The organism is Pseudarthrobacter sp. SSS035, from assembly GCF_023273875.1.
GTDB lineage: Bacteria > Actinomycetota > Actinomycetes > Actinomycetales > Micrococcaceae > Arthrobacter.
This window is the reverse complement of record NZ_CP096882.1, coordinates 115,344-230,686: the sequence shown is the minus strand read 5'-3', so window position 1 is coordinate 230,686 and position 115,343 is coordinate 115,344. Positions and strand designations below refer to the sequence as shown.

General features: G+C 64.2%; 105 protein-coding genes, 1 tRNA gene and 2 pseudogenes (2 of these 108 cut by a window edge). 72 read left to right on the top strand and 36 right to left on the bottom strand.

The genetic code is table 11. The features are described from left to right. Together MUN23_RS01075 and MUN23_RS01070 are read right to left on the bottom strand one after the other, a co-directional pair. On the bottom strand, positions 1-162 hold the 5' portion of the coding sequence (locus MUN23_RS01075; RefSeq protein ID WP_248761699.1) for an MmgE/PrpD family protein. The gene continues 1,359 nt to the left of window position 1, outside the view; 162 of the gene's 1,521 nt are visible here — the first part of the coding sequence; its start codon is at positions 160-162; its stop codon lies off the left edge, out of view. Next, positions 155-815 (bottom strand): annotated as a pseudogene (locus MUN23_RS01070) (GntR family transcriptional regulator). Before MUN23_RS01070 ends, MUN23_RS01075 begins: the two are co-directional and overlap by 8 nt. A gap of 231 nt (positions 816-1,046) precedes the next feature. On the opposite strand from MUN23_RS01070, the gene MUN23_RS01065 reads away from it, so the two are divergent. After that, entirely contained in the window at positions 1,047-2,630 is a 1,584-nt protein-coding gene (locus tag MUN23_RS01065) for an NCS1 family nucleobase:cation symporter-1 (RefSeq protein ID WP_248761698.1), read from the top strand. 41 nt (positions 2,631-2,671) lie between these two features. Next, a complete protein-coding gene (locus tag MUN23_RS01060) occupies positions 2,672-3,769 on the top strand; it encodes an alanine--glyoxylate aminotransferase family protein (protein ID WP_248761697.1) in 1,098 nt (365 codons plus the stop codon). A 17-nt stretch (positions 3,770-3,786) separates the two neighbouring features. On the opposite strand, the gene MUN23_RS01055 is transcribed toward MUN23_RS01060, so the two are convergent. Next, positions 3,787-4,500, bottom strand: a complete 714-nt coding sequence (locus MUN23_RS01055; protein WP_056342355.1) for a response regulator — start codon at positions 4,498-4,500, stop codon at positions 3,787-3,789. Continuing rightward, positions 4,497-6,137, bottom strand: coding sequence for a sensor histidine kinase (locus MUN23_RS01050; RefSeq protein ID WP_248761696.1), 1,641 nt, complete (start codon positions 6,135-6,137; stop codon positions 4,497-4,499). The genes MUN23_RS01055 and MUN23_RS01050 overlap by 4 nt, the downstream gene beginning before the upstream one ends. Positions 6,138-6,278: 141 nt before the next feature. Here MUN23_RS01050 and MUN23_RS01045 point away from each other — a divergent pair, with 141 nt between their 5' ends. From MUN23_RS01045 to MUN23_RS01000, 10 genes are all read left to right on the top strand, one after another. After that, positions 6,279-7,622, top strand: coding sequence for a cation:dicarboxylate symporter family transporter (locus MUN23_RS01045; protein WP_248761694.1), 1,344 nt, complete (start codon positions 6,279-6,281; stop codon positions 7,620-7,622). A 236-nt stretch (positions 7,623-7,858) separates the two neighbouring features. Beyond that, on the top strand, positions 7,859-8,758 hold the full coding sequence (locus MUN23_RS01040) for a ParA family protein (RefSeq protein WP_056342349.1): 900 nt from the start codon (positions 7,859-7,861) through the stop codon (positions 8,756-8,758). Positions 8,759-8,765: 7 nt separating this feature from the next. Then, positions 8,766-9,578, top strand: a complete 813-nt coding sequence (locus MUN23_RS01035) for a ScpA family protein (protein WP_248761692.1) — start codon at positions 8,766-8,768, stop codon at positions 9,576-9,578. After that, positions 9,575-10,237: an SMC-Scp complex subunit ScpB gene (locus tag MUN23_RS01030; protein ID WP_256468678.1), complete on the top strand. Its 663-nt coding sequence runs from the start codon at positions 9,575-9,577 to the stop codon at positions 10,235-10,237. The genes MUN23_RS01035 and MUN23_RS01030 overlap by 4 nt, the downstream gene beginning before the upstream one ends. A gap of 110 nt (positions 10,238-10,347) precedes the next feature. Further along, positions 10,348-11,595: a pseudouridine synthase gene (locus MUN23_RS01025; protein ID WP_248761690.1), complete on the top strand. Its 1,248-nt coding sequence runs from the start codon at positions 10,348-10,350 to the stop codon at positions 11,593-11,595. A gap of 3 nt (positions 11,596-11,598) precedes the next feature. Continuing rightward, entirely contained in the window at positions 11,599-12,708 is a 1,110-nt protein-coding gene (locus MUN23_RS01020; RefSeq protein WP_248761689.1) for a prephenate dehydrogenase, read from the top strand. After that, positions 12,708-13,421, top strand: a complete 714-nt coding sequence (cmk, locus tag MUN23_RS01015; protein ID WP_248761688.1) for a (d)CMP kinase — start codon at positions 12,708-12,710, stop codon at positions 13,419-13,421. Before MUN23_RS01020 ends, cmk begins: the two co-directional genes overlap by 1 nt. Positions 13,422-13,452: 31 nt before the next feature. Next, the gene (locus MUN23_RS01010) at positions 13,453-14,133 is read left to right on the top strand and encodes a 1-acyl-sn-glycerol-3-phosphate acyltransferase (protein ID WP_248763950.1); all 681 of its coding nucleotides are present in this window, start codon (positions 13,453-13,455) and stop codon (positions 14,131-14,133) included. Positions 14,134-14,143: 10 nt separating this feature from the next. Further along, positions 14,144-15,694, top strand: a complete 1,551-nt coding sequence (der, locus tag MUN23_RS01005; RefSeq protein ID WP_141140079.1) for a ribosome biogenesis GTPase Der — start codon at positions 14,144-14,146, stop codon at positions 15,692-15,694. Positions 15,695-15,841: 147 nt separating this feature from the next. Then, a tRNA-Pro gene (locus tag MUN23_RS01000) sits at positions 15,842-15,918 on the top strand. Positions 15,919-15,996: 78 nt separating this feature from the next. On the opposite strand, the gene MUN23_RS00995 is transcribed toward MUN23_RS01000, so the two are convergent. Next, positions 15,997-16,866 carry an Fpg/Nei family DNA glycosylase gene (locus MUN23_RS00995; RefSeq protein WP_248761687.1) on the bottom strand — a complete coding sequence of 290 codons (870 nt, stop codon included), beginning with the start codon at positions 16,864-16,866 and terminating at the stop codon, positions 15,997-15,999. 3 nt (positions 16,867-16,869) lie between these two features. After that, positions 16,870-17,487: a hypothetical protein gene (locus tag MUN23_RS00990; protein ID WP_248761686.1), complete on the bottom strand. Its 618-nt coding sequence runs from the start codon at positions 17,485-17,487 to the stop codon at positions 16,870-16,872. A 118-nt stretch (positions 17,488-17,605) separates the two neighbouring features. Between MUN23_RS00990 and gcvH the strand changes: the two genes are divergently transcribed. The 5 genes from gcvH (at position 17,606) to MUN23_RS00965 (ending at position 20,692) form a co-directional block, all read left to right on the top strand. Further along, positions 17,606-17,992, top strand: a complete 387-nt coding sequence (gene gcvH / locus MUN23_RS00985) for a glycine cleavage system protein GcvH (protein WP_248761685.1) — start codon at positions 17,606-17,608, stop codon at positions 17,990-17,992. A 145-nt stretch (positions 17,993-18,137) separates the two neighbouring features. Further along, a complete protein-coding gene (locus MUN23_RS00980; RefSeq protein WP_248761684.1) occupies positions 18,138-18,614 on the top strand; it encodes an FHA domain-containing protein in 477 nt (158 codons plus the stop codon). Positions 18,615-18,637: 23 nt separating this feature from the next. Further along, positions 18,638-19,354, top strand: a complete 717-nt coding sequence (locus MUN23_RS00975) for a MerR family transcriptional regulator (protein WP_248761683.1) — start codon at positions 18,638-18,640, stop codon at positions 19,352-19,354. After that, positions 19,354-19,857 (top strand): bifunctional nuclease family protein, encoded by a 504-nt coding sequence (locus tag MUN23_RS00970; RefSeq protein WP_056342311.1) that lies wholly within the window; start codon positions 19,354-19,356, stop codon positions 19,855-19,857. The genes MUN23_RS00975 and MUN23_RS00970 overlap by 1 nt, the downstream gene beginning before the upstream one ends. A gap of 238 nt (positions 19,858-20,095) precedes the next feature. Further along, a complete protein-coding gene (locus MUN23_RS00965; protein WP_248761682.1) occupies positions 20,096-20,692 on the top strand; it encodes a MerR family transcriptional regulator in 597 nt (198 codons plus the stop codon). Between the two features lie 105 nt (positions 20,693-20,797). Here MUN23_RS00965 and MUN23_RS00960 read toward each other — a convergent pair whose 3' ends face one another. After that, positions 20,798-21,619, bottom strand: a complete 822-nt coding sequence (locus tag MUN23_RS00960) for a ParA family protein (RefSeq protein ID WP_248761681.1) — start codon at positions 21,617-21,619, stop codon at positions 20,798-20,800. Between the two features lie 301 nt (positions 21,620-21,920). Here MUN23_RS00960 and MUN23_RS00955 point away from each other — a divergent pair, with 301 nt between their 5' ends. Next, positions 21,921-25,322, top strand: coding sequence for a pyruvate carboxylase (locus tag MUN23_RS00955; protein WP_248761680.1), 3,402 nt, complete (start codon positions 21,921-21,923; stop codon positions 25,320-25,322). An 88-nt stretch (positions 25,323-25,410) separates the two neighbouring features. On the opposite strand, the gene MUN23_RS00950 is transcribed toward MUN23_RS00955, so the two are convergent. Continuing rightward, positions 25,411-27,219 carry a long-chain fatty acid--CoA ligase gene (locus MUN23_RS00950; RefSeq protein ID WP_248761679.1) on the bottom strand — a complete coding sequence of 603 codons (1,809 nt, stop codon included), beginning with the start codon at positions 27,217-27,219 and terminating at the stop codon, positions 25,411-25,413. Positions 27,220-27,397: 178 nt separating this feature from the next. Between MUN23_RS00950 and MUN23_RS00945 the strand changes: the two genes are divergently transcribed. Beyond that, a complete protein-coding gene (locus tag MUN23_RS00945; protein WP_248761678.1) occupies positions 27,398-28,486 on the top strand; it encodes an ROK family glucokinase in 1,089 nt (362 codons plus the stop codon). A 10-nt stretch (positions 28,487-28,496) separates the two neighbouring features. On the opposite strand, the gene MUN23_RS00940 is transcribed toward MUN23_RS00945, so the two are convergent. The 3 genes from MUN23_RS00940 to MUN23_RS00930 are packed head-to-tail and all read right to left on the bottom strand — an operon-like array spanning position 28,497 to position 30,749. Further along, on the bottom strand, positions 28,497-29,144 hold the full coding sequence (locus MUN23_RS00940; protein ID WP_248761677.1) for a hypothetical protein: 648 nt from the start codon (positions 29,142-29,144) through the stop codon (positions 28,497-28,499). Beyond that, the gene (locus MUN23_RS00935) at positions 29,137-29,931 is read right to left on the bottom strand and encodes a carboxylesterase (RefSeq protein WP_248761676.1); all 795 of its coding nucleotides are present in this window, start codon (positions 29,929-29,931) and stop codon (positions 29,137-29,139) included. The genes MUN23_RS00940 and MUN23_RS00935 overlap by 8 nt, the downstream gene beginning before the upstream one ends. Next, entirely contained in the window at positions 29,928-30,749 is an 822-nt protein-coding gene (locus MUN23_RS00930; RefSeq protein ID WP_248761675.1) for a carboxylesterase, read from the bottom strand. The genes MUN23_RS00935 and MUN23_RS00930 overlap by 4 nt, the downstream gene beginning before the upstream one ends. Before the next feature lie 111 nt (positions 30,750-30,860). Here MUN23_RS00930 and MUN23_RS00925 point away from each other — a divergent pair, with 111 nt between their 5' ends. Continuing rightward, entirely contained in the window at positions 30,861-31,640 is a 780-nt protein-coding gene (locus MUN23_RS00925) for a 1-acyl-sn-glycerol-3-phosphate acyltransferase (protein ID WP_248761674.1), read from the top strand. A 71-nt stretch (positions 31,641-31,711) separates the two neighbouring features. Further along, entirely contained in the window at positions 31,712-33,103 is a 1,392-nt protein-coding gene (locus MUN23_RS00920; protein WP_248761673.1) for a class II 3-deoxy-7-phosphoheptulonate synthase, read from the top strand. Positions 33,104-33,155: 52 nt separating this feature from the next. Here the strand turns inward: MUN23_RS00920 and pknB are convergent, their stop codons facing one another. Continuing rightward, positions 33,156-35,228, bottom strand: a complete 2,073-nt coding sequence (pknB, locus tag MUN23_RS00915; protein ID WP_248761672.1) for a Stk1 family PASTA domain-containing Ser/Thr kinase — start codon at positions 35,226-35,228, stop codon at positions 33,156-33,158. A 117-nt stretch (positions 35,229-35,345) separates the two neighbouring features. Further along, positions 35,346-36,758 (bottom strand): lytic transglycosylase domain-containing protein, encoded by a 1,413-nt coding sequence (locus MUN23_RS00910; protein ID WP_248761671.1) that lies wholly within the window; start codon positions 36,756-36,758, stop codon positions 35,346-35,348. A 240-nt stretch (positions 36,759-36,998) separates the two neighbouring features. Between MUN23_RS00910 and MUN23_RS00905 the strand changes: the two genes are divergently transcribed. Further along, the gene (locus MUN23_RS00905) at positions 36,999-37,352 is read left to right on the top strand and encodes an Rv2175c family DNA-binding protein (RefSeq protein ID WP_058929391.1); all 354 of its coding nucleotides are present in this window, start codon (positions 36,999-37,001) and stop codon (positions 37,350-37,352) included. Between the two features lie 76 nt (positions 37,353-37,428). Here MUN23_RS00905 and MUN23_RS00900 read toward each other — a convergent pair whose 3' ends face one another. Beyond that, positions 37,429-38,523 (bottom strand): polyprenyl synthetase family protein, encoded by a 1,095-nt coding sequence (locus tag MUN23_RS00900; protein ID WP_248761670.1) that lies wholly within the window; start codon positions 38,521-38,523, stop codon positions 37,429-37,431. After that, complete coding sequence (locus MUN23_RS00895) at positions 38,520-39,047, bottom strand: hypothetical protein (RefSeq protein ID WP_248761669.1); 528 nt, start codon at positions 39,045-39,047, stop codon at positions 38,520-38,522. The genes MUN23_RS00900 and MUN23_RS00895 overlap by 4 nt, the downstream gene beginning before the upstream one ends. 140 nt (positions 39,048-39,187) lie before the next feature. On the opposite strand from MUN23_RS00895, the gene dinB reads away from it, so the two are divergent. The 23 genes from dinB to dnaE all read left to right on the top strand — a co-directional run bounded on the left by dinB (position 39,188) and on the right by dnaE (position 66,261). Then, positions 39,188-40,345 (top strand): DNA polymerase IV, encoded by a 1,158-nt coding sequence (gene dinB, locus MUN23_RS00890; RefSeq protein ID WP_371876022.1) that lies wholly within the window; start codon positions 39,188-39,190, stop codon positions 40,343-40,345. Positions 40,346-40,609: 264 nt separating this feature from the next. Beyond that, positions 40,610-40,984, top strand: a complete 375-nt coding sequence (locus MUN23_RS00885; protein ID WP_056342262.1) for a DUF3040 domain-containing protein — start codon at positions 40,610-40,612, stop codon at positions 40,982-40,984. Positions 40,985-41,448: 464 nt separating this feature from the next. Further along, positions 41,449-41,877: a division/cell wall cluster transcriptional repressor MraZ gene (mraZ, locus tag MUN23_RS00880; protein ID WP_058929387.1), complete on the top strand. Its 429-nt coding sequence runs from the start codon at positions 41,449-41,451 to the stop codon at positions 41,875-41,877. Positions 41,878-42,045: 168 nt separating this feature from the next. Continuing rightward, positions 42,046-43,038 (top strand): 16S rRNA (cytosine(1402)-N(4))-methyltransferase RsmH, encoded by a 993-nt coding sequence (rsmH, locus tag MUN23_RS00875; RefSeq protein WP_248761667.1) that lies wholly within the window; start codon positions 42,046-42,048, stop codon positions 43,036-43,038. After that, positions 43,035-43,730, top strand: a complete 696-nt coding sequence (locus tag MUN23_RS00870) for a hypothetical protein (RefSeq protein ID WP_248761666.1) — start codon at positions 43,035-43,037, stop codon at positions 43,728-43,730. Before rsmH ends, MUN23_RS00870 begins: the two co-directional genes overlap by 4 nt. Positions 43,731-43,792: 62 nt before the next feature. Further along, on the top strand, positions 43,793-45,589 hold the full coding sequence (locus MUN23_RS00865) for a penicillin-binding protein 2 (protein ID WP_248761665.1): 1,797 nt from the start codon (positions 43,793-43,795) through the stop codon (positions 45,587-45,589). Between the two features lie 90 nt (positions 45,590-45,679). After that, positions 45,680-47,329 (top strand): UDP-N-acetylmuramoyl-L-alanyl-D-glutamate--2,6-diaminopimelate ligase, encoded by a 1,650-nt coding sequence (locus tag MUN23_RS00860; RefSeq protein WP_248761664.1) that lies wholly within the window; start codon positions 45,680-45,682, stop codon positions 47,327-47,329. A 6-nt stretch (positions 47,330-47,335) separates the two neighbouring features. Next, positions 47,336-48,802 (top strand): UDP-N-acetylmuramoyl-tripeptide--D-alanyl-D-alanine ligase, encoded by a 1,467-nt coding sequence (gene murF / locus MUN23_RS00855; RefSeq protein ID WP_248761663.1) that lies wholly within the window; start codon positions 47,336-47,338, stop codon positions 48,800-48,802. Further along, positions 48,799-49,908, top strand: a complete 1,110-nt coding sequence (gene mraY / locus MUN23_RS00850; RefSeq protein WP_248761662.1) for a phospho-N-acetylmuramoyl-pentapeptide-transferase — start codon at positions 48,799-48,801, stop codon at positions 49,906-49,908. The genes murF and mraY overlap by 4 nt, the downstream gene beginning before the upstream one ends. Then, positions 49,890-51,467 (top strand): UDP-N-acetylmuramoyl-L-alanine--D-glutamate ligase, encoded by a 1,578-nt coding sequence (gene murD / locus MUN23_RS00845; RefSeq protein WP_248761661.1) that lies wholly within the window; start codon positions 49,890-49,892, stop codon positions 51,465-51,467. Before mraY ends, murD begins: the two co-directional genes overlap by 19 nt. 2 nt (positions 51,468-51,469) lie before the next feature. Next, positions 51,470-52,858 carry a putative lipid II flippase FtsW gene (gene ftsW / locus MUN23_RS00840; protein WP_248761660.1) on the top strand — a complete coding sequence of 463 codons (1,389 nt, stop codon included), beginning with the start codon at positions 51,470-51,472 and terminating at the stop codon, positions 52,856-52,858. Positions 52,859-52,864: 6 nt separating this feature from the next. Next, positions 52,865-53,965 carry an undecaprenyldiphospho-muramoylpentapeptide beta-N-acetylglucosaminyltransferase gene (gene murG, locus MUN23_RS00835; RefSeq protein ID WP_248761659.1) on the top strand — a complete coding sequence of 367 codons (1,101 nt, stop codon included), beginning with the start codon at positions 52,865-52,867 and terminating at the stop codon, positions 53,963-53,965. Continuing rightward, positions 53,962-55,338, top strand: coding sequence for a UDP-N-acetylmuramate--L-alanine ligase (murC, locus tag MUN23_RS00830; RefSeq protein WP_248761658.1), 1,377 nt, complete (start codon positions 53,962-53,964; stop codon positions 55,336-55,338). The genes murG and murC overlap by 4 nt, the downstream gene beginning before the upstream one ends. Next, complete coding sequence (locus tag MUN23_RS00825; RefSeq protein WP_248761657.1) at positions 55,331-56,299, top strand: cell division protein FtsQ/DivIB; 969 nt, start codon at positions 55,331-55,333, stop codon at positions 56,297-56,299. The genes murC and MUN23_RS00825 overlap by 8 nt, the downstream gene beginning before the upstream one ends. A gap of 187 nt (positions 56,300-56,486) precedes the next feature. Next, positions 56,487-57,719 carry a cell division protein FtsZ gene (gene ftsZ, locus MUN23_RS00820; RefSeq protein ID WP_248761656.1) on the top strand — a complete coding sequence of 411 codons (1,233 nt, stop codon included), beginning with the start codon at positions 56,487-56,489 and terminating at the stop codon, positions 57,717-57,719. An 8-nt stretch (positions 57,720-57,727) separates the two neighbouring features. Continuing rightward, positions 57,728-58,417: a polyphenol oxidase family protein gene (locus tag MUN23_RS00815; RefSeq protein ID WP_248761655.1), complete on the top strand. Its 690-nt coding sequence runs from the start codon at positions 57,728-57,730 to the stop codon at positions 58,415-58,417. Continuing rightward, complete coding sequence (locus MUN23_RS00810; protein WP_248761654.1) at positions 58,410-59,150, top strand: YggS family pyridoxal phosphate-dependent enzyme; 741 nt, start codon at positions 58,410-58,412, stop codon at positions 59,148-59,150. Before MUN23_RS00815 ends, MUN23_RS00810 begins: the two co-directional genes overlap by 8 nt. Positions 59,151-59,238: 88 nt before the next feature. Next, the gene (locus MUN23_RS00805; protein ID WP_056342219.1) at positions 59,239-59,769 is read left to right on the top strand and encodes a cell division protein SepF; all 531 of its coding nucleotides are present in this window, start codon (positions 59,239-59,241) and stop codon (positions 59,767-59,769) included. 120 nt (positions 59,770-59,889) lie between these two features. Further along, on the top strand, positions 59,890-60,177 hold the full coding sequence (locus tag MUN23_RS00800; RefSeq protein WP_248761653.1) for a YggT family protein: 288 nt from the start codon (positions 59,890-59,892) through the stop codon (positions 60,175-60,177). A 177-nt stretch (positions 60,178-60,354) separates the two neighbouring features. Then, positions 60,355-61,050, top strand: coding sequence for a DivIVA domain-containing protein (locus tag MUN23_RS00795; RefSeq protein ID WP_248761652.1), 696 nt, complete (start codon positions 60,355-60,357; stop codon positions 61,048-61,050). A gap of 93 nt (positions 61,051-61,143) precedes the next feature. After that, entirely contained in the window at positions 61,144-61,734 is a 591-nt protein-coding gene (gene lspA, locus MUN23_RS00790; RefSeq protein WP_058929373.1) for a signal peptidase II, read from the top strand. Beyond that, the gene (locus MUN23_RS00785) at positions 61,727-62,653 is read left to right on the top strand and encodes an RluA family pseudouridine synthase (RefSeq protein WP_058929372.1); all 927 of its coding nucleotides are present in this window, start codon (positions 61,727-61,729) and stop codon (positions 62,651-62,653) included. Before lspA ends, MUN23_RS00785 begins: the two co-directional genes overlap by 8 nt. 50 nt (positions 62,654-62,703) lie before the next feature. After that, on the top strand, positions 62,704-66,261 hold the full coding sequence (dnaE, locus tag MUN23_RS00780; RefSeq protein WP_248761651.1) for a DNA polymerase III subunit alpha: 3,558 nt from the start codon (positions 62,704-62,706) through the stop codon (positions 66,259-66,261). Between the two features lie 10 nt (positions 66,262-66,271). Here dnaE and MUN23_RS00775 read toward each other — a convergent pair whose 3' ends face one another. After that, positions 66,272-66,769: a flavin reductase family protein gene (locus MUN23_RS00775; protein ID WP_248761650.1), complete on the bottom strand. Its 498-nt coding sequence runs from the start codon at positions 66,767-66,769 to the stop codon at positions 66,272-66,274. A gap of 159 nt (positions 66,770-66,928) precedes the next feature. Between MUN23_RS00775 and MUN23_RS00770 the strand changes: the two genes are divergently transcribed. The 3 genes from MUN23_RS00770 to nrdR all read left to right on the top strand — a co-directional run bounded on the left by MUN23_RS00770 (position 66,929) and on the right by nrdR (position 69,507). Further along, complete coding sequence (locus MUN23_RS00770) at positions 66,929-67,462, top strand: hypothetical protein (RefSeq protein WP_248761649.1); 534 nt, start codon at positions 66,929-66,931, stop codon at positions 67,460-67,462. A 9-nt stretch (positions 67,463-67,471) separates the two neighbouring features. Then, on the top strand, positions 67,472-68,848 hold the full coding sequence (gene hisD / locus MUN23_RS00765) for a histidinol dehydrogenase (protein ID WP_248761648.1): 1,377 nt from the start codon (positions 67,472-67,474) through the stop codon (positions 68,846-68,848). A 152-nt stretch (positions 68,849-69,000) separates the two neighbouring features. Next, complete coding sequence (gene nrdR, locus MUN23_RS00760; RefSeq protein WP_104063550.1) at positions 69,001-69,507, top strand: transcriptional regulator NrdR; 507 nt, start codon at positions 69,001-69,003, stop codon at positions 69,505-69,507. Between the two features lie 73 nt (positions 69,508-69,580). Here the strand turns inward: nrdR and ppgK are convergent, their stop codons facing one another. Both ppgK and map read right to left on the bottom strand, forming a co-directional pair. Then, positions 69,581-70,384 carry a polyphosphate--glucose phosphotransferase gene (ppgK, locus tag MUN23_RS00755; RefSeq protein WP_248761647.1) on the bottom strand — a complete coding sequence of 268 codons (804 nt, stop codon included), beginning with the start codon at positions 70,382-70,384 and terminating at the stop codon, positions 69,581-69,583. Between the two features lie 56 nt (positions 70,385-70,440). Beyond that, positions 70,441-71,319: a type I methionyl aminopeptidase gene (gene map, locus MUN23_RS00750; RefSeq protein WP_248761646.1), complete on the bottom strand. Its 879-nt coding sequence runs from the start codon at positions 71,317-71,319 to the stop codon at positions 70,441-70,443. A gap of 119 nt (positions 71,320-71,438) precedes the next feature. On the opposite strand from map, the gene MUN23_RS00745 reads away from it, so the two are divergent. Next, positions 71,439-71,606, top strand: a complete 168-nt coding sequence (locus MUN23_RS00745) for an SPOR domain-containing protein (RefSeq protein ID WP_157768924.1) — start codon at positions 71,439-71,441, stop codon at positions 71,604-71,606. Positions 71,607-71,657: 51 nt separating this feature from the next. Here MUN23_RS00745 and panB read toward each other — a convergent pair whose 3' ends face one another. Next, entirely contained in the window at positions 71,658-72,563 is a 906-nt protein-coding gene (gene panB / locus MUN23_RS00740; protein WP_248761645.1) for a 3-methyl-2-oxobutanoate hydroxymethyltransferase, read from the bottom strand. 264 nt (positions 72,564-72,827) lie between these two features. Here panB and glnA (MUN23_RS00735) point away from each other — a divergent pair, with 264 nt between their 5' ends. The 4 genes from glnA (MUN23_RS00735) to MUN23_RS00720 all read left to right on the top strand — a co-directional run bounded on the left by glnA (MUN23_RS00735) (position 72,828) and on the right by MUN23_RS00720 (position 78,223). Next, positions 72,828-74,168 (top strand): type I glutamate--ammonia ligase, encoded by a 1,341-nt coding sequence (gene glnA / locus MUN23_RS00735; RefSeq protein WP_248761644.1) that lies wholly within the window; start codon positions 72,828-72,830, stop codon positions 74,166-74,168. A 6-nt stretch (positions 74,169-74,174) separates the two neighbouring features. Next, positions 74,175-77,186: a bifunctional [glutamine synthetase] adenylyltransferase/[glutamine synthetase]-adenylyl-L-tyrosine phosphorylase gene (locus MUN23_RS00730; RefSeq protein WP_248761643.1), complete on the top strand. Its 3,012-nt coding sequence runs from the start codon at positions 74,175-74,177 to the stop codon at positions 77,184-77,186. A gap of 66 nt (positions 77,187-77,252) precedes the next feature. Further along, entirely contained in the window at positions 77,253-77,696 is a 444-nt protein-coding gene (locus tag MUN23_RS00725; RefSeq protein WP_248761642.1) for a VOC family protein, read from the top strand. Further along, positions 77,693-78,223 carry a GNAT family N-acetyltransferase gene (locus tag MUN23_RS00720; protein WP_248763949.1) on the top strand — a complete coding sequence of 177 codons (531 nt, stop codon included), beginning with the start codon at positions 77,693-77,695 and terminating at the stop codon, positions 78,221-78,223. Before MUN23_RS00725 ends, MUN23_RS00720 begins: the two co-directional genes overlap by 4 nt. Before the next feature lie 267 nt (positions 78,224-78,490). On the opposite strand, the gene glnA (MUN23_RS00715) is transcribed toward MUN23_RS00720, so the two are convergent. Beyond that, positions 78,491-79,915, bottom strand: a complete 1,425-nt coding sequence (gene glnA / locus MUN23_RS00715; RefSeq protein ID WP_248761641.1) for a type I glutamate--ammonia ligase — start codon at positions 79,913-79,915, stop codon at positions 78,491-78,493. 284 nt (positions 79,916-80,199) lie between these two features. Here glnA (MUN23_RS00715) and MUN23_RS00710 point away from each other — a divergent pair, with 284 nt between their 5' ends. Beyond that, positions 80,200-80,637, top strand: coding sequence for an RDD family protein (locus MUN23_RS00710; RefSeq protein ID WP_248761640.1), 438 nt, complete (start codon positions 80,200-80,202; stop codon positions 80,635-80,637). A gap of 119 nt (positions 80,638-80,756) precedes the next feature. Here MUN23_RS00710 and MUN23_RS00705 read toward each other — a convergent pair whose 3' ends face one another. From MUN23_RS00705 to lipB, 4 genes are all read right to left on the bottom strand, one after another. Next, positions 80,757-81,113, bottom strand: a complete 357-nt coding sequence (locus tag MUN23_RS00705) for a DUF3817 domain-containing protein (RefSeq protein ID WP_248761639.1) — start codon at positions 81,111-81,113, stop codon at positions 80,757-80,759. Positions 81,114-81,212: 99 nt separating this feature from the next. Beyond that, positions 81,213-81,965: a DUF4191 domain-containing protein gene (locus MUN23_RS00700; RefSeq protein ID WP_058929358.1), complete on the bottom strand. Its 753-nt coding sequence runs from the start codon at positions 81,963-81,965 to the stop codon at positions 81,213-81,215. 86 nt (positions 81,966-82,051) lie between these two features. After that, complete coding sequence (gene lipA, locus MUN23_RS00695; RefSeq protein ID WP_141140115.1) at positions 82,052-83,059, bottom strand: lipoyl synthase; 1,008 nt, start codon at positions 83,057-83,059, stop codon at positions 82,052-82,054. Further along, positions 83,056-83,724 carry a lipoyl(octanoyl) transferase LipB gene (gene lipB / locus MUN23_RS00690; RefSeq protein ID WP_248761638.1) on the bottom strand — a complete coding sequence of 223 codons (669 nt, stop codon included), beginning with the start codon at positions 83,722-83,724 and terminating at the stop codon, positions 83,056-83,058. Before lipB ends, lipA begins: the two co-directional genes overlap by 4 nt. A gap of 139 nt (positions 83,725-83,863) precedes the next feature. Here lipB and MUN23_RS00685 point away from each other — a divergent pair, with 139 nt between their 5' ends. Then, the gene (locus MUN23_RS00685) at positions 83,864-85,789 is read left to right on the top strand and encodes a serine/threonine-protein kinase (protein WP_248761636.1); all 1,926 of its coding nucleotides are present in this window, start codon (positions 83,864-83,866) and stop codon (positions 85,787-85,789) included. A gap of 652 nt (positions 85,790-86,441) precedes the next feature. Continuing rightward, a complete protein-coding gene (locus MUN23_RS00680) occupies positions 86,442-86,810 on the top strand; it encodes a hypothetical protein (protein WP_248761634.1) in 369 nt (122 codons plus the stop codon). 112 nt (positions 86,811-86,922) lie between these two features. On the opposite strand, the gene MUN23_RS00675 is transcribed toward MUN23_RS00680, so the two are convergent. Beyond that, the gene (locus tag MUN23_RS00675; protein WP_371875959.1) at positions 86,923-87,225 is read right to left on the bottom strand and encodes an integrase core domain-containing protein; all 303 of its coding nucleotides are present in this window, start codon (positions 87,223-87,225) and stop codon (positions 86,923-86,925) included. Between the two features lie 164 nt (positions 87,226-87,389). Here MUN23_RS00675 and MUN23_RS00670 point away from each other — a divergent pair, with 164 nt between their 5' ends. Genes MUN23_RS00670 through MUN23_RS00660 form a run of 3 tightly spaced genes read left to right on the top strand, consistent with a single transcriptional unit; the run spans position 87,390 to position 90,588 of the window. Then, on the top strand, positions 87,390-88,595 hold the full coding sequence (locus MUN23_RS00670; protein WP_248761632.1) for a tyrosine-type recombinase/integrase: 1,206 nt from the start codon (positions 87,390-87,392) through the stop codon (positions 88,593-88,595). Beyond that, positions 88,592-89,551: a tyrosine-type recombinase/integrase gene (locus MUN23_RS00665; RefSeq protein ID WP_248761631.1), complete on the top strand. Its 960-nt coding sequence runs from the start codon at positions 88,592-88,594 to the stop codon at positions 89,549-89,551. Before MUN23_RS00670 ends, MUN23_RS00665 begins: the two co-directional genes overlap by 4 nt. Next, positions 89,548-90,588, top strand: a complete 1,041-nt coding sequence (locus MUN23_RS00660) for a tyrosine-type recombinase/integrase (protein WP_248761630.1) — start codon at positions 89,548-89,550, stop codon at positions 90,586-90,588. The genes MUN23_RS00665 and MUN23_RS00660 overlap by 4 nt, the downstream gene beginning before the upstream one ends. On the opposite strand, the gene MUN23_RS00655 is transcribed toward MUN23_RS00660, so the two are convergent. After that, a complete protein-coding gene (locus MUN23_RS00655; protein WP_248761629.1) occupies positions 90,573-91,289 on the bottom strand; it encodes a DDE-type integrase/transposase/recombinase in 717 nt (238 codons plus the stop codon). The genes MUN23_RS00660 and MUN23_RS00655 overlap by 16 nt on opposite strands. Before the next feature lie 20 nt (positions 91,290-91,309). After that, positions 91,310-91,621, bottom strand: coding sequence for a transposase (locus MUN23_RS00650; RefSeq protein ID WP_181032617.1), 312 nt, complete (start codon positions 91,619-91,621; stop codon positions 91,310-91,312). A gap of 720 nt (positions 91,622-92,341) precedes the next feature. On the opposite strand from MUN23_RS00650, the gene MUN23_RS00645 reads away from it, so the two are divergent. Continuing rightward, positions 92,342-92,755 (top strand): hypothetical protein, encoded by a 414-nt coding sequence (locus MUN23_RS00645; RefSeq protein WP_248761628.1) that lies wholly within the window; start codon positions 92,342-92,344, stop codon positions 92,753-92,755. A gap of 246 nt (positions 92,756-93,001) precedes the next feature. Here the strand turns inward: MUN23_RS00645 and MUN23_RS00640 are convergent, their stop codons facing one another. Beyond that, entirely contained in the window at positions 93,002-93,547 is a 546-nt protein-coding gene (locus MUN23_RS00640) for a chloramphenicol phosphotransferase CPT family protein (protein WP_248761627.1), read from the bottom strand. A 696-nt stretch (positions 93,548-94,243) separates the two neighbouring features. Here MUN23_RS00640 and MUN23_RS00635 point away from each other — a divergent pair. Further along, on the top strand, positions 94,244-94,534 hold the full coding sequence (locus MUN23_RS00635) for a hypothetical protein (protein ID WP_248761626.1): 291 nt from the start codon (positions 94,244-94,246) through the stop codon (positions 94,532-94,534). Between the two features lie 454 nt (positions 94,535-94,988). Here the strand turns inward: MUN23_RS00635 and MUN23_RS00630 are convergent, their stop codons facing one another. From MUN23_RS00630 to MUN23_RS00620, 3 genes are all read right to left on the bottom strand, one after another. Further along, positions 94,989-95,498, bottom strand: a complete 510-nt coding sequence (locus MUN23_RS00630; protein WP_248761624.1) for an AAA family ATPase — start codon at positions 95,496-95,498, stop codon at positions 94,989-94,991. Between the two features lie 215 nt (positions 95,499-95,713). Continuing rightward, the gene (locus MUN23_RS00625) at positions 95,714-96,202 is read right to left on the bottom strand and encodes a DUF6326 family protein (RefSeq protein ID WP_248761623.1); all 489 of its coding nucleotides are present in this window, start codon (positions 96,200-96,202) and stop codon (positions 95,714-95,716) included. A gap of 97 nt (positions 96,203-96,299) precedes the next feature. After that, positions 96,300-97,340 (bottom strand): NAD(P)-dependent alcohol dehydrogenase, encoded by a 1,041-nt coding sequence (locus tag MUN23_RS00620; RefSeq protein WP_248761622.1) that lies wholly within the window; start codon positions 97,338-97,340, stop codon positions 96,300-96,302. Between the two features lie 123 nt (positions 97,341-97,463). Between MUN23_RS00620 and MUN23_RS00615 the strand changes: the two genes are divergently transcribed. Further along, on the top strand, positions 97,464-98,138 hold the full coding sequence (locus MUN23_RS00615; protein ID WP_248761621.1) for a TetR/AcrR family transcriptional regulator: 675 nt from the start codon (positions 97,464-97,466) through the stop codon (positions 98,136-98,138). 427 nt (positions 98,139-98,565) lie between these two features. On the opposite strand, the gene MUN23_RS00610 is transcribed toward MUN23_RS00615, so the two are convergent. Continuing rightward, positions 98,566-99,633 (bottom strand): hypothetical protein, encoded by a 1,068-nt coding sequence (locus MUN23_RS00610; RefSeq protein WP_248761620.1) that lies wholly within the window; start codon positions 99,631-99,633, stop codon positions 98,566-98,568. Positions 99,634-100,089: 456 nt separating this feature from the next. Here MUN23_RS00610 and MUN23_RS00600 point away from each other — a divergent pair. The 3 genes and pseudogenes from MUN23_RS00600 (at position 100,090) to MUN23_RS00590 (ending at position 103,615) form a co-directional block, all read left to right on the top strand. Beyond that, positions 100,090-101,760, top strand: a pseudogene (locus tag MUN23_RS00600) (Mu transposase C-terminal domain-containing protein). 2 nt (positions 101,761-101,762) lie between these two features. Continuing rightward, the gene (locus tag MUN23_RS00595) at positions 101,763-102,671 is read left to right on the top strand and encodes a TniB family NTP-binding protein (protein WP_371876021.1); all 909 of its coding nucleotides are present in this window, start codon (positions 101,763-101,765) and stop codon (positions 102,669-102,671) included. Then, complete coding sequence (locus MUN23_RS00590; protein WP_248761615.1) at positions 102,668-103,615, top strand: TniQ family protein; 948 nt, start codon at positions 102,668-102,670, stop codon at positions 103,613-103,615. The genes MUN23_RS00595 and MUN23_RS00590 overlap by 4 nt, the downstream gene beginning before the upstream one ends. A gap of 17 nt (positions 103,616-103,632) precedes the next feature. Here the strand turns inward: MUN23_RS00590 and MUN23_RS00585 are convergent, their stop codons facing one another. Continuing rightward, positions 103,633-104,214 (bottom strand): recombinase family protein, encoded by a 582-nt coding sequence (locus tag MUN23_RS00585; RefSeq protein WP_248761613.1) that lies wholly within the window; start codon positions 104,212-104,214, stop codon positions 103,633-103,635. 576 nt (positions 104,215-104,790) lie between these two features. On the opposite strand from MUN23_RS00585, the gene MUN23_RS00580 reads away from it, so the two are divergent. The 3 genes from MUN23_RS00580 (at position 104,791) to MUN23_RS00570 (ending at position 106,894) form a co-directional block, all read left to right on the top strand. After that, complete coding sequence (locus MUN23_RS00580) at positions 104,791-105,252, top strand: hypothetical protein (RefSeq protein ID WP_248761612.1); 462 nt, start codon at positions 104,791-104,793, stop codon at positions 105,250-105,252. After that, the gene (locus MUN23_RS00575; RefSeq protein ID WP_248761610.1) at positions 105,252-106,052 is read left to right on the top strand and encodes a hypothetical protein; all 801 of its coding nucleotides are present in this window, start codon (positions 105,252-105,254) and stop codon (positions 106,050-106,052) included. The genes MUN23_RS00580 and MUN23_RS00575 overlap by 1 nt, the downstream gene beginning before the upstream one ends. Before the next feature lie 455 nt (positions 106,053-106,507). Beyond that, entirely contained in the window at positions 106,508-106,894 is a 387-nt protein-coding gene (locus MUN23_RS00570; protein WP_248761609.1) for a GIY-YIG nuclease family protein, read from the top strand. Here MUN23_RS00570 and MUN23_RS00565 read toward each other — a convergent pair. Continuing rightward, the gene (locus MUN23_RS00565) at positions 106,891-107,769 is read right to left on the bottom strand and encodes a response regulator transcription factor (protein WP_248761607.1); all 879 of its coding nucleotides are present in this window, start codon (positions 107,767-107,769) and stop codon (positions 106,891-106,893) included. The genes MUN23_RS00570 and MUN23_RS00565 overlap by 4 nt on opposite strands. Before the next feature lie 319 nt (positions 107,770-108,088). On the opposite strand from MUN23_RS00565, the gene MUN23_RS00560 reads away from it, so the two are divergent. The 4 genes from MUN23_RS00560 (at position 108,089) to MUN23_RS00545 (ending at position 113,127) form a co-directional block, all read left to right on the top strand. Beyond that, the gene (locus MUN23_RS00560) at positions 108,089-108,583 is read left to right on the top strand and encodes a hypothetical protein (protein ID WP_248761605.1); all 495 of its coding nucleotides are present in this window, start codon (positions 108,089-108,091) and stop codon (positions 108,581-108,583) included. A 1,256-nt stretch (positions 108,584-109,839) separates the two neighbouring features. Further along, positions 109,840-111,396, top strand: a complete 1,557-nt coding sequence (gene istA, locus MUN23_RS00555; protein ID WP_248761051.1) for an IS21 family transposase — start codon at positions 109,840-109,842, stop codon at positions 111,394-111,396. After that, entirely contained in the window at positions 111,393-112,142 is a 750-nt protein-coding gene (locus MUN23_RS00550) for an ATP-binding protein (RefSeq protein ID WP_248761053.1), read from the top strand. Before istA (MUN23_RS00555) ends, MUN23_RS00550 begins: the two co-directional genes overlap by 4 nt. 628 nt (positions 112,143-112,770) lie before the next feature. Continuing rightward, a complete protein-coding gene (locus MUN23_RS00545) occupies positions 112,771-113,127 on the top strand; it encodes a hypothetical protein (RefSeq protein ID WP_248761604.1) in 357 nt (118 codons plus the stop codon). A gap of 407 nt (positions 113,128-113,534) precedes the next feature. Here MUN23_RS00545 and MUN23_RS00540 read toward each other — a convergent pair whose 3' ends face one another. Further along, positions 113,535-114,317, bottom strand: a complete 783-nt coding sequence (locus MUN23_RS00540) for an ATP-binding protein (protein WP_248761603.1) — start codon at positions 114,315-114,317, stop codon at positions 113,535-113,537. After that, positions 114,310-115,343, bottom strand: partial view of an IS21 family transposase gene (gene istA, locus MUN23_RS00535; protein WP_248761602.1) — the 3' portion only. It continues 547 nt past the right edge of the window; the window shows 1,034 of its 1,581 coding nt (coding positions 548-1,581); the start codon falls outside the window, past its right edge — the gene reads right to left on this strand; it ends in the stop codon at positions 114,310-114,312. Before istA (MUN23_RS00535) ends, MUN23_RS00540 begins: the two co-directional genes overlap by 8 nt.

The following is a 115,343-nucleotide window of genomic DNA, read 5'->3' as shown; positions in this document are numbered from 1 at the left end:
CACGGAGGCGTTGTCGATGACACGGTTGATGACCATCTCGGTGACCTCGGGAGTGACCTCGACGGCGTCGGCGGCGACGACGGCGATCTTGTGCGCCAGCTGGTCTTCGCGGGGGAGGTTCTCTTCGCTCTTGTAGACGCGGACGTGGTTGAGCTTAACCATGGTGCTCCTTCTTAGTGCTGTGGGTGGGTAGCTTTGACGTGGGAAAGACTGCGGTGCAGGTGCAGGGTGGTGGCTGCCTCGGCGAGCCTGGCGTTGCCTGCGGCGATGGCCTCCGCGATGGCCGCGTGTTCGACGGCGGCCGCGTTCAGTCGCGGGGCGTCATCGGCGGCGAGGCGGCGGACCCGGACCAGATGGACACGCAGGCTGCGCATCGCCTGGGCGAGGTAGGAGTTGGAGATGGCGGCGTCGATCGCCTCATCCAACCGGCCCACCAGCGCGTAGTACTCATGCCGGGCGGGATCGGCGTCGCTGATCAGCTCCTGCGCCCGCAGGAGATCCGCGTGGAGTTTCTCAAAGACCGCGCGCTCGCCGCGTTCGGCAGCGAGGGCGGCTGCCTTGCCCTCCAGGGTTTCGCGGAGCTCGAACATCTCGTCGATGTCCTCCAGTGAGATGTCGGTGACGACGACGCCGCGGCCGCCCGCCGCCGTCGTCAGTCCTTCCGCGCTGAGCCGGCTCAGCGCCTCCCGGACGGGAGTGCGTGAGACGCCCAGGCGTTCCGACTGTTCCACTTCGGCAAGGACCGTTCCGGGTGCCAGGCGCCATTCGATAATGTCTTCGCGAAGTGTTGCGTAGGCTTTGTCGCTGGCCCGCATGGTCCCTCCCTTCAATCCGCTGCTTAGGATCAGTGTATACACGAATTGCCATTGAGCCCAGCAAACTGGCAAAAAGTCGGATTCTCGCTCCTTCTATGTATACAAATAGCTTCGGCGCCCTCGTCCAGCCCGGACCAGCGCTACAAGATGGGGCTCGTTGACCGCGCGCAAGCGGACTACAGTTGGCGCCATGCCCGGCTATGCCGTTTCCGTCCTACGGAGGTCTGCATCATGTCCCACCAAAACGATCCCGGCGCGCATGACGAGCACGGGCATCCGCATCTGATTGACCCTGAGCCGTGGGGCACCGGTGACCCCGCGGTCGAGGAAATCGTGAGGGGGGAGCCATCCACTCGGGTCCGGGTGCCCGCGGGCGTGAGCCCCCGGCTCTACAACGAGGACCTGGCACCCACCACGCGCCAGGGGCGCACCTGGCACGCCTACAGCATCTTCACGCTCTGGGCGAACGACGTGCACTCGCTGGGCAATTACGTGTTTGCCATCGGATTGTTCGCCCTGGGATTGGGCGCCTGGCAGATCATGCTCGCCTTCCTGCTCGGCGCCGTCCTGCTGTTCCTTCTCCTGAACCTTTCGGGGTTTATGGGCGAGCGGACCGGCGTGCCGTTCCCGGTCATGAGCAGGATCGCGTTCGGCATCCGGGGCTCCAATATTCCAGCCATCATCCGCGGCGCCGTGGCCGTGGCCTGGTTCGGCATCCAGACCTATCTGGCCTCGGTGGTGCTCCGGGTGCTCATCTTGGCCCTCGCACCGTCCCTGGCGCCGCTCGATACAGACTCGTTCCTCGGGCTCTCGACCCTGGGCTGGATCTCGTTCGTTGCGCTGTGGGCGATGCAGACGGTCATCGTGAGCTTCGGCATGGAGATGATCCGCAAGTACGAGGCCTTCGCTGGCCCCATCATCCTGGTCACCATGCTCGCGCTGGCCGTCTGGATGTTGGTGGAAGCCGGCGGGACCATCGCCTGGTCCACCGCCGACTCGCTGACAGGCCCGGTGATGTGGGTACGGATTTTCCAGTCGGCGGCGCTATGGGTTGTCGTTTACGGAACATTCGTGCTGAACTTCTGCGACTTCACCCGGGGTGCGCCTTCCAGGCGGTCGGTGGTCAGGGGCAACTTCTTCGGCATCCCCATCAACATGCTCTTCTTCGCCGCGATCGTCGTCGTCCTCGCCGGCGCCCAGTACAAGATCAACGGAACGGTCATCGAGTCGCCCACCGACATCGTCAACGCCATCCCGAACACGTTCCTGCTGGTGCTGGCCTGCCTGGCCCTGATCATCCTGACGGTGGCCGTGAACCTCATGGCCAACTTCGTGGCACCCATTTACACGCTGGCCCACCTTTTCCCTCGGACCCTGAACTTCCGCCGCGCAGCCATTATCTCCGCGGTGATCGGCCTGGTGATCCTGCCGTGGAACCTGTACAACTCGCCCGTGGTCATCGTCTACTTCCTCGGCGGTCTGGGGGCCCTCCTAGGACCACTGTTCGGCGTCATCATGGCCGACTACTGGCTGGTCCGTAAGGGCAGGGTCAACATTCCGGATTTGTACTCGGACTCCCCGGACGGGGCGTATGCCTACACCCGTGGCGTCAACCGGAAGGCCGTCATCGCGGGCACACCGGCCGCGATCGTCGCGCTGGTACTTGCCCTCGTCCCGGCGTTCACCTATATCTCCGGCTTCTCCTGGTTCGTCGGCGCGATCCTGGCCGCCGTCACCTACCTGCTGATCATGGACCGCCACACGCCGTTCGAGGCCGTCGACGGCGAGCACATCGCCGTCGCACCCAAGCACTGACCGGCCCCACAAGGGCAAGAGCCCCCAACGAAGGAGTTCCAATGCCACAGGCTTTGACCTCGCGGTTCCTGTTCGGTCCGGGACCGAGCAACTGCTACCCGGAAGTGACCGCCGCGTTGGCGCATCCGGTGATTGGGCACCTGGATCCGGTCTTCATTGAACGGCTCGACAACACCTGCGACGGCCTCCGCACGGTCTGGGGGACTCAGAATGCCCGCACGCTGCCCTTGAGCGTCACCGGTTCCGGCGGCATGGAAGCGGCTTTCGTGAACACCGTGGACGACGGTGATGTGGCAGTGATCGCCGTCAACGGCCTCTTCGGTGAGCGCATGTGTGAGGTGGCCCGCCGCTGCGGCGCCACCGTGGTTCGTGTAGACCACGAATGGGGCACGCCCATCGACGTCGAACGCGTGCTGACGGCCCACCCGCGACCGAAGGTGATTGCGGCCGTCCACGCCGAAACATCAACTGGCGTGCTGTCCGACGTCGCGTCGCTCGGGCAGAACAAGGGTGATGCGCTGTTAATTGTCGACGCCGTGACATCCATCGGCGGGCTGGAACTCCTTGCAGACGACTGGGGAATCGACGTCGGCTATGCCGGCACGCAGAAATGCCTCGGCGTGCCGCCGGGGCTGTCGCCCTTCACGATGTCGGGCAGGGCGTTCGAGCGACGGATCAGGAATCCCCGCTCCTGGTACCTGGACGTCGGTCTGCTCGGCGGTTACGTCGGGGCCGCCAGCGGCAGCGGCAGAACCTACCACCACACGCCGCCGGTCACTCTTATCGCCGGTCTCGAGGCGGGCTTGCAAAGAATCCTGGCCGAGGGACTGGACGCAGTCCAGGCGCGCCACCGCGCGGCAGGGGCCGCGTTGCAGGCGGGGCTCCAGGAGATGGGACTTGAGCTGTTCGCGGCCGAGGGCCACCGGCTGCCCAGCCTTACCACTGTCAAGGTCCCGGACGGCGTCGACTCCGCGGCCGTACGCCGCCATCTGCTGGAGCACTTCAGCATCGAGATTGGCTCAGGGGCGGGCAAGTACACTTCCAGCATCTGGCGGATCGGAATGATGGGCCCGAACGCAAACGCCGCATCAGTGACTCTGGCGCTGGGGGCCCTCAAGGAAGCCATCTCCGCTGCCTAGCCACACACTCTGTAGTATCAGGGCCGCTTCCAGCCGTATTCGTTCTCCGGCCGGCCGGGCGTGCCGTAGCGGGGCGCCCGGGAAACGCGGCCGGCGTCGGCGAGGTATTCGAGGTAGCGCCTGGCGGTCACGCGGGACATGCCCAGGGCGGCCATGACTTCCGTAGCTGAAACAGATTCCGAATGCTGTTTCAGGTACGCCTGGACCGAGTCGAGAGTGGAGACTGAGAGGCCCTTGGGCAGGGGCAATTCCGACGGCGCCCGGAGGCTTGCGAAGGCCTGGTCCACCTCGCTCTGGGAGGCGCCGGTCCTGCCGGCACCGGCCTCCGGGGAAGCCAGTTGCTGCCGGAACAGCCGGTAGCTGGAGAGCTTGTCTTCGAACGTGGCAAACGTGAAGGGCTTGATCAGGTACTGGACCACGCCGATGGCGACGGCGCTGCGGACGATCGCCACTTCCCGGACCGCGGTGATGGCAATGATGTCCGCCAGGATTCCTGCCGCACGCATCCGCCGGGCGATGTCCAGGCCATGCAGGTCCGGAAGGTTCATGTCGAGGAGGACCAGTTCCACCGGCTGGCCGGCGGCCGCCAGATCCGTCAGGAGCCTGAGCGCGGACTGGCCGTCAGGGGCCGTTCCGGCAACAGTGAACCCTGCCATCCTCCCCACATAGGCCGCGTGCGCGGCCGAGGCCACCGGTTCGTCCTCCACCACGAGGACGCGGATATCGGTCACTGGAACTGCTCCTCTTTGTCGGTCCCGCCGGCCAGGGCCGGCAGGAAGACATGGAAGCGTGCGCCGTCCTTGCCTGTGATGGTCATGGTACCGTCCAGGCGCTGCACGGCCTGGCGGACGAGGGCCAGGCCAATGCCGCGTCCGAACGGACCGGAGGCCTTGGTGCTGAAGCCGTGCCGGAAAATGTCCTCCACGGCGGCGGGGTCCACGCCGGGGCCGGAATCCGCCACAGTGATGTCCAGGCCCTCGGCATCGGACTCCACGGTCAGCTCCACCCTCCTGGGCGCCGCGCCATCCGCGGCGGCGTCGATCGCGTTGTCCAGTAGATTTCCCAAGATGGTGACAAGGTCCTGGACAGCCAGGCCGGCAACGGACGCGGACCCCTCGGTGGAGAGCGTCAGCTTTACTCCGCGCTCATTCGCTTCGGCGGCCTTCCCCATGATCAGGGCGCTGAGGACCGGCTCGTCCACGGAACTCACCATCTCGTCGGTCAGCTGCTGGCTCAGTTCGAGATCCTTGGTGGCGAATTCCAGGGCCTCCCGGGTTCGGCCCAGCTCCAGCAGGGAAACCATGGTGTGCAGCCGGTTGGCGTGCTCGTGGGTCTGGGCGCGGAGGGCGTCGGACAGCGTCCGCATCGTTTCGAGTTCACTGCCCAGCGATTCGATCTCCGTCCGGTCGCGGATGGTGGCCACGGTGCCGAACACCGAGGGGCGGCGGAGGCCCGGGGAGTCGGGCCCGACGGCCGGGCCCTGGTTCACCACCACGATCCGCGGGCCCGTCAGGTGGATTTCGTCGTGGGCAGTGCGGCCGGATTCAAAGAGCTCCTTCAGGCTGGGGGCCAGCGGGAGGTCCGTCAGGGAGGGCGGCCGGGACGGATCGTCTTCCGAATCGCGCGGCTCCAGTCCCAGCAGCTCGGCGGCCTGGTCGTTGTACATCACCACCCGGCCCCTGGTGTCGATCAGGATCAGCCCCTCACGCACGGAATGCAGGACCGATTCGTAGTAGGCGAACAGCTGCGCCAGCTGCTCCGGCCCCCACCCCCTGGTCACGCGGCGCAGGTAGCGGCCCAACAGCCAGGACGCCAGGGATCCGCCCACGAGCAGGGCCAGGCCGAGGACCAGCAGTGCGGGCAGCCGGCCGGAAAGTGCCACGTCAACCGTCCGGACCGTGACGCCGGCGGCAACCAGCGCCTTGACGTTCCCCGCGGCATCCCTGACCGGAACAACAGTCCGCACCGACGGCCCCAGCGTTCCTGCTGTGACCTCGGTGAAGACTTCGCCACGCAGCGACGCCTCGATGGAGCCGATGTACGGCCTGCCCAGCTCCTCGTCCCGGGGGTGCGTCCACCGCGTTCTGTCCGGCGCCATGATGGTGAGGAAGTCCGCTCCGGATCCGGCCATGACGTCCAGGGCGTAGGGCTGGAGCAACGCCGACGGATCCGTATGGTCCGCAGCCTGGAGGACCAGGGGATTGGCGGCGACGGCGGCAGCAACACCCGTCATCCGCCGGCCGGCTTCCTCATAGCTCCGGTCCCTGGCATCGACGAAGGTGGCGGTGCCGGCCACCGCAATGAAGGCCAGCACAATGAGCAGATTCGCCACGAACAGCCTGCGGGCGATACTCCAGCGGTGGAACATCAAGCACCTCCCATGACCAATATGAACGCAACAGTGAGCTAAGTCACGGTGTGGCCAATGATGGATATCACACCGGACCGACGCGATGAGCCCAGAGAATGCGCCGCAGCGTCTACCAGATTATCCATAAGGAGACACATCATGGCTTCTCAACGAGGAGAGTCGCTCGGCACCGTGAAGACGCGGCGCAAGGGCCTGGACAAATCCCACTACCTTTACATTGCCGTTATTGCCGCCGTGATCCTGGGCGCCGTCGTCGGCCTGCTGTTCCCCGAGGTCGGCAAATCACTGAAGCCCCTCGGTGATGGCTTTATCAAGCTCATCAAAATGATGATTGCACCGATCATCTTCTGCACCATCGTCCTGGGCATCGGCTCCATTGCCAAAGCCGCAACGGTCGGCAAGGTGGGCGGCCTGGCCCTGGGCTACTTTGTGCTCATGTCAACCTTCGCCCTGGGCATCGGCCTGGTGGTAGGCAACCTCATCCACCCGGGTGAGGGTTTGAAGCTGGCGGCGTACGACCCCAACAAAAAGGCCGAAGTGGACAGCACAGTTGCTTTCCTCCTGGGCATTATTCCGGGCGACATTCCCGTTCTGCCCACACTCTTCGCCGCCATCCTCGTAGGCTTCGCCCTCCAGAAGATGGGCGCGCAGGGTGCTCCTGTCCTCAAAGCCATCGGCCACGGCCAGGTAGTTGTGTTCAGGATCCTCATCATGATCATGTGGCTTGCTCCGGTGGGCGCCTTCGGTGCCATCGCCGCCGTCGTCGGAGCTACCGGTTTCCAGGCAATCGTGAGCATGTTCACCCTCATGGCCGCCTTCTACATCACCTGCGCCCTCTTCATCGTGGTGATCCTCGGCGGCCTGCTGCAGATGGTGACCGGCGTCAACATCTTCAAGCTGATGAAGTACCTGGGCCGCGAATACCTCCTGATCTTCTCCACCTCCTCTTCCGAAGCAGCGCTGCCACGCCTGATCGCCAAGATGGAGCACTTGGGTGTGTCCAAGCCGGTCGTTGGCGTCACCGTACCCACGGGATACTCCTTCAACCTGGACGGCACCGCCATCTACCTGACCATGGCGTCACTGTTCGTCGCCAACGCGATGGGAACCCCGCTGGATCTCGGCGCCCAGTTGTCGCTGCTGATCTTCATGATCATCGCCTCCAAGGGTGCAGCCGGTGTCACCGGTGCAGGCCTGGCCACGCTGGCCGCCGGCCTGCAGGCCCACAAGCCGGAGCTACTTGGCGGCGTCGGCATGATCGTCGGAATCGACCGCTTTATGTCTGAAGCCCGCGCCCTGACCAACTTCACGGGCAACGCTGTAGCCACCCTCCTGATCGGCACCTGGGTCAAGGAAATCGACAACAAGCAGGTGGGAGACGTTCTCTCGGGTCAGGCTCCGTTCGACGAGCAGACGATGATCGCCGGACATGGCGAGCCGGAAGCCAAGGCTCCGAAGGAGCCGGTGCTGGCCAACGCCTAACGCGGCACTGAATCTGACCAAGCTGCGGACCGCCCGCACAGCCCCGGCTGTGCGGGCGGTTCCTGCGTGCGGCAGGCTAACCTTCGACCTCTACCAGAAGGTCAAGGCTCAGAATCAGCGCAAAGTCAAGTTCCCTCGAATACCGTGTCGGGGCCTGTAGCCTAGGTGGAAAGCAGGATCGGCGCTGGAGTTCCAGCGGCAGGAAAATCACCGTCATCGAAAGTGTGGATAGATACGTGAGCAGCGAACAGGGTTCGGCAACTCTGGAAGGCACGGAACTCGATCTGGAAGACGCCGTGATGGGTCCCACCGGGCGCCCCCACCGCGAATTTCCGGAACCCGCTCCGCTGTCGTCCCACGGTCCCGCGCGCGTGATCGCCATGGTCAACCAAAAGGGCGGCGTTGGCAAGACCACATCCACCATCAACCTGGCAGCGGCCCTTGCTGAATACGGCCGCAGGGTGCTGCTGGTTGACTTCGACCCGCAGGGCGCGCTGTCCGCGGGCCTGGGCATCAACCCGCACGAACTGGACCTGACGGTCTACAACGTCCTCATGGACCGCAAGGTGGACATCCGCGACGCCATCCACCAGACCGGCGTCGAAAACGTCGACCTGCTGCCGGCCAACATCGACCTCTCCGCCGCAGAAGTGCAGCTGGTCAATGAAGTCGCCCGTGAGCAGGTCCTGGACAGGGCGCTGAAAAAAGTCGAAGACGATTACGACGTCGTCCTGATTGACTGCCAGCCCTCCCTGGGCCTGCTGACGGTCAACGCCCTGACCGCCGCCCACGGCGTGATCATCCCGCTCATCTGCGAGTTTTTCGCGCTCCGTGCGGTAGCCCTGCTGGTGGAAACCATCGACAAGGTCCAGGACAGGCTGAACCCCGGCCTGCAGGTTGATGGTGTCCTGGCCACCATGTACGACGCCCGCACGCTCCACAGCCGCGAAGTCATCACCCGCCTGGTGGAAGCCTTCGGCGACAAAGTCTTCGAGACCGTCATCAAACGCTCCATCAAGTTCGCTGACGCCACCGTCGCGGCCGAGCCGATCACCAGCTACGCCGGCAGCCACATCGGCGCCGATGCCTACCGCCGCCTGGCCAAAGAGCTGATTTCGCGCGGCGGCGCACCCTAAACACGCCGTGGCCGAGTCCAAACCCGGCTTTGAGGTGCGGCTTGCCAACTTCGCCGGCCCGTTCGACCTCCTGCTGGGCCTGATCGCCAAGCACCAGCTGGACATCACCGAGGTGGCCATTGCCACCGTCACTGATGAGTTCATCAAGTACATCAGGAAGCTCCGGAAGCTCGGCGAGGAATGGGCGCTGGATGAAGCCAGCGAATTCCTGGTCATCGCCGCCACCCTCCTGGATCTCAAGGCCGCAAGGCTCCTGCCCGCCGGTGAAGTCGAGGACGACGAGGACATCGCCCTACTGGAAGCGCGGGACCTCCTTTTTGCGAGGCTCCTCCAATACAAGGCGTTCAAACAGGTGGCAGCCCTGATGGCCGGAACCCTGGAACAGGAAGCCAGCCGGTTTCCGCGTCAGGTTGCCTTGGAGGAGCACGTTGCCGCCATGCTCCCGGAACTGGTGTGGAAGCACACCCCGGACCAGTTCGCCCGCCTGGCCGAGTCCGCCCTGAAGGCCAAGACGCCGCGGCCCACCGAGGTGGGCCTTGCCCACCTGCATGGCGGTACCGTCAGCGTGAAGGAACAGGCGGAGATCCTGGGGCTCCGGCTCCAGTTGGGGAAGCCCCTGACTTTCCGCGCGCTGATCGCCGACGCCGATTCCACGCTCGTAGTGGTGGCCAGGTTCCTCGCGTTGCTGGAGATGTTCCGGGACAGGGCAGTCTCCTTCGACCAGGTGTCGCCGCTGGGCGATCTCACCGTCCACTGGACGCTGGATGGCCGGGACTGGTCAACAGAAAACCTAAGCGAAGAATACGAGGAACTGTCGTGAGCCAAGAACTTCCGGAGCCTGGGACGGAGCCGGGCACGGACGTCCGGGATCTGCCCGGCGGTGCCAAGGCTGCACTTGAGGCGGTCCTGATGGTCCTGGACCAACCGGCCAGCGCTACTGAGCTGGCTGCCGGGCTTAACCTGACCGTCGCCGTAGTCGAGCAGTTGCTGGCGGAACTGCAGCGGGAGTATAGCGGCTATACTGTTAAAGCCCCGGACATGGACCGTGCCAGCGATGCTGGTTTCAGCGCCAGCCCCCGGGGTTTCGAATTGCGGAACATCGCCGGTGGCTGGCGGATCTACTCCCGCGCAGACTTCGCCGAGATCGTCGGACGGTTTGTGCTTGAGGGTCAGACGGCCAGGCTCACGCAGGCAGCCTTGGAAACACTGGCTGTCATCGCATACCGCCAGCCTGTCTCCAGGGCCAGGGTGTCTGCAATCCGAGGAGTCAATGTCGATTCTGTCGTACGGACATTGACCCAGCGCGGGCTGATCGAAGATTCGGGACACGATCCCGAGTCGGGAGCCATCCTCTACCGGACCACGTCGTATTTCCTGGAACGGATGGGAATCAGCTCCGTAGCGGAACTGCCCCAGCTCTCACCCCATCTTCCGGGGCTCGAGGGCATCGCGGAGTTCTACGACGCCGACAGAATGTAGGCGGGAAATCCCGCATGCACATACGAATATTCATAAGAGCAGATAATTTCTGCGTGGCTGGCTAGGGTTGTTCTTGGACAACCAGCCGGCCAAATAACGAAGGACGGGTCATGACACAGGCGGGACGCCAGGGTTCACCACGTAACAGTTCGGGACGCAACAGTTCAGAACGCAATGCCGGACAGGGCGGCGCAAGCCGTAATCCTGCACAGGGCGGCAGCGGCCGCCCCAGCGCGGCGGGCGGCGGATTCCGCGCCGGCGCCGGCAAGCGCAACGCCGGATTCGGCGGCGGCGGAGACCGCCCGTACAAGGCCCCTAGGCCGCGCGAGGAGCCATTTGTCGATCCCGGCGATGCTCCGGCGACGCCGCCGGCCGGCCGCGGTGCCTCCGACTGGAAGCCCGCCGGCAGCACATCAGCGCGCAAGCCTGCCGCCCGCAAGCCGGGCGCCAACAAGGCTCCCGGCACTCCGGGCGCACTCAAGCCCAAGCCGCGCACCGGCAGGCCCGGGGCGGCGGCGTCACGCGCCTTCGGCAGCGAACGGTTTGGCCAGAACCTTGGCCCCGTGCGGAAGCCTGCCCGCAAGCGTGGACCCCGCGGTGACGTTCAGCAGTCGGAAATGCACGACGCCGACGGCACCCGCCTGCAGAAGGTCATGGCCCAGGCCGGCGTGGCTTCGCGCCGCGTCTGCGAAGAGATGATCGCCGAAGGCCGGGTAGAAGTCGACGGCCAGGTGGTCACTGAGCTTGGTGTCCGCGTGGACCCCAAGACAGCGGTCATCCACGTTGATGGCCTGCGCATCCAGCTGGATGAAAACCTCGTGTACATGGTCTTCAACAAGCCCAAGGGCGTGGTGTCCACCATGGAAGACCCCGATGGCCGTCCCTGCATCAGCGATTTTGTGCGGAAGACCCACCAGGGCGAACGCCTGTTCCACGTGGGCCGGCTGGACGTCGCCACCGAAGGTCTGCTGCTGCTGACGAACGACGGCGAACTGGCCAACCGGCTGACCCACCCGTCCTACGAGGTCCCCAAGACCTACCTGGTCCAGGTCCGCGGCCCGTTCCCGCAGGGAGTTGGCGCCCAGCTCCGGGAAGGTGTGGAACTCGAGGATGGTTTTGCCTCGGTTGACTCCTTCAAGCTGGTGGACTCGACTCCGGGCCACGTGCTGATCGAAGTGATCCTGCACTCGGGCAAGAACCGGATTGTCCGTCGCCTGTTCGACGCCGTCGGGTTCCCGGTCCTGCGGCTGGTGCGCGTCAAGGTGGGTCCCATTGGCCTGGGCGACCAGCGCCAGGGCAGCATCCGCAACCTTGGCAAGCAGGAAGTCGGCCACCTGCTGGCATCCGTAGGACTCTGAGGCATGTCCGCATTTCGCTCCCACGGGCGGGGGCACCTCAATGGGCCGGTCGTGGTGATTGGCACCGGCCTGCTCGGTGCCAGCATCGGGCTGGGCCTGCGTGGGCGCGGCGTGCCCGTGTTCCTGTCTGACCCGTCGCCGACCAACCAGGCGGTGGCCGTCGACATCGGTGCCGGCCAGCCCCTGGACCAGCTTGGGGACGGGGCGCCGGAGCTTGTGGTGGTGGCAGCACCGCCGGACGTGACCGCCGACGTCGTGGCCCGTGCGCTTGCCGACTACCCGGATTCCGTGGTGGTTGACATCGCCAGCGTCAAGGCCGCCATCCTGGCGGAGTTGGGCGGCCGCGGCGCGGACCTCGCCCGCTATGTGGGCACGCATCCGATGGCAGGGCGCGAAAAGTCCGGGCCGGTTGCGGCCCGCGGCGAGCTCTTCACGTCCATGCCGTGGGTGGTTTGTCCGGGCCCGGAGTCATCCGCGGCTGCCGTGCAGACTGCGCGTTCCCTGGCCACGGACCTGGGAGCTGTGGTTTCCCAGTTCACTGCCGACGAACACGACGAAGCTGTGGCCTTGGTGTCGCACCTGCCCCAGATCATGTCCTCGCTGCTGGCCAGCCGGCTGCAGGGGACGCCGCTTCACGCGTTGTCCCTCGCCGGCAACGGGCTGCGGGACGTCACGCGGATCGCCGCCAGCGATCCCACGCTGTGGGTCCAGATCCTGGGCGGCAACGCGGGGAAGGTCGTGGAGATCCTTTATGGAGTCCGCGAGGACCTGAACCGGCTCATCGGCACGCTGGAGGAACCGTTGGCGCTGGGCGCCAGGCTTGACCTGGCCCAGCTGATCAGCGAAGGCAATGCAGGGCAGGCCCGTATTCCGGGCAAGCACGGTGGCCCGCCGCAGGCCTACTCCTGGCTGACGGTGCTCGTCGATGACCGGCCGGGACAGATCGCGCAGCTCCTCACCGAAATCGGTGAGATCGGCGTGAACGTGGAGGACCTTCGGCTGGACCATTCCTCGGGCCAGAACGTGGGCATGGTGGAACTGTCCGTGCTGCCGAACAAGCATGACCATCTGATCGAAGCACTCAACGACCGCGGATGGCGGGTATTGCAGTAATGACACAAGAACTTCTTGACACCCTTCCGGCCTTGCGCGTCGGCAGGCCTTTAGTGGTTGCCATCGACGGGCCTTCAGGCTCCGGCAAGTCCAGCGTGAGCAAGGAAGTGGCCCGCCGGCTGCACCTTGCCTACCTGGACACCGGCGCCATGTACCGGGCCCTGACCTGGTTCTGCGTCACCAGCGGAATTGACCTCAGTGACGCCGCCGCCGTGGAACAGGCTTCTAGGGACCTGGTCCTGGAACTGAGCACCACGCCGCGGGAGGAATACGTCCGCGTGAACGGCACCGACGTCACGGACGCCATCCGTGAACCGGCAATTTCGTCGGCGGTCAGTGCGGTGGCCACCACCCTGGGTGCCCGGACCGAACTGATCCGCCGGCAGCGTGAGCTTATTGAAAAGCACCACCGCCGCATCGTGGTGGAGGGCCGGGACATCACTACCGTCGTGGCCCCGGGCGCGGAAGTCCGCATGTTGCTGACTGCCAGTGAGGAGGCCCGGCTTCGCCGCCGCGGCATCCAGCTGGGCGGCACGCAGGATGCGGAGCAGCTCGCCGCCCAGGTCACCCACCGTGACGCCAAGGATTCCACGGTGGTGAACTTCACCCAGGCTGCTGACGGTGTTGTCACCCTGGATTCTTCCGATCTGGACTTCGCCGAGACGGTAGACGCGGCGCTCGTGATCGTCACGAAGGTGCTTAACCGTGACTGACCGCGGCGTGCGGCTTCCCTCCGGCCTGACCATGACCTGGAGCCGGCCCGTCGGCTGGCTCCTGGACCACGTGGTGTACCGGACGTCCGTCACTGGCCGGGACCACGTGCCTACAGGCGGGCCGGTGATTTTTGCCGGCAACCACATCAGTTTCCTGGACGGGCCGGTGATGTTCGGCGCGTCGCCGCGTCCCATGCACATCCTGGTCAAGAAGGAGATGTTCAAGGGCTTGCTGGGTGGGGTCCTTCGGGCCTCCGGCCAGCTGCCGGTTGACCGCTCCGGGGACCGGGCTGCGCTGCTGCTGGGCAAGAACATGCTCGACGCCGGCCGGTGCATCGGGATTCTTCCGGAAGGAACCCGGGGGAGCGGCCAGGCAACAGGCATCAACAACGGGGTGGCCTGGCTGGCGCTTAACTCGGGCGCCCCCGTGGTTCCCGTGGCCATCCTCGGCACCCGGACGGGCAACGAACACCTCGACACCGTACCCAGGCCGGGGCGGCGGTTCCACGTCAGCTTCGGCAACGCACTGACCCTCAGCCGCAACCCCGGCGAAACGGGCCGTGCTTCAATGGACAGGGCGGGAATGGAAATCCGCGCTGCGCTTGCGGGGCACGTCCAGGAGACCATCCAACACAGTGGGCAGCCTTTGCCCCACGCGGATTTCCGCACGAACTTCACAGCAGTAGCCGGGACGCCGGCAGATGACCACTAAGGAAAGTGCAATGAGCGATACGACTCAAACCTCCAGCCACTCCGGCGCCGGCGAAGATGAATACACGCCCACCGGCACGGACCAGGTAGCCGAGCGGCTGGCCGCCATCGACGACGACGAAGCGGAGATGCGTGCCGCGTCGCTCCGCGCCGGCTTGGACGACTACGAGCTCGACGAGGAAGACGCCGCCCTGCTGAGCGGGAACTACGACGACGAGGACTTTGACGGACCGGTCAAGCTCGATCCCGTGCTTGCCATCATCGGCCGTCCCAACGTGGGCAAATCCACCCTTGTGAACCGTATCCTGGGCCGCCGCGAAGCCGTGGTCGAGGATACCCCCGGCGTAACGCGGGACCGGGTGATGTACTCGGCACACTGGAACGGGCGCAACTTCACGTTGGTGGACACCGGCGGCTGGGAGCACGATGCCCGCGGCATCCACGCCCGGGTGGCCGAACAGGCGGAAATGGCCGTGGAAATGGCCGACGCCGTGCTCTTCGTCGTCGACTCCGCGGTGGGCGCCACCGCGACGGACGAGGGCGTTATGAAGATGCTCCGCCGCAGCAAGAAGCCGGTCATCATGGTGGCCAACAAGGTGGACGACTTCGCGCAGGAAGCGGACTCCGCCACCCTGTGGGGCCTCGGCTTCGGCGAGCCTTACCCCGTTTCCGCCCTGCACGGACGCGGCGTTGCCGACCTCCTGGACCACGTGATGGACACGCTGCCGGAGTTCTCCACGATTGAGGGCCTGGAACGCTCGGGCGGACCCCGCCGCATCGCACTGATCGGCCGCCCGAACGTGGGCAAGTCATCACTGCTGAACAAGCTGGCAGGCTCCGAGCGTGTGGTAGTGGACAACACCGCCGGCACCACGCGTGATCCGGTGGATGAGTTCATCGAACTCGGCGACCGCACCTGGCGCTTTGTGGACACGGCGGGCATCCGCCGCCGCCAGCACATGGCGCAGGGCGCCGACTACTACGCCTCCCTCAGAACGCAGGCCGCGCTCGAGAAGGCGGAGGTCGCCGTCGTTCTTCTCGCCGTTGATGAAGTCCTCAGCGAGCAGGACGTCCGCATCCTGCAGCTGGCCATCGAGTCGGGCCGCGCCCTGGTGCTGGCCTTCAACAAATGGGACCTGCTCGACGACGAACGCCGCACCTACCTGGAGCGCGAAATCGAACAGGACCTGGCCCACGTGGCCTGGGCGCCCCGGGTCAACATTTCCGCGCTGACCGGCTGGCACAAGGACCGCCTGGTCCCCGCCCTGGACCTGGCCCTGGAGAACTGGGACCGGCGCATCCCCACCGGCAAGCTCAATGCCTTCCTCGGCGAGCTTGTGGCGGCGCACCCGCACCCGGTCCGCGGCGGCAAGCAGCCGCGTATCCTGTACGGCACACAGGCGTCCAGCCGGCCGCCGAAGTTTGTGCTGTTCACCACCGGGTTCCTCGACCCGGGCTACCGCCGGTTCATCACCCGCAGGCTCCGCGAAACGTTCGGTTTCGAGGGCACGCCCATCGAGGTCAACATGCGCGTCCGCGAAAAGCGTGGCAAGAAGCGTTAATTAGGACACACCGGGGGCGTGCAGGCGGCAAAGTGTCACTTGCACCCTCCGGAATCGTGTAAGCTTTTCAAGGTGGTTCGGCCGGACTGCTGAGTTGAAATCCTGGCTAACATCAGGAGTAAACGCAGCGGAGAACGGCGGAACTAACGGGCTGTAGCGCAGCTTGGTAGCGCACTTGACTGGGGGTCAAGGGGTCGCAGGTTCAAATCCTGTCAGCCCGACCAAAACAGAAGCGTCCCGGAGAATTTTCTCCGGGACGCTTCTGTTTTGTGCCGTCCTTTTCGGATGTTTCGCGGCCTGGCCTATTTCAGGAACTTCGATGTCCGACGGTCCGCCAGGATCTTTCCCTTGGTCTGGCACGTGGGACAGTACTGCAGGGAAGTATCCGCGAAAGACACCTCCCGGACCGTGTCACCACACACGGGGCAAGCCTCGCCGGTGCGGGCATGGACCCGCATGTGGCTGCGTTTGACGTCCTTGAGCTCGCTGGGCGGCTTGCCCTCGGCTTCGGCCAGGGCTGTTCCGAGCACGCTGTGGATGGCGTCATAAAGCACCTGCACCGTGCCACGGTCCAAGGACTTGGCGGTGGCAAAGGGGGAGATCCTCGCAGCATGCAGGATCTCGTCGCTGTAGGCGTTCCCGATCCCCGCGATCACGCTCTGGCTCCGTAGGACGCCCTTGATCTGCTGGGAAGTGGAGCCGAGAATTTCCGCCAGCATGTCGGCGTCGAACGCTGCGCTGAACGGGTCCGGCCCGAGCGCCGCGACGCCCGGCACATCCTGGGGGTCGCGCACCACGTACACCGCAAGGCTCTTTTTGGTCCCTGCCTCGGTGAGATCCATGCCAGGGGCACCGTCCGGCCCGGTGAACGCCAGGCGCATGGCGATGTGGCCCTTACCCATCCGGAGCTGGGTATCCGTGGGGGAGTCCGTGAAACGGACCCAGCCAGCCCGGGCGAGATGGAAGACAAACGAGGGCCCGTCGGTGTCAATGCTGACAAACTTTCCGAACCGCCGCACGCCGGCGACGGTGCAGCCCTCCAGCGCTGTGAACGGCGGATCCGCTGTCTTCAGCACGGCAAAGGAAACGATCTGGACCTTCCGCACCACCGCTCCGCGCAGGTGCTCATCCAGGAAACCGGCCAGGCCTGCAACCTCGGGAAGCTCCGGCATGGTTTACCTGCGGTCAGCCTGGCTGTCCGGTGCGGCCGGCGCCTCAGGAACAGGTGAGCCGGCGGCGGAGTCCGTGGCTGCCTTCGCAGCCAGGGAACGCTCGGCACCTGCCTTCTTGAGCACCTTCATCTTTTTGCCGCGCTGCCGCCAGACTCTCCATAGGATCACGCCAACCACGAAAATGACGGCGGCTGCGAGGGCTGAGATCTGTGTCCACAGCGGGAACCAGGTTGCCTCCGTGCCAAGGATCCGCTGTCCGTTATGGGCGGCCTGCGAGCTGCCGAACATGATCCCGGCGGTCAGCAGATTCGGGGACGCGAGGGCCACAGCGGCGACGAGGATGGTCAGCTTCCAGGGCCAGCTCACGGATTTGCGTGTGGCCTGCCAGGCCACCAAGAGGGGGACGAACGTGAAAACGAACCCGTAAAACATCCCCACCAGGATGCCCGCCCCAAGATTGCCCTGGACCTGGTTGCGGATAACATTCGCCCACCAGACCGGGAGGATGGCCGCCAAGGCAAAGTAAGCGATAGCGATGACCACGAGCCCCACCGCAACGAGGATGATCCGCGCAGCCCAGTTCGCCTTTTTCGCGGGCGATTCCTGTGAGTGTGTTCTCATGCGACTCATCATGTCAGAATCCTCCTCGAACGCCCGTGGAGTTGTGCCTATACTTTCAGCGGCGGCTTGTTTTCCAGGCCCCGTTGACATTGGTGATTGACCCGATGAAAGGCCCCTGATGAGCAACATTCCCGAAGACCTGTCCTACACCGCCGAGCACGAGTGGGTATCCGTACCGAGCGCCGACGGCGTGGTCCGGGTGGGCATCACCGACTTCGCGCAGGACGCACTCGGAGATGTTGTCTATGCCCAGATGCCGGAAGCCGGCACCAAAGTCACCGCAAACGAAGTCGTGGGCGAAGTCGAATCCACCAAGAGCGTCAGCGACATCTATGCTCCGGTCAGCGGCGAAGTCGTGGCACGCAACGAATCCCTCGATACCGATTCGGCCTTGATCAACTCCGATCCGTACGGTGACGGCTGGCTGATCGAGATCCGGCTGGCAGAAGCGGACGCTGTGGAATCCTTGCTCAGTGCATCCGAGTACGAACAGCAGGTAGGCTGAAGCTAACGGGTTCATCCGGTCCGGCCAACGGGCGTCTTCGCACGTCAGTGGCCGGATCGGGGCCCGGCATCGGATCCGCGAGGCGGATCCGTCAGGGCAAAAGTTGATTGCAGGCGTGAGAGCTGCAGCGAAAGAGGAGGAATCCATGGTTGGCCACGAACAGGACCCTGCCGAAGGCGAGTACGGCACAGGTGCGGCCAGGGCTTCGGAGACCACCTCGATCCATCTCACCCCCGTCTCCGACGAACCCACCATCGCCCCCAAGCTGTCCACAGACGAGCGTTCATCCGTGGAGGCGCTGCCGGCCGGTTCCGCGCTCCTGGTGGCCCACAGCGGCCCGAACGCGGGTGCCCGCTTCCTGCTTGACACGGATACCACCACGGCCGGCCGTCATCCTGACGCCGATATCTTCCTTGATGACGTCACCGTCTCGCGGCGCCATGTCGAGTTCCGCCGCACTGAACGGAGCTTTGAAGTGGTGGATACCGGCAGCCTCAACGGCACTTACGTCAACCACGACCGCGTGGACAGTGTTGAGCTGAAGTCCGGGAACGAAGTCCAGATCGGCAAGTTCCGACTCACCTTCTACCTGAGCCCTGCCCGCGCAGCAGGCCGCGCCTGATCCCGGGACACTTGCCTGTGGCAATGGCACAACCGGAACGCCGGGGGCCCCAAGTTTTGAACATCGGGGAAGTCCTCGCGCAACTCAGCGGCGACTTTCCGGGTATGACCGCGTCGAAAATCAGGTTCCTCGAGGAAAAGGGACTGATTAATCCGCGCCGCACTCCGGCCGGATACCGGCAGTACTCGGACAGTGACGTCGAACGTCTCCGTTTTGTGCTGGCACTGCAGCGGGACCAGTACCTTCCGCTGAAAGTCATCAAGGACTACCTTGATGCGATCGACAGGGGAGAGCGGCCCGAGAACCTGCCGCCCGGCGTCGTGGTTTCGCCGCGGATCGTTTCAGATGAACTGGCCGTGGAGCTTCAGAACCGCGGCCGGAAATTCACCGAGGAACAGCTGCGGACCGAATCCGGGGCCAGCATTCCGTTGCTCCAATCGCTGCTGAGCTTCGGGCTGATCAGCCACAGCAACGGCAAGTTCGACGAGCACGCCCTCCAGGTGGCCCGTGCCTGCGTGCAACTGGAGAGCCACGGCCTTGAGCCACGCCACCTGCGGCCGTTCCAGGCCGCCGCGGAACGTGAATTCGGACTCGTGGAGCGTGCAGTTGCTCCGCTCGCGTCCCGGCGTGATTCCGCGTCACAGGCGCGGGCTGCTGAAGCGGCCCGCGAAATCAGCGACCTCTGCCTGGTCCTGCACCGGGCACTGGTCCAGGACCGCATCTCACGTATGGACATCTGATGATCGAAGTGGAGATCGTAGGCGTTCGTATCGAACTGCCGTCCAACCAGCCGCTCGTCCTGCTGCGCGAGATCCACGGCGAACGGCACGTGCCCATCTGGATCGGGACTCCAGAGGCAAGTGCCATCGCCCTGGCCCAGCAAGGGGTAGTGCCTCCGCGCCCGATGACCCACGACCTCCTGGTGGACGTGGTGGAGTCCCTGGGCCATTCGGTTGTCAGCGTCAACATTGTGGCGGTTGAGGACAATATCTTTTATGGCCAGCTCCAGTTCGAGAACGGCACCACCGTCAGCTCGCGGGCATCGGACGCCCTCGCGATCGCGTTGCGGGCCAAATGCCGCATCTGGTGTGCCGACTCGGTAATGGATGAAGCCGGAGTCCGTATTACCGAGCATGACGAGGGGGAGGACACTGACCCGGGCCCCACCGTGGACGAGGAGCGCGAACTGCGGCGGTTCCGTGAGTTTCTGGACGATGTGGAGCCCGAGGACTTCGACGGCTGAGGTCACGTTAAGGTTAAAGTTGAGCCTGAAAGTTCCGACACGCCTGCGCCAAGCGGCCTAGATCTTTGACCTTGGGGCACAGCGGGCCTAACGTCGAAGGTATCAAGCTCCCATTGCTTACAGCAGCCGCGCAGGTCACACTGTAAAAGTACGACCCCCGCGAAATTACATGCATGAACTTCATGTGTGCACCGGCTGATGCAGTGGTCCCCGGGAGCTTATGACAAGGAGGATCCAGGTGAGTCCCAAAGGCGAAGCAGGCGGCCTGAAGCAGCCCACAACGGCTGGTGTGGCTGTGCCCGCGAGCGGTGCCCAGGGCCTCCTGTTTACCGAAGACCTTCCCGTCCTGGACGAGGACGCCGGCTACCGCGGCCCCACGGCCTGCAAGGCGGCCGGCATCACGTACCGCCAGCTGGACTACTGGGCACGCACCGGGCTGGTTGAGCCCGCAGTCCGCGGTGCCGCAGGCTCCGGCTCGCAGCGACTCTATGGCTTCCGGGACATTCTCGTCCTCAAGGTAGTCAAGCGGCTTCTGGACACCGGGGTTTCCCTTCAGCAGATCCGCACGGCAGTGGAACACCTGCGCGAACGCGGCGTTGAGGATCTGGCACAGATCACGCTCATGAGCGACGGCGCGAGCGTCTACGAATGCACCTCCGCAGACGAGGTAATCGATCTTGTCCAGGGTGGCCAAGGCGTTTTCGGCATCGCCGTGGGCCGGGTCTGGCGCGAAGTCGAGGGCAGCCTGGCTTCCCTGCCGAGCGAACACGCCGCCGAACAGCCCTTTCCCGACGACGAGCTGAGCAAGCGGCGCGCTGCCCGCAAGATCGGCTGACAACAGGCCTACACAACACCAACAAGAAGAGGCCACCCCCGGCGGGGGTGGCCTCTTCATGTTGTCCGCGGAACCTTTGGCTGCAGCGGGGCTGCGGCCAAGGGGTTAACGCTGGGTTCGGTTTCGCAGGCCGCTTCCGGTCGCCAGGAGGTTGACCAGGAGGGCGTCGAACAGCGCAGCGGATGTCTTCGCGGATTCGCCGGGCCAGTGGTGCACCGGGTGGGCCGCGCCCTGGATCTGCTGCCAGTTCGCCTGTTCCGGGATGCGTGGGCTCAGCAGCAGGTCACCGAACATCGATTCCATTTCCGCGAGCCGGTAAGTGTGTTCGGAGGAGCCCGTGCGAACGCGGTTGGCCACAATGCCTGCGGGGGAAAGGTTCGGCGCAAATTCCTGCTTGAACAGCTGGATGGCGCGCATGGTCCGTTCCGTTCCCGCCACCGAGAAAAGTCCCGGCTCGGCCACGAGCGCCACTTTGTCACTCGCGGACCAGGCCATCCGGGTCAGCCCGTTCAGCGACGGCGGGCAGTCAATGAGGACCAGCTCGTAGCGGTCGGCGCCAGCCAGGACCGCGGAAAGCCTGCGGAGGTCCCGGCGGCCAAGGTCGGGGCGGTCGTAGATGCCGGTGTACGCCGAACCCACGGCGACATCCAGGACGGCCGGTCCGGACCCGTTGGTATGCGCCCGTGCCGTCCACGAGCTGCCCGCGACATTGTCCGCGAGCTTGGCCCGGCGGGGGCTCTTGAGCATCCTGCCGATGTCCAGCTGGTCGCCGGCCTGGACGCCCAGGGCAGTGGTCGCGTCCGCATGGGGATCGAGGTCCACCACCAGTGTGGGGATGCCCGCGGCAAGCGCCGCAGACGCCAATCCTGTGGTGACGGACGTCTTGCCGACTCCGCCCTTGAGGCTGCTGATGCTGACTACTTGCACTTGTGAGACCAAAACCTAACGCCGGCTGCCGTGTTGGGGGTAATGTTTGCTCCGGCGCTGCCGAAGCCGGCGGCTCAAGCCGCCTTACTCATCATATGTGGCTGCGCCGGTGAATCCCGTCTTATGGGGACGCGGCATGGCACGGCGATGGTTTGGGTGGCCGGTTCTGCCAGCCTCTGTCGATGCACGCGGGACATGACGGAAGCTTCTGTGACTGTGGCCACAATGATTTGTATTTCTAAGCGCGGGTCTTAGACACTGTGACGACTTACCGATACACCCGCAATGATGCAGGAGAATTATGTTTTCCAAGATTCTGGTGGCCAACCGCGGCGAAATCGCGATCAGGGCCTTCCGTGCCAGCTACGAGCTGGGCGCCAAGACCGTTGCTGTCTTCCCCAATGAGGACCGAAACTCGATCCACCGCCAGAAGGCCGATGAGGCATATCTGATCGGCGAAGTGGGGCATCCCGTCCGGGCCTACCTGGATGTTGCCGAGGTGGTCCGTGTCGCCAAGGAATCCGGCGCCGACGCCATCTACCCCGGCTACGGCTTCCTTTCGGAAAACCCCGATCTGGCCCGCGCCGCCCAGGAAGCCGGCATCACTTTCGTTGGCCCCCCGGCTGAGGTGCTTGAGCTGGCCGGCAACAAGGTGGCAGCACTGAAGGCTGCCCGTGAGGCCGGTGTTCCTGTCCTGAAATCGAGTGAACCCTCGAAGGACATGGATGAGCTGATCGCGGCAGCCGACGAGATCGGTTTCCCCATCTTCGCCAAGGCCGTCGCCGGCGGCGGCGGACGTGGCATGCGCCGCGTCGACACGAGGGAAGCCCTTCCCGAGGCCCTGCAGGCCGCCATGCGCGAAGCCGATGCGGCATTCGGTGACCCCACCATGTTCCTGGAGCAGGCAGTACTCCGCCCGCGCCACATCGAGGTGCAGATCCTGGCCGACGCCGAGGGTAACGTCATCCACCTCTTCGAACGTGACTGCTCCATCCAGCGCCGTCACCAGAAGGTCATTGAGATCGCCCCCGCGCCCAACCTGGACGAAGGCATCCGCCAGGCCCTTTACCGTGACGCGGTGAAGTTCGCCAAGGCCCTGAACTACGTCAACGCCGGAACCGTGGAGTTCCTGGTGGACACCGTCGGCGAACGCGCCGGCCAGCACGTCTTCATCGAAATGAACCCCCGCATCCAGGTCGAACACACCGTCACCGAGGAAGTGACGGACGTTGACCTGGTGCAGGCACAGCTTCGGATCGCTTCCGGCGAGACCCTCGCGGACTTGGGCCTCTCCCAGGAGACGGTCCAGCTCAAGGGCGCAGCGCTGCAGTGCCGCATCACCACCGAGGACCCGGCCAACGGGTTCCGTCCCGACGTCGGGAAGATCACCGGCTACCGCTCTGCCGGCGGCGCCGGTGTAAGGCTCGACGGCGGCACCGTGTACTCGGGTGCCGAAATCAGCCCGCACTTCGACTCGATGCTCGTGAAGCTGAGCTGCCGCGGCCGCGACTACCCGGCCGCCGTGGCCCGCGCACGCCGGGCCCTCGCGGAGTTCCGCATCCGTGGCGTGTCCACCAACATTTCCTTCCTCCAGGCCGTGCTCGACGACGCCGACTTCATTGCCGGCAACGTCGCCACCAATTTCATCGACGAGCGCCCCCAGCTGCTGAAGGCCCGGGTCTCCGCCGACCGCGGCACCAAGCTCCTGACCTGGCTGGCCGAAGTCACGGTCAACAAGCCGAACGGCGAGCTGAAAGTGCACTCGGATCCGGCCGCCAAACTCCCCGCCGTCGGGGACCAGCAGGCAGCGCCGGGATCGCGCCAGCGCCTCCTGGAGCTTGGCCCGGAAGGTTTCGCCAAGGCCCTGCGTGAGCAGACCGCCGTGGCGGTCACCGACACCACCTTCCGCGACGCCCACCAGTCCCTGCTGGCCACCCGCGTTCGCACCCGCGACCTCGTGGCCGCCGGTCCCGCGGTCACAGCCCTCCTGCCGGAACTCCTGTCCGTGGAGGCCTGGGGCGGCGCAACCTACGATGTTGCTCTGCGCTTCCTCGGCGAGGACCCCTGGGACCGCCTGGCCGCCCTGCGGAAGGCGCTGCCCAACGTCTGCCTGCAGATGCTGCTGCGCGGCCGGAACACGGTGGGCTACACACCGTACCCGGAAGAGGTGACAGTGGCGTTCGTCAACGAGGCCGCCGCCACCGGTATCGACATTTTCCGCATCTTCGATGCCCTGAACGACGTGAACCAGATGGCCCCCGCCATCCGCGCCGTCCGTGCCACCGGCACCGCAGTGGCCGAAGTAGCCCTGTGCTACACCGGCGACATGCTGAACCCGGACGAGAAGCTCTACACGCTGGAGTACTACCTGGAACTGGCCCAGCGGATTGTGGACGCCGGCGCGCACATCCTGGCCATCAAGGACATGGCCGGGCTGCTCCGCCCGGCAGCGGCCGCCAAGCTCGTGGCCGCACTGCGCGAACGCTTCGACGTCCCGGTCCACCTCCACACGCATGACACGGCCGGTGGCCAGCTGGCCACCCTGCTGGCTGCAGTTGACGCCGGCGTGGATGCTGTCGACGTCGCATCCGCCTCGCTGGCCGGGACCACCAGCCAGGTCTCTGCCTCCGCTCTCGTGGCGGCACTGGCCCACACCCCCCGGGACACCGGCCTGAGCCTGGACGCGGTCAGCTCGCTGGAGCCGTACTGGGAGGCCGTGCGCCGTGTCTACGCGCCGTTCGAATCAGGCCTGCCGGGCCCCACCGGCCGGGTCTACAAGCACGAAATCCCGGGCGGCCAGCTCTCCAACCTGCGCCAGCAGGCCATGGCGCTGGGTCTGGGGGAGCGCTTCGAGGCGATCGAGGACATGTACACCGCGGCGGACCGGATCCTGGGCCGCCTGGTGAAGGTCACGCCGTCGTCCAAGGTGGTGGGCGACCTCGCCCTGCACCTCGTGGGCCTCAACGCAGATCCGGCGGACTTCAACGAAAACCCGCAGAACTACGACATCCCGGACTCCGTCATCGGCTTCCTGTCCGGCGAACTTGGCGACCCGCCCGGAGGATGGCCGGAGCCTTTCCGCACCAAGGCGCTCCAGGGCCGCAGCATCAAGGTCCGCGACGTTGACCTCAGCCCCGAGGACAGCGCCGCGCTCCAGGGTGATTCCAAGACCCGCCAGAGCACGCTGAACCGCCTGCTCTTCGAGGGCCCCACCAAGGATTACCTCAAGAGTGTGGAGACGTACGGCAACATTTCCGTCCTCGACACCCGCGACTACCTTTATGGCCTTCAGCGCGGCGCCGAGCACGAGATCCAGCTGGAGAAGGGTGTCCGGCTGATCGCCTCGCTGGAAGCCGTTTCCGAGCCCGATGAAAAAGGCATGCGGACGGTCATGTGCACCCTGAACGGCCAGTCCCGCCCCGTTGTGGTCCGTGACCGCTCCGTGGTGAGCAACGTCAAGGCCGCCGAGAAGGCAGATCCGGCCCAGCCGGGCCACGTCGCCGCGCCGTTCGCCGGCGCCGTCACCGTGACCGTCAAGGCCGGCGACACGGTCAACGCCGGTGACACGGTGGCCACCATCGAAGCGATGAAGATGGAAGCCTCCATTACGACGCCGGTGGCAGGCAAAGTCTCGCGGCTCGCCATTTCAGCGGTGGAGCAGGTCCAGGGCGGGGACCTCCTCCTGGTCGTCGAGCAGGGCTAGGCAGTCCAGGAACAGGCACAAAAGCGAAGGGCCCTCCCGGCTTGGAAGATTGCTTCCGCCGGGAGGGCCCTTTGTTTTGCGTTGCCGCTTAGCCGCGCGGCGCGCCGTACATTTCCTCGATGACTGTCTCGAAGTCCTTCATCACCTGGGCCCGCTTCACCTTCATGGACGGCGTCAGGTGGCCGGAAGCTTCCGTGAAGTCCGAAGCGACGATCCGGAATGACTTGATGGCTTCCGCCTGCGACACCGAGGCGTTGGCATGCGTGATCAGGTCCTGCACGGCGGCCTTGACCACCGGGTTCTCGACGGCTTCGTCGAGCGTGGTGGTGGCCGGCAGCCCGTGCCGCTGGAGCCAGCCCGGCAGGGCCTCTTGGTCCAGGGTCACCAGGGCGCCGATGAACGGCCGGTTGTCTCCCACCACCAGGACCTGGGAGACCAGCGCATCCGCCCGGATCTGGTCCTCCAGCAGGGCCGGAACCACGTTCTTACCGCCGGCCGTGACAATGATTTCCTTCTTGCGGCCGGTGATCCACAGGAAGCCGCTCTCGTCGAGCCGTCCGATGTCGCCGGTGCGGAACCAGTCATCGGCAAACGTATCCGCCATCAGGTCATCGCGCTTGTAGTAGCCGCGCATCACACAGACGCCCTTGGCCAGGATCTCGCCGTCTTCGGCGATCCTGACGGAGTTGCCCGGCAGGGGCTTCCCCACGGAACCGATCTTGATCAGGGCCGGCGTGTTGACGGAAATCGGGGCGGTGGTCTCGGTCAGGCCATACCCTTCGAGGATCTGCAGGCCGATGCCCTGGAAGAAGTGGCCCAGCCGTTCGCCGAGCGGACCGCCGCCGGACACAGCATGGGCCACGTTCCCGCCCATCGCAGCGCGCAGCTTGCCGTAAACGAGTTTGTCGAACACGGTGTGCTTGAGTTTCAGCCCCAGGCCAACGTGCCCGGCCTGGCGGGCTTTGGAGAACGCGATGGCGGTCTCCGTGGCCTTGTGGAAGATGGCACCCTTGCCGCCGTCCTCTGCCTTTGTCAGGGCCGAGTTGTACACCTTTTCGAAGACGCGCGGCACGGCCAGGATGAACGTGGGCTGATAGCTCTGCAGGTCAGCCAGCAGGTTCTTGATGTCGGGGGTGTGCGCCACGGTGGCCCCGGCGGCAACGGCCAGCACCGAAATGAACCGGGCAAAGACGTGCGCCAAAGGCAGGAACATGATGGTTTTTGCCTGCTCGTTGACCACGTCGCCGAGCAGTGCCAGGGCGTTGTCGGACAGCTCAACGAAGTTGCCGTGGGTCAGCTCGCAGCCCTTGGGCCGGCCGGTGGTGCCGGAGGTGTAGATCAGGGTGGCAACGTCACTGAGCCGCGCCGATGAGCGGCGGGCCTCAAGGTCGGCGTCGCTGACGTCCCGGCCGGCCTCACGGACGGCGTCCAGTCCGCCGCCTTCGAGCTGCCAGACGTGCTGGAGGGCGGTGAGGCCTTCCGAGGTGGCTGCCTGCCGGATGATGTCCTCGTGGTGGGCAGCCTCGCCGAAGGCGGCCACTGCACCGGAGTCACCGAGGTTCCAGGCAACCTGCGACGGCGATGAGGTCTCGTAGATGGGCACTGAGACGGCACCGGCGAACCAGATGGCGAAGTCGATGAGGGCCCACTCGTAGCGGGTGCGGGACATGATGCCCACCCGGTCGCCGGCTCCCACGCCGCTGGCCATCAGGCCCTTCGCAAGGGCTGAGACGTCCGCCAGGAAGTCTGTGGCGGTGACGTCCCGCCAGGCGCCTACGGAGTCCAGCCGCGAGAAGAGCGCCGGGTTGCTGGGCTTGGCTGCCTGCCGAAGCAAGAGATCGGTGATGTTGGTTTCCGGTGGGACAACAACCAGGGGCGGAACACTGAATTCGCGCACTATAGCTCCTTTGATATCCATAGACCCGCACAGGGTATGCCTAAAGACTAATACGCCTGCAACTTGGCCGTGCAGAAACAAACCTACTGGCCAGTAACATATGAGTCAAAGAGGAGTGGGGAAGCCATGGGCCCGGCCTCCGGCGCTGCCCGCCCGGTGCGCCCTAGAATGAAGCACTATGTACGAAACGCCCCCCGGCGAGCCAGCCGCTCCGCCCCGACGTCCGGCTCCCTGGCGGCGGCGGCCGCTCGCCTTGAGGGCCCGGCCCCGGCAGGTGGAATCGTTCCGCGAGCACCTGCGGCTCGGGCGCAAGGGGCTGGCAATCGGCATCGATATCGGCGGCACCAAGGTCGCCGCCGGCGTGGTGGACGCCGACGGAAGGATCCTGAGCGAGGCCCGGCGGTCCACCCCCGGCAGCGACCCGCGTGCGGTAGAGCAGGTCATCGTAGAGCTCGTGGACGAACTCGGAGCCGGGCACAGGGTCTGGTCAGTAGGCATCGGCGCGGCCGGCTGGATGGATCTGGACGGCGGAACCGTGCTTTTCAGTCCGCACCTCGCCTGGCGCAACGAGCCGTTGCGCGCAAACCTGCAGCGCCTGCTGCGCCGGCCTGTGCTGCTGACGAACGACGCCGACGCCGCGGCCTGGGCGGAATGGCGCTTTGGTGCGGGCCAGGGCGAGGACAGGCTGGTGTGCATCACCCTCGGGACCGGCATCGGCGGTGCCATGGTGATGGACGGGCGGGTGGAGCGCGGCCGGTTTGGTGTAGCCGGCGAATTCGGCCACCAGATCATCATGCCCGGAGGGCAGCGTTGCGAGTGCGGCAACCGGGGCTGCTGGGAGCAGTACGCGTCGGGCAACGCCCTGGGCCGGGAAGCGAGGATTCTGGCGCGCGCCAATTCGCCGGTAGCGCAGGAACTGCTGGCCACCGTCGGCGGTGACGCGGAGCAGATCACCGGGGCGATTGTTACCGAGCTGGCACTCGCCGGTGATGCGGCCTGCCGCGAACTCCTGGATGAAGTGGGCGAATGGCTGGGCCTGGGATTGGCGAACCTCGCGGCCTCATTGGATCCGGGGCTGTTTGTGATCGGCGGGGGGCTCTGCTCGGCAGGGGACCTGCTGGTGGAGCCTGCCCGTAAAGCATTCGCGCGGAACCTTACCGGCCGCGGCTTCCGTCCGGCGGCCGGCATCGAGCTGGCAGCGCTCGGACCCAACGCTGGTCTTATCGGCGCAGCCGACCTGTCCCGCGTCAGCAGCCGCATGCGGTGACGGACGCACTTCAGACGCGGGCGCCGTCGTCGTTCTCGTCTTTTTCCTGGGGCAGCTTCATGATGAGGTAAACCACGGCAAGGATGAACACCGCCACCATGCCCACAATCGCCAGCAGCGGCGCGGACCGCCAGAACATGACGGCCAGCAGCAAGGCAATGGGCGCACCAATTGCGCCAAGCCAGGCAAGCATGGTCAGGGGATCCGTCCCGGCAAGGCTTGGCGGTTCCTCCGGAACGAAGTCCCCGGCGTCGTCCTCCGCGGCATAGTCACGCGGGCCGAAGGCGGCGGTGCCGCCCTGGCCGTCACCGCCGGTCCCCTCGCCGGTCCCCTCGCCGGCGTCGACCTGCCCGCCGTCTCCGGCGCCCGGCGTCGCCGCCTGCCGTTCGGCTGCGGACAGTTCAGTGGGGGCTGTTCCCGCCAGACCCAGCGGATCAAAGTCGCGGAACGTCGCGGACCTGCCGGACCCGGCCACGGCCTCCGGGCCGCCCGGACCAGGAGTTTCAGGGTCAATGCCCGTGGCGTCAGGGCCCGGGGAGGCGTCCGCTGTGCCGGTAGGGGTGGCAGGTTTCTCTTCGAGCCGGGCCACAAGGTCCAGCCACACAGCATCGTCCTGGTTTGCGCTCTGGTCCGGCGAGCCGGAGTCGGGCCTATTCATGGACGGTGCCCTCCTGGACCTGGGCTGCTGCCGTGCCGGCAACCACCGCCCGGATGAAGTCGGCGGACCCCTGGAAGATCTCCTCGGCGTCGTTGTCCAGTGTTGCCACGTGGTAGCTGTTCTCCAGGGTGGTCAGTGTCAGCGGAGCGTTGGTCAGGCCGCGGCGCAGCGCTGCCACACTCGTGTCTGAAACCACGTGGTCCACGGTGGACCGGAAAACCCGGACAGGCGCGGTGATGCGGGGGAGCAGCCGGATGGTGTCCTTGAACATCTTGTTCAGCTCGTGGGCCGCGGCTACGGGCGTTCGCGGGTAGGCGCCCTCGTCCATCCCGGGCTTGAGGATGTCGTTGGCAATGGCCGGGGTGCTCTTCAGGACCAGTTTCAGGATGCCGGCCAGTGGAGCGCGGGGATCATCAATCACCATTCCGGGGTTCACCACGATCACTCCGGCCACGGGCCGGGTCGCGGCAATTCTCAGGGCCAGGGCACCGCCCATGCTCAGCCCGGCGACGAAGACGTGGTCGCAGTGGGCGTCCAACTCCAGGTAGGCGTCGTCGAGGGCGCCGTGCCACTGCGGCCAGCGCGTGCGCGCAAGGTCCTGCCAACTGGTGCCGTGCCCGGGTAGTAGCGGCATGCGTACGGCGAAGCCGGCGTCTGCAAGCGACTGTGCCCACGCGCGCAGCCCGTGCGGACTGCCCGTGAATCCGTGTGAGAGGACCACCCCGATCCGGGCTCCATCGCCGTTGACGGTGCTGCTGAAAGGGCTGTGGTCCGGTACGCCGGTCATGAAGTCTCCGAGGTGGTGTGAGGTGTGGCCGCGGTTCGGGCTGACGGTGCAGTGCTGGGTGTATTGGCAAGGAAGAAAGCGCTGGAACGGGCAAAAATCTCGGGCGCATCAACATCCAGGGTGGCCACGTGACCGCTGTTGGGCAGGTCCACTACCTCCACCAGCCGTGGGCCCAAACGTTGCCGCAACATCAGGAGTGAGGTGGCCGGCACCACGACGTCCGACTGGGACTTGAATACCTGCACCGGGGCGGTGACCTGGTGTAGCCCGCGGGTGGCTGTGCCGAAAAGCTTCTTGAGCTCGTGCACGGCTGCCAACGGAGTCCGTGAGTAGTCGCCGTCATTGGTGGCGTCCGCCGTCGGCTGTTCCTCCTGAATGGGCAGCGTGGTGCGCTGGAAGTACTTGAGAACTCCGATGACCCGCACGCGGCGGTCGTAGAAGCTGAGGCCGGGATTCACCAAAGAGACGCCAGCCACGGGATGCCTGGCGGCAGTCAGCAGCGCAATGGCGCCGCCCATCGAGAGGCCGGCCACAAAACACTGCTCTGTCCGGGCGCCCAGCTGCAGGTACGCCGATTCGAAAGTCCCGTACCAGTCACGCCAGTTCGAGCGGGCGAGCTGCCGCCAATCCGTACCGTGGCCGGGCAGGAGCGGCACCGACACGGCGAATCCTTGGGCGGCGAGGTCCTCTGCCCAGGGCAGGACGCTGAGTGGGCTGCCGGTAAAGCCATGGCAGATGGCAATCCCGGTAGTGGCATTGGGTCCGTGGCCGGGGTAGCTGAAAGCGGCAGGCCGGGGCGCGATGCTGCTTTCTGTCATAACACCATCGTGTCATTGTTCTCGACAAATCTCACTAGAGTAGGGTTGCACTGGAGTGCCCGCCCGGCCCGACGAAGGGCCGGCCGGCCGGCTTCCGGAGAGGTTCGTCACGTGTTTTATTGGGTCATGAAGAGGATCTTCCTGGGGCCGGTGCTGCGTCTCCTTTTCCGCCCCTGGGTCAAGGGTCTGGACAATGTTCCAGCGCAGGGCGCGGCAATTATCGCCTCAAACCACCTGTCTTTCTCCGACTCCATCTTTATGCCGCTGATGGTCCGCAGGCCGGTTGTTTTCCTGGCGAAGTCCGAGTACTTCACCGGCACCGGCATCAAAGGCAGGCTGACGGCCATGTTCTTCAGGCTCACCAACCAGCTGCCCACGGACAGGTCCGGGGGCGCGGCATCGGCTGTTTCGCTCAACGCCGGTATGGATGTCCTGACAAGCGGGGGACTGCTGGGCATCTACCCTGAAGGGACCCGCAGCCCCGACGCTCGCCTCTACCGGGGCAAAGTGGGCGTCGCCAGGCTGGCCCTGCAGGCTGGTGTGCCCGTGATTCCCGTGGCCATGATCGGCACGGACAAGGTTCAGCCCATTGGCAAGCGGATGCCGAACATCCGGCGCATCGGCATGATTTTCGGTGCGCCCTTGGATTTCAGCCAGTACGCAGACCAGGCGGAGGACCGGCTGGTCCAGCGCAAGGTCACCGACGAAATCATGTTCGAGCTGATGCGGCTCTCCGGCCAGGAGTACGTGGACGAGTACGCTGCCGTGGTGAAGCTCCGCCTTACGGGCGCAGCAGCCACAGATGCTGGGGGCGGCACCGCGAAACGCGCCGATCCTGACGGCGGTGCTGAGGGCACTGATGCCGAGGGTAAGGACCCCGCAGCCGGCTGACTGTGACGCCGCTCTCGGTACGCGTGACGGTCAGGTGTCCTGAAGCCAGCCGCGCACATTAGTCTTAGATAGTGACTGAGCTATCTGCAAAACCTGCCTTTTCGCTGTCCAGCACCGCCCAGAGCGGAGCAGCCAATTATCCTGGCCTCGATGATTGGCGTGACCTTCCCGTTTCCCAGCAGCCCAGCTGGCAGGACAAGGACGTTTTCCACGCGTCTGTCGGGGAGCTTTCCGTGCTCCCGCCGCTGGTTTTCGCCGGCGAAGTGGACATACTCCGGGAACGGCTGGCGGCTGCAGCGGAGGGCAAAGCCTTCCTGCTGCAAGGTGGCGACTGTGCTGAGACCTTTGAAGCGGCAACAGCGGACAAGATCAGCGCCCGGGTCAAGACCATCCTCCAGATGGCAGTGGTGCTCACCTATGGCGCAGCGATGCCAGTCATCAAGATGGGCCGAATGGCCGGCCAGTTCGCCAAGCCCCGCTCTTCCAACGACGAGACCCGCGACGGCGTGACCCTCCCGGCGTACCGCGGCGACATCGTCAACGGCTACGAGTTCACTCCCGAGTCCCGTGGCCATGACGCCGCCCGGATGCTCAAGGCCTACCACACGTCCGCCTCGACGCTGAACCTCATCAGGGCCTTCACGCAGGGCGGCTTCGCGGACCTGCGCTCCGTGCACCAGTGGAACAAGGGCTTCACTGAAAACCCGGCGCACGCCCGTTACGAATCCCTGGCCCGTGACATCGACCGCGCCATCAAGTTCATGGCCTCCTGCGGGGCTGATTTCGAAGCACTCAAGCGGGTGGAATTCTTCGCCAGCCACGAGGCCCTGCTGCTGGACTACGAGCGCGCACTGACCCGCATCGATTCGAGGACCGGATTTCCGTATGACACCTCGGCGCATTTCCTCTGGATCGGGGAGCGAACCCGCGAGCTTGACCACGCGCACGTTGACTTCCTCTCACGCGTCCGGAACCCCATTGGCGTGAAGCTGGGCCCGTCGACAACCGGCGACGACGCCCTCCGCCTCATCGACAGGCTGGATCCCGAGCGGGAGCCGGGCAGGCTGACGTTCATCACGCGTATGGGCGCGGGCAATATCCGCGAGAAGCTTCCCGCCATTGTGGAGAAGGTGACCGCCTCCGGCGCCAAGGTTCTCTGGGTCACCGATCCGATGCACGGCAACACCGTCACCTCGCCCAACGGCTACAAGACCCGGAACTTCGACGACGTCATTGACGAAGTACGCGGGTTCTTCGAAGTCCACCATGCTTTGGGCACGGTTCCCGGTGGCCTCCACGTGGAGATGACCGGCGACGACGTCGCCGAATGCCTGGGCGGTGCCGATCCGGTGGACCAGGAAGCGTTCCTCGACAAGTACGAGTCGGTCTGCGATCCGCGCCTGAACCACATGCAGTCCCTGGAAATGGCGTTCCTGGTGGCCGGAGCACTGGCCAAGCACTGAGCGCTCCACGCGGAGTCCGACTTCTCCGGTGGTGTGGCCGGCAGGCCGCCGGCTACACCACTGTCAGGGTGACGACGGAGCCTTCAGGCACCTTTTTCTTCACTGGGTCCTGATCCCGTACCGTGCCGAAGAAGCCGCCGAGGATATTGTTCACCCGTACCTCGAAGCCCAGCGCACGCAGCGCTTCTTCGGCTTCCTTGGCTTGTTTCCCGATGAAGCTGGGGACTTCAACGAGCCTGGGTCCGTCTGAAATGGTCAGCGTCACCGTGCCGCCCTTGGTCAGGGTGCCGGTCGCAGGCGACTGCGCGGCAACCGACCCCTTGGGCACCTTGGGATCGTTGACTTTGTCCTTCGCGACATCGGCCTTGAGCCCGGCCGCCTTAATGGCGTCGACGGCGGCGTCCTCCTCCAGCCCGACGACTGACGGAACGGGGATCGGCTGCGGGCCCTTGGAGACGGACAGGGCTACCGGAGTGCCATGGCGCGCCGGGGTTCCTGCCGCGGGATCCTGGGCCAACACAACGCCGGCGGCAACGGCCTCATCAAATTGTTCAGTGACGGTACCCAGCGCCATTTCGGCCTGGTTCAGTGCATTTTTAGCGTCGTCGAGCGTTCCGCCGGTCAGTTTCGGGAGTTCGAACAGTTGCGGCCCCTTGGAAACAAACAGGGACACGAGCTGGAACTTCCGGGTCTCCGTTCCGGCAGTCGGGTCGGAGCCCACAACGAGGCCGGACGGAACATCGTCGTCAAAGACGTCGCTGGTACGCGACTGGAACCCCGCCTCGCTGAGCAGTTGCTGGGCCTGGGCCACTGACTTGTTGGCGACCGCCGGAATGGTGCCCGGCGACCCGGGGCCCATGCCGAAGAACCAGCCGGCTCCTGTGGCAAGCAACGCGATGATGACCAGGACCACCACCCAGAGGGCGCCGCGGCGCCGCGGGTTCCCCTCCCGCAGACTCCGGACAGGGGTCGCCGCAGCCCGGGACCTTGCCTTCTCGTCCTGCCTGTCGAGCTTGCGGCGGGCGCGTTTGCTGAGGGGGATCGCTGCCGGGACGGCGTCTTGAGCATCTGGCCCGTGGTGCGCTTCCGGCCGGAACTGTTCGCCTGGCCGGTAGTCGGCGTCGGGCGGATACAGGGCATGCGGAGCGTGCGGTGGGTGCTGTGGCTGCGGCCGGGAGAAGGACGACATCACGGCGGTGGGGTTGTTGGTGCGGTCGATGATCTCGGTCTGGTTCTGCTGGCCTTCTTGGGTCGCGGCCGGCGGCCTGAGGTCCAGTTCGGCATCCGTGAGGTTGGTCCGGATGTGGCGGAGTTCCTGCAGCAGGGCGTTGCCGTCCACCGGGCGGTTCTCGGGATCGTTTGCGGTGCACCACTGGACGAGTTCATCCACCTCGGCGGCGAGGCCAGGCACCAAGGCCGACGGCGGACCGACCGTTTCATTCACGTGCTTGTACGCAACCTGGATGGGGACCTCGCCGTCGTACGGCTGCTGGCCGGTCAGCATCTCATAGAGCATGATGCCCACCGAATAGATATCACTCCGGGTGTCAGCCTGCTTTCCCAGCACAAGCTCGGGGGAGAGGTAACCCACCGTACCGATCAGCGTCCCGGTGCTCGTTGACGTCGTTACCGCCCGGGCCAGTCCAAAGTCGCCGATCTTGATCCGGCCGTCGTCGGCAATCAGGACGTTCTCGGGTTTCACATCCCGGTGGATAAGCCCCGCGGCATGGGCCGCGCCGAGGCCCTGCACTACCGGATCAATCAGGGCAAGGGCCAGGCGGGGAGGCAGCGCACCTTTGGATCTGATGACGTCCCGGAGCGTGTGACCCTTGATGTGTTCCATGACCAGATAGGCCGTCTGGCCGTCGTTACCCTGGTCCAGGACTCCCACCACATGGGCGTGGGACAGCTTCGCGGCGGCTTTCGCCTCGCGGCCCAGCCGGTCCAGGAACGTCTCGTCGGTGGCGAGGTGGGGATGAAGGACCTTCAGGGCAACATCGCGTTCCAGCCGAAGGTCCGTTGCCAGATATACGGTGGACATGCCGCCGCGCGCGAGTTTGGAGCGGACGGCGTAGCGGTTGTCCACCAGCGTTCCAACGAGACGGTCTGACACTTGTTCCTGCACCCTACGATACTAATCCCGCATGGAAAAGGGTCCGAACCGACGTGCGGTCCGGACCCTTATCGTTACCCCCCTTCGGCCGGCTTCAGCAGGCCTGGGGGACAATGGCGCGGTGGCTTTTTAGCCGAAGTTCTTCTGGTGCGCCTTGATAGCAGCTACGTAGGCCTTGGTGTCGTCGTACATGCCGTATTTGCTGACAGAGTACTGGCCCTGGTAGTAACCCGCAATTGCAGTGTCGAGGTCCTTGCTGGTGGCGATAAGCCGTTTGATGATCGCCACGCCGGCCGTCGCGTTGTCGTAGGGGTCCAGCAGGTTCAGCTTCCGCCCTACGAGGTCGGAGGCCCACTGCCCGGAGGACGGGATGACCTGCATGGTGCCGATCGCGTTGGCAGGTGAAACCGCACGCTGGTTAAAGCCGGACTCCTGGTGCGCGAAGGCCAGGGCCAGGGTGGGGTCCACGCCCATCTGGCGTGCCGTGTCGGCCACAATTGCGCGCATCTCGGCCCGGGACGGTACGGGAGAGGCGTTCAGCAAGGCCTTGTTCTCGTTGGCAGAGCTCACAACGGCAGCGGGGTAGGTGAAACCCAGGAAGGAGCTCGGCACCAGCGGGGCGGCGGGGGCCGCCGGGGCCGCCGGGGTGGACGAAGCGGGCTGAATGGAGGCACCGGGAATGACCAGCTTGTTGCCGGGGTAGATGACAGTAGTCATGCTCAGCTGGTTGGCCGCCAGAATGTCCGAGAGCTTGACGCCGTGCCGGGAGGCGATCGCTGACAGGGTGTCGCCGGCTTTGATCGTGTATGAACCGCCGGGAGCAGGCGCAGCGGGAGCAGGCGCAGCCGGAGCAGGCGCGGGAGCAGGCGCTGCGGGAGCGGAAGAAGGCTGTACGGCCGAAGCCGGTGCAGCCGGGGCTGCGGGAGCACCTGCGCCGACTTTGATCTTCTGGCCGGGGTAGATGATGGAGCGCATGTTCAGGCCATTCCAGCTGAAAACGTCCGACAGGCTGGCATTGTGCCGGGCCGCGATGGCGCCGAGCGTATCGCCGGACTTTACGGTGTAGCTGCCTCCGGCGTTGGCCGGAGCGGCCGCGGCAGGGGCCGCAGGAGCCGGGGCGGGGGCGGAACCCGTGCCCGACAGCTTGATCTTCTGGCCTGGGTAGATGATGGTGTTCGGCTGGAGGTTGTTGAGCTTAAGGACCTCGTACGTGTCCAGCCCGAATTTGCCGGCGATTCCGCTGATGGTGTCGCCCCGGGCAATGGTGTATTCCGCGGGAGCCGCCGGCTGCATGGGCTGGAAGGCAGCCGGAATGGTAGTGGAAACCGAGGCCGCCGGGATCAGGGCAGCCTTAGGTCCGGCTGCCTGGGCGCTCATCGCGGCGGCAAGGGTTGCCGGGATAGCGCGGGCAGGGGCCTCTGCGGCAGCAGGCTGGGCGAGGGCCAACGACGACAGGACAACCGCAGGAAGCGCTGCTGTGGTGACAGCAATCATGGGCAGGCTCTGCCTGGAGGGCTGCTTTGGCGAGCGGGACGTCGTCATGGAAAGAATCCTCTTCTTCAACTGCCGTGGGCGGGAGATGCGATGTGACTATTGATACTAGTGTTACTTAAGTTATTGATGTTTCAAATGTGATCTATGTGAATCTCTCACGAAAGTTCGCATAGCACAAGAATTCCGCCCCACGCAGAATAAAGAGTTTTATGGAGTGTCGCGTGATTCGCGGCAGTGGCGGCCAATCCCGACTAGGCGGCAGGGCTCCGGCCGTGGCAACCTTGATCCGTGAGTAACGTAGAAAGCCTTGTGGGCGAGTGGCTGCCCCTGCCGGATGTCGCGCAGTTGTTGGACGTTTCGATTACGAGAGTCCATGGCCTTATTGATGAACGCGCTTTGGCGGCCCTGCGGGTCGGGGAGCGCCGGATACGTTCAGTTCCGGCCGCGTTTATCCTGGACGGCCAGGTTGTCGACAGCCTCAAAGGGACCATTGTGGTCCTGGCGGACGCCGGCTATTCCGACGAGGATCTCATCGTCTGGCTGTTTACCCCCGACGAGTCGCTCCGCGGCCGGCCGATTGATGCATTGCGGGAAGGCCGCAAGACGGAAATCAGGCGCCGGGCCCAGACCCTGGCCTGGTAAGCAGCACAACTGGTAAGCAGCACAAAGGGCCCGGACAACGCCGGGCCCGCGGACGTGGCCAAGACGGGCGCCAACGTCAGGATGCGCGGCTGACCGTCGCTTCCGCCAGCTTCCGCAGGGCAGTCTTGGGCAGTTCTTCCAGCGGCAGCTGTTCCAGTGCGTCATACGCCGCGGCGCCAAATTCGTTGATCAGCACTTCAGTGGCCTGAAGCGCCCCCGACTCTTCGATGATTCGGCGGATCTCGGCCACATCGGCGTCGCCCAGGTCAGGGCTGCCCAGCTTCGCATCGATAAACGCCGATTCGGCGGTTGATGCCTGGCCCAGCGCGAGGGCAATGAGTACGGTCCGCTTGCCTTCGCGGAGATCGTCACCTGCAGGCTTGCCCGTGGTGACAGGGTCCCCAAAGACGCCCAGGACGTCGTCGCGCAGTTGGAACGCCTCACCCAGCGGCAACGCGAAGGCCGAGTAGCCCCGGAGCAACTCGTCCGGAGCGTCCGCCAAGGCGCCGCCAAGCGCCAGCGGGTGCTCAGTGGAATATTTGGCGGACTTGAACCTGATGATGGACTGTGCCCGTGTCACTGCTCCGGCCCGGTCCCGGACAGGACCGGCCACTTCCTCGAGGATGTCAAGATACTGCCCCGCCATCACCTCGGCACGCATGAGGTTGAAGATGAGCCGTGCCCTGCTGCCTGCGGCTGCCTGTGCGCCGATGTCCGTGAAGGCCTCCTCGCTGAACGAGAGGCAAAGATCCCCGGTGAGGATCGCGGCTGCGTGCCCAAACCGCTCGCTGTCCAGAGCCCAGCCCTGCGCGTGGTGCAGCTGGCTGAAGCGGCGATGCACGCTGGGGCCGCCCCGCCGGGTGTCCGAGCGGTCAATGATGTCGTCATGGATCAGGGCAGCTGCCTGGAAAAGCTCCAGCGCCGATCCCGCCGTCACGATTTCCTGGGCTGCCGGCTCGCCGCCCGCGCCGCGCCACCCCCAGTAACACATCAGCGCCCGGAGCCTTTTGCCGCCGGTCACCAGGTTCGAAATGGAACCCATAATGGGATCGATATCGGGTGAAATGGCGGCCATCAGGGATTGCCGCGTGGTGAGGAAGTCTGTCAGCTCACCGGCAACGGCGGCGACGAATGCAGTCTGCTCAATCCTTAGCTGCTCCGAAACGCTCACTTGGCTGACTCAGCAGCCACGTTGGCGCCGATGGTGAACGTGGAGACACCGGCCGCTTCGACGGCGGCGATGTTGACCGTCTCGGAGTCGTTCCGGACGAAGTCCTTGGAGGCAACGGCGCCCACTGCGTCGCCGGGGACGGCTTTGAATCCCTGGGCCTCTAGGTGCTTTGTGTAGAAATCCACGACGGCGGCAGTCGGGGCGTTGATGCTTGCCACGAGTGCTGCGGTGGCGGGCGTTGAGGTCTTGTCAAAGCTGCTCGAAATCACCGTGGCGCCGGGCATCAGGGGGAGCAGTGTTTCGGGGAACCCTGCGACGATTGTCCCAACAGTGGCGGAAGTTCCCGGCGACGCCGTCGGACTGGCCGACGCGGTGATGCTGGCACCGCCCGACGCTGGTGAGGAGGTATCTGGGGAGGATGATGTCACTCCGGGCTCCGCGGGGCTGCAGGCAGCGAGGGCCAGCAGAGCGCCCGCGGCCAGTGCCGCTAATCCTGTTGGCTTAAGACTTCTCATGACGGTCACAGGGACTGTCCTCCTGGTGTTGATGCCGGATTCAGCCTCCAGTTTAGTCAGTACCAACCGATACAATTGCCGGTGTGGGGCCTGAGCGGAACAACCAGTACACCGAAGCGGGTCTTCGTGAGCTCCGGCGTAACTGCATCATGCACGTGGACATGGACGCCTACTTCGTCTCCGTGGAGCTTCGCACGCGGCCGGAACTCCGCGGCAAACCGGTGATCGTTGGATTTCCCGCGGACCGCTCAGTGGTCCTCTCGGCGTCGTATGAAGCACGCGCGTTCGGGGTGAAGTCCGCCATGCCCATGGTGGTCGCGGCCAGGATGTGCCCCAAAGCGGTCATCATTGAACCGCGCCACAAGCTGTACTACGAGGTTTCCGCCCAGCTGATGGAGATTTTCGAGTCCATCACCGATCTCGTGGAACCGCTGAGTGTGGACGAAGCCTTCCTGGACGTCGGCGGCGCCATCCGCCGGTTGGGACCCCCGCGCGTCATCGGTGAATTGATCCGGGGCCGGGTGGCTGCCGAACTGGGCATTACGGCCTCCGTGGGCATTGCAGCCAGTAAGTTCGTGGCCAAGATTGCTTCCACGCGTTGCAAGCCGGACGGGCTGTTGCTGATTGGACCCGACGAGACAGTGCCCTACCTCCACAGCCTGCCCGTCGGCGCCTTGTGGGGAATCGGCGCGAAGACTGCGGACGTCCTTGCCCGGATGGGCATCCGGACGGTGGCGGACGTGGCGGCCACGCCGGTGTCCTCCCTCAAGAAAATGCTGGGTGCCACCGGTGAGCACGTGTACCGGTTGTCGTGGGGGATCGATCCGCGGCCCGTGACCCCCGTGAGGCTCGAGAAGAGCATCGGAGCTGAGGAGACGTTCGCCGTGGATACGGGCGATGACGCGCTGATCGCCCGGGAATTGCTGCGGCTTTCCCACCGGACGGCAGGACGGCTGCGGAGTTCGGGGATGGTTGCACGGACGGTGGCGTTGAAACTCCGCTACGCCGACTTCTCCACCATCACGAGGAGCCGCACTGTGCACACACCCGTGGACAGCGCCCAACTGATTTATGCCGTGGCCATCCAGCTCCTGGAATCATTGGGGAGCCGTCCCATGACCGTGCGGCTTGTTGGCATCCGGGCCGAGCAGCTCGAAGACACCGCCCACACGTCCCTTCAGCTGAGCCTTGACCGCCGGGATGACAACTGGCGGGCAGCAGAACAGGCCCTGGACGAGGTCAGCCGAAAATTCGGAAGCAAATCCGTCCTCCCCGCCAGTCTGCTGGATTCCGGAAACGGGTCTTAGCAGGGCGCCGGCACCTTGCCTGCAAGTTTCAGGGAGGTGATGGCCGTCTTTCAGAACGGCCCCCGACAAACTATCCTTATATGTACATAGTTTTCAGTTATTGCCGGACTTCTTGGACATGCTGCAGTTCCAATGGCCCGCATGCCGGTGTTCGCCTTCCGCCATCGTCGGCGGGGCGGGAACCTCCCGGGCATGTCGGTCGTTATCGGAGCAGTAGTACGGGATGGGACCAGCCCGGACGTTGGCCTACTTAAGGAGGTCGTGATGCCGCTCTCGGAGCACGAACAGAAGCTGCTGGAGCAGCTGGAGAAGCAGCTGCACGAGGACGATCCGAAGTTCGCGAATTCCATGGGTTCGGACCCTGGGCGAACGTGGTCCACCCGTCACATCGTGATTGGGGTGCTCTGCGCCCTCGCGGGGATCGCCCTGCTCCTGGTCGGCGTTACAGTCCAGAACATCTTCGTGGGTGTCCTGGGCTTCGTGGTTATGGGCGCGGGTGTGTACTTCGCCACAATGCGTAACGCGTCCGGCGGCAAGCAGCGCTCCGCACCTGGCACTGGTAAGTCCGGGAAGCCACGGAGTTCCTTTATGTCCAGCCTGGAAGAACGCTGGGACGAGCGTCGCCGCGACGAATCCTAAAGCAGCGCCTGCAGGAACGGTTCCACGGCGATAGGCCGTGCCGTCCTCCACTTCCCTCCCCTCGGTCAGGATGACCGCAGCAGAAGACCCGCCCCGGCGGGTCTTCTGCTTTTAACCCGGAGGCAGGTAGCGCCAGGGGTCTGCTTGAGCGCTCAAACCGGCACCTACTCCTACGTGGTTGGGGCGCCCGGGGACCGCGGATCCGCCGCCGGCGTCAGATGAGAGCCCGACGGCGGCCTGGCACGGCCGTCGGGCAGTTATGGTTCGCGCCGAAACGGCGCCGGGCCCTCCACTTCCATCCACCGCCCGCTCCCGCGCCATTTGGGGGACAAAGGCCTGAAATGGGGGAATATTGGCCTGATTTGCGTTGACTGTGGTGGAAAGTGGAGTAATGTGGAGGGCATAAGAGGGTAGTTGCAACACAGGGGATGTGCAGTTCCTGACGGCAGACAGGCGGTGGGCCAGTGTTTCTGGGCACACATTCGCCACGTCTGGACGAAAAGGGCCGAATTATCCTCCCTGCGAAGTTCCGTGAGGAGCTTGCCAGCGGGCTTGTTCTCACCAGGGGACAGGAACGTTGCATCTACGTCTTCAGTGAGCAGGAATTTGCACGTGTCCACGAGCAAATGCGGGAGGCGCCCATTTCCTCCAAGCAGGCCCGGGACTATATCCGCGTCTTTCTCTCTGGAGCCTCGGACGAGGTACCTGACAAGCAGGGGCGCATAACCATTCCGGCCGCGCTCCGGGAGTACGCAGGCCTCGGCAGGGAACTGGCCGTTATCGGTGCAGGAACCCGGGCCGAGATCTGGGATGCCCAGGCCTGGAACGAGTACCTCGCGGAGAAGGAAACCGCCTTCTCCGAAACCGACGACGCCATTCCGGGGATCCTGTGATCACCTGAACGGCCCGGCGGACGCTTCTTGAACGAGATCTCCAGCCGCCCATCGGACAGTCAACCTGGCTCACTTCCCCGGAGCCAGGCCGGCAGGTCGATAGGCGCGGATGGGGATCTGGCTCAAGAAGCAGCACTACCAACACCCACGGCAGGAAAGGACGAAGGCATGAACGATGACCCGAAGCCAACGTCCGAACGCCATGTGCCGGTCCTCAAGGACCGGTGCATCAATTTGTTGGCCCCCGGCTTCGAAGCTGCCCGCCTCCGAGGTGAGACCCCCATCGCGATTGACGCGACCCTCGGCATGGGCGGCCACTCCGAAGCCATGCTGGAGCGTTTCCCGGATTTGCACCTGATCGGCATCGACCGTGATGAGGAAGCCCTGGCACTGTCAGGGGAGCGGCTGGCGCCTTTCGCTTCCCGGACTGACCTGGTCCACGCCGTCTACGACGAAATCGCCGACGTCCTCGAAGACCTGGGCGTGGCACAGGTTCATGGCATCCTGATGGACCTGGGCGTTTCATCCCTGCAGCTGGACGAGCGTGAGCGAGGCTTCGCCTATTCCTTTGACGCTCCGCTGGACATGCGGATGGACACCAGCCGCGGGCAGACCGCAGCAGATGTGGTCAACAACTACAGCGAAGAGGATCTCGTCAGGATCATCCGGAAGTGGGGCGAGGAGAAGTTCGCCGGCCGGATCGCCAACAGGATTGTCGCGGCGAGGACAGTTAAGCCTTTCGCCACCACCGGGGAACTCGTGGAACAGATCCGCTCCGTGGTGCCGGCGGCAGCCGCCAAATCGGGCGGCCACCCGGCCAAACGGACGTTCCAGGCACTTCGGATTGAAGTGAACGAGGAACTCGACGTGCTGGAGCGCGCTGTTCCTGCCGCCGTGGCAGCAACGGCCCTGGGCGGACGCATCGTGGTGATGTCTTACCACTCCCTCGAGGACAAAATCGTCAAATCAGTTTTCCAGGCTGGCTCCAAATCCTCCGCGCCGCTCGGATTTCCGGTGGAGCTTGAGGAACACAAGGCGTTCCTCAAATCCCTGACCAAGGGCACCGAGGTTCCCACCGCCGTCGAGATTGCAGAAAATCCGCGCGCAGCCTCCGCCAGGCTGCGGGCCGTGGAACGTATCAGAGCCAGGAGAGAAGCATGAGCACTGCCGCCGTCAAGAACTTTCCGGTCGTCTCCGGCAGCAGCGCCCCGGCGATCAGGTCGCTTCCTTCTGGCACCGGCCGCAGGGAACGCACACCCCTGTCTGTGGTGCGTTCCGCCCCCAAGAAGCGCCGTGCGCCGTTTGTGGTGATGTGTTTCGCCCTGCTCGCTGTTGCGCTCGTAGCCGTGCTGGTCCTGAACATCTCAGTCTCTACCTCCCAGTACCAACTGGTGGAACTGAGGGGTAAGCAAAGCACTCTGACCAAGCAGAACCAGGACCTGACACAGCAGGTCCAAAACTTCGAGGCGCCCCAGAACCTGGCGGCAAAGGCCTCAGACCTGGGCATGGTGGCTTCGACCGTCAAAGGCCAGATCGACCTCTCCACCCTTGCCGTCACGGGCAAGGCAACTCCGGCGGTGAAGGGTGGCGCGGCTGGATCGGTTATCCCTGCTCCAGCCGTAGAGGGAGTGCTCACCGTGGTTCCCCCGGCAACGAAGTGGGAGCCGCTGACGAACCGTAAACCGGCTGCCGAGGAACGGGCCCCTGCTGCGGCCCCTGCACCGGCCCGTGCAGCGGCGCCTGCCGCTGCAGCACCGCCGGCCGAAGCGCCCGCACCACGGGCACGTGCCGTGGAGCTCCACGGCGGTTCGGTTCCAGCACCCGAACAGAAGGTGCCGGGGTCTAACCGGTAGCCGCTGAAGGACAGCCAGTCAGGTAATAAACAGGCATCAAGGCGAGCAGCAAGGGAATCACGGTGGCGCAGAGGACGGGCAAGGCAAAAAGCGGCAAGGCCCCTAACGCCACCAAGCGGCTGCGCCTCGGCCTGGGCATTATGCTGACGCTGCTATTAGTGGTGGGCGGCAAGCTCTTTTTCGTCCAAGGGCTCGACGTCGGCGGGATGGCCGCAGCTGCGCTCGATTACCGGATGCGCGAGACTTCCCTCCCCGCCGAACGCGGCAGCATCCTTGGCGCCAACGGGACGGTCCTGGCCAACAGTGTGATCCGCTACAACATTGTGGTGGACCAAACCACCAACACGAAGACAGAGAAGTTCTGGCGCCTGGAGGAGGGCGTGGACAAACTCGTTGAAGTCAGCCGGGAGCAGGGCATCAGCGAACTCGCGGCTGTCCTGGGCATGGACGCTGACGAACTCAGGAACGCCGTGACGGGCGAATCGAAGTACCACATCGTCGCTAAGGACCTGAAGCCGGACGTTGAGCTCAGGGTCTCGGATCTCAGTATTCCCGGCATCGTCACTGAGGGCGTCAGTAAACGCGTGTACCCCAACGGTTCCGTGGCCGGCGGCATTATCGGCTTCCTCCAGGACGGCAACACGGGCCAGGCGGGGATCGAGCAGACCCAGGATGGGCTGCTGCGCGGGAAGGACGGCAAGCGGCTCTTCGAGATCGGTGCCGACGGTCTCCGGATTCCGGTCGGCGTGGATGAGCTGACACCGCCCGAGGACGGCAAGGACGTCAAGCTCACGCTCAATTCCGATCTCCAGTATTTCGCCCAGCAGGCCATTCAGAGCCAGTCAGACAAACAGGGCGCCGAGTGGGGTGTCATCACCGTGATGGATGCCAAGACCGGTGACATTGTCGCGATGGCGGACACTAATGCCCCGGATCCGAACGATCCCGGACGGGTGGCCGCCAAGGACCGCGGCGTGCGCTCCGTGACCGCGGCGTATGAGCCCGGCTCGGTACAGAAGATGATCACGGCCGCGGCCTTGATTGAAGAAGGAAAATCCAGCCCCCTGGATACGTTCACTCTCGGACCGTCGTACACCGTGGACGGCCAGACCTTCACAGACGCCTTTACCCATGGCACCGAAGAGCGCACGCTCGCCGGAATCCTGGGCTGGTCAATGAACACCGGCACCGTGGCGGCCGGGTCGCGGCTGACCAAGGAACAACGGTACGACTGGCTTAAGAAATTCGGCATCGGCGAAGCCCCGGACATTGGGTTGCCGGCTACGGCCTCCGGCATTCTCACACCGGCGGACCAGTGGGACGGCCGCCAGGAATACACGGTGCTGTTCGGGCAGGGCGTATCGCAGTCCACCCTGCAGACGGTCCGAGCCTTCCAGACGATCGCCAACAACGGTGTGATGCTCCAGCCGCGCCTGATTGACGCCTACGTTTCACCGGACGGAACAGAGGAGAAAGTCGCTCCGCAGCCTTCCCGCCAGGTGGTGTCGGACGGCACCGCGCAGCAGGTCCAGGACATCCTGGAAAGCGCGGTGACCGAAGGCCAGATCAAGGACGCCGCGATCGACGGATACCGGGTGGGGGCCAAGACCGGAACGTCGGAGGCGCCGTGCGAGAACGGTACGTCCGGCTTCTGCGGCTACACCGCTTCAATTGTGGGGATGGCACCGATGGATGATCCCCGGTTTATTGTTGAGGTGGTGCTGCAGCGGCCCAAGGGCAATATCTACGGCATTACGCAGGGGCCCGTGTTCCGTTCGGTCATGAGCCAGGCGCTGCGCACTTACAACGTCCAGCCGTCCACGGGTGAACCGGCCAGGCTGCCGCAGTACGCCAAGTAGCATCAAGCCAGGCAGCAGTTTCCCCCAACGCCCGCAGCGGAAGCAGTCTCCCGCGGGCATGATCCACTAGCACCACCATCGGAGATTCCCTTGTCAGAGCAGAACGCATCAGCCAGCAACGCGGGGCCGGCAGGGGAACCGGCCCCCGCGCGGTTCCGGCCTACGGCAGTTGCTGCCGTCAGCCTGGACACGATCGGCGACGCGATCGGTGTGCAGGTCCCGGGCGCCTCCGCTGCCATCAGCGTCACGGGAATTTCACTGAACTCGCGAACCGTGGAGCAGGGCGACCTGTATGTGGCGCTGCCTGGTGCTTCCCGCCATGGCGCAGACTTCGTGTCGCAGGCGGTCGGCAGGGGAGCGGTGGCCGTCCTGACCGACGACGCCGGCGCACGCCTTCTCGCGCTGTCTGCGGATACCGCCGAAGCATCGGTGCCGGTGCTTGTGGTGGACGGACCGCGCAACGTGGTGGGGCCGCTGTCCGCCATGATCTACCAGAGCCAGCCAGCAGCCGGGCGGACGCCGCGCTTGTACGGTGTGACGGGAACCAACGGCAAGACCACCACCACGTACTTCATCAACGCCTTGCTCCGTGCGCTCGGGCAGCAGACCGGCCTGATCGGAACCATCGAAATCCTGGCGGGCGGAGAACCGGTTCCCAGCCTCCTGACCACGCCTGAGTCACCGGATCTCCACGGCTTGCTCGCCCTCATGCGGGAACGGGGACTGGACGCCGCGTCCATGGAAGTCTCCTCCCACGCCGTATCCTTCCAGCGGGTGGACGGTGTGCTCTTCGACGTTGCCGGTTTCACGAACCTGACGCAGGACCATCTGGACCTGCACGGGACCATGGAGGACTACTTCGCCACAAAGGCGGAGCTGTTCACGCCCGGCCGTGCCCTTAAGGCTGTTGTAACGGTCGACGACGAATGGGGCCGCAGGCTTGCGGCCACGGCAGGGATCCCGGTCACCACCCTCTCGATGACACCCGGCGGAGCTCCCACCGACTGGACCGTAACGTCCACCTCCGCGCGTGGGCTGGGTACGGGCTTCAGCCTGCAGGGACCCGACGGCGTTACCCTGAATGTCCACACCGGCCTGCCGGGCACTTTCAACGTGGCCAACGCCGCGCTGGCCACGGTAATGGTCCTGGCCAGCGGGATGGAATCCGCCACCGTGCAGGCCGCCCTGGACCACCACGACCCCTTCACTGTCGCGGTACCGGGACGGATGCAGCTCGTCTCCGACGAACCGGCGGCCGTCGTGGACTTCGCCCACAACACTGATGCCCTGGCACGGGCACTGGAAGCGGTCAGGTCGCCGCTGCCCGGCTCCCGGGTGATCGTCGTTTTCGGAGCCACCGGACAGCGCGACCAGGGCAAGCGTCCCGCCATGGGCGCCGTCGCCGCAAAGTTGGCCGACATCGTCATCGTCACGGATGACGACCCCCACGACGAGGACCCTGCGGCCATCAGGGCAGATGTGCTGGCGGGCGCACGGTCAGCGCGCGAACAGGAGTCTCCGGAGTGTGTCATCGAAGAGGTTTATCCCCGCGACGCCGCCATCCGGCGCGCCGTGGAACTGGCCGGTCCGGCCGACACCATTCTGGTGGCCGGCCGCGGCCATGAGGTCTGGCAGGAAGTCAAGGGCGTCAATCTTGCACTGGACGACCGTGTGGAACTGCGGAACGCCTTGACAGCCAGGGGATTCACCGTTCTCCGAGACGACCGGATAGAGTCCTAGACCGAGATGATTGCACTTACTGCGGCGGAAATCGCCGATATCACACACGGACGCCTGGACGCCGATCCGGGGATCACGCCCCTTTCGGTGGTCACCGATTCGCGCGAGGCTGCCGCCGGGTCGCTATACGTGGCGAAACCTGGCGAGCACGCTGATGGCCACGACTTCGTTGCCGCCGCCTTCAGCCGCGGTGCGGTGCTGGTCCTCGCCGAGCGCCCCGTAACGGGCCCGGACGGCGTCAACTATCCGGCCGTCCTGGTAGAGGATGCCGTGCTGGCCATGGGCGCGCTGGCCGCCGAAGCGGTCCGTCGGATCCGCCTGGCCCGGTCTGCCGCAGGCGACCCCCTGACCGTCATCGGGATCACCGGTTCCGCCGGGAAGACCACCACGAAGGACCTCCTCGCCGGCATCCTCACCCAGCAGGGCGTCACCGTTGCCCCGCAGGGGTCCTACAACGGCGAGGTGGGCGTACCGCTCACCGTCTTCCGCGCCGACACCCAAACGCGGTACCTGGTGATCGAGATGGGTGCCACAGGCATCGGGCACATCCGCTACCTGGCCGGCATGGTCAGGCCTGACATCGGCGTCGTCCTCGGCATCGGCACTGCCCACGCCGGGGAGTTCGGCGGCGTGGACAACATTGCCCAGGCCAAGGGCGAACTGGTGGAGGCCCTCGCCGCCGGCGGCACCGCCGTCATCAACCTCGACGACGACCGCGTCGCTGCCATGCGCAGCCGCACCGGCGCCACCGTGCTGGGCTTCTCGGCCGAAGGACGCCCTGACGCGACCGTTCGGGCCGAGAATCCGGACACAAACGCTGGGGGCAACCCGGAATTCGAGCTCGTCCTGCCCGGCGCCGAAACAGGCCTGCACGTCAGCAGCCGCCTCATCGGCGCCCACCACACCGGCAACCTCCTCGCCGCAGCAGCGGCCGCGCACGCGGCCGGAGTGTCCGGCAAGGACATCGCCGCATCGCTGAGCACACAGTCAGCAGCCAGCCGTTGGCGGATGGAACGCACTGAACGTGCTGACGGCGTGACCATCATCAACGACGCCTACAACGCCAACCCGGAGTCCATGCGGGCGGCCCTGCGCACGCTGGCCGACCTTGGCCGCGGACGGCGCACCTGGGCCGTCCTGGGCGCCATGCTGGAACTGGGACCCGATTCCATCCGTGAACACACCGTTGTGGGCACCCAGGTGGTCCGCCTGAACATTTCCCGGCTGGTCGTCGTCGGCCGCGAAGCCCGCGCACTCTACGTTTCCGCCGTCCAGGAGGGTTCCTGGGGCGACGAATGCGTCTTTGCCGAAACCGCCGAGGACGCCTATGCGCTCCTGAACGCCGAGCTTGAGCCCGGCGACCTGGTGCTTTTCAAGTCGTCCAACAGCGTTGGACTGCGGCACCTGGGCGATCGGATAGCATTACCCCCACAATCCACCGAACCCACCGATGAAGGGAGCGAGCTGCTGTGATTGCACTACTTATCGGCGCAGGACTTGCCCTGCTGTTTGCCTTGGTGGGAACGCCGCTGTTTATCCGCTTGCTTGTCCGCAAGAGCTACGGCCAATTCATCCGTGATGACGGACCCACGTCCCACCACACCAAACGCGGCACTCCCACCATGGGCGGCACCGTGGTGGTGGGCGCGGTCCTGCTCAGCTACGGGCTGACCCACCTGATTATGTGGATGATGAACCCCGCCTCGGCAGGCCCCTCCGCCTCCGCCCTGATCCTGCTCTTCCTGATGGTCGGCATGGGGCTGGTGGGCTTCCTGGACGATTTCATCAAGATCTCCCGCCAGCGGAGCCTTGGCCTGGACGCGAAGGCCAAGCTCATCCTCCAGGCCGCGGTGGGCATAGCCTTCGCCATCCTGGCCCTGAACTTTCCCGACCCGGACGGCCTGACGCCGGCCTCGACCAAAATCTCCCTGGTCCGCGACATTCCCTGGCTGGACCTGGCCTTCGCCGGCACGGTGGTCGGCGCAATCCTCTTTGTCCTCTGGTCCAACCTGATCGTCACGGCGGCGACGAACGGCGTAAACCTGACGGACGGCCTGGACGGTCTCGCTGCCGGTGCCTCGGTCATGGTCTTCGGTGCCTACACGCTGATGGGCATCTGGCAGAACAACCAGGCCTGCGGCTCGCCGCGGGAAGCCGGCAGCGGCTGCTACTCCGTCCGCGACCCCCTGGACCTGGCGCTCCTGGCAGCCATCCTGAGCGCCGCCCTCGTGGGATTCCTCTGGTGGAACACCTCCCCGGCCAAGATCTTTATGGGTGACACCGGGTCATTGGCCATCGGCGGCGCGATCGCCGGCTTCGCCATCCTGTCGCGGACGGAACTGCTGCTGGGAATCATCGGCGGCCTGTTCGTCCTGATTACCCTGTCCGTGATCATCCAGGTGGGCTACTTCAAAGCAACCGGCGGTAAACGCGTCTTCAAGATGGCACCGCTGCAGCACCACTTCGAACTCAAGGGCTGGGCAGAAGTCACGGTGGTGGTCCGGTTCTGGATCCTGGGCGGTCTCTTCGTGGCCGTGGGCCTGGGTGTCTTCTACGCTGAATGGGTTGTGCTCCTGTGACTGTTTCTCCCCGCCTGCAAGACCTGGTCAGTTGGGATTCTGACTGGGCAGGGCTGCGCGTTGCAGTCACCGGCATCGGAGTGTCCGGGTTCGCCGCGGCAGATACCCTCATCGAACTCGGTGCCCGGGTGGTGGTGGTTGATGCCGCCACGTCCGAGACGGCTGAGGCTCAGGCCGACACCCTGAAGATCGTCGGCGCCGTGGACGTGCTCCTGGGCGAGGAAGCCGTCAACAGGATCCCCAAGATCGATGGCAGCTTCCCCGACCTCATCGTGACCTCCCCGGGTTGGCGGCCTGACCAGGCGCTCCTGGCGGCCGCTGCGCGCGCCCACATTCCGGTCTGGGGCGACGTCGAGCTTGCTTGGCGCCTGCGGGTCCGGGCCGGGCACAAGACCGCTGACTGGCTGACCATCACCGGCACCAACGGCAAGACCACCACGGTGGGCCTGACGGCGTCGATGCTGCAGGCCGCCGGCCTGAAGGCCATCGCGGTCGGCAATGTGGGCACCCCCATCCTGGACGCCCTCCGCGACCCCGTGGAATACGACGTCTTCGCGGTTGAACTATCCAGCTTCCAGCTGCATTGGGCTGAAACGCTGTCGCCGGTGGCCAGCGTCTGCCTGAACGTGGCTGAGGACCACGTTGACTGGCACGGTTCCTACAATTCCTACCTCGCGGACAAGGCCAAGGTCTATGCGCGGACCCAGAAGGCCTGCATCTTCAACGCGGAACAGATCGAGACCGAACGGATGGTTGAGGACGCTGACGTTGTGGAGGGCTGCCGGGCCGTCGGCTTCACCACACTCACGCCGGCCATCAGCATGCTCGGCGTGGTGGAGGGCCTGCTCGTGGACCGCGCGTTTATCGAGGAACGCAGGGACAGCGCCGCCGAGCTGGCATCGATGACCGACCTGGGGCAGGTTGCACCCCGGCACATGGTGGCGAACGCCCTGGCGGCTGCGGCCCTGGTCCGGGCCTACGGTGTGGATGCGAAGGCCGTGCGCCAGGGAATCCAGGACTACGTGCCGGGCAACCACCGCATCCAGCCGGTCGCCAAGCAGAACGGCGTGCTCTGGGTCAACGATTCCAAGGCCACCAACCCGCACGCAGCAGCCGCGTCACTGGCCACCTTTGAAAACGTCATCTGGATCGCCGGCGGCCTGTCCAAGGGCGTCAGCTACGACCACCTGGTCCGGGACCACGCCGCCCGGCTCAAGGCTGTGGTACTCATCGGTACGGACACCGCCGCGCTTGCGGAGGCCTTGCAGCGACACGCGCCGGATGTCCCCGTGATCACGACGCCGCCGGGCGACACTGAAAATATGCAGACTGCCGCAACGGGCGGAGCCACCACGGACAGCTCGCCGGATTCCGGTGCGGCCGTGATGTCCCGGGCCGTTGCGTCAGCGGCGCAGCTGGCGGCATCAGGCGACACCGTGCTGATGGCCCCGGCAGCTGCTTCCATGGATCAGTTCTCTTCCTATGCTCACCGCGGCGACGCCTTTATTGAAGCTGTCCGCGAGCTGGTGGAAGGGCAGGCCCAGACCGGCGAGGAGTAACAATGGTCAGCACGCCCACCCGGTCGCCGGCCCCCCGGCCGCGCGCCGGGAAACCCGCTTCTCCCGTAAAGTCCACCGTCACCCTGCCGGACCGGATCCGGGACTCGTACCAAGCCTTCTGGTCCACGCTGGAAGGAACCGGCACCTCCAAGAACGGCTCAACCTATTACCTGATCCTTGGTTCCACGCTGGCCCTGACCGCCATCGGCATCATGATGGTGCTATCGGCCTCCAGCGTCGAATCCATCGCTGCCGGAAAATCGCCCTACGGCGACGCCCTCAAGCAGGGAATGTTCGCCGCCATCGGCATCTTCACCATGTTTGTCCTCTCCCGCATCAACGTGGTCTGGCTGAAGCGCCTGGCCTGGCCCGGACTGGGCGGGGCCCTTGTCCTCCTGGTCCTGGTGCAGGTGATCGGAGACGAAGTCAACGGCAACAAGAACTGGATCGACCTGGGCGGCATCACGTTCCAGCCGTCCGAGGCATCCAAGCTGACTCTGGCGCTGTGGATGGCCACCGTCCTGGCCAGGAAAGGGAAGCTGCTGCGGCGCTGGCCCCACGTGCTGATCCCGGCCGTGCCGCTGGCGGGCGGGGTCATCGGCCTGGTCCTGCTGGGCAATGACCTGGGCACGGCCATGATCATCATGATGATCACTGCTGCCGCCCTCTTCTTCGCCGGCGTACCGCTGTACCTGTTCGGGTTCGCCGCCCTGGCCGCGGTCGCCGGCACGGCCGTCATGGCCATCACCAGCTCAAACCGCATGTGCCGCATCACCTCGTGGTGGACAGGCCAGTCCTGTGCCGACGGCATTGACGCCAACTACCAGGCCACCAACGGGCTGTACGGGCTCGCGTCCGGCGGCTGGTTCGGGGTTGGCCTGGGCCAAAGCCGGCAGAAGTACAGCTGGATCCCGGAAGCCCACAACGACTTCATCTTCGCCATCATCGGCGAGGAACTCGGCCTGGTGGGCACCGTCGTCGTGCTTGTCCTTTTTGCCATCCTTGGCGCCGCCATCTACCGCGTAGTGGTGGCGCAGGAGGATACGTTCCACCGGGTGCTGGCCGGCACCATCATGGTGTGGCTGCTGGGGCAGGCCACGGTCAACATGGCCGTGGTGACAGGGCTGATGCCCGTGATCGGCGTGCCGCTGCCATTCATTTCCTACGGCGGTTCGGCACTGCTGATGTCGCTCTGCGCCGTGGGGGTGGTGCTGTCGCTCGCCCGCGAACAGATGGCGCCCGCCCTCAGGCCGAAGAAACTGCTCAAACTCGGCGCCAAGAAGGCCGGGGGAGCCGCTGGCCGCAAACCTGCTGGCCGGAAAACCGCCGGCCCGACTACCGTTGCCCGCAAGACCGCCAGCCCCACAACAACCGCAAGAAAGCGTACGTAGCACCAGATGACTTCCCAGAACCTGTCCATTGTCCTGGCGGGCGGCGGAACCGCCGGCCACATCAGCCCCCTTCTGGCCATCGCGGCCGCCCTGCGTGCAGCCGCGCCCGGAGCGAGGCTGCTGGCTGTGGGCACGCCCGCCGGCATGGAAACCCGGCTGGTGCCAGCCGCCGGCCTGGACCTGGCCACCATCGACCGGGTGCCGTTTCCGCGGAAACCTTCCGTTGACCTCCTCAGGCTGCCCGCACGGCTGGCCGGGGCGGTCAGGCAGTCCGGACGCATCCTCGACGACGCCTCGGCTGACGTCCTGGTGGGCGTCGGCGGCTACGTCTGCACACCCCTGTACCTCGCCGCCCGGCGCCGGGGAATCCCCATCGTGATCCATGAGGCCAATACCAGGCCCGGCCTGGCCAACCGGGTGGGATCGTTCCTGACCCGTCACGTGGCCACCGCCTTCGACACCACGCGCCTGCGTCACGCCCGCCATGTGGGCATGCCCATGCGGACCGAAATCTCCAGCCTGGACCGTGACGCTGCCCGCGCCGCCGCGCGCGAAGAACTGGGCCTGGATCCCACGTCGCCAACGCTGATTGTGACCGGCGGTTCTTCCGGGGCCCTGAGCATCAACCGCGCAGTCGCAGCCTCCGTCGAGGATCTTGGCGCGGCGGGGATCCAGACACTCCACATCACCGGCCGCGGCAAGACGGTTTTGGGGCCCGACGGCGGCCCGCTCGCCGCGCCGGGCTACCGGCAGCTGGAGTACGTGGACGGCATGGAACGGGTGTACGCCGCCGCCGACGTGCTGCTGGCGCGGTCCGGCGCAGCCACGGTCTGCGAAGTGGCCGCCGTGGGAGTGCCGGCAGTGTTTGTCCCGCTGCCCATCGGCAACGGCGAGCAGGCGCTCAACGCGGCGGGGCTCGTGAACGCCGGCGGCGCACTCCTGGTCCAGGATAAGGACTTCACCGCGCAGTGGGTGGCCAGCAGGCTCATCCCCCTGGTCACCGACCCCGGCCGCCTGGCCACCATGGCCGCCAGCTCGCGCCGCCTTGGCATCAGAAACGCCGATCAGCGCATGGCTGACCTTGTCCTGGAAGCGGTATCCGCATGATCCCCGCAAGCATCCGCAGCCAGGAGTCCCTGGGCCGAGTCCATTTCATCGGCATCGGCGGGGTGGGAATGTCCGCCGTGGCCCGCATCATGGTGGCCCGCGGCGTCGCCGTCAGCGGATCGGATGCCAAGGACCTTCCGGTGATGGCGGAGCTGGCCGCCGCCAGCGCGAGGATCGCCGTCGGATACGCCGCAGCCAACCTGGGCAATGCCCAGACTGTAGTGGCCGGCTCGGCGATCCGTGCGGACAACCCCGAACTGGTGGCCGCGCGTGCGGCCGGCCTGCCCGTGCTGCACCGCTCGGAAGCGCTGGCAGCCACCATGGGGGACGACCTCGTGGTGACCGTGGCAGGCACCCACGGCAAGTCCACCACCACCTCCATGATCACCGTCCTGCTCCAGGGCGCCGGGATGGATCCGTCGTTTGCGATCGGCGCCAACGTGCCTGCGCTCGGCGTCAATGCCGCCCACGGCACGTCAGGGGTCTTTGTGGCCGAAGCTGACGAGTCCGACGGCTCCTTCCTGAACTACCGGCCAAAGATAGCCGTGGTCACCAACGTCGAACCCGATCACCTGGACTACTACGGCACCGCCGAGGCCGTCTACGAGTCCTTCGACCACTTTACGGAGCTGCTTCCGGCCGACGGCGTACTGATCGCCTGCGCTGATGACGCCGGCGCCGCAGCCCTCGCAGGGCGCACGCGCGCGCGCGGCAACACCCGGGTGGTGCTGTACGGCACCTCGGAGGGGTCGGACCTGGTGCTGCACGACGGCGGCCCCGGGGACGTGGCGGTCTCCTCACCCGCCGGGCGGTTCGCCCTGGACCTGCAGGTCCCGGGCAGACACAACGCGCTGAACGCCGCCGCCGCCGTCGCCGTCGCGCTGGAGCTGGGGGTCGACGCCGAAGCTGCCGCGCGTGCCCTGGCGCACTTCTCTGGCGCTTCCCGGCGCTTTGAACTGAAAGGGGAGGCGCGCGGGGTGCGCGTCTATGACGACTATGCCCACCACCCCACCGAGGTCCGGGCCGCCCTGACGGCTGCACGGTCCGTGGCCGGAGGCCACCGCGTCCATGTCCTGTTCCAGCCGCACCTGTTCTCCCGCACCAGGGAGTTTGCCAGGGAGTTCGCAGATGCGCTGAACCTGGCAGACACCGCCCTGGTCCTGGACATATACCCCGCGCGCGAAGATCCCATCCCGGGAGTCAGCAGCCAGCTCATCGCCGAGCACCTGTCGCCCGGCGGACGCCTGGTGGAGCCGGGCGGGGCGGTTGCTGCCCTTACGGACGCCGCCGGACCCGGCGACATCATCCTGACCGTCGGGGCAGGGGATGTCACGGCCTTCGGACCGCAGATCGTGCAGGCTCTCGGTGGGTAGTCCGCGCCGGCCCACCTACGCTTCACCGGGCAGGCGCCAGCCTTCCGTTCCGGCGGAACCGGAGGTCATTTCGGCCTCCAAAAGCGCCCCCGAGGCGGACACCCCGTCTTTGTCCGGCCGTAAGAATGCGAAGGACGCCGGCCGCAAGCGGTCAGCGGACAAGGTATCAGCGGGCAAGGCATCAGTGGGCGGGGCGCCGGCAGACAAGGCACCAGCAGTCAAGGCGCCGGCGGGCACCGATAATGTGCTGGCCTTCCCGGAGCCGCCCGGAAAACGCCTCAAGCGGAACATCATGGTGACCCTGGGCTCTGTCCTGGCGTTGGTCTGTGCGCTGCTGGCCGCCGCAATCTTTTCGCCGGTACTCGCCGTAGGCACCGTCTCGGTGTCCGGGACCCGGCTCGTCACCACGGAACAGGTGCAGGCCGCACTGGAACCCCTGAAGGGCAAACCCCTGCCCCAGATCAGCGATGAGGAGGTCAGCCGCCTCCTGGCGCCGCTCGTCCAGATCAAGTCCGTCTCAACCCAGGCACGCCCGCCGTCCGGGTTGGTGGTCCAGGTTTTGGAGCGGGTCCCGGTGGCCCTGGTCAAGCAGGGGGAGCAGTACCAGTTGGTCGATGTGGACGGCGTGGTCCTGGCCAGCCCTGCGGACCCTGCCACGGTGGCCCTGCCCGTAATCGACGGCGGCGCCGGAACCATTGGCAAGGACCTCTTCCAGGCCACCGCAGCGGTCCTCGGGGCTCTCCCGCTGGACGTGCTGTCGAAGCTGTCCAACGCGTCCGCCCAGTCTGTGGACGCCGTGGAGCTCCAACTGGTGGACGGTCAGACCATCATTTGGGGGAATGCGGGGGAGAAGGAGCTCAAAGCCAAGGTGCTTGAAGCCCTGCTCAAAGTTCCCGCGGACCCGAAGAACCCCGTCCGTGTGTACGATGTGAGCGCGCCCCGGCATCCGGTGACGCGCTGAACGCTTTATTTACCCGGTATTCCCGCGACACGCGGCTCCGGTTATTGAATGTCCGAACCATAGGAAATAGCGTTCCAGACATGAGTTACTTGACATAACTATAACCTTCAACTCGAAGGTTAAGGTTCGAAGCTTCAAGCCCGACTCCACAGTTTTCGCAATAGGACACGAACAAGGGACACGTAACGTGGCAGCTCCGCAGAATTACTTGGCCGTCATCAAGGTCGTCGGCATCGGCGGCGGTGGCGTGAACGCAGTCAACCGCATGATCGAGGTCGGCCTCCGGGGCGTTGAATTCATCGCCATCAACACAGATGCCCAGGCGCTGCTGATGAGTGACGCCGACGTCAAACTCGACGTCGGACGTGAGTTGACCCGCGGGCTCGGTGCAGGCGCCAACCCCGAGGTGGGCAAGCAGGCTGCGGAGGACCACGCCGACGAAATCGAAGAGGTCATCCGCGGCGCGGACATGGTGTTTGTGACCGCCGGCGAAGGTGGCGGCACGGGCACCGGTGGCGCCCCTGTGGTTGCGCGCATCGCCCGGTCCCTCGGAGCGCTGACCATCGGTGTGGTGACCCGCCCGTTCACGTTCGAGGGCCGCCGTCGTGCTGGTTCTGCAGAGGCGGGCATCGACGCCCTCCGCGACGAAGTGGACACGCTGATCGTCATCCCGAACGACAGGCTCCTGTCCATCAGCGACCGCAACGTCTCCGTCCTGGACGCTTTCCGTTCCGCTGACCAGGTCCTGCTGTCCGGTGTCCAGGGCATCACGGACCTCATCACCACCCCCGGCCTGATCAACCTCGACTTCGCGGACGTCAAGTCCGTGATGCAGGGCGCAGGATCCGCGCTGATGGGCATCGGCTCCGCCCGCGGCGAAGACCGCGCGGTGAAGGCTGCCGAGCTCGCCATTGCATCGCCGCTGCTGGAAGCCTCAATCGACGGCGCCCATGGTGTCCTGCTCTCCATCCAGGGCGGTTCCGATCTCGGCCTCTTCGAAATCAATGAAGCTGCCCGCCTGGTCCAGGAAGTGGCCCACCCCGAAGCCAACATCATCTTCGGTGCCGTGATCGACGACGCACTGGGTGACGAGGCCCGTGTCACGGTCATTGCCGCCGGTTTCGACGACGTCAAGGCTACCTCTCCCTCCATGGACCAGTCGCAGCCGCAGGTTGCGCCGCAGCGGCCCGCAGCGGCACCCGCACCGGCTCAGGCGCCCACTTCGGGTGGCAGCCACCAGCACAACGTCCAGCCGGTCCACGCCGGAGTCGGCGCGTCAGGCCTGAGCAACTGGGGCCAGCAGCGCCCGTCGGCGGTCCCCGCCGACTCAGGTTTCGACGTCGACCTGCCCTCGGTAGTGGAGCCGGACCTCTCGGGGAACCGCGCCGATGACCTGGATGTCCCCGACTTCCTGAAGTAGGGCCCGGTTTGTTCTATTGGCGGGCCGAAGTTTCGGCTGGCGTGAGTGTGGCGTTCACAGACACCCAGGCCGGCAATCTTGCCCTGCACGTCGGGGACAACGCCGCTGATGTTCTCCAGCGCCGGGAGGCGCTGGAGAACGCTGCCGGCCTGACCGTGGGTTCCCTTCGGTTCATGGAGCAGGTCCACGGCACTGCGGTGGAAATGATGGAGCCGGCCACGCCGGCGCCGACCGCCGATGCCATGGTGTCGTGGGGGCTGCCGCTTGCGGTGATGGTGGCCGACTGCATCCCGGCATTACTCGTAGGGGAAGGACCAGACGGCCCGGTCCTCGCCGCCGCGCACGCAGGCCGCCCGGGGATAGAAGACGGTATTCTCCCGGCGGCAGTGGAGCGGATGCGCTCAGCCGGGGCCACCGCCATCCGTGCCTGGCTGGGCCCGTCAATCTGCGGGCGTTGCTATGAGGTGCCCGCCGAACTGCGCGCCCAAGTAGCTGCCCAGGTGCCGGCGACGCGGGCTGCCACGTCCTGGGGCACGCCAGCATTGGATCTCCCAGCAGGGGCGAAGAGCCAACTTGAAGCTGCCGGCGTCGTTATCGAATATGCGGGTCCGTGCACGCTTGAAAACGAAGAGCTTTTCTCTTACCGCAGGTCCAACACCACCGGGCGCTTCGCGGGACTGGTGTGGTCGCATGAATGAGGGCACTGTGGAGGACAACGCCGAACGGATGGCTGATCTGGCGGAGCGCCTCGCCGCCGTGCAGCGTCGTATTGATGCGGCCGTCCAGGATGCAGGCCGGGCGGGGGAACTGCCCACGCTGATTGTGGTCACCAAGTTCCATCCGGCCGCCGACATCAGGCGCCTGGCTTCCCTCGGCGTCCGCGACGTCGGCGAGAACAGGGATCAGGAAGCCTCCTCGAAGGCGGCCGAACTCGAAGGCCTCGGACTCAACTGGCACTTCGTCGGTCAGCTGCAGAGCAAAAAAGCGAAATCCGTCGTGAAGTATGCCCATGCGCTCCACTCCGTGGACCGGCTGGCCCTGGTTGATGGCCTCGAGCGGGCCATCGCCGCGGAACAGGAGCGGACGGGCCGGGGAGCCCTGGACTGCTTCATCCAGGTCAGCCTCGACGACGACGCCGGCGCGCATCGCGGCGGCGTGGCCGCGGCGGAGGTACCACTCCTGGCAGAGCGGCTGGCGGCTGCGGCAGGACTGGAACTGGCGGGCGTTATGGCTGTCGCCCCGTTGGGGACCAGTCCTGAGGTGGCGTTTGAAAAGCTGGCAGCCATCTCGGCGGCCTTGGTAGCGGAGCATCCCGGCGCAACCGCCATCTCGGCGGGCATGAGCCAGGACCTGGAAGCGGCCATCCGTTTCGGTGCGACACACCTGCGAATCGGTTCCGATATTCTCGGCTCGCGTCCTGACGTGGGGTAGCGTCGAACCCATAGGAAGTGAATGGCGGGGGATTCAAGGCTGTCAAGTCATTGGGCGGCCCGCCTACGGACACGATTAGGAGTCGACCATGGCCGGCGCTCTGCGCAAGACAATGATCTATCTTGGGCTCGCCGATGGCGATGAACACTACGAGTCCGAGCACACCACAACACGTAAGGACGAGGACGATTCGATGGAAGTTGACCGCGAGGAACGCCGTGCACCGGCACCCGTCCGCGACGTCAGCCGCGAGTCATCACACGCCCCCGAAGAGGAATACCGCGCACCAGTGACCCCCATCAAGCGTGCGGCCTCAAGCCGCGAAGAACCGTCCGGGCTTCGGCAGATCACCACGATCCACCCGCGGTCCTACAATGACGCCAAGCTCATCGGTGAGAGTTTCCGGGACGGCATCCCCGTCATCATGAACGTCACCGACATGGGCGAAGCGGACGCCAAGCGTCTCGTTGACTTCTCGGCCGGCCTGGTTTTTGGTCTCCGGGGCAGCATCGAACGCGTCACGAACAAGGTTTTCCTGCTGTCACCGTCGTACATTGAGGTCATTGGCGATGACAAGAAGGTCAGCGAGACCCAGGCCAGCTTCTTCAATCAAAGTTAGCCCTGAGCTTATTCCGGATGCCAGACAGGTACACCTGTCTGGCATCTGTGCTGAAATAGACAAGAAACATTGGCAGGGCACCGCGGTATCCGGAATGGACATGGAGATATGAGTTAAGTCATGGGAATTGTTTTCGGACTTGTCTATATCGCCCTTTTGCTGTTCTTCGTGGCGCTGATCATCCGGCTGGTCTTTGACTGGGTCCAGATGTTTGCCAGGGAATGGCGTCCGCGTGGTGTTGCCCTCGTGGTGGCCCACACGGTGTACTCGATCACCGATCCGCCCCTCAAGGGGCTCCGGAGGGTGATCCCGCCGTTGCGGCTCGGCGGGGTGACCTTGGACCTCGGGTTTCTGGTCCTGTTCATCGCCGTCAGCATCGCGATGGCGGTCACCAGGGGTTTCGCGTAATCTTCGACAAGACCTAGCGGTGCAGGCGAAGTTCTTGGAAATGGAACTCCCTCTGGGCCGCGAAGAAATCTCCGGTTTGACACCCAGTGTTGAATTAGAGGAACCAGACAATATTTAGGTACCGTAGTTTTGACGGCCGGAAGGCCTACTGACTAACTAGACCAATGAGGTGACCAGATGGCTTTGACGCCAGAAGACGTTGTCAACAAGCGCTTTCAGCCGACCAAGTTCCGCGAAGGGTACGACCAGGATGAAGTTGATGACTTCCTGGACGAGATCGTTGTGGAACTCAGGCGCCTGAACCAGGAGAACGACGAGCTCCGCAAGAAGCTTGCAGAATCAGGTTCCGGCGTGCCGGCCAGCTCGGCTGCGTCCGCCCCGGTGGTCGAGAAGGTTCCCGCACCCGTCAAGGCTGACAAGGTTGAAACCCCGGCGAAGGCCGAGGTCGAGGCGAAAGCTCCCGACGCCGCCAAGAAGAAGGAAGCCGAGCCGGTAGCACCTGTTGTGGCCGTCCCGGCTGCTGCGCCCACCGCAGCCAACGGAAGCACGGTTTCAGCCGAGTCCGCTGCCGGCCTGCTCGCCATGGCGCAGCAGATGCACGACCGTCACGTCGCCGACGGTCAGTCCCAGAAGGACAAGATCATCGCAGAGGCCCAGATCGAGGCCAGCAGCCTGGTCAACGATGCCCAGGAGAAGTCCCGGAAGATCCTCGGTGCCCTCGAGCAGCAGCGCTCCGTCCTGGAACGCAAGGTAGAGCAACTCCGCGGCTTCGAACGCGACTACCGCTCACGCCTGAAGGCCTACATTGAAGGCCAGCTGCGCGACCTTGACGCCCGCGGTTCCGTGGCGGCACCCGAGGTTGAAGCGAACTAGTTCGTCAAGCACGTATTCTGAGAACCGGTGGCTGAGGATTCCTCGGCCGCCGGTTTTTGGGATTTAACATCGGTTTTACAAAATGAAAGCACCATGACTGACCACCTCGCCGCTGACGCCGCAAACCCTTCTCCTTCATCGGCCCGCCCCCGGCGGGCACTCCTGCTCTCGCTCTTCGCCGGTTTTGCGGTCTTTGCGTACGTCCTGGACCAGCTGACAAAACTCTGGGTGACGTCCTCGATGGTGGAGGGTGAACGCATCCCGGTGCTTCCGCCGCTCCTGCATTGGTACTTCATCCGCAATTCCGGCGCCGCTTTTTCGATCGGGGAGAATGTCACCTGGGTGTTCTCCATCATCATGGCCGGCGTCTCCATCGCCATTCTGTTCCAGGTGCGCAAGCTGGGCTCGGCCTGGTGGTCGCTGGCACTGGGTCTGCTCCTGGGCGGGGCCCTGGGCAACCTGACGGACAGGCTCTTCCGGGAGCCCTCGTTCGGCATGGGGCACGTGGTGGATTTCATCCAGCTGCCCAATTTTGCGATCTTCAACATCGCCGATTCCGCGGTGGTCTCAGCGGTGGTCATCATTTGTATCCTCACTCTTAAGGGGATCGCCCTTGACGGTTCACGCCACGTCGCGGCGGCACGGAAAGAGGCGGCACAGCCGAAGGACACGGACGGTGTCTGAGCGTGTGGTGGTCGCCGACGAATTCGGCGGAACGCGGGCGGACGCAGGGCTCGCCAAGTTGATGGGGATTTCCCGGTCAATGGCCGCGACCCTCATTGCTGAAGGCAACGTGGTGAGCCGCGGCAAGAAACTCGGAAAGTCCGCGCGGTTGGTTGCCGGCGATGTCCTGGAAGTGACGGTGCCTGAACGACGGGACCCGCTCGAAGTGGTGGAGGAAGTTGTGGAAGGCCTGAAAATCCTGCTGGACGACGACGAATTTGTCGTTGTGGACAAGCCGGTGGGCGTTGCCGCGCATCCGTCGCCCGGCTGGGTAGGGCCCACCGTGGTCGGCGGTCTCGCCGGAGCCGGCTTCCGGATCTCGACGTCGGGTTCCCCTGAGCGGGTGGGGATTGTGCACCGGCTCGACGTCGGCACGTCCGGGGTGATGGTGGTGGCCAAAACGGAGCGCGCCTACACGGCCCTGAAGCGGGCCTTCAAGGAGCGCACCGTGGAGAAGGTGTACCATGCGGTGGTCCAGGGGCTCCCGGATCCGCTGGAGGGCACCATCGACGCACCAATCGGTCGCCACCCCGGACACGACTGGCGCTTTGCCGTGATCGAAGACGGCCGGCCGTCGATCACGCACTATGAGGTGCTGGAGGCTTTTGGCAAGGCCACGCTGGTGGAGGTGCACCTTGAGACCGGGCGCACACACCAGATCCGTGTCCACTTTTCAGCGTTGCGGCACCCATGCGCCGGAGATCTTACCTACGGGGCGGATCCTCGGCTCGCCGCCACCCTGGGCCTGACCCGGCAATGGCTCCATGCCCGGCAGCTCGGCTTCGACCACCCGGCAACGGGGGAGCGCGTGACCGTTACCAGCGAATACCCGCAGGACCTGGCCTTTGCCCTCGAGGTCCTGGAGTCCGGGGAGGCCTAGCGGCTGGGTCGCTGGGCCCTTGGCGGTCCGCCAGCGCTTAGAATGGTGCGGTGACTTCCAGCAATGCCTCGTTCGTCCATCTCCACAACCACACCGAATACTCCATGTTGGATGGCGCAGCCCGCCTGGGTGAGCTCTTCAACGAGACTGAACGCCTCGGGATGCCGGCCCTGGCCACCACCGACCACGGGTACCTTTTCGGGGCTTTCGATTTCTGGAAGCGCGCCACGGACCAGGGGATCAAGCCGATTATCGGCGTCGAAGCCTACGTCACCCCCGGCACCGCACGGACGGACAAAAGTCGTGTCCGCTGGGGCGAGGAACACCAGCGCAAGGACGACATCTCCGGCGGTGGCTCCTACACTCACATGACGCTGCTGAGCTATAACAACGTCGGCATGCGCAACCTCTTCCGGGCCTCGTCCATTGGCTCGCTGGACGCAGTCTTCGGCAAGTGGCCTCGTTTGGACCGTGAGCTCCTGAACACATACTCCGAAGGCCTGATCGCCACTACTGGCTGCCCGTCGGGGGAGGTCCAGACCCGGCTGCGGCTGGGCCAGTACCGCGAGGCCATGGAAGCCGCCTCGGAATTCCGTGACATTTTCGGTGCGGAGAACTATTTCTGCGAACTAATGGACCACGGCCTGGACATCGAACGCCGGGTCACGGGGGACCTACTGCGGCTGGCCAAGGACCTGAACCTGCCGCTGGTGGCCACCAACGACCTGCACTACACGCACGAACACGACGCCAAGGCGCACGAGGCCCTGCTTGCCATCCAGTCGGGTTCCACGCTGCTGGAGCCATCGTACGACAACGGCGGTTCCCGCTTCGCGTTCTCCGGCAGCGGCTACTACCTCAAATCCCCGCAGGAGATGCGGGAGCTGTTCAGGGACCACCCGGATGCTTGCGACAACACCCTGCTGATCGCCGAGCGCTGCGATGTCTCGTTCAACACCGGTGCTAACTACATGCCGCGGTTCCCTTGCCCGCCGGGCGAGGACGAGACATCCTGGCTGGTCAAGGAAGTTGCCACCGGACTGGAATACCGGTACCCGGGCGGTGTCCCGGACAAAGTCCGCACCCAGGCTGACTACGAGCTCGAAGTCATCACCTCCATGGGGTTCCCGGGTTACTTTCTGGTGGTGGCCGACTTCATCAACTGGGCGAAGAAGAACGGCATCCGCGTCGGTCCGGGCCGTGGCTCCGGAGCCGGCTCCATGGTGGCGTACGCCATGCGCATCACGGACCTGGATCCGCTCCTGCACGGCCTGATCTTTGAACGGTTCCTCAACCCGGACCGTGTGTCCATGCCTGACTTCGACGTTGACTTCGATGACCGTCGGCGGTCCGAGGTCATCGACTATGTGACCCGGAAATACGGCGACGAGCGCGTGGCCATGATTGTCACGTACGGCACCATCAAGACCAAGCAGGCGCTGAAGGACTCCTCCCGTGTGCTGGGATACCCGTTCAGCATGGGCGAGCAGCTGACCAAGGCGCTCCCGCCAGCCGTGATGGCCAAGGACATCCCGCTCGCCGACATCCAGAACAAGGACTCAAAGCGCTACAGCGAGGCCGGTGACTTCCGCCAGCTGATCGCAACTGATCCCGAGGCCGCCAAGGTCTTCGAGACGGCTCTCGGCATTGAGGGGCTGAAACGCCAGTGGGGCGTGCACGCCGCCGGCGTCATTATGTCCTCGGACCCGATCATCGATGTCATCCCGGTCATGCGGCGCATCCAGGACGGCCAGGTGATCACGCAGTTCGACTATCCCACCTGCGAGGGCCTGGGCCTGATCAAGATGGACTTCCTCGGCCTGCGGAACCTGACGATCATTTCCGACGCCCTGGAGAACATCAAGCTCAACCGCGGACTGGACCTGGACCTGGACAGCCTGGCCCTTGATGACGTGGCCTCGTATGAACTGCTGGCCCGGGGCGACACCCTGGGCGTGTTCCAGCTTGATGGCGGCCCCATGCGCTCACTGCTGAAGCTGATGAAGCCTGACAACTTCGAAGACATCTCCGCCGTGCTGGCGCTCTATCGTCCCGGTCCGATGGGCGCCAACGCGCACACCGACTATGCGTTGCGCAAAAACGGGATCCAAGAAGTCATTCCGATCCATCCCGAACTCAAGGAACCCCTTGCTGAAATCCTCGGCGGCACGTACGGCCTGATCGTCTATCAGGAGCAGGTGATGGCCGTGGCCCAGAAGCTCGCCGGCTATTCCCTCGGGCAGGCCGACATCCTGCGGCGCGCCATGGGTAAGAAGAAGAAATCCGAGCTGGACAAGCAGTTCGCAGGTTTCTCCCAGGGCATGCAGGACAACGGCTATTCCATGGCCGCCGTCAAGACCCTCTGGGACATCCTGCTGCCGTTCTCCGACTACGCCTTCAACAAGGCCCACTCCGCCGCCTACGGCGTGATCTCCTACTGGACCGCCTACCTGAAGGCGCACTTTGCGCCGGAGTACATGGCTGCCCTGCTGACGTCGGTCGGTGACGACAAGGACAAATCGGCCCTCTACCTCAACGAATGCCGGCGCATGGGAATCACCGTGCTGCCACCGGATGTGAACGAATCCGCGCTGAACTTCACCCCGGTGGGCACCGACATCCGCTTCGGCATGGGCGCCATCCGCAACGTTGGCGTCAACGCCGTCGAAGCCATGGTGGCCGCGCGCGAAAAGGAAGGGGCCTACACGTCCTTCAAGGACTACCTCATGAAGGTTCCCGCGGTGGTCTGCAACAAGCGGACCATTGAATCCCTGATCAAGGCCGGCGCCTTCGATTCCCTCAACCACCACCGGCGCGCGCTGGCGATGATCCATGAAGAGGCCATCGACTCAGTCATCACCCTCAAGCGAAACGAAGCGATCGGCCAGTTCGATCTCTTCGCCGGTTTCGAGGAGGCCGAGTCCGAAGCGTCGCTGAGCATTGAGATCCCCGACCTGCCGGAATGGGAGAAGAAGGACAAGCTCTCGTTTGAGCGCGACATGCTCGGCCTGTATGTTTCTGACCACCCGCTGCAGGGCCTGGAAGGACTCCTCAGCCAGCACGCGGACAAGTCCATCACGTCGATCATCGGCGAAGACGGGCCGCACGACGGCGCCATCATCACCATCTCCGGCATGATCACCTCGCTCAGCCGCAGGATCGCCAAGGCGAGTGGCAACGCCTATGCCCGTGCCGAAATCGAAGACCTCGGCGGCTCCATGGAGGTGATGTTCTTCGGCCAGGTGTACGGCCCCATCGCTTCGGTCCTTGCCGAGGACCTGATTGTGGTGGTCAAGGGCCGCCTGCAGCGGCGGGACGACGGGGCGATCGCTTTGAACTGTATGGAACTGTCCGTTCCGGACCTCAGTGAAGGAACCAACGGCCCCGTGCTCATTTCGATGCCTACCCATAAGGCCACCGAGGCTGTTGTCACCGAACTGGGCGATGTCCTGCGGAACCACCGGGGGAACTCGGAAGTCCGGCTGCACCTGCAGGGGGACACCCGGACGGAAGTCATGGGGCTGCCCGTCCATCTCCGGGTCAACCCCAGTCCGTCATTGTTCGGCGACCTGAAGGTGCTCCTGGGTCCAACCTGCCTGGATAACTAGGTTCCGGTAACTAGATCTCGTAGTCCAGCGGGACAGGCTGGCCATAGCCGCCGGCGTGGTACAGGAGCGGCGAACCGTCGTCGCCCACTTCGCCGGCCACAACTTCAACCACCACCACGGCATTGTTCTCGAAGGAGAGCCGCATCTGGATCTTGCCGATCAGCCAGCCGGCGACGTCTTTGAGGATCGGGACCTCGTGCGGGCCAACTTCCCAGTGGTCCCCGCCGAACCTGTCCTTGGTACGCGCGAAACGGTCCGCCAGCGCCTGGTTTTCCAGGCCCAGCATGTGGACGCCGAGGTGGGTGGCGTTGGCCACGGCGGGCCAGGAACTTGAACTGCGGGCCATGTTGAAAGTGAAACGCGGCGGCTGTGCGGACAGCGACGCCACGGACGTGGCGGTAAAGCCGTAGGGCTCGCCCTGGTAGTTCACGGTGATGATGGCGACCCCGGCAGCATGCCGCCGGAACATTTCCTTGAACGTGCCCTCGAACGGCGTTTTGTCTGTCATCTTGAGATTTGCTCCCTGAAAAGCAGGCTGAAATGGACTCTTCCTTAAGGGTATTAGTCCCCGCCGGACAGGGAGCAATCGCTTGACCCGGCACGTCATCTGTCCAGACTGCCCACGTCATCGGACCGGCCACACACAACATTTGTTAAGGTTTGTTTCATGAGAGAACACATCAGCCACCGGTCTTCCCGGCTGCCGTGGAAATGGTTTGCCGCTGCTGCCGCCGGTGGTGTTCCCGTCGGCCTGCTGTGGTGGCTGCTCGCCCCAGGGGGGATGAACCTGATCACGGGCAACCCCGCCCTGGCCGACGGGACCAATCCGGAGGTATGGCTGCTCAGGGACCTCACCCTGGCTGGGCTTTGTGTGTTTGCAGGGTGCCTGGTGGCTGTCTTCCTGACCGATAAAGGCGGCAGCGATGCGCAGGTGGCCTTCCTCCTGGGCCTGGCCGGCGGGCTGGGCGGCGCCCTGATCGCGTGGCTGACCGGCGTGCTTGCGGGCCAGCTGTGGGGCGGCCCCGCAGATACGTCTGTCAATGCCAGCGTCGCGTTCTCGCTCCGGTCCCTGCCGGTGCTGATCCTGTGGCCGGCCGCGACTGCCACGTCCGTGTTTGTCCTGAGCCTGATAAACCTGCTCAGGAGCGGGCCGGGGAGTGCAGGCACGCCGGTAGCCGAAGGCACTGCGCCCGGCGCGTAAAATGGACCGGTGACCATTTCTCCTGAACTTCCTGCCACCTCGCCTGCCGCCGCCGTCACCTTCCGGACGGTCGACCTTCGAGGCAGGGGCCTGACACTTGCCGGTTTGCGCGCCGCTGTTCCCCGCGCCCGGCAGCACACTATGGCGGATGCGGAACAGAAGGTGGTGGACATCATCAAAGCCGTCCGCGAGGACGGCTTCTCAGCCCTCAGCGACCTGGCACTCCGTTTCGACGGCGTCCAGCAGGTCCACCCCCGCGTCCCGGCAGCGTCGATGGCCCGGGCGCTGGCGGAGCTGGATCCGGCGGTACGCAGCGCGCTGGAAGAATCCATCAGCCGGGCCCGGCGCTTTGCGGACGGGCAGCGGCCGCGGGATCTCGACGTCGAACTCGGCGACGGTGCGCTGGTGAGCCAGAACTGGGTGCCGGTATCAAGGGTCGGCCTGTACGTCCCCGGTGGCCTCGCCGTCTACCCGTCGTCCGTCATCATGAATGTCGTCCCGGCGCTGGCTGCGGGAGTGCAGTCCATCGCCCTGGCATCGCCGCCGCAGAAAGATTTCGGCGGCCTCCCGCACCCCACCATCCTCGCGGCAGCGGCCCTGCTCGGCATCGACGAGGTCTACGCCATCGGCGGGGCCCAGGCCATCGCTGCGTTCGCCTACGGTGTGCCGGCACATGACGCCGGGCCGGCGCTGGAGCCTGTTGATGTAGTCACGGGTCCGGGGAACATTTTTGTGGCTACGGCGAAGCGCCTGGTCAAGGGTGTGGTGGGAATCGATTCCGAGGCGGGGACCACCGAAATCGCCATCCTGGCTGATGCAACGGCGCAACCTGCTCTGGTGGCGGCAGACCTGATCAGCCAGGCCGAGCACGACCCCCAGGCAGCTTCCGTGCTCATCACGGACTCGGAGGACCTGGCCGCGGCAGTCCGCACCGAACTGGACCGGCAGGCGGCCGGCACCAAGCACTCCGCGCGTGTATGCGAGGCGCTGTCCGGCCCGCAGTCGGGAGTTGTCCTGGTGGAGGACCTGGCACAGGGCATCGCCGCCTGCGACGCCTACGCCGCTGAACACCTTGAAATCATGACCGCCGACGCGCCGGCGGTAGCTGCCCGGATCCGGAACGCCGGGGCGATTTTTGTGGGGGACTACAGCCCTGTCAGCCTGGGCGACTACTGCGCCGGCTCCAACCACGTCCTGCCCACCAGCGGGACCGCGGCGTTTTCCTCCGGACTGAACGTCACCACGTTCCTGCGCGCCATCCAGGTCATCAACTACAGCCGGGCCGCGCTGCAGGAAGTCAGCGGCCACATCGTGAGCCTGTCCGGTGCCGAGGACCTGCCGGCGCACGGTGAGGCGGTCACGGCACGCTTCCGCGAGGCCAACTGACGCAGCAGGCCTCGCGGGGCCGGCTGCGGGCACCACTACATGCGGTAATTACAGGATTGTTATTCCGCTACATGTAGTCGTAAACTGAGAGGCGGAGAGGTCCGCCGGGGCCGGAAACATCGGCGCCGGCAGACATCGAGGGAGGGGACACCATGTACTGTCCATTTTGCCGCAATCCTGACTCCCGTGTTGTGGACAGCCGCATGGCAGATGACGGCTCGGCCATCCGCCGCCGCCGGCAGTGCCCGGAATGCGGCCGCAGGTTCACCACCGTGGAAACCACCAGCCTTTCGGTGATCAAACGCTCCGGAGTGGGCGAACCCTTCAGCCGCAGCAAGGTCATCAACGGCGTGCGCAAGGCATGCCAGGGCCGGCCGGTCAGCGAAGACGACCTGGCGCTCCTTGCCCAGGAGGTGGAGGAGCAGATCCGTGCCTCAGGCGCGGCCGAGATCGACGCCCATGAAGTCGGCCTGATCATCCTTGGTCCGCTGCAGAAGCTTGACCAGGTGGCCTACCTGCGTTTTGCCAGCGTGTACCAGGCCTTCGAATCCCTTGAGGACTTCGAGACCGCCATTGCCCTGCTCCGCCACGAGTCCGTGGAAGAAGGCACGCAACCCGCGGCGGCGCCCGCGAAGAGCTCCGAAAAGAGCCCCCTGTAAGCTCCGGTGGTGGCCGCGGAGGGGAAGCCGCCACCACCGGCACCGGCTGCCCCTCGGCGCCGGTCAGCCACCGCTATTTTGTGAGCTTGTGCTTAATGGCAATTTCGACGGCGGCACCGACGATCCCGGCCTCATTCTTGAGTTCGGCAGGCACAATCGGGGTGCGCAGTTTCATGTGCGGCAGGTATTCGTCTGCACGCTTGGAGATGCCACCGCCCACGATGAACAGCTCGGGCGAGAACAGGAACTCGACGTGCGAGAAGTAGCGCTGCAGCAGCACGCTGTATTCCTCCCAGCTCAGTCCGTCCCTTTCGCGGGCCACGGCTGAGGCTTTGCTTTCGGCGTCAAAGCCGTCGATCTCCAGGTGCCCCAGTTCTGCGTTGGGGACCAGGCGGCCATCGAAGATGAATGCTGAGCCGATTCCGGTGCCCAGGGTGATCACCAGGACAGTGCCATCCACCCCCTGACCCGCACCAAACCGGGCCTCCGCCAGCCCGGCGGCGTCGGCGTCGTTAATGACCTCCACCGGGCGGCCAAGGCGTGCGGTCAGCAATGCATCAATGTCGGTTTGGAGCCAGGTCTTGTCCACATTGGCCGCCGAATGGACCACGCCATGCTGGATGATGCCGGGGAAGGTGACGCCCACGGGCGAATCCGCGGCCGGAGCCTCCGGGCGGCTTGAAAGCTCGGCAACCACCTGCGCCACGACGTCGGCTACGGCCTCAGGGGTGGCGGGCTGGGGCGTAGCCACGCGGAACCGCTCACCCAGCAGCTTGCCTTTTTTCAGGTCGACAATGCCGCCCTTGATTCCCGTACCGCCGATGTCAATGCCGATCAGCGGGGCGTTCTTGTGCGACTTCTCGTCCTTCTTGGCCAATGTTGTTCCGTTCGTGGCAGGGCGGCAGGTCGGCCGGGCGGCTGACCGGAAAAATTTCAGGGGAGCGTGAGGATTTCGGCGCCGGATTCTGTCACCAGCAGTGTGTGCTCAAACTGGGCGGTCCGCTTGTGGTCGCGGGTGACAACTGTCCAGTCGTCCTCCCACATGTCCCATTCGATGGTGCCGAGGGTCAGCATGGGTTCGATGGTGAACACCATGCCGGCCTCGATGACTGTGTTGTAGGCCGGCGCCGCATCGTAGTGCGGGATGATCAGGCCCGTATGGAACGCTTCGCCCACGCCGTGGCCCGTGAAGTCCCGCACGACGCCGTAGCCGAAACGCTTGGCGTAGGACTGGATGGCCCGGCCGATCACGTTGATCTCCCGGCCGGGAGCCACGGCTTTGATGGCCCGGTTGAGGGATTCCCGGGTGCGCTCCACCAGCAGGCGGGACTCGTCGTCGACGTCGCCCACCAGGAAGGTGTGGTTCGTGTCGCCGTGGACTCCGTTGATAAAAGCGGTGATGTCGATGTTGAGGATGTCGCCGTCCTGGACCACGGTGCTGTCCGGGATGCCGTGGCAGATCACTTCATTCAGCGACGAGCACAGGGACTTCGGGAACCCGCGGTAGCCAAGCGTGGACGGGTAGGCCTTGTGTTCCAGCAGGAATTCGTGACCCACCTTGTCCAACTGGTCGGTGGTAACGCCGGGCCTGATGTGCTTGCCCACCTCAACGATGGCCTGTGCGGCGATCCGGCTGGCGATCCGGATTTTCTCAACGGTCTCGGCGGATTTGATCTCGGAGCCGGTGAACTTGGCCGGGCCGGGCTTGCCTACGTATTCCGGGCGCGGGATGGACGCGGGAACGGGGAGCTGCGGGCTGACGGTTCCGCGGGTAAGGGTGCCGGTGGGTGCAGTCGAGGCTAGGGAAGGCATAGATTGATCATATAAGGCACCGCATTAGGCCAAGTAACTGGAAGCCCCAAGCTGTCCGCATCCACGTTTAAGTTACGTGGATCACGGCAGGGCCTGGCCAGCTGGAACGAGGAGGACCGATGACTGAGTACTGGTACAACGTGAACACCCACGAGGTGGAAGAGGACGCCCTCTCAGACTGGAGCCAGCTGATCGGCCCCTACAAAACGCGGGAAGAGGCCGAACACGCCCTCGAAAAAGTCCGGGCCCGCAACGACGCGTGGGAGAAGCAGGACGACCAAGACTGACGCGCGAGGGGCCTCTGGCGAGCTTGGGGAGCTTGGGGAGCGCGTCAGTCGCTAGAAGGAGTGCTCCGGTCCGGGGAACTGACCTGTCCGGACGTCGTCGCCGTACGCCTTCGCCGCGTCACTGAGGGTGGTGCGCAGGTCGGCATACTGTTTGACGAACTTCGCCATCTTGCCGCCGCGGAACCCGGCCATGTCCTGCCACACCAGCACTTGCCCCGTGGTGGCCTTGCCGGCGCCGATCCCCACCGTCGGCACACTGACCGCCGCGTCAACGGCGGCCGCAGTGTCCGCCGGAACCATTTCCATCAGGACGGCGAACGCCCCCGCCTCCACCAGCGCCACGGCGTCGTCAATCAATCGCTGGGCGTCATCCCCGCGGCCCTGGACCCGGTATCCGCCCAGCGCGTGTTCACTCTGGGGGGTGAAGCCGATATGGGCCATCACCGGGACGCCGGCCTGGACCATGGCCCGGACGGTTTCCGCGTAGTATTTTCCGCCCTCGATCTTGACGGCATGGGCCAGCCCCTCCTTGAGGAACCGGACACCTGTTTCCACACCCTGCTGCGCCGAGACTTCATAACTGCCGAACGGCAGGTCTGCCACCACCAGGGCCCGCTTGGCGGACCGCGCCACGGCGCGGCAGAGGGGCAGGAGTTCATCCACCGTGACCGGCAGGCTGGTCTCGTTGCCGAATACGTTGTTGGACGCCGAGTCGCCTACCAGGAGGACCTCGATGCCGGCCTGGTCGAAGATCTCCGCGCTGTACTGCTCGTAGGCGGTCAGCATGGCGAAGCGTTTGCCGTCCCGCTTGGCCTGCTGCAGGTGGTGGATACGCACCCTGGGTGCGGGCTTCGCGTTCACTTCCGACGACGGCGGCTGCACCGGTGCAGGTCCGTTTCCGTAAGGTGCGTGTACTTCAGCGGACGCGCTTGACTCAGAGCTATTGGTTGAGGCCATGGCAAGAGCGTAATGCGGCAGCAGCAGTCCTAGCCACCGCAGACGGGCCGGCGGACCGTGATCCGCGTCATATTCACGTGCCCGCCAAGGGCATTTTTGCCACCTGTGGGCGCGGCCGTCAATGGTTGCTGTGTAAACGCTGTGTTACGTGCGGCGCCGTCGCCCGCATTGGAGCCGATTGCTTAGTAAAGTGATGGTGAACTGCTGCCGGCTGCCGCTTCCGCGGACCCGGGGCATGAACGATTGACCGGAGAAGAGGCCATCATGGACCGCCAGCAAGAGTTTGTCCTGCGCACAATCGAGGAGCGCGACGTACGGTTCGTACGTTTGTGGTTCACCGACGTCGTAGGTTCACTCAAATCTGTGGCACTTGCCCCGGCCGAGGTTGAAGGTGCGTTTGAGGAAGGGCTCGGTTTCGACGGTTCAGCCATCGAGGGCCTGGCACGCGTTTTTGAGTCGGACATGCTGGCGCAGCCGGATCCGTCCACGTTCCAGATCCTGCCCTGGCGTGGCGAGACCGAACAGACCTCGCGTATGTTCTGCGACATCCTGACTCCGGACGGCGAACCGTCGGCCGCGGATCCGCGCAATGTCCTCAAGCGCACGCTGGCCAAGGCCGCGGACATGGGGTTCACCTGCTACACGCACCCGGAGATCGAGTTCTACCTCCTCAAGTCCCAGCAGCCCGGGCCCGACGGTGCTCCGATCCCCGTTGACGAGGGCGGCTACTTCGATCACGTTCCCGGAGGCGTGGCGCAGGATTTCCGCCGCACGGCCGTGACCATGCTGGAATCCGTGGGCATTTCGGTTGAGTTCAGCCACCATGAAGCCGGTCCCGGCCAGAACGAGATCGACCTGCGCTACGCGGACGCCCTGCAGACCGCGGACAACATCATGACGTTCCGCACGGTGATTAAGGAAGTGGCCCTCCAGCAGGGAACCTACGCCACGTTTATGCCCAAGCCTTTCACCGACCACCCCGGCTCCGGGATGCACACCCACTTCTCGCTGTTCGAGGGCGACACCAACGCTTTTTACGAGGCGGGCGCCGAATTCCAGCTTTCCAAGACGGCCCGCCAGTTCATCGCAGGCATCCTGAAGCACGCTCCCGAGTTCACGGCCGTGACCAACCAGTTCGTAAACTCCTACAAGAGGCTCTGGGGTGGCGGCGAAGCGCCAAGCTACCTCAGCTGGGGCCACAACAACCGTTCGGCGCTGGTCCGGGTCCCGCTGTACAAGCCCGGCAAGGGCCAGTCGGCCCGCATCGAATACCGCGGCATTGATTCGGCAGCGAACCCCTACCTTGCCTACGCCGTCCTCCTGGGGGCCGGGCTTAAGGGGATCGAAGAAGGCTACGACCTGCCCGCCGCAGCAGAGGACGACGTCTGGTCACTGAGCTCCGCCGAGCGCCGTGCCATGGGCCACGACCCCCTGCCCGCCAGCCTTCACGATGCCATCCGGTCCATGGAGGACTCCGAACTGATGCCCCAGATCCTCGGCGAGCAGGTCTTCGAGCACTTCCTGCGCAACAAACGTGCCGAATGGCAGGACTACCGGCTCCAGGTGACGCCCTACGAGCTGCAGCGCAACCTCGGCATTCTCTAGGCGGCGGTGAGCCTCGCACGCCGCCTCATCTCAGCCGGCTTCAGCGACCTGGAGAAGGGTGAGCGGTTCCTTGCTGCCCCGGAACTGGACGGCCTGGACCCGGACAGGATTTTCGCCGGCCTGCAAATGGCCGCCAATCCTGACACCGCACTGCAGTCACTGGTGCGGCTGATCGAAAAGCACCCCGGTCTCCGGGAGCTCGCCGCGGCCGATCCGGAGGTCAGCGAGCCGCTCTACCGGGTGCTCGGGGCCTCCGAAGCGCTGGGGGAATTCCTCATCCGGCACCCTGAGCACCTGGACGCCTTCGACGTCACGGCCAGTCCCGAGCCACTTCAGGCAGACCCGGAACAACTCCGCTCTGTCCTCCTGAAATCCGTCCGCGCGGATCCCGGGTCAGTACGGCCCGTGGCGGGAATGACCGGAGCCGACGCCTATGCCGCGCTGCGGTCGGCCTACCGCCGCGGGGTGGTGGACCTGGCGGTCAAGGACATGTGCGCTGCTGACCCGCTGGACTTTATGCCCGCCGTCGGAGCTGAACTCGCTGACCTGGCAGGGGCCGCGATCGAGGCTGCGCTGGCAGTTTCCCGTGCCGAGGCTGCTGAGCAGTTCAGCGCCGGGGAGGTGGCCGCCGTTGGCCTGGCCGTCATCGGGATGGGCAAATGCGGAGCGCGGGAACTGAACTATATTTCCGACGTCGACGTCATCTACGTGATCGACGCCGGCGACCTGGACGACGCCCGTGCCAGTACTATCGGCACAGCCTTGGCCACCGGTATTTCCCGGGCGATCTCCTCCGTGGCACGTGAACCCGGCCTCTGGGAAGTGGACGCCAACCTGCGGCCGGAAGGCAAGTCCGGCCCACTGGTCCGAACTTTGGCCTCACACGAAAGCTACTACGCCCGCTGGGCAGAGAGCTGGGAATTCCAGGCGCTCCTGAAGGCTCGGACCATCGCCGGTGACAAGGACCTGGGGGAACGCTACGAAAAAGCCGTGGCCCCATTGATCTGGAGCTCCGCGGGCCGCGAAGGGTTCGTGGAGTCCGTGCAGGCGATGCGCCGAAGGGTTACCGAGCACATCCCGGCGGCGGAGGAGCAGCGGCAGATCAAACTCGGCCGGGGCGGCCTAAGGGACGTGGAGTTCACCGTGCAGCTGCTCCAGCTGGTGCACGGAAAATCCGACGAAACCATTCGGCGCAGGGATACCACCGCAGCAATAGCGGCACTCTCAGCCGGAGGCTACATCGGCAGGTCCGACGCCGCCGCCTTCGATCACGCGTACCGCTACCTTCGGCTCCTGGAACACCGCATCCAGCTGTTCCAGCTCCGGCGGACACACTTGATGCCCGTTAGCGAAGCGGCACAGCGCGCCCTCGCAAAGGCAGTGCTTAGCCCCTTCTCCAATGACAGGCCGCCGCCGGCTTCGCTGCTGGCCACCTGGCAGAAGACCAAACGCTCTGTCCGCGAACTGCACGAACGTATCTTCTACCGTCCGCTGCTTAACACCGCTGCCAAACTCAGCAGCGAGGACGCCAGGCTGACGCCGGAGGCCGCCCAGGGCCGCCTCGCCGCGCTGGGCTATCGTGACCCACGGGGCGCCATGCGGCATATCGAGGCACTCACCGCCGGTGTCAGCCGGCGGGCAGCCCTGCAACGCCAGCTGCTGCCCGTCCTGCTGGACTGGCTCGCCGAAGGTGTTGATCCCGACGCCGGGCTGCTCGCGTTCCGGCGCGTCAGTGAGGCCCTTGGCACCACCCACTGGTATCTGGGTATGCTCCGGGATTCCACAGCGGCAGCTGAACGGCTATGCAACGTGCTCTCGAACTCACGCCTGATTGCGGATCTTTTGGAGGTTTCGCCGGAGTCGGTGGCGTGGCTGGGCACCAACAAAGACCTCGTGCCGCTGGGCTTCGAAGCCCAGTGGCAGGAGATCACGTCCAAAATGTCGCGCCACTCGGACCCGGAAAACGCCATCAGGCTGATCAGGCTCATTAGGCGCCGGGAGATCCTCCGGATCGCGATCGCCGATTCTGCCGGGCTTCTCAACCAGGACCAGGTGGGCGCGGCGCTGGCTGACACCGATCGGGCAGCGGTGCTGGGCGCGCTGCGCGTGGCCGAAGGCATCGTCTCTGCCGCAGGCCCGCTCAAGACCGCGATATTGGTGGTGGCCATGGGCCGCCAGGGCGGCCGCGAGATCGGCTACGGCTCCGACGCCGACGTCATGTACGTGCACCGCGCGTTGCCGGGCTATACGGACGAGGAAGCGCAGGATCAGGCGGCCCGGATTGTCGCCAAGGTCTCCAGCCTGCTCACGCAGCCGCTCAAGCCGGCCATCATGGCCGAACGGGTGCTGCAGATGGACGCGGATCTTCGGCCCGAGGGCAAAAACGGGGCCATGGTCCGCTCGCTCGATTCGTTCGCCGAATATTACCGGCGGTGGTCGTTGATCTGGGAAGCGCAGGCGCTGCTGCGTGCCCGGCCCATGGCGGGCGACGATGCCCTGGCCGAGGACTTCCTGGCCCTCATCGACCCCATCAGGTACCCGGAGGCGATTTCGGAGCAGGACGTACGGGAGGTTCGCAGGGTCAAAGCGCGGGTGGAAGCGGAGCGGTTGCCGCGCGGGGCGGATCCGGCACGCCACGTGAAGCTTGGCCGCGGAGGACTGAGCGACGTCGAGTGGCTGGTGCAGCTCCTTCAGCTCCAGCACGCGGCCAAGCACCCGGAACTGCGGACCACGTCAACGGTGGAGGCCCTGGAAGCGGCGGCTTCACTGGACCTGCTCACCGGGCCTGACGCGAAGCTGCTGGCCGACGCGTGGCGGCTCGCCAGCCGGATCCGGTCCGCCAACGTCATTTGGAGCGGCAGGGCGTCGGACACGCTGCCGTCCGCCCGCGGGGACCTTGAGGCGGTGGCCCGCTGGTGCGGCTACGAACCTGGCAACGCGGCCGCCCTGGAAGAGGACTACCTCCGCCTGAGCCGGCGGGCCCGTGCGGTGTTCGAGAAAGCCTTCTACGGCCATTAGCGGCTGCCTGAGGTTCTCCCGGAAGGCAGCAGACAGGTGCCGCGGTGCGGTGCTAGGTTGGGGGCCATGGCTACGCAAATCTACCTGAACCTGCCCGTGAAGGATCTGAAGCGGTCCGTCGATTTCTTTGCCGCCCTTGGCTTCTCCTTTAATCCGGACTACACCGATGAAAACGCGACCTGCATGATCATCAACGACAACGCGTTTGTGATGCTCCTCGTGGAGGGTTTCTTCAAGACGTTCACCTCCCGGGACGTGGCCGATGCCACCAGTTCCACCGAGGCCATCACGGCCTTTTCGGTGGACAGCAAGGAGGCCGTGGACGAAACGGTACGCAAGGCGCTGGCCGCCGGCGGCACCCCGTCCCAGGAGGTCCAGGACTACGGCTTTATGTACAACCACAGTTTCCAGGACCCGGACGGCCACCTGTGGGAAGTCATGTGGATGGACCCTGCCGGCCCATCGGCCGAGGGCGGGGCTCCCGCCGGGTCCGACGGACAGCCGACCTGAAAACCCGGGTTGATTCCGTCTGGCTCATTGCCCTGGATGACCTCGACGCTGATGCCCTTGCCATCCAGCTGGGAGAGGTGGCCAACCTTGAGCTGGGCCCGGGACAAGACAGCTTCGTTGGTGACCCGCTCCGCATGGTCCTGGCGGGACTGGAGGAGGATTCGCGGTTCCCTTATGTCGTGGAGGCCGCGGGCTACGCTGTGGGCGTGCTGACCCTCCAGGCCGGTGCCGCGCGCCTGGCGGGCTGGCCGGACGAGGATTCGGCCTGGCTGTTGCGCGGTTTCCTGGTCGACAGGCGCCACCAGGGGCAAGGCCTCGGGCCGCTGGCGGCAACGTCCGCGGTGGAGGCGGCTGCGAAACTGACCGCCAGGCGCGGAACCCACGAGGCCGGCGTCGTGCTTTCCGTCAACGAAGCCAATCCGGCCGGGTTGTCCGCGTACAGGACCGCCGGCTTTGTGGACCAGGGGCAGTACCTGGGCGGCAGTTCCGGACCGCAACGGACCATGTACCGGAGCTTCACGGGATAATTCGTCCAGACACGGCGGCCGGGCATTGCCTCCGGCTCCACATTGATCGATCATGTGGATTGGCGGTGTTCTTCAAACCTTGTTGGGGGGAAGGCTTGAAAAGTCTTCGTCTCGGGGAGCACATGTCAGGGGGCTGGCTTCTGGTCTCAGCACGTCTGGAGTCAGCCCCCACCTTAGGGACAAAAAAGTCCGCCCGGACTGCAGCATTGACGCTGGCAGCCCGGGCGGACTTTTTGGCGGACTGAACGGGTTCAGCCGCGGATCTGGCTAGACGCCGTAGTAGAGCTCGAACTCGTACGGGTTCGGGCGCAGGGACAGCGGGCGGATCTCGTACTCGTACTTGTATTCGATCCAGGTGTCGATCAGGTCCTGGGTGAACACGCCACCGGCCTGCAGGAACTCGTTGTCCTCGCGCAGGGCCTCCAGTGCCTCTTCCAGCGAGCCCGGAGCCTTCGGGATGTCCTTGGCTTCCTCAGCGGGCAGCTCGTAAAGGTCCTTGTCGATCGGAGCCGGCGGTTCGATGCGGTTGCGGATGCCGTCAATGCCGGCCATCAGCTGGGCAGCGAAGGCCAGGTACGGGTTGGACGAGGGGTCCGGAGCGCGGAACTCAATGCGCTTGGCCTTGGGGTTGGAACCCGTGATGGGGATACGGATACCGGCGGAGCGGTTGCCCTGCGAGTACACCATGTTGACCGGAGCTTCAAAGCCCTTGACCAGGCGGCGGTAGGAGTTCACCGTCGGGTTGGTGAAGGCGAGGACGGCCGAGGAGTGCTTTAGCAGGCCGCCGATGTACCAGCGGGCCATGTCGGACAGGCCGGCGTAGCCCTTTTCGTCGTAGAACAGCGGCTCGCCGTTGGTCCACAGCGACTGGTGGCAGTGCATGCCCGAACCGTTGTCGCCAAAGACCGGCTTCGGCATGAAGGTCACGGACTTGCCCCAGGCGTCGGCCGTGTTCTTGACGACGTACTTGAACTTCTGCAGGTCATCTGCGGCGTGGGTCAGGGTGGTGAACTTGTAGTTGATTTCAGCCTGGCCGGCGGAGCCTACCTCGTGGTGGCTGCGCTCGACCTCGAGGCCGGCCTCGTCCAGGGCGATGCACATGGCGTCGCGGAGGTCAGCCTGCTTGTCGGTGGGGGAAACCGGGAAGTAGCCGCCCTTGATGGGGGTCTTGTAGCCGAGGTTTCCGCCGTCTTCTTCGCGGCCGGTGTTCCAGTGTGCTTCTTCGGAGTCGATCTTGTAGAAGCTGCCCTCGGGGGAGGACTGGTACTGGACGTTATCGAAGACGAAGAATTCGGCTTCCGGAGCAAAGAACGCGGTGTCGGCGATGCCAGTGGAGGCGAGGTAGGCCTCAGCCTTTTCGGCCACGCCGCGGGGGTCGCGGTGGTAAGGGTCTCCGGTGCGGGGGTTCACGATGGAGAAGTTCAGCGCAAGGGTCTTCTCCATGCGGAAGGTGTCCAGGAATGCGGTGGTGACGTCCGGGATCAGCTGCATGTCGGATTCGGCGATGCCCTGGAATCCGCGGATGGAGGAACCATCGAAGAGCTGGCCGTTGACGAAGAAGTCCGCGTCGACGCTCTTTGCCGGCACGTTGAAGTGCTGCTGCACACCCGGGAGATCGGTGAAGCGGATATCGACGAATTTAATATCTTCGTCCTTGATGAACTTGAGGACTTCGTCCGCAGTCTTGAACATCTATGCTCCTTACGCATATGTAATATCTGGCTGGCAAGCCAACTGATCCAGCGCAATCCGAAGGGCAGGGAAACCAAGTTTCCCTGCTTGGGAGGTATTGCTTGAAACTGCTATCAGCCTATGGACACGTCATTTCCCGTCAGTGTCCACATTGTTTCGGGCAGGTTACAGAATGCCCTGTTCAGGTTACAGAATTGTCCTGATCAGGTAACGCTATCCGGTGTCCGTAGTGTGGTCCAACGGTTTCCACTCTGTGGTCGGCGGTGAGTCGGTAAGCTTGGACGGTGGTAGATCGCAATGACATTGGCTCCTGGCTCGGCGGACCGGACACGTCCGGCATCTCAAAGTACCCGGGGGAGCGCCTGGGATTGCCCGAATCCGGTTCCGGCTCCATCGCCAGGGCGGGCAGGCGCATCCTCGCCATCGTCCTTGACTGGGGGATTGCCCTGCTGATCAGCAATTTTGCCTTCGGCGGTGACTCCTGGGCTACGTTGGCGATTTTCGCCGCGGAACAGATGCTGCTTGTGGGCACCCTCGGTTACAGCATCGGCCACCGCGTTGCCGGGATCCAGGTGCTGCAACTGGGCGGCGGGCCCGCGGGCCCGATGGCCGCCGTGGTGAGGTCAGTGCTGCTGTGCCTGGTGATTCCCGCCGTAATTTTCGATCCGGACCAGCGGGGACTGCACGACAAGGCCATGAATACCATCCTCGTGCGGCGCTAGCAGTAATCGGGAACCCGGCCGTGCCGGTTCGCCGGCACCTGACGCCCCGAACACCTGACAGCCCCGAACACCTGACGCCCCCGAACACCTGACAGCCCCGAACACGGGGCAGTGAGCCGTCAGACCCCCGCTGTTTCCTTTGTCCCGGCAGGAACGGCCGTGCCTGGCGTCAGGTAGCCGCGCTTTCCGGCCCAGCGTTCGAACGCGACAGTGGCGAACGGGAACACCGCAGACAGTCCCGCGAACAGGGCCACAACGAAGGGCCACCGCTGGAGCCGCCAGAGCGCGAGGGCGGCGATGCCGTACCCGACAAACAGCGCACCATGGATAGGGCCGGCGATCTCCACACCGAGTTCGGTGGTCTTGGCGATCCACTTGTAGTACATGCCAGCCAGCAGGGCAGCCCAGCTGAAGGCTTCGGCTACAGCCAGGATGCGGAAGGCGCGGATAACAAGGGTTCTCACGGGAATCGTCATGTAGCTATTTCCAATCAATGTGCCCGCCTGTTCGGCGGCGTTCGGCAGACAAAAACCGCCCTGGTTCCGGCAAGCCGGTACCAGGGCGGTTCAAGGGTCTTAGCGTCCGCGGTTGGGGCGCGCTTTGTAGGGGTCGATTCCCTTAGGAATCGGGAGGCGGTTGCCCAGCGAGGAAATGCGCTTGGAGACGGCATTCACCTCAAGCTTGGTCAGTTCGTTCTTGAGCTTGCCCATCTTCTTGGCTACCTGGCTGATGGGAACCTGGCCCTCGCCCTTGCCGCTTTCGATCATGTGGACCGTGACGTTCGGGAGGATGCGTGCAAGGCGCTTGCGCTCGGCGTCGAGCATTGGCTTGACGCGGATGGTGGGGCCTTCGCTGACGAGGACGACGCCGGGACGGCCGACGGCGCGGAACACGGCGTCCTGCGTGCGCGGGTTTACGGCGACCGGCTGGTCCTCGGTGATCCAGCCGCGCTTCAGCGTGCCCAGTGCCGCGCCGGAGGCTCCGGGCTGGTTCTCGATCTGGGCGAACGCGGCACGTTCGGCGCGACGCGAAAGGATCAGGGTGGCGCCGAGGAGGCCCAGCGGAATACCGATGAGCAGGCCGGTGATCCAGTTCTCCAGCCAAAAACCCACCAGGAAGCTGACAGCCACAACACCCAGGAACACCAGCAGCATCAGCCACGGGACCATGGGGTCATGACGGCGGGTCATGTTAAAGACTTCGCCGATCTGCTTGAGCCGGCTGGGCTTCTTGACCTTTGCTTCTTTTGGCTTGCGCGAGAAGAGGCCACGCTTCGGGGCGTCAGAGGCCGCCGGAGTGCTGTTACTGGAATCAGGGGAGTTCGCCATAGTTCCTCAATTCTACGTGATTTATGCCTGAGGGCCGGACGCCGGAGAATGTCCGGTGCCGGCCCTCAGGGATAGCAAACTACGGCTCAGGCGCGGGCGGCCAGCAGTGAGCTGGCTTCCTGGCGGGTGCTGCCGGAGGACTCGATGTGGGCGAGTTCGGCGGGGATTTCCCAGCCCTTCTTGCGCATCGCGGTGGCCCAGAGCCGGCCGGCCCGGTAGGAGGAACGGACCAGCGGGCCACTCATGACCCCCAGGAAGCCGATCTCGTTGGCCTCGTCCTGGAGGTCCACGAACTCCTGCGGCTTGACCCACCGGTCCACCGGCAGGTGCCGTTCGGAGGGGCGCAGGTACTGGGTGATGGTGATCAGGTCACACCCGGCCTCGTGCAGGTCGCGCAGGGCTTCGGAGATCTCCTCGCGGGTCTCGCCCATGCCCAGGATCAGGTTGGACTTGGTCACCATGCCCAGCTTGCGGCCCTGGGTGATGACATCCAGGGACCGGTCGTACCGGAACGCGGGCCGGATGCGCTTGAAAATCCGGGGCACGGTCTCGACGTTGTGCGCGAAGACCTCCGGCTTGGAATCACAGATCGCCGCGATGTGCTCGGGCTTGCCGGAGAAGTCAGGGATCAGCAGTTCGACCCCGGTGCCCGGGTTCAGCTCGTGGATCTTCCGGACCGTCTCGGCGTACAGCCACACGCCCTCATCGGCCAGATCATCCCGGGCCACCCCGGTGACCGTGGCGTAGCGCAGCTGCATGGCCAGGACCGACCGGGCCACCTTCGTGGGCTCGAACATGTCCACCGGGGACGGCTTGCCCGTGTCGATCTGGCAGAAATCACAGCGCCGGGTGCATTCGGACCCGCCGATCAGGAACGTGGCTTCCTTGTCTTCCCAACACTCAAAAATGTTCGGGCAGCCGGCCTCCTCACACACCGTGTGCAGGCCTTCCTTCTTGACCAGGTTCTTGAGCTGGACATACTCCGGCCCCATCTGGACCTTCGCCTTGATCCACTCCGGCTTCCGCTCCACAGGTACTGCAGAGTTGCGCTGCTCAACGCGCAGCAGCTTCCGGCCTTCTGGTGCCAGTGTCACAGGAGTGCTCCCTCAGGGATTGAAACGAGTGCTTCTTCGTGCTTGCGAAATTCTTCCACGAACCGGTCCGCGATATCGCTCGGGGCGATGTTCCTGCCGGTTTCGATGGACATTGTGGTGACGCTGGCGTCGGTGATGCCACAGGCGATGATCTGGGCATAGGGCGCCAGATCATTGTTGCAGTTAATGGCGACGCCGTGCATTGTGACCCCGTCCAGGACGCGGATGCCGATTGCTGCAATCTTCCGGTCCGGGCCCTTGCTGTCAGCCGTGATCCACACGCCGGCGCGTCCCTTGATGCGCTCAGCGGTGATGCCATAGTCAGCCATAACGGCGATCATGACCTCTTCGAGCCGCTCAACGTAGTCTCGGATGCCTGACCGGTTCTTCAGCTTGAGGATCGGATACGCGATCAGCTGGCCGGGGCCATGCCAGGTCAGCTTTCCGCCGCGGTCCACCGCCACTACGGGCGTGCCGTCCAACGGGCGCTCGTGCTCGTCGGTGAGCTTGCCCGCTGTATAGACGGCGGCATGTTCAAGGATGAGGACGGTGCTGGGCGCTTCGGCTGCGACGACCTTGCTGTGGATCCCGCGCTGCAGATCCCAGCCGCGCGTGTAGTCAACGAAGTCCGGGGCGAGACCCACCTGTGAAAACTCAAGAGTCATGCCGTCAAGCTTAGACCCCGATCCGCGAGGGGTCCGGTTATAGTGTCGGACCTCTCATGCACTGACTCGTGCGTTGTCGGATCCAGTGGGCCTGTGGATAACTTCTGCAGGCATTCCGGGATTCCGCTAGACATGAGTCATGGATGATTTCACTGCCCCCGTGGTTCCCGGGTTCCTGGTGGGCCGCGTGCTGGGCCGCGGCGGAAGTTCAACCGTGTGGCTGGTTACGGACGAAAGGTCCGGCCGCGAGTTTGCGCTGAAATGCCTCGGTGCAGGGCACAGCAGCGCGACCGGTCCCGGCGAAGGCAGGGACACCGGGGCCGACGCCGAGGAGGCCATCCGCCGTGAAATCCGCATTCTTTCTGTCCTTGACCACCAGCACCTCATCAAAGCCCACGACGCCCTCCGTCTTCGCGAGCCTGCCGGATCAGCAGTGACGGCTGGAGGGACAGTAGGGCTGCTGCTGGATTACGCGCCCGGTGGTTCCCTCGGAGAGTTGGTTGGCAGCAGGGCCAAGCTCACCATCGGGGAGACGGTCACCGTGCTCACCCCTATTGCTCAGGTACTTGGCTACCTGCACGGCCAGGGGTTCACCCACGGTGACGTATCGCCCGGGAACGTCCTCTTTACAGGCCATGGCAAGCCAATGCTGTCCGACGTCGGCATCGCCAGGATGGTGGGTGATGTTTCGGCAGTGCCGGACCATGGCACCCCGGGGTTCATGGATCCGGCGCCGGTGGACGCCGTGAGGGCGGGGCTGCAGCCGGAACGCGACGTTTACTCGGTGGCGGCGCTGGGGTGGTACTGCCTTACGGGCCAGCCGCCACGCCGTACCGCCGACCGTCCGCCTCTTTCCCTCCTGCTCCCTGACGTTCCAGTCGAGCTGGCCGCGGCCTTGGAGGCTGGCCTTAATGAGGACCGGCGGCTCCGGCCCACGGCTGTTGAGCTGGCGACGGCGGTCTACCGCAGTGCCCCGCCGCTGCCGGTGGACCTCGCGTCCTCCGTCCACGCCACGGTTATCCCGCAGCTACTGACGCGGCGCCCCGTCCCGGAACATCCCGGCGGCGCGCTGCGGAATGGTCTCCGGGCCTGGCGGCGCCGGATCTCGACGTCGCGTTGGTCCGGGGTGGTGGGGGTGCGGCAGGTCCTTCCGTTCCCGGCTGGGGAGAACGCGGAGATGCCCGTGGTGGGCGCACTGGAGCCCCGGGCAACAGAGGCCAGCGCACCAGCGGCAAGCCGCGTCAGCGCAATGGTCCAGGCTGTCGACGGGGAAAGGTCGGCGCAGCGCGGCAGGCATGCCGTGGAACCTGGCCCGAAGGATCACGAACAAATCCCCGGGGCGAAGCGTCGGACGGTGGCGTGGCAGAAGGTGGTGGGCCCCGGACCAAACCGGCGCGGCGGGCGTGTGGCGATTGCCGGACGCAATCGGGGCACGGTGCTGCTGGCGGTGGGAACCGGGGCCATCGTGGCGGGAGCCATCTGGGCCGCTGGCGCCTTTGGGCCGGACGGGCCGTGGGCGGTGCCCGGCGGACCAGGGGCGGTCGCTGCCAGTGCCGGCGACAGGACCGGCGCACGGGCAGAAGCGGAGAGTGCGGAGACCGGCGAGGTAGTCACCGGCGAGCTGGACACCATGCTCGCCGCCGCAGGAGTCCCGGCCGACGCCGCGGCCCAGCTGGACTCGGCGGACCCGCTCGAAGCAGTCCGGGGATTGGCCGCCGTGAGGTCCCTGGCCTTCAGCTCCGGCCGGCTGGAGCTGCTGGATCTGGTTAATGCCCCGGGATCGGCGGCCTCTGCCGCGGATGCAGGCCTTAAGGCCGAGCTCCAGGAGTCAGGCCACGTCCTGGCCGGATTCACGAGTTCCGTAGCGGATCTGCAGGTCCAGCCCGGCAGTCCCTCCGGCCAGGTTGTTGTCAGTGTCACGTCAGCCACGTCGCCCTATGAGGAAAGGGACGCTTCCGGAGCGATCGTGGCGGCCGGCGCCCCTGCAGCCGCCCAGAACCTCAGACTGGTGCTGGTCTCCGTTGACGGCCGGTGGCGGATTACGGACGTCCTGCCTGGGTCCTGACGATTTGCCTCAGCACGCTGCCTCAGCTGTGATTTTCCGAAGTCGGCTTCACGGAATGTCCAAAGTCGTCTGCACCAACTCACGCCTGGTCCTAGTGAATCCCCTCTGGGGAATCCTCTACGGGGCAGTTCCGCCGGCCTGTCATCGTTGCCCTGACTGAGGAGACTGCCGAATCCTCGCCAAAGCTGTCGCCTGAGCGGACTCGTTGACCAGGAACAGCGGGCGCGGACCATTGGCTTATTGGCGCGTATAGTTCAGGATTTGAGAATCTGGACAGGGCGCATCAGCAGGTTTTCATAGGCGTCCTGTCGGCGTTTTGTGCTTCGGGGAAGTAGAAGACGATGAGCGGGATTGACGATCTCATGGCTGAGTCGAACGACCGCTGGGCACATGCCATAAGAAGAGCCTAGGGCATTGAAGACTACGGCCTGGGGGAGGCTGTGAAGACCTATTTCACGCGCTACTTCCCGGCGGGACTGTTCCTGGTGGCGGTCGGGACCGCGGCCGGAGTCTTAGGTCTCCGTGGCACGCTGTCGGACTGTCCGACATTCTGGCGATCGGGTCCCTGCTTGCGGTGCTGGGTGCCGTGGTTGGTGGGCTGGTCTATAAAGCGAAAAGAGTGGTACCCGCGGCCAAATCGGGGAAGGTCAACGTGCTGCTTTCCCTGGAAAGCGAGGAACAAAAGCAGGTCCGGCGTCAGATTGCAGGGAAGGCACCCATAGATTCGGAGCATCTTTCGGTTACCCGGGCTGCGGCGGTGCAACTGCGAAAAGGGCTCGCCACCCAACTGGTCCTTGCACCGTTCTATCCGCTCATCTTCATTCCTCAAGCAGTCAACTTTGCCCTGCTCGGTGACACACTTTCCACATGGCTGATGGCACTTGGCGTGGGAGCGATAGTGATCGCGATTGGGCTCCTCGTCCGTGACTTCCGGCGGGCGGGCCGGTTCCTGACGCACACACAGCGGAGAAGACAGCCCCAGACAACGCGCCGCTTTAATGTTCCAAAAGCCGAACGCTAACGGGACGTTCTGTTCGATCCCAACTGTCCTCTAGTGGAATCACCCTAACCGTGAACCGTCCCGGGAATCATGCCGCCTGTTTGTTGGCGGCGGCGTCGGGTAACGAGCCGGTTTATAGATCATAATATGTCTGCTCGTATTCCTTTGGCGTCTGGTGATCCAGGGCGGAATGCAGTCGTTCGTTGTTGTACCAGTGGACCCACTCGAAGACGATCTCGATCACGTCGGTTTCGGTCTTCAACGCCCCGGCGCGGAACGGTGAATCCTTCGCGACTGCCTCGTTCTTGAACAGCCCCATCACCGTCTCGGCGGCTGCATTGTCATACGCATCACCGGCGCTGCCAATGGACGGCTGCAGGCCCTCCAGGGCCAGGGTGTCGGTGTAACGGATGGAGGTTGTACTGGCTTCCCGCATCGCTGTTAAGCCGAATTCGGCTTAACAGCGATTATGCCGAGAAAAGCGTTAAGCCGAGGTTGGGGAGTTTGCCCTTGTGGTTCGGGGGTCGCGTGCCTGTTCCTCGGCTTAATGTTTCCGCCTAACCTGCGTTGTATCCATGCTCCCAGCGGAAGGACAAGGCAATGGATACGACAGTCACGGCTATCGGAGATGTCGTTGTGGCCGCGTTGGAAGACGCTGGCTATATGCAGTCCACGATCGGCCAGTTACGCAAGTCCATCAAGTGGCTGGGGTTTCTGGCCAAGAAACAGGATTTCGTCTACACAAGCGAGTTGGGTGCGGAATTCGCCTCGATGACGACGAGCCCGCGGACCGGGCGGTACAGTGCCCAGCGCCGTACCGATTACGGCCGGTTGGTGTGGTTATTTGACTCGTACCTGCTTACCGGCGCCGTGGATCTTTCCATGAGACCCCGGGGGAGGCAGAAGGAAAAGCCCAGCAGCCTGGAATTCTCCAAGCTACTGGCTGCATGGTCCCAGGAGATGGGGCAGCGTGGCCTCGCGCGTTCCACACAAGATTGTTTCGGTTCGTTGGCCTGCGAGTATCTGATCTTCTTGGAGGCGGCCGGGATTTCCTCGTGGGCTGCCGCCGACGGGTCCAGCGTCCTGGGATTTCTCGAGTCCCTTCGAAGCCGGTGGGCTGATTCGAGCATGTGGTCGGCGGTGGCCAGCTTCCGCCCGTTCCTGAAATTCACGTCCCGCACGGATCTGCTTGATGCGCTGGCCTTGGCCCGGGCCAAGCGTCACCACGAGATTGTTCCCTTGCTTGATGCCGGAGTTGAACGGAAAGTTGTTGACGGCTGCCGGCAAGGTTTGGTGTCGTCACGGGATGCGGCGATTGCCTTGCTCTCGTTGTCCACCGGGTTGCGTGCGTGCGATATCCGCGGCCTGCGGCTGGTGGACATTGATTGGCGGGGCGGCACGATAGGGCTCGTGCAGCAAAAGACCGGCAACCCGTTGACTCTGCCGTTACCGCCACTGGTCCTGGCCAAGCTTGCGCACTACGTGCTTGACGAGCGGCCGGTCTCCGATGAGGAAGAGGTGTTCTTGCGGCTGAAGGCCCCGCATGTTGCCTTGGCTGACCATGCTGCGATTTACGTGATCGTCAACAAGGTCTTTCGTGCGTCCGGGGTGGAGGATGGGAAGGTTGGAACGCGGGTCCTTCGCTACAACGCGGCGTCCAGGCTGTTGCGGGCGGGCACCGCGTTGCCGACGATCTCGGCGATCCTCGGCCATGCCCACAGTGACTCGACCAATGTGTATCTGAGTGCGGATATCGAACGATTGCGCTCGTGTGTCCTTCCGCTGCCGGAAGGGGCATTGCGATGAGCACGTACGGATTCACCAGTGTTTTTGCCGGGGAACTGACGCGGTATCTTGCCTTCAAGCAAAGTATGGGCTGCTACGGCGATTCGCGCATCTGGTATCTGCGCAGCTTCGACACCTACTGCACGGAACACGAAGTGGCGTCTTTTGACCAGCAGGCCATCGAGGGCTGGGTCATGTTCAAGAAGTCATCCCAGCCGGGGTCCAGCCCGTCCTGGATGTCATACATCAGGGATTTTGGCCGTTGGATGCGGACCCACGGGGACCCCGAAGCGTATGTGCTTGCCGAGTCCTGGAAGAGCGGGTTCTCCCACTCCCAGCCCTATTTGTTGAGCCGCGAAGAAATCTCGTTGTTCTTCCAATCCGCTACTGAGCTGGAGACCAGTTCGCCGTGGAAATGGCAGTCCGTCGCGTTTTTTGCGCTGATGCATTCGTGCGGGCTTCGGACCTGCGAAACCCGCAGGTTACAACCCCGGGATGTTGACCTCGATAAAGGGGAAATCGATGTGCTGTGGTCCAAGGGCAACAGGGGCCGGCGCCTGCCAATCACCGGCCAGGTCATCGACGTCCTCGCCGACTGCGACCGGATATCCCGCAGAAAGTTCGGGCAACAGCGTCCCGGGTTCTTCGTCTCCTCGACCCCAGCCCCGGTCTCGCCGGCTTCGATAGGGGTGACGTTTAACCGGATCTGGGATCAAGCCGGGTTGCCAAGGGCAGTTGGTGGCAGACAGCCTCATCCCTACTCCTTCCGCCACCATTTCGCCTACGCCAACATCGAACGATGGATGGCCGAAGGCACCGACGTCAATGCGATGATGCCCTACCTCGCCCGATATATGGGGCATGCGTCGCTGGACAGCACCTTCTACTACATCCACACATCGCCGGACTTCATGGAAGGCTACGCGACGCTCACCCACGACGGCCAAGGTGTGTTTCCCGAGGTGGGATTCGAATGAAACGCAGAACGCACGAACCGACCCCCGACTTCTGGGGTTACGCCCGGAACTACCTGCACGACTTCTTGCCCAACGTCAGGGAAATGGCGCCGCGCAGTATTGAGGCGTACCGGATCAGTCTGGAAAGCTACGTCCATTACCTGGTCATGCAGAAGCAGGTCCGTCGCCAGGAGATCGGCTTTGACCACTTCGACGGGCAGGTCCTCAAGGACTGGATGGTCTGGATGCGGCAAACCAACGAATACGTCCCCGCAACCATCGGCCTGCGCCTGAGCGCCGTCAAGGCCTTCCTGAATTTCGCGTCTGCGGAAGATCTCACCCTAGTCGCGGTTTACCAAGCTGCCAAGAACATCAAGGCACCGGCCACACCGCGCAAACCCATCGAATACCTCCAAGAGAACGAGACGGCAGCGATTCTCGCCGCCTATGACGGCAAGGACGTGAAGTCACGTCGGAACCGCATGCTGCTCATCCTGCTCTACGACAGCGGCGCGCGCGTCGGCGAGATCACCGCGCTAACCATTGACGACCTGGCACTGGCAAGACCGGCCCACCTGACCCTCACGGGGAAACGGGACAAGAGCCGCGTCGTCCCCCTCGGAGAAAAGACCGTTGAACACCTGAAGGTCTATCTCGACGAGTTCCACCCGAAACGCGCAAACCGGCCCGCGACCCGGCCCCTGTTCTATACCTTCCACCGCGGTCAACCAACTGCCCTTTCCAGCGACACCGTCGCCGCGGTGCTCAAGAAAGCCGGGGACCTCGCCCGCGAACGGTGCCCTTCGATCCCGGGAAATCTCCACTGCCACATGCTGCGGAAGACCAAGGCCATGGACCTCTACAAGCAAGGCATACCGTTGCCGATCATCATGCAGCTGCTCGGACACGAAAGCATGAGCACCACCTCGGCGTTCTATGCCTTCGCCACCCTCGACATGATGCGGGCAGCAATGAATGCCGCCACCCCGGCAATCAGCGACATGAGCATCGACGTGCTCAGTGACGACGAACTTCAACTGCTCTACACACTGAAATAGCACGAAACGTTAAGCCGAGAAACAGCGCGGCGACCCCCGAACCACAAGGGCAAACTCCCCAACCTCGGCTTAACGCTTTTCTCGGCATAATCTGAGTGGTGAATCAGTCCCGCCGGTGCCGGGCGCCCGGTGTGTTCGCGCCGCCACAGTGCCATCCGCAGGCAGTGTTCGACGAACGCGGTGTCCTTGACGGTGGAGGTTTCCCAGCCGACGATCGCCCGGGAGTACAGGTCGATGACCAGGGCGACGTAGACGAATCCGGAGTAGACCGGGACGTAGGTGAAATCAGTGACCCAGACCTGGTTCGGGGCCGGGGCGGTGAAGTTCCGGTTCAGCAGGTCGCCGGCGCGGCGTCCGTCCTTGCCGGGGATGGTGGTGCGGGTCTTGCGGCCTCTGATGAGGCCGTTCATGCCCTCCTCGCGCATGAGCCGGTCCACGGTGTGTTTGGAGGCTTCCGGGAAGCCGTTACGGCGCAGCCACTGCGTCATTTTCCGCCGTCCGTAGATGATCTCGGGCCGGGGGCGTCCCTTCGCATCGGGGACTTTCAAACTGCGGAGCGCGTCGGTGATGCGGGCGTCTTCGATGGTGCGCAGGGCTGGCAGGCGTTTCTTCCACGCCCGGTAGGTTCGTGCGGCGACCTGCACGCCCTGCTCCCGCAGGACGGCACAGATCGACTCGACCGCATAACCTTCAGCGCGCATTTCGTCGATGAATCGACAGATCAGCGGCGGCGAGGGTCGAGCTCCCTCGCGAAGAAAATCGAGGCCTGTTTGAGGATCTCGTTGGACTCTTTCAAGTCCCGCACCTCAGCCCGGAGCCGTTTGATTTCTTCCAGCTCGTCACTGCTCGGTCCGGTCTTCTCACCGGCATCGACCTGGGCCTGGACAACCCAGCGGCGCAGCGATTCAGGACCGACGCCGAGCTTCGGAGCCAGTGCCTTGCAGGCAGCATAAACAGACGGATATTCGGACAATCGATCCATGGTCATGCGCACTGCACGATCACGGACTTCGGGCGGGAACTGCTTGGGCATAGTCACTATCTTTCTCAAAGAAGATAGCGGCATCAAACCCGGGACGGTTCACCGTGCTTTCGTTGACTTATACAGCTTCATCTGGGGGTCATATGAAACGCCATCTGGATTCCAGGAATGCTCGCCAGGTCCTTGCTGTCTCACTTGCGACAGTTGCTTCCTTGGTTCTCCTACTGGTTCCCATGCACACCCAGGTAAAAGTAACGTCTCGTGGGCCGGAGCAGGTTAGCCATCCGACCCTGCTTGAGACAGTAGGGCCGTCCACCTTCGTGTCGTTGCTCATCCCCGTGGCCCTGACCGCGCTCCCACTCCTGCTACGAGGGCGTATGCGGACTCCAGTGTCGGTCGCGACTACTGTCGCTCTTGTTGTCTTCGTACTCATCGGCTCCGCAAGCATCGGCTGGTTCTACGTCCCAGCCCTCGCCGCGGCCGTAGCAGCCGTTGTTGCCTCTATGGGCAGCCACACAAGGCTCCAAGTCCGCCTTAACTAATCGGCCCCAATCGAATTACTCTGCTGGCTAGCCCAACGACCTCGGGCCTGATCGATGGCGTCGGGCGTTACGCGGCGAAGACATCGACCAACTGATCCTGCTGTCGTGTCGCGATAGACGAACCCTGAACGGTCACATTCCGCGGATCGGCTGAAGTATCTGGACCATGCGCACCGTGTCTCCGCACCCACTCCGGTCGCTCTCCGGACTTAGGGATATGGTGACGACCATGCGCAATCTGGGATGTGCCGTCTTTGTCGCGATATTCGCCGTGCTCACTTTGGCTCTCAGCGGCTGTGACAGGACTTTCGATCCGGACATGAGGCAGCGCGATTCAACAGCTAAGGCCGTCATCGCTGCTGCAATGGATGATGACCGGCCAAAGCTGCTGGATCTTGCAGCCGTTGACATGACGGAGCGGGAAGCGGCTGCCGATCGGCTGATTGTCAAAGCAAGCAATCTCACGACTACTGGCTATGAGGTCCAGTACAAGGAGCACCACGGCGCGCCCGACAACTACATAGTCACGGCAACCGATGACCAAGGCAGGGACCTCGTATTTGAGCTCGACTGGCACGAGGCGAAATGGCAGCTGATCCTGGGAACAGCAGGCCCGCCAAAGTCACCGGCGACATCGCCATAGGGGAACGTGCAACGGACATTCTCGCGTTTCAATCTTTTGACTGATAGAACGCCGCAGGATTCATGGGACCTGGGCGGTCACCGACAGTTGCCCAGCCCACAATAATCGCCACCACAATGACCACCAGCAGTAGGGCGGCAATGAGGATTCAGCGAGGTTTCATACGTGCAGCCTACTCGGCACGCATCAGGTTCTATCGTGCGATCAGAGGCTCAAAATACCCTCCACCGTCCCGGATGTGATCCCTTAGCAGGCGAAAGCCTCAAGCCAGAGCTGGCGCGCGATGTCGCGTGCGCACCCTTCCGTTGAGTTATGCGTGGTGTCGACCTCGACCTCGACGTCGTAAACAACTCCGGCGTGCACGCTCAGGGCTTGTTGTCGCGCCATCCCTTCCACGCGGTCGAGGCGTCCTGCCTCGCGGGATGCGGCGACGTCCGGGTCGCAGCGCACGCCTACCCAAATCAGCTCCATGTCGCTAAACGCTGTCCGAAGACGTTCCTGACCCGCTCTGCCTGACAGAAGGACCTCATCGAGGATCAGATGAGCCCCTGCGCGGGCCATGGCGCTGAGTCCGGTGTACCAGCTGCGTTCCAAGGCCCGATGCTCAGCACTGAAAGTGATGGTGCCGTCCTGCTCGAAGGTGATTCCCGCGCGCGGGCTGTCACCCCCAGCAGGCAGTGCGTCGATGAAAGTGTCGACGCCGAAAGTCAACCAGATGCCCGGGAGGATTTCCTGAAGAGTCCGAGCAATTGAAGATTTGCCGGAGCTTGAGCCGCCGTTCAGTACGATCACTTGGGGATTCTGACTGTTAGACACCCGGCGAGCCTAGTACGGAAATCAGGATCAGGGCCCGTCTCGTAAACCGGTCCCTCACCGGTGCAATCCTTTCTCAAAATTTTCGGACCTCGATCGCCGCGCTTCCGCGGCCGGACCTGTGACTCGCAGCGATAAATGGCGGTCTTTTCGCAGCGCTATTTGTCATCCTCAAGCCCCCGCGAGGGGATCCTCCAACGGACGTTTACAGGGCGACCTCTGGAGTGGATGTTGCTTTTCCGTCGTACACCTTCACAAGGGGATGGGCGGGTGGAATGCTGAGGGCACTTGCTCAGCCTTACGCGGTAGCGGACATTGGGGGAAACTGTAATGCAACGGAACCAGCCGCGGTTGTGGCAGTACGCAGTTCCTCTCTTATTTACTGCCGTGCTGCTGACATCCTGCGGTGATATGAAGACAGGCGGGCCGGGAACCGCCGTACCCGTCTCCGTCGAATCCCCCACGTCCACCAGTGCTCCTGGTTCCATCACTACTTCGCAGCCCCAAGAATCGTGTGCGGTGTTTCTACCGTCGGCCCCGTGCACGAAATACACGGGCATCTCGGGAACCGCGAACAACCAAGACCTCCCGTGGGTAGCCTCCGGGGGCGTTATTGCGCAGTTGGCCACCGTAAACGGCGAACTTTGGCTGGCCGTGACAACCAGATGCGCACCCATGAGCGGGCCAGGGACAATCACCGGCACCACGCTCACCGTCAAGAACATCGCAATCGGCGCGAGCGGATGCACCGACAATGCGGGCGAGCAGCAGCAGTCGGTGCAGGAATTCCTGAAACGGCCAATTGAGCAAACCTTCAGCGACGGGACTCTCACCTGGAAGAGCGGAACTGACACACTCAACTTCAGCAAGATGACGGGCGGACCGGGAACTGCCGAGCCCACGGCGAACTCCACCAGCTCAATCCTTGGTTCTACCAGTAGCCCCATTCCAGGCGGTGGCCGGTAGCGTGCGTTGACTGGGTTCGGTTCGATACCCCGCAAGACCAATACGACAACGCCGGCGTGGTGCTCATTGGAAAGTCCGTAAGCCGGGTCGGCGAAACAAGCATCTACGGTCACAAGGCCACAACCCACCTTGTAGAAGTCGAACAGGTACTCAAAGGGGATCCCGGCAGCGGGAACCTCCACATCTCCTCCATGCCCCCGACCTGCACTGGAGACGAGTCCTACCCAGGCGGCGATCCGCTCGATCCCAATCAGAGAGTGATCATTTTCGCCGCTAAGCAGGGCGGCGAGTGGTTCACCACGACCCCCGCACAAGGAGTCTTGCCTTTCCCCCGGAACTCGGAGCTTCCCTTTCACCAGTAAGCCCAGCCCTTGCCCACGAACTCCGATCATTCCCTTAGCTACCGCTAGGGGATCCTTCGCCGGGACGCCCCAAAGTGCAGGCGCGGGCGGGATTAGTCCCAGCCGGCAGCTCGCCGAACAGCCGCTGCCAGCTCAAAGGGTGGAATGTCGGACGAATCTAGTACCACGTCATCTATGTCTGCAGCTTCAAGAACGTTTGTAAGTTTGCCGACCCGATCCAGATGCCAGAGCAGAGCTTCAGGATCGTCGCGATGGCGGAAGCGCAGACGTGACTCCAGCACGTCTGAACGAGCCACTAGACGGCAGACAAACATTCCCTCAGAACCGAGTGCGTCAACGTAGCGGGGTACTTCGGCTTCTATCTCAATGACCCCTGCAATAATGAACCGCTTTGCGCCCGCAGCCCGATAGTTGTCCGTGAGGCTTTGGAGATTGAGCAGCTCGAGTTCGTGGTTAAACCGGTCCGAAGTCGGCGCGGGGCTCAGCCTACGAATTGCGTCCAGATCGATGACGGCATGACTTCCCTGTTCACCCGCGCTAAGCGCGTCCGCGAGGGTTGACTTTCCGACGCCGACGGTTCCATTCACGAAGATCGAGTCCATGACCCGATCTTCTCAGGGAGCGCAGGATCTTTGCCTGACGCCGCGTCCGCTAAAGGATCCCCAACTGGGACGCATGTCGATTAACCGGACCCGTTCAGCGGCGGACACCGGACCGTTCGTGAGCAGGTTCTCTGCGCATACCGCGACTGAGCTGGTCACGGTCGGCCCGGTGTCCGCGGCGGCGGGCTTCACGCCGTAGGACTTTACACGGATACCTACTGTCGAAGGTCCTGTCGAAGGTCGGTCGTCGCGGGACCGGCTGGGACGGCGGGGGTGCGGGGCCAGGTCCAGGCGGAGCGCAGGATGAAGGCCAGGATCAGCACCTCGACTCCGATGGTGAGGCCGTAGTAGAAGGCCCATTCCCAGGACGCCCCTGCCGCGTTGAACACGCAGACGGGGATGTACAGCGATGCCACGACGAGGTTCGTGGCGCGGTTCACACGGGCGGGCAGCGTCATGGAGAGCATCACCATCAGGGTCGGGATCGCTATGACCGCGAAGAAAATGGTCAACAATGTCCCGCTGATGTCGAACACAAAGATGTCGCCACCCCGAATTTCGTCGATTTCGCCGGGCTGGTAGAGGTGGAAGTAGTCGATGTAGATGACGAGGAACATGAAGCTGGTCCAGGCGGCGGCGAGCTTGGCCTGCACGGGGATCGGCGGGTTATCGAGCAGGTTTGGGGTGTTCGTTCGGATGGTCATCGTTTTCTTCTTTCGGGAGGAGTGGTCCGTCCGCCGGAGTGGCGGCAGGTCTGGGCGTGCATACATACGGGTTGGGTCGTTCTCGTCGGTACGATCGTCAGACGGTGATCACGACCTTCCCTCGGGTGTGGCCAGCCGCGACGTAGCGGAGGGCGTCGGCTGCTTCGTCGAGGGGGTAGGTGCGGTCGATGACGGGCGTGACCTGCCCGGTCGTGAGCAGGTCGGCCAGGGTGAGCAGGTCCTGGCGCTTCCCGACCGACAGGAAGGGCTTCAGCTGCTGGCGGGTGAACCCGGACAGCACGCGCGCTTTGACGATCCGACTGATGGGGCCGAGCCAGCGGCCGCCGCGTCCGCTGTTGGGGATGAGGGTGCCGGTGGGCATCAGCGCTCGGCAGACAGCCGCCAGGGGCTGGGCTTCCACGTTGTCGAGGATGACGTCGTAGCGCTTCTCGTTGCGGGTGAAGTCGGTCCTCGTGTAGTCAACGACGTGGTCGGCACCGAGCGACCGGACCAAGTCGACGTTGCGGGTGCTGCACACACCCGTCACCTCGGCGCCAAACGCCTTGGCGATCTGTACGGCGAAGGAGCCCACGCCGCCCGACGCGCCCGTGACCAGCACCGTCTGGCCCGGTCGGACGTTCGCGATCTCGCGCAATGCCTGCAACGCCGTCATGGCCGACGTGGGCACCGCTGCCGCGTCCACGACCGACAGGTTGGCAGGCACGGACACGAGGTTGTCCGCCGGGACGCAGGCGTACTCCGCGAGCGTTCCAGCGGTGCTCCAACCGAACACCTCGTCGCCGGGGCGGAGAGCGGTGACATCCTTCCCGACCGCTGCCACCACGCCGGCGAGGTCCCTGCCAGGGATGCCGTGGCGCGGCCGGCGGAACCCGAACGCCAGGCGCACCACGTACGGTTCACCGGTCATGACGAAGTAGTCGCCGGGATGTACCGAGGCCGCGCCCACCTGGACGAGCACATCGCCTGGACCGGGCAGCGGTAGCCCTATCTTGGACGACTCGAGCACCGAGGGCGGGCCGTAGTGGTGCTGGACGGCGGCCTGCATCGTCACCGCCCCGGGCGGACTCGCCCCCAGCACCAGGCGTGCTGCGGCATTCGATCGCTGTTCGATTCCCACAGAGGTCTCCTCACGTCCGAGCTGCGACTCGCTGGCTCGTACACCGTACGTCGTACGCTGTACTATGATCGTGATCGTACGATGTACTAATGTCAAGCGTTCGAGAGAGCGAGAGGAGATTCCATGTCTGCGAGGGAACAACGCCAGGTCGCGTCAGACGCGCGGCTGAGCAAGCAGCGGGTGGTGGTCGAGGCGGTCCGGCTCGCCGACCGCGAGGGGGTCGACGGGCTGAGCATGCGCCGGCTGGCTGGCGCGCTCGGCGCGGGCGCGATGTCGCTCTACCACTACGTGGCGAGCAAGGAGGAGTTGCTGGACGCCATGATCGACATCGTGTTCGAGGAGATCGAGTTCCCGCCCGAAGAGGCCGACTGGCAGTCGGCGATGCGACGGCGGGCGGTATCCGCCCGACAGGTTCTCGCACGCCACCGGTGGGCGATCGGCCTGCTGGAGTCGCGGACATCGCCGGGGCCCGCGAACCTCCGCCACCACGAAGCGGTCACCGCCTGCCTGCGGAGGGCTGGCTTCCCGGTCTTGATGGCGACGCACGCCAACTGGTTGCTCGACAGCTATGTCTACGGTTTTGCCCTGCAGGAAGCCAGCCTGCCGTTCGACACAGCCAATGAGTTCGCGGACATGGCCGAGGACGTCTTCCTGCCCCAGCTTCCTCCTGACGAGTTCCCCTACCTCAACGAGTCCGCCGCGGCGCTCGTCGCTTCCGGCTACGACCCGGCAGAGGAGTTCATCTTCGGCCTCGACCTCGTCCTAGCCGCCCTCGAGCCCCTAAGAGCCTCCGCATAGCGACGCTCACGAACCGTGCCCGTAAGCCGGTCGATCACCGTGCCGCCGGAAGCTTGCCGACACGTTCCGCGCAGTTGCTGTGTGAATCGCAGCGGTAAATGGCGTTATTTTCGCAGCGCTAAAAGGCACGTTTGGTGCCGTTCAGCTGCTGCAGCACGGCCTCCCCGCACTGTCAGAAGGTCGGGCGGTCTGCTCCGTCGACTGTCTTGTAATGCCAGGGATTCGAGACGCAACCGCGACACACCCTGCGCCTCGTATGGCCCTCAATATCTGGCGATTCGTGCTGCCTCCAGTGGTGTTTTGACCTGCATCTCCTTTGCATCCAAGCGGGATGGTGCGCAAGGGCCCGGGCACTCTGCCCAGGCCCTTGGGCATGCATGGCTGCCTGACCTCAACGCTTTTGGGAGGGATGGTTAGCCCGGGTCTCTTAGTTGAGTGGAAGTCCGAAGTGGTAGGTGTAGCCCGTCGTGTTCATGGACTTGAATGGTCCCTCGCATTTTCCCGATACCGCCGAGCAAACCGAGATACCTGGACCGATCAGGGCCAACTCTTCAGGCCCGGCCCAGCCGTAGCGCTGCTGGAAACCGCGCCCGATCTTGACTGCTGCCCCGGTCGCAGTCTCGACAATCAGGTCATAGGCCGGGGCGTACCAAAAGTGGCCACCTGGGCTGAGGCCACTGCCGAAAGTCGTTCGGTCTCCATAGGAAGAGTGGACCGATGACAAGACGGTTCCGTCAGCGTTCTCGAAATCGATGCGATCCTCCCTCTCCACCGCCCAAATGTCTCCACTGACATCGGCAACGGGCCGGTCGCTCAGTTGAGGAGCTTCGCCGGCGGCCCACCGCCAAACCCACACATCCCCCGCGGCCCCTCCACCGGGCGAGGTTGCGTAGTAGACAGCGGCATCATCGATTGATCCGTAAACCACACTTTTTTCGGCGGCTAGAGACGGGATCGCTGCGTGGGCGAGCACCTCCCCGGTGCTTGGACGCACGACGACGATGTCCCCGCTGTATTCGCCCCTTTGGACCCAAGAGACCAGGTCATGGCTGGGGTTACCGACTATGTCCCGAATGTCCCGAAACTCACCCCATTGACGGCCCGCGCGGGTTTCTTTGGGTTCCAGCCAGCCGAGCCTCCTGATGCTGTTTTCCCAGTCTGCCCAAACAAGCCTCGATGTCTCGGCATCCACATAGACCACACCAGTGGAAGTCGTTGTGAATGACGCCACGCGAGCCGGTGGCCATCTGTTTTCCCCGACATATAGGTTTCCCGCATCGGTGTAGAACAGGGCATCAGGGCCCCAGCCTTCGCGTGGGGCAACAGATAATTCAGATTCCGAAGTCGAAGGCACCGGAAAGGCCGAACCGGGAAGCGGTTGCTCCCCATCCGGCTCCTCATAGGTGCAGCCGCCGACCCAAAACGCCAATCCCAGGCTGACAATGAGCGCCGCTACCCGCTGACGCCCTGATTTACGACACACCCCGCTGCTCACTTCCACACCTTCTGCTCACCTTCGAGGGGTGTCATGGAGCCCATCGATCCACCAAGCCGTTACAGGGTACCGTGAGGCCCCGCAGCCGGGTGGCCCCGCGGGAGGCCCCGAGGTGGGATGCCGTCGCCTCAAGTCTCCTCCGGCACAGAACCCGTGACAATGAAGAGTTGTACGGCGCCAAATTTGGGGCAGCTTTTCACCGCCCGCGTCTAACTCGCCCGAGAGATCTTGGCGGTAGCCTCCGTCTCGTAACCTAAAGCTTTTCGAGACACCGGCGTCTCACTTCGAGAGGGTCACAGGAATCTGCGCCAGGCCTGTGTCACTTTCAGAAGCTGATTGCGCAAAGCTCCCCGTGTTTTCGGGGTTGTGCAGATGGCTTGTGAACCCTGGCCGGTCGGTACTCCTCTGCACTAAAGTCGCTTCTGTTCGGTACTCCTGTTCCCAAAGGAGGCAGGCATGGACGCCGATCCGGTTCGCATTGTTGCGCGGGGACAGCTGACGATGTCGGATGCTGCGTGGGAACAGGCCCGGAGCCGGGCTGCGGTGATCGGATCGTTAGCGGCACGGGGCACCACAGGGATTGCGGCCGCTGACAGGGCAGCCATGGAGCTCGGTGTTTCCCGCCGCCACGTTTACGTGCTCCTGGGCAGGTACCGCCAAGGTTCCGGTCTTGTGACTGATCTTGCGGTTCGCCGTTCCACTGGTGGCAAGGGTGGGAACCGTCTGCCTGAGCCGGTTTAGGAAATCGTTCGCGATTTGATTCGCAGGCGGTTCCTCACACGCGAGAAGTGGAGTGTGGCGGCGCTCCACCGCGAGATCGCCCGCGCTTGTGCGAGGCAGGGATTGAAGGCCCCGACCAGGAACACGGTGGCCCGGCGCATCGCGATGCTGAACCCGGTTGAGGTCGGTCGGCGCAGGGAAGGCCCGGATGCTGTGAGGACGTTGCAGTCCTCTGGCGGTGACGTGCCGGTGACCGGTTCGATCCTGGACCAGGTGCAGATCGATCACACGGTCATTGACGTGAATATCGTGGATGAGCGCGAGCGTCGATCGATTGGCCGCCCGTATTTGACCGTAGCGATCGATGTGTACAGCCGGACGCTCGTGGGCATGGTCGTCACGTTGGAACCGCCCTCGGCCGTGTCCGTGGGGTTGTGCCTTGCCCACGCCTCCGGGGACAAACGACCCTGGCTCGAACGGCTCGGCGTCGAGGCGGATTGGCCGATGAGCGGCAAGCCGAAATCGTTGTTCCTGGATAACGCGGCGGAGTTCAAGAGCGAGGCATTGCGGCGCGGGTGCGAGCAGCACGGTATCAGACTGGCCTACCGGCCGCTGGGACGACCGCATTATGGCGGCATTGTTGAACGCGTGATCGGCACGGCGATGCGCATGATCCATGAGCTGCCCGGAACCACTTTCTCCAATCCGGCAGAGCGTGGCCGGTATAACTCGGAAAAGATGGCCGCGCTGACTTTGCCTGAGTTGGAGCGATGGTTGGCGCTTGCGGTCGCCCGTTACCACGGCAGCGTGCACAGCACGTTAGGGCAGACACCGGCCGGGCAGTGGTCCGCCGGTATCGCCGCGACCGGGGCACCTTCCGTCACGACGAACCAGACGTCGTTCCTGGTCGATTTTCTTCCAGTCATCCGCCGTACCCTGACCCGTACCGGATTCGTCATTGACCATGTCCATTACTTCGCGAACGCTTTGAAGCCCTGGATCGGCCGGCGGGAGCGTCTGGGGCGATTCATCATCCGGAGGGATCCGCGTGATATCAGCCGGGTGTGGGTCTTGGAGCCGGAGGGCCAGCACTATGTGGAAGTCCCCTACAGGTCGATCTCCAACCCTGCCGTCAGCGTGTGGGAACACCGGCAGGCGCTGGCCCGACTACGCGAACGCGGCGCCGCCCAAGTCGATGAGGCGGCGCTGTTTCGGACGATCGAACAAATGCGCCAAATCACCGAGACCGCCGCCAGAACGACCAAACGCGTCCGGAGAGAAGCGGAACGCCGCAAGCACGCCGGCGCCGCACACCCAGCCAACCGAGCATCGCCGGTTCCGGCGCCACCGGATGCAGACCCTACAAGGGTTCCCATTCGACCGTTTGAACAGATAGAGGAATGGTGACCGTGGACGACAACCGGACGCAGGACCTAACGCATCTGCACACGGTATCGAGGGAACTGGCAAGGCTGCCATCTGCTGAACGGCTGCACCGTATCCGTGCAGACCGGTGGATCGGGTATCCGAAGGCCGTCGACGCAGTGGACCGCCTGGAAATGCTCTTTCATTGGCCGAGGAAACAGCGCATGCCCAACCTCTTGCTGGTCGGGCCAACAAACAACGGCAAGTCGATGATTGTTGAACGGTTCCGCAGAAAGCACCCGCCCGTGATGGGGGCAGACCGTGAAAACATTCCGGTCGTGTGCATGCAGATGCCCTCGGAACCATCTGAGCTTCGGTTCTACACGGCACTGCTTTCCGCGATTGGTGCGCCGTTTCGGCCACGGCAGCGTCTCGCCGACATCGAGCGGCTGGCGCTCTCCCTGCTGCGTGAGGTGGGTGTGCGGATGTTGGTGCTCGACGAGTTCCACAACGTCCTGGCCGGCCGGGGCGAGACGCGGCGTGAGTTCCTGAACCTGCTCCGGTTTCTGGGCAACGAGCTCCACGTTCCCCTTGTCGGGGTCGGCACGCGTGAGGCATACCTTGCCGTGAGGTCAGATGACCAGCTCGAGAACAGGTTCGAACCGTTCGTCTTGCCCCTCTGGGAGGTGGGCCACGAAACCCGGTCGCTGCTGGCCAGTTTCGCCGCCTCGTTCCCTCTCCAATCACCGTCCTCGATCGATACCGAGGACATGGCCCGGTACCTGCTCGCACGCAGCGAGGGCACGATCGGAGAGCTCGCCCACCTTCTGACTGCCGCCGCGATCGCCGCAGTTGAAAGCGGGGAGGAGAAGATCAACCACCGGACGCTGACCATTGCCGATTACAGCGGCCCCAGCGAAAGGCGCAAGCTGTTCGAAACACAACTGCTGTGATCGTCTCGCGCCGCTGGCCAGTACATCCTGCACCGCTGCCCGTCGAGGCACTCTCATCGTGGTTACGGCGAATCGCCGTTCACTACCATGCCAACCTTGACGATCTTGCGTCGGACTTGGGCTATGCACTGGACGGGCCGGAAGAAATCGACACCTACCCGCCCCCTGGATTTACTCGCGAGCTGGCACGGCGAACCGGTCTCGACCTGCACCGGATCCAGAGGATGAGCCTCAGCGGCTGGGCACCCTGGCTCATTGACCAAGCGGAACCGGACGCTGCGGCGTTCACGACCTACACCCGACAGTTTTCCGTGCTGCTGCCGGCCGGAAGGCGGCGCCCGCGGGAACTCCCCACCTGGCAGGCATGGCTTCCCTCAGGACCGGCATTTCGGGCATGCCCGAAATGTATTGCGACGTCAACACCGCCGTACCCGTACCAACTACTTTGGTTGCTTTCACTGACGCTTAGCTGCCCTTTTCACCGTTGCCTCCTAGAACCGCGCGCGAAGACTGTCAGTTACTTCTCGGACTGGGAGCGCAAGCCACCAACACCGAGGCTTGCCTCTGCCACGGTCCTGGCCATGGACAGCAGAACCTGGCACGCCATGACAACGGGATCGGTCGACCTGCCGCGGCGGCAAGTGCACGCCGGAATCTGGTTTCGCCTTCTCCGGACGATTATCGACGAGCTGGGAACAAGCGTCTCCGAATGTCGTACCGCGGGCCGCTTGATCAGACGCCTCTGGAAAGAGTCGGGCTATCCCCACCGGGTGGGTCCACTGAGGTGGCACCCGCACGAAGGCTATCCGCTCGACGTGCAACTCCGCACTCTCGAAGCAACCGCGACAACCATCCACCTCCTCGAAAGCAAAATCCTCGCAGGCCAAGGGCCGGACGCAGCATTTTTCCTGCCTTCGCCGTCTGGGTCCATGGAGGAGCTTTAGGGGAGGCCGTGACGCGACTAGTTAGTGAGTGCCCGCGACCGTCTGTAAAACGTTGCCCGGGACATTCCGAGATCGCGGGCAACCTGCGCAGCGGGCTCGCCGCCTTCGACCAGGCGGACAGCGCTTCGTACCTGGCTGTCAGTGACCCGGCGCGGTCGGCCGCCCAGGTCCCTTCCGGCCTCTCGGCGTTTGCTGATGGAATCGGTAACGCGTTCGCGCTTGATCTCGTGTTCCATTTGCGCCAGAGCCGCCATGATCGTGAACAACATCGACCCCATGGGTGTCGAGGTGTCGACGTCCCCACCGCCGAGGTTCAGGACGCGCAGGCCCGCGCCTCGGTAGCGGAGTTCGTCGGCGAAGGCGAGCATGTTCAGCGTGGATCGTCCGAGCCGGTCCAGCGTCGTGATGACGAGGGTGTCGCCATCGATCAGCGCCTCGAGTGCCCGATCGAACTGGGGTCGTGAAGCTTGCGCCCCGGACATGCCGTGGTCAACGTAGAGGTCATCGCGCCGGACGCCAGCGGCCAGAAGATCCGCCTGCTGCCGGTCGGTGGATTGCTGCCGAGTCGAAACGCGTGCATAACCGATCAGTTTCGTCATGGCTGCTCCGATGTGTCTCATAACTAACGGTGGATACACCGATTCAACCAGAAGGTTGTAAGACATAGTTACGAGAATCGCCGGCCGCGGACGAACTCCAGCGATCCCACGGAAATGAAGGCACTCTAGTCGCCGTGGTCGCTCAGTCGGTGAGACGTCTCGTATCCCAAGGGCTGCGAGACTGCCAAGTAGTTCGACCTTCACGGGGCGAGAAATAGGCGGGTCATACGGGCTTTCCCGACACCAGCCTCCTCACAGGCATAATTCACAGGTTTCGCCCTTCCCACAACCGCCCGGCACCCGTGTGTGAGCGTATAGACCCGCGCTGCCAAACAGGTGTACTTTTCAGCTGTGGAAGGCTTCACGAACCCTTCGGACGCCGACCGCGAGTTTCAAGAGCTCCGCAGGCGGGCATACGGCCCGGATCAAGACATAAGTGTCGACCCTCCGGCCCTAGCGAGATTGCGCGAACTTGAGGCCGCGAACCTCGATGTCAATTCTCTGCCGATTGCCCCGGCGAGCAAGAGTGCGGCAGACTCGGAGGCCCCCGCCGACGCTGCCTCGATAGAACATCCGGTGCCAAAGTGGCTTCGCCTTGGCCCGGCCGTTGGCGCACTGGTCCTCGCGGGCGGGATCGTTACGACGACCCTGCTGTTATCCGCGCCGCGTCCTGACGCCACTCTTCATCCGACCGGCGCCGCGGTCGATAACCAGCTCTACGAACTGGTGGTCGGGGGAGCACCCCGGTTGGTGATCGAGCCCTCAACCCTCCGCGGATACGGGTCGTATCTCGGTGTCGAGATCTGGTCCGGGGTGAACGCGTTCGACTCGCCGTGTCTCGTGGCAGTGCACCGGGCGAGCGGTAATCTCTCAGAAGCTCGCTGCGCTCCCGCTCCAGCAGATCTCATTATGGACGTCTCCTCGTCCGGCGATGGGTTTGAAGGATTCGAAGGACGCGCCGGCGACGGCATCATCCGATTCGTACTTCGTGACGACACGGTGGATGCTTACGTCTACCTCATTCCGGAGGCGGGTTGATGGACCCATCCTCATCCCGGTCCGATGCTGAGCGCGAGCTGGACGAGCTCCGCAGGAGGGCATACGGTCCGCATCCGGATATCCAGTCCGACCCCGCAGCGCTGGCAAGACTGGCGGAACTGGAGGCGGCACGCACCGCGAGTCCCCGCGCCGCCACACCAGGCACCGACGTCACAGCACCCGCTGCAGCCCCGGGTTCCGGGTCAGTTGCTCACCCCACCTGGACCAGGATCGTTGACGAATGGCCGGACTCGACAACCAGCATCGTGGCGGAGTCCAGGATTGGACCGACGTCGTCGATCTGGCGTCGGCTCACGGCAACACGAGTCCGCCGTTACTCATTTATTGCCGGCGCGCTGGCAGTCTTTCTTGCCGGTGTGTTCACCGTGGCATGGATCGTAAGACCGCATCCCGATGCCACTTTGCATCCAGTCGCAGACGAGGCAGACGTCGTCGTTCTCTCAATGCTGGAATTCCTGTCAACGCTGGAATTCCCTTGGGGGGAAGCTGCCGGCCAATCCAGCTTCCGCGGCTATCAGCAGTATCGGGGAGTCGAACCCTGGTTCTTCGTGGACGGACGGGGCTACCGGTGCTTCATGCTCATCAGTCGTTCCGGTCCCTTTGTAGACGGCGCCAATTGCGTGCCGCCCGGGGTCGATCTTTTTGCAGACATCGGCGGCGACTCCCTTTCGGCCGACGACGGCATGGAAGACCTCCCGAATGGGAGCATCGTCCGGTTCCACTACCGCGGCGACTCCGTGGACGTCTTCCTCTACCCAGCGTCGTCGAAGGCAGAATGAGGCTTGAACCCGAAAGTTAGGCCGTGAGCTCAAATGCCCTATATGCCGGCATCTCCCGCCGCCGCCCCATCCTCGGAGCCGGGCGCCCCTCGCGGTCCCCAAGAAAAATGCGCAGATTAGCGTGTGGCATGGCTCTATTGTTCCCTCCGCCGGAAGCTCGAAGCCCCGAAGGCGCAAAGGGTGCGCCCCCCAGCAGACTTAGTGTCTCAAAACCTCTGCGCCTTGAAACCCTAGGCCTGTGAGACACGATGTTGCGGTTATCCGTGAACTGGCTCGTGACTGTTAATTGAGCTGTGACTGTTAACCGAAAATGGCGGTTAAATCGCAGTTCAAGATGGCGGTTTCGAGGTTCCGTTGGCGTCTTCGGTCGGTCGACGCTCCAGTCGTCGGACTTGCCGGTCAATGAAATCGTTTCTCGCAGGTGGTGCCTTCGGCGCCAGTCCGACCCGTCCAGCGTGGCGTTCCCGGGATTTGATTCGCTCCTTGTTAGCTTCGACGAGCTCCAGGCGGTCATCACCGACGACCGCTACGGGCAGTGGCGGACGGCCCTCAGCTCCGTGCAGGGCATCTACCTCATCGCCGACACCAGTAACGGCAGGCTGTACGTGGGGAAGGCCGACGGCGCCGAGCGCTTCTTTGGCGGCTGGAGCGAGTATGCCAGGAATGGCCACGGCGGCAACGTCGCGCTCCGGGAGCTGGCCGACGCCCGGCACCGGCAGCACTTCCAGTTCAGCATCCTGCAGGTCTTCTCGCCGAGCGCGCCGGCCGCGCAGGTCGATGCAGCTGAGACCCATTTCAAACGGGCACTGCTCACTCGGCAGTTCGGCATGAACCTGAACTAGCGGCCCAACCTGTCACCCGAAGACGGTGTCCCCATGCCGGTGGGCCACCACCTATTCGCCGTCCTCGTGGTGCCTGTCTCGACTTCGGGGTGTTGATTCTGCAGAAAAGTGGCAGGCGCTGGTTTCAATAATCCGAGCTCATATGCCCTTTGAACTGCCATCAGGCGGTCGCATACGTCCAGCTTGCGGTAAATGTGTTCCAGATGTTTTCCAGCGGTGCGGGGCGAGATGTTGAGCCGCCGCGCCAGGCTCTCTGCGGTCAGGCCCATGCTCAGTAAGGTCAAGATCGCCATCTCGCGAATCGTCAAACCGCCTGTGGAGCTCTGGATGGGAGCCTTGGCATTGGTAGGCGCAAGCCCAAGGTGGAGAGTAAGGCCGGTCAGGATTGGTTGCAGCAGTCTGGCCAAATCAAGCTCTTGTTCCGTGAAGTCACGGTCAGGTCGTTGGATAACGTAGGAGTTAAAGTCGCCTCCGCCTATTTGCAAAGGTATGCACAACTGCTGGTCCACGTTCCAGGGGTGGGCCATCTCCTCCCAGGCCTGTTTTAGCCTTTTGCCGGCCAGAGCGTCAGGAACCCGCGCGAAGGACTGTGGTCCCATCTGACCCGTAAACGCGTACCAACGCAGCAGCGGTTGTTGTCTGAAGTCATAGCCTCCAGGCGGCTCGCCGGGGATGAAATTTCGGGGCCAGCAATCAAGGAGGTGATTCTCCCATTCATGCCCCACACGGTTTCGCGCGGAGCACGCACCGTTAAAAGACTGATTAAGGAGCTCCAGGAGCTGCTCCTCATGGCGCAAGGACAGTCCCAGCGGCTGCTGAAGGATTTCTCCAACGAGCTCCAGCCATGTGCGGTACTGCGCGTCATTACGCTCCACGCCTGAATTGTAGACGCAAGTGTGCTGTGGCGACACAGGAAATGCTTCCCTCGCAGGAGCTGCGGCTGATCCGATGTACGTAAGAGTGCGTATGGGACCAATTGCCCCTGTTAAATATTCTGGGTGGTAGCAGGGATTCCGCCGTTCCGGCCGAGGACCTGATGTTATCCGCCGCCCCAATTGCGGGCAGCAGTCAGGGCATGACCCGTACTGTATCCGGCGTGCGGTCTCCTCCGCTCCGTGGTGGCACGTCACCAATGAAGCTTTGCAGCTTCGCAGCAATGGAGCTTTGCAGCTTCGCAGCAATGGAGATGAACCAATGAATACAAGAATGCGGCGCCTCGCGCCAGCGGGAATGTTGGCAGCGCTGATGCTCGCTGCCTCGCAACCGGCTTGGGCGTCCGATTTCGGACCGATTACAGACCTGCCCGGGTGCCCCGAGTTTGAAATTTCCGTGAGCGGGACTGGCGGGAATCAGATCACCAGGGTTGTCAAGACCAAGAACGGCTTTACGCGTTCAGTGACTGGCGGTGATGGCTTCATCCTTACTCTGACCAATGAGTCGACAGGCAAGTCGATCGAAGTTCCGACATACGGGTCGGTCACAACCAAGACGGTGGCACCTGACGGTTCGACAACATTCAAACTGACGGGTCAAAACGTGTTCGTCTTCTTCAATACAGACACCGGCGGTGCTCGGACGATCTTGTACACGGGCAATGCCGTCATCACTAACGACCCGGCGGGCAACTCGACGTTCCAGAGTCTTTCCGGTAAACAGCAAAACCTGTGCCCCGCCCTCGCTGCCCCCTAGCAGTGACACTGGCGGAGTGACCTCCAGCAGCTCCAGGCAAGTCAACCGTCTGACCTCGAACTGCAATCCACGCTGTAGGGCCGCGGTCTCTGCGGCCCTACGACCCACGCTCACGTCCCAGCATCTCGGTCGTGCTGGTCGCACTGCCAAGAGGCTCGTTGGTCGCCCGAGCGGCCCCCACTACAGGCGCGCTTCAAGATCAACAGGAAGCCCGGGTGTGACTGTTAGTTCGGCATGGCGGTGTTTTCACAGCTCGATTTGGCGGTTTTAGCTGGATTCCAAGGTAAGCAGGACCCCTTCCCCGCGGTAATTTTGCGGCCATCTTGAAAGACTATTTGGGTGATTTTTCCGCCGGCGCCCAGCTAGGGCCGATCCGAGGACTGGCATTCTTCAAGTGATTCTTCAATTTCGGCTACACGGGCATCTTTGAGGAGTGAAAAAGCACACCGTTGACATCGCAGGAGGGGTGAGAGCAAGGTGTTCCATATATTGCCTTTCACTTAGGGCTCGTGGTGGAGTTTGCCGCCTCGGCGGTGCCGAGGGGTTGCCGGTCCACAACCTTGTTTCCTAGGTCGTCTGGGGTAAACAGTCAGGTTTCAAGACATGCTGCGCCATCTTGAACTGCGATTTAACCGCCACTCTCCGCTAACAGTCACAGTGCGCTGAGCACATATCGTCATGGTCTCCACTGCTCCTCCGGCGGTGAACACATAAATGTGAATGTGAAGGACCCCACTGGGGGAGCTTTCCGTGTTAGGGCGTCCAGCCCGTAGGGAAGACTGCCAGAAAGACATTTGGTCCGGCAGTTGTCGTTTACTCGTTTATGTCGAATAAACAGTGTTCATCGGAGATCGATCATGACTATAAGTGTGTCTAAATTTCTTAGTTCAGCATTTGCCGCTTGTGTAGTTTTGGCGCTTAGTGCTGCACCAGCACCGGCCGCGAGCAGCAGCGGCGGGCAGACGTACGTGGATAATTTTTGTATAGATCGCGGAGTTTTTCAAGTTTGTCGCGATGGGCGCGCTCAGTACAACGTCGTCCAGACCCCTAGTGGGAACACGCTGTATGAGATCAATGCCAAGTACGTCTACACCACTACTGAATATTGGCCTTCAGGGGGTCCAGAGGTGGTGCGGGTGAGCGCCGTGGTCGGAATCCCGATTGGCGTGGGTGAGCGCCAGTGTCGGTGTGGGTGAGCGCCATCTGTAAGGCTCCTTCCACCACGTGAGGGCCACGTGGCGGAAGGATTACCGGCAATGGTACGGAAGATCAAGGCGAAACTGGTTTTGCAGTTTCGCAATCAAGGCCTATCGGGCAGGGCTATCTCGTCTGCTCAGGGCATGTCTCGGCACAGCGTTCAGGCGGTGATCGAGGCTGCTGATCGGGCAGGGCTCGGCTGGGATGACGTTGCTGATTTGTCTGATGGTGAGGTTTATCTGGCGCTATTTCCCGGCCGCGGGGTGCGCGAGAGCGTGTTTATGCAGCCGGATTGGGGCCAGGTGCACCGGGAGCTGGCCAGGGTTGGGGTGACGTTGAAGCTGCTGCACCAGGAGTACGTCGACGCATCCGGTCGGGCGGGGCAAGCGTCGATGAGTTATGACCGGTTCTGCAGGCTTTATGGCGATCACGCGATGGTCACTGGCGCCTCGTCCCGGGTCGGCCACAAGGCTGGCCGCAGCATCGAGGTCGACTGGTCTGGGCCGACGATGCAGCTGGTCGATCCGGCAACGGGAGAGGTCTCGAAGGTGTATTTGTTCGTCGCGTGTCTGCCGTTCAGCAGGTATGCGTTCGTGGAGGCGTGCCTGGATATGCGGCAGGATTCGTGGCTGCGCGCGCATGCGGAGATGTTCGCGTTCTTCGGCGGCACGGTCCCGCGGCTCGTGCCCGACAATCTCAAGACCGGGGTGATCTCTCATCCGCGCGAGGGCGAGGTCGTGCTCAATGACGCGTATCGGGAGATGGCGGCGCATTATTCAGCGGCGGTACTACCGGGCCGAGTGAGGCACCCGAAGGACAAGGCGAGCGTGGAAAACACTGTCTCGCACGTCGCCACCTGGGTGATTGCCGGGTTGAGGAAAGAGGTGTTCACGAGCCTGGCGCAGTTGCGGAGACGGATTCGGGAGCAGATCGATGCCTATAACAGGCAGCCGTTCCAGAAGCGGGAGGGCTCCCGGCTGAGCGTGTTCACCGCCGAGGAGAAGCCGGTGTTGCAACCGCTGCCGGCGGTGGCGTTCGAGATCAGCACCTGGACCTATGGGCGCAAAGTTGGGCGCAACGGCCACGTGGTCTGGGCGAAGAACTTTTACTCCGTGCCGTTCGCGCACATCGGCTCGAATGTTGATCTTCGTGTCACGGAGACCATGCTGGAGATCTATCGCAGCGATGAGCGCCTCACCAGCCACCTGCTGCTGCCAGCGACGACGGCGAACCAGCATCAGACGAACGAGGCGGACCTTCCGGAGGGTCGCAGCTGGCAGGCGTGGGACCGGGCCCGGATCGATGAATGGGCGTTGCGGATGGGCCCGGCAACCGTGACGGTGATCAGCAAGATCTTCGAGTCCGTGCGGGTCGAGGAGGCCGGCTACGACCCCGCGCTGGCGGTGCTGCGCCTGTCCCGCCGGTTCTCCCCGGCCCGGGTGGAAGCGGCCAGCCAGCTCGCGCTGCGGGGGTCGATACGATCGCCCCGCTACGCCCACCTGCGGCCGATCCTGGATACCGGGCAGGACAAAACCGGGATCGTCCCTGATGAGCCGGAGGGAGACGATGGCGGATACGTGCGGGGCGGCGCCTACTACGCCGGAGGGGCTCGATGAGCCGCCTGGATGCGGAGACCAAACGCAAGCTGCGCGAGATGAACGCGGGCGAGTTGCTGGAGGCCATCGATACCCAAGACGAGAGGCTGAGTATCAGCTTGCCGTTCGAGGATCGTGTCCGGCTGGTCGTCGATGACGCCTATTCGTCGTTTACGCATTCCAAGGTGGCCGGCTTGATCCGGCGGGCAGGACTGCGTTATCCGAACGCGGATTTGCGTCGCATCGATCTTCTCGACGAGCGCGGTCTTGACCGGCAGCTGCTGACCCAGCTGGGCACCTGCTCGTTCGTGGGCAGGCAGCAGAACGTCGTCTTGCAGGGGTTCACTGGGTCGGGGAAGTCGTATCTGGGATGCGCGGTCGCCAAACGCGCCTGCGAGCACCGAATCCGCGCACATTACGTCCGTATGCCAGACCTCGAGGAAGAATGGGTCGCCGCGCAAGACAGGCCCGGCGGTTCCGGTAAATTCCTGCGAAAGTATGCGGCATTCACGCTGCTGGTCATCGACGAGTGGCTCCTGGATCGACCCACGGAACCGATGCGAGGCATGCTGCTGGAACTGATGGAGCGCCGCTACGGCGAGACCTCAACAGTGTTCTGCACTCAGTATTTGCAGAAGGACTGGCACCAGCGGCTCGGCTCCGGCGTCCATGCGGACGCGATCATGGACCGGATCATCCACAACACGATCTGGGTCGAGACCGGCAACTACAACATGCGCGAACACGCAGCACTCGTGAGCGCCTAATCCTGTGACAGAGAGCGTCAGCGGCGCCAAGCCACGCGACTGCTGGCGCTCTCTGGCACGATCCCCGGCGCTCAACCGCACGAATGGGTGGCGCTCAGGGCTTCAAATACTCAACTACAGTAAACGGAGTCTTCTATTATTCCGTAGAAGGATCCGATCATTACCAGGATTTGTTCATGAAAGGCGAGCCCCAGGAGAACCATTACCGCGGTTCCCTTGCCTACACCAGGGACGGGCAGACGTGCACTACCTCCTGGCATTACCACTTGGCTAACGGCCAGATACAGTTCATTAACGACGATTTTGATTGCGTCCCCGCCTGACCGTGGCGGGAACCGTCACGCGCAGTTTCGCGGCCCTTGCAGTGCATCGCTTGCAGCCCTTCCGGGCGAGGATGATGAGGTAATAGGCCTCGCCTATCGCTTTTCGTAACGATCTGTCGAGTAAAACGGCCACCGTTTACTAAGTTAGGTGCAGACGTCACGCACAGGTCCGTCTCCTTTGCTGAGACGGACCTGTTGCTTTTGTCCAATACAACACCACGATCTAGGCGGCCAACGGGCCGACCGCCATCGGGAGCAGAGCCAACGCTAAGACCGCTGGGCTGAGCCACCAGCTCCTCGACGCCGTGCAGGCCGCCGCAAAGGACGTACGCGACGACGATGACCGAGCTGAGCTGTTCGCTGCGGTTCAGGACCTGCGCGCCGCGACCGAGCAGGAGGCCCCCCGACACCGGCGACGTCGTGAAGAAGGCAGGCAAGCTGGCGCCATCGCCGCGGGCATTGGGATCCCCGCCGTCACCGCAGCAGTGAGCGGTGCGGTCGCGACGGTCACGACGTTGGCGCTGTCCGGCGCCTTCGGCCGAGCAGCGAAGGAACTCGGTGTCTTGAAACCTCTGTCTCTCGAAACGCATGAGTTTCAAGACAGCCGGCATGAGCAGACAGCTGATATGTCGGCCGGTGCGGGCCGCGTTCTTCACCATTAGAGGATTCAGTTGAGGGCAGCGAGGGTGACATTTAGCGCTGCGAAAAGACCGCCATTTATCGCTGCAATTCACAGCCTCGATGTCTCAAAACCTCCATGTCTCGAAACGCTAGCGTTCCGAGACACAAGGGATATGAGACACCAAAAGTAGACCTTGCAAAGAGAAGCTGTCTCCAGCTCCGCGGTTGGCGATTCTCGTAAGAGTGCGAAACCACGTTTAGGGTGAAGCTATGTTCTGCAGAGAGAACATAGCTGGGAAAGGGGAACCCTATGCGGTGGCTGGCGGATAGGACTGGTTGGTACGGGTGGTCCAGGTAGTTGGTACTGCTGTTCCGGGGACCCGGTACCGGCCGGGCGGCGGTGTGGCCGTCCCGACCGGTACGAGTTGTCGCCGGCGTGCGTTCTGGGTTATTCCCAGTAGCCGCTGGTGGCTTTGGCTTCCTGGTTGCGCAGCCGCCGCATGTCGACCTCGCCGAGGTTGAGCGTGCGGGACTGGTTGGCGAGCCGGTTCACGGTGGAGTCGGCGGCCACGCGGTCGGGCAGGGCTTCGACCCAGTAGGCCGGGCCGGACTGGCTGACGATGATCGTCGGCAGCCGGTGGTCACGGTTGGCCAGAATCGCGAACAGGTCGCTGGCGGCGTTCGGGTCGATTCCTACGGTGAGGAAGTCATCGATGATGAGCAGATCAACGTCGCTGAGCTTGTTGAGCATGCTTTGGTGGCCGATCCCATCCCCGCGGGCGATGACGAGTCGGCGTGCCAGGTCATCCATCCGCGTGTAGTGAACGGTGTGTTCGTTGTGGCAGGCCGCGACGCCGATCGCGCAGGCCAGATACGTTTTGCCTCCTCCGGTCGGGGAAATGATCAGCAGGTTCGTCGGATCGGCCCGCCAGTCATGGTTGGCGTAGCGTTTCATTCGCACGGGGTTGATGCCGCGCCCGGGTGGATAGGTGATCTCGGCGACCGAGGCCTCCGGGAGCGGGAACCTTGCCTGCCGGATGAGTTTCTCGATCCTGCTGGAGCGGCGCAGTTCCAGGGCCTCATCAACGGCGGTGAGGAACAGTTCCTCCGGCGTGGCAGCGTCGTTTGCTTCGTCCTTGATGAGCTCTTCGAACCGGGTGGCCACGTGCGTGATGCGCAGGGCCCGGAACTTCTCGTGGTCAACACCGGTAAACACGGCCGGATCACCCACGTTCCTGGTAGTAGTCGGCCCCGCGCACCAGAACACCGGGCAGGTCGACCGCCCCGGGAGTGCTCTTCTCATTCGAGGCCGCCGCAACCAGCGGCCGAGTGCGTTGCTTGTCAGTGGTAATAGTCGCCATGATGCGTTTGAGCGTGGTGTAGGTCGGGTAGCCCTGCTGGTTGATGATCGCCTGGCAGGCGGCCTCCAGGCGCTGCTTGTTGCTCTTGCCCAAGGTCATCAGGATGTTCTGGCAGTCAAGGTAGGCCTGCGCCTCGATGGCGTGGCGGTCCAGAATCGACTCAATCACCGCCACGGTCGCGGCCCCGAAACTCCGGGCCCGGTGCACGAACCACTCCCGTGTCCACAGCCCGTCAATGTCCTGATGCCGTTCGGGAGCGTGCTCAACGGTCGTGGAGTACTGGCCCTTGCGTCCGGCCTTGCGTGGATGCTCACACACCACGGTGTCGCCATCGAAAATGGTGACGGCCACACCGGTCAGGCGCACACGCAGAATCTGCCCGGCGAACGTGTACGGCACTGAATAGTGCTGGTAATCGGCGGTGACATGGTAATTCCGCCCCACCTTCAACTGCTTCCATGCCACCGTATCGAACCTCGCGGCCGGCAACGGCTGCAGCAGCCCGGCTTCCTCAGCCAGGAACCGCTCATACCTGCTCGTGCCGTCGACGCGGCGCATCTGCTCATTGACCTCCACCATCCGCTCACCAATCGCGGCGTTCAGCTCCGCGAAGGTGGTCCAGAGCTCTTCGGCCAGGTAGCCGATCACGCGCTTGTTGATGATGTTCACCGCCGATTCCACCGCTGCCTTATCGCGGGGCTTCCGGACTCTGGCCGGCACCACCGCCGTGCAATAGTGGTCGGCGAGCTCCTGATAGCGGGCATGGATAACCCTGGCGCTGTCGCCTTTGACGGACCGATGGGTCGCCGTGGAAGCGTTGTCCGGGACGATGATTTGAGTTACTCCACCGATAAATTCAAAGGCCTGCACATGTGCGCTGATCCACGCTTCCTGCT

Coding starts and splice junctions, on each gene's coding strand:
- MUN23_RS01065 (WP_248761698.1), top strand. CDS start 1,047: ATGTCCCACCAAAACGATCCCGGCGCGCATGACGAGCACGGGCATCCG.
- MUN23_RS01060 (WP_248761697.1), top strand. CDS start 2,672: ATGCCACAGGCTTTGACCTCGCGGTTCCTGTTCGGTCCGGGACCGAGC.
- MUN23_RS01050 (WP_248761696.1), bottom strand. CDS start 6,137: ATGTTCCACCGCTGGAGTATCGCCCGCAGGCTGTTCGTGGCGAATCTG.
- MUN23_RS01045 (WP_248761694.1), top strand. CDS start 6,279: ATGGCTTCTCAACGAGGAGAGTCGCTCGGCACCGTGAAGACGCGGCGC.
- MUN23_RS01025 (WP_248761690.1), top strand. CDS start 10,348: ATGACACAGGCGGGACGCCAGGGTTCACCACGTAACAGTTCGGGACGC.
- MUN23_RS01020 (WP_248761689.1), top strand. CDS start 11,599: ATGTCCGCATTTCGCTCCCACGGGCGGGGGCACCTCAATGGGCCGGTC.
- cmk (WP_248761688.1), top strand. CDS start 12,708: ATGACACAAGAACTTCTTGACACCCTTCCGGCCTTGCGCGTCGGCAGG.
- MUN23_RS01010 (WP_248763950.1), top strand. CDS start 13,453: ATGACCTGGAGCCGGCCCGTCGGCTGGCTCCTGGACCACGTGGTGTAC.
- der (WP_141140079.1), top strand. CDS start 14,144: ATGAGCGATACGACTCAAACCTCCAGCCACTCCGGCGCCGGCGAAGAT.
- MUN23_RS00995 (WP_248761687.1), bottom strand. CDS start 16,866: ATGCCGGAGCTTCCCGAGGTTGCAGGCCTGGCCGGTTTCCTGGATGAG.
- MUN23_RS00990 (WP_248761686.1), bottom strand. CDS start 17,487: ATGAGAACACACTCACAGGAATCGCCCGCGAAAAAGGCGAACTGGGCT.
- gcvH (WP_248761685.1), top strand. CDS start 17,606: ATGAGCAACATTCCCGAAGACCTGTCCTACACCGCCGAGCACGAGTGG.
- MUN23_RS00980 (WP_248761684.1), top strand. CDS start 18,138: ATGGTTGGCCACGAACAGGACCCTGCCGAAGGCGAGTACGGCACAGGT.
- MUN23_RS00975 (WP_248761683.1), top strand. CDS start 18,638: ATGGCACAACCGGAACGCCGGGGGCCCCAAGTTTTGAACATCGGGGAA.
- MUN23_RS00970 (WP_056342311.1), top strand. CDS start 19,354: ATGATCGAAGTGGAGATCGTAGGCGTTCGTATCGAACTGCCGTCCAAC.
- MUN23_RS00955 (WP_248761680.1), top strand. CDS start 21,921: ATGTTTTCCAAGATTCTGGTGGCCAACCGCGGCGAAATCGCGATCAGG.
- MUN23_RS00945 (WP_248761678.1), top strand. CDS start 27,398: ATGTACGAAACGCCCCCCGGCGAGCCAGCCGCTCCGCCCCGACGTCCG.
- MUN23_RS00940 (WP_248761677.1), bottom strand. CDS start 29,144: ATGAATAGGCCCGACTCCGGCTCGCCGGACCAGAGCGCAAACCAGGAC.
- MUN23_RS00935 (WP_248761676.1), bottom strand. CDS start 29,931: ATGACCGGCGTACCGGACCACAGCCCTTTCAGCAGCACCGTCAACGGC.
- MUN23_RS00930 (WP_248761675.1), bottom strand. CDS start 30,749: ATGACAGAAAGCAGCATCGCGCCCCGGCCTGCCGCTTTCAGCTACCCC.
- MUN23_RS00910 (WP_248761671.1), bottom strand. CDS start 36,758: ATGACGACGTCCCGCTCGCCAAAGCAGCCCTCCAGGCAGAGCCTGCCC.
- dinB (WP_371876022.1), top strand. CDS start 39,188: ATGCACGTGGACATGGACGCCTACTTCGTCTCCGTGGAGCTTCGCACG.
- MUN23_RS00885 (WP_056342262.1), top strand. CDS start 40,610: ATGCCGCTCTCGGAGCACGAACAGAAGCTGCTGGAGCAGCTGGAGAAG.
- rsmH (WP_248761667.1), top strand. CDS start 42,046: ATGAACGATGACCCGAAGCCAACGTCCGAACGCCATGTGCCGGTCCTC.
- MUN23_RS00870 (WP_248761666.1), top strand. CDS start 43,035: ATGAGCACTGCCGCCGTCAAGAACTTTCCGGTCGTCTCCGGCAGCAGC.
- murF (WP_248761663.1), top strand. CDS start 47,336: ATGATTGCACTTACTGCGGCGGAAATCGCCGATATCACACACGGACGC.
- murD (WP_248761661.1), top strand. CDS start 49,890: ATGGGTTGTGCTCCTGTGACTGTTTCTCCCCGCCTGCAAGACCTGGTC.
- ftsW (WP_248761660.1), top strand. CDS start 51,470: ATGGTCAGCACGCCCACCCGGTCGCCGGCCCCCCGGCCGCGCGCCGGG.
- murG (WP_248761659.1), top strand. CDS start 52,865: ATGACTTCCCAGAACCTGTCCATTGTCCTGGCGGGCGGCGGAACCGCC.
- murC (WP_248761658.1), top strand. CDS start 53,962: ATGATCCCCGCAAGCATCCGCAGCCAGGAGTCCCTGGGCCGAGTCCAT.
- MUN23_RS00810 (WP_248761654.1), top strand. CDS start 58,410: ATGAATGAGGGCACTGTGGAGGACAACGCCGAACGGATGGCTGATCTG.
- MUN23_RS00805 (WP_056342219.1), top strand. CDS start 59,239: ATGGCCGGCGCTCTGCGCAAGACAATGATCTATCTTGGGCTCGCCGAT.
- MUN23_RS00800 (WP_248761653.1), top strand. CDS start 59,890: ATGGGAATTGTTTTCGGACTTGTCTATATCGCCCTTTTGCTGTTCTTC.
- MUN23_RS00795 (WP_248761652.1), top strand. CDS start 60,355: ATGGCTTTGACGCCAGAAGACGTTGTCAACAAGCGCTTTCAGCCGACC.
- lspA (WP_058929373.1), top strand. CDS start 61,144: ATGACTGACCACCTCGCCGCTGACGCCGCAAACCCTTCTCCTTCATCG.
- MUN23_RS00775 (WP_248761650.1), bottom strand. CDS start 66,769: ATGACAGACAAAACGCCGTTCGAGGGCACGTTCAAGGAAATGTTCCGG.
- MUN23_RS00770 (WP_248761649.1), top strand. CDS start 66,929: ATGAGAGAACACATCAGCCACCGGTCTTCCCGGCTGCCGTGGAAATGG.
- nrdR (WP_104063550.1), top strand. CDS start 69,001: ATGTACTGTCCATTTTGCCGCAATCCTGACTCCCGTGTTGTGGACAGC.
- map (WP_248761646.1), bottom strand. CDS start 71,319: ATGCCTTCCCTAGCCTCGACTGCACCCACCGGCACCCTTACCCGCGGA.
- MUN23_RS00745 (WP_157768924.1), top strand. CDS start 71,439: ATGACTGAGTACTGGTACAACGTGAACACCCACGAGGTGGAAGAGGAC.
- panB (WP_248761645.1), bottom strand. CDS start 72,563: ATGGCCTCAACCAATAGCTCTGAGTCAAGCGCGTCCGCTGAAGTACAC.
- glnA (WP_248761644.1), top strand. CDS start 72,828: ATGGACCGCCAGCAAGAGTTTGTCCTGCGCACAATCGAGGAGCGCGAC.
- MUN23_RS00725 (WP_248761642.1), top strand. CDS start 77,253: ATGGCTACGCAAATCTACCTGAACCTGCCCGTGAAGGATCTGAAGCGG.
- glnA (WP_248761641.1), bottom strand. CDS start 79,915: ATGTTCAAGACTGCGGACGAAGTCCTCAAGTTCATCAAGGACGAAGAT.
- MUN23_RS00705 (WP_248761639.1), bottom strand. CDS start 81,113: ATGACGATTCCCGTGAGAACCCTTGTTATCCGCGCCTTCCGCATCCTG.
- MUN23_RS00700 (WP_058929358.1), bottom strand. CDS start 81,965: ATGGCGAACTCCCCTGATTCCAGTAACAGCACTCCGGCGGCCTCTGAC.
- lipB (WP_248761638.1), bottom strand. CDS start 83,724: ATGACTCTTGAGTTTTCACAGGTGGGTCTCGCCCCGGACTTCGTTGAC.
- MUN23_RS00685 (WP_248761636.1), top strand. CDS start 83,864: ATGGATGATTTCACTGCCCCCGTGGTTCCCGGGTTCCTGGTGGGCCGC.
- MUN23_RS00675 (WP_371875959.1), bottom strand. CDS start 87,225: ATGCGGGAAGCCAGTACAACCTCCATCCGTTACACCGACACCCTGGCC.
- MUN23_RS00670 (WP_248761632.1), top strand. CDS start 87,390: ATGGATACGACAGTCACGGCTATCGGAGATGTCGTTGTGGCCGCGTTG.
- MUN23_RS00665 (WP_248761631.1), top strand. CDS start 88,592: ATGAGCACGTACGGATTCACCAGTGTTTTTGCCGGGGAACTGACGCGG.
- MUN23_RS00660 (WP_248761630.1), top strand. CDS start 89,548: ATGAAACGCAGAACGCACGAACCGACCCCCGACTTCTGGGGTTACGCC.
- MUN23_RS00655 (WP_248761629.1), bottom strand. CDS start 91,289: ATGCGCGCTGAAGGTTATGCGGTCGAGTCGATCTGTGCCGTCCTGCGG.
- MUN23_RS00650 (WP_181032617.1), bottom strand. CDS start 91,621: ATGCCCAAGCAGTTCCCGCCCGAAGTCCGTGATCGTGCAGTGCGCATG.
- MUN23_RS00645 (WP_248761628.1), top strand. CDS start 92,342: ATGCGCAATCTGGGATGTGCCGTCTTTGTCGCGATATTCGCCGTGCTC.
- MUN23_RS00635 (WP_248761626.1), top strand. CDS start 94,244: ATGAGCGGGCCAGGGACAATCACCGGCACCACGCTCACCGTCAAGAAC.
- MUN23_RS00630 (WP_248761624.1), bottom strand. CDS start 95,498: ATGGACTCGATCTTCGTGAATGGAACCGTCGGCGTCGGAAAGTCAACC.
- MUN23_RS00625 (WP_248761623.1), bottom strand. CDS start 96,202: ATGACCATCCGAACGAACACCCCAAACCTGCTCGATAACCCGCCGATC.
- MUN23_RS00615 (WP_248761621.1), top strand. CDS start 97,464: ATGTCTGCGAGGGAACAACGCCAGGTCGCGTCAGACGCGCGGCTGAGC.
- MUN23_RS00585 (WP_248761613.1), bottom strand. CDS start 104,214: ATGACGAAACTGATCGGTTATGCACGCGTTTCGACTCGGCAGCAATCC.
- MUN23_RS00575 (WP_248761610.1), top strand. CDS start 105,252: ATGGACCCATCCTCATCCCGGTCCGATGCTGAGCGCGAGCTGGACGAG.
- MUN23_RS00560 (WP_248761605.1), top strand. CDS start 108,089: ATGAATACAAGAATGCGGCGCCTCGCGCCAGCGGGAATGTTGGCAGCG.
- istA (WP_248761051.1), top strand. CDS start 109,840: ATGGTACGGAAGATCAAGGCGAAACTGGTTTTGCAGTTTCGCAATCAA.
- MUN23_RS00550 (WP_248761053.1), top strand. CDS start 111,393: ATGAGCCGCCTGGATGCGGAGACCAAACGCAAGCTGCGCGAGATGAAC.